The 112,509-nt window shown below is 60.0% G+C and carries 101 protein-coding genes, 4 tRNA genes and 2 pseudogenes (1 of these 107 only partly in view); 67 read left to right on the forward strand and 40 right to left on the reverse strand.

What is annotated here, in order from left to right:
- From NW833_RS00005 to NW833_RS00015, 3 genes are all read left to right on the forward strand, one after another.
- The coding region (locus tag NW833_RS00005) for a cob(I)yrinic acid a,c-diamide adenosyltransferase (protein ID WP_414411130.1) at positions 1–538 on the forward strand (538 nt) is incomplete at its 5' end.
- An 11-nt stretch (positions 539–549) separates the two neighbouring features.
- A complete protein-coding gene (locus NW833_RS00010; RefSeq protein WP_414411131.1) occupies positions 550–1,308 on the forward strand; it encodes a lysophospholipid acyltransferase family protein in 759 nt (252 codons plus the stop codon).
- A complete protein-coding gene (locus NW833_RS00015) occupies positions 1,296–2,084 on the forward strand; it encodes an alpha/beta fold hydrolase (RefSeq protein ID WP_414411132.1) in 789 nt (262 codons plus the stop codon). Before NW833_RS00010 ends, NW833_RS00015 begins: the two co-directional genes overlap by 13 nt.
- Here NW833_RS00015 and NW833_RS00020 read toward each other — a convergent pair.
- Positions 2,062–2,790 carry an HAD-IA family hydrolase gene (locus tag NW833_RS00020; RefSeq protein WP_414411133.1) on the reverse strand — a complete coding sequence of 243 codons (729 nt, stop codon included), beginning with the start codon at positions 2,788–2,790 and terminating at the stop codon, positions 2,062–2,064. The genes NW833_RS00015 and NW833_RS00020 overlap by 23 nt on opposite strands.
- Entirely contained in the window at positions 2,787–3,773 is a 987-nt protein-coding gene (locus tag NW833_RS00025; RefSeq protein WP_414393436.1) for a PhoH family protein, read from the reverse strand. The genes NW833_RS00020 and NW833_RS00025 overlap by 4 nt, the downstream gene beginning before the upstream one ends.
- Before the next feature lie 552 nt (positions 3,774–4,325).
- On the opposite strand from NW833_RS00025, the gene NW833_RS00030 reads away from it, so the two are divergent.
- The 3 genes from NW833_RS00030 to NW833_RS00040 all read left to right on the forward strand — a co-directional run bounded on the left by NW833_RS00030 (position 4,326) and on the right by NW833_RS00040 (position 5,881).
- A complete protein-coding gene (locus tag NW833_RS00030; RefSeq protein ID WP_414411134.1) occupies positions 4,326–4,877 on the forward strand; it encodes a hypothetical protein in 552 nt (183 codons plus the stop codon).
- A gap of 106 nt (positions 4,878–4,983) precedes the next feature.
- Positions 4,984–5,075: transfer RNA gene (locus NW833_RS00035), tRNA-Ser, on the forward strand.
- 47 nt (positions 5,076–5,122) lie between these two features.
- A complete protein-coding gene (locus NW833_RS00040; RefSeq protein ID WP_414411135.1) occupies positions 5,123–5,881 on the forward strand; it encodes a TIGR00297 family protein in 759 nt (252 codons plus the stop codon).
- Positions 5,882–5,956: 75 nt separating this feature from the next.
- Here NW833_RS00040 and NW833_RS00045 read toward each other — a convergent pair whose 3' ends face one another.
- From NW833_RS00045 to clpP, 4 genes are all read right to left on the reverse strand, one after another.
- The gene (locus tag NW833_RS00045) at positions 5,957–6,289 is read right to left on the reverse strand and encodes a ribulose bisphosphate carboxylase small subunit (RefSeq protein ID WP_414393441.1); all 333 of its coding nucleotides are present in this window, start codon (positions 6,287–6,289) and stop codon (positions 5,957–5,959) included.
- 3 nt (positions 6,290–6,292) lie between these two features.
- Positions 6,293–6,700 carry a RuBisCO chaperone RbcX gene (rcbX, locus tag NW833_RS00050; protein ID WP_414393442.1) on the reverse strand — a complete coding sequence of 136 codons (408 nt, stop codon included), beginning with the start codon at positions 6,698–6,700 and terminating at the stop codon, positions 6,293–6,295.
- Between the two features lie 64 nt (positions 6,701–6,764).
- Entirely contained in the window at positions 6,765–8,189 is a 1,425-nt protein-coding gene (locus NW833_RS00055; protein ID WP_414405444.1) for a form I ribulose bisphosphate carboxylase large subunit, read from the reverse strand.
- A gap of 513 nt (positions 8,190–8,702) precedes the next feature.
- Positions 8,703–9,305, reverse strand: a complete 603-nt coding sequence (clpP, locus tag NW833_RS00060; protein ID WP_414405445.1) for an ATP-dependent Clp endopeptidase proteolytic subunit ClpP — start codon at positions 9,303–9,305, stop codon at positions 8,703–8,705.
- Between the two features lie 322 nt (positions 9,306–9,627).
- On the opposite strand from clpP, the gene NW833_RS00065 reads away from it, so the two are divergent.
- Positions 9,628–9,700, forward strand: a tRNA-Glu gene (locus tag NW833_RS00065).
- A gap of 322 nt (positions 9,701–10,022) precedes the next feature.
- Here NW833_RS00065 and NW833_RS00070 read toward each other — a convergent pair.
- The gene (locus NW833_RS00070; protein WP_414411136.1) at positions 10,023–10,370 is read right to left on the reverse strand and encodes a DUF1815 family protein; all 348 of its coding nucleotides are present in this window, start codon (positions 10,368–10,370) and stop codon (positions 10,023–10,025) included.
- 798 nt (positions 10,371–11,168) lie between these two features.
- Between NW833_RS00070 and pflB the strand changes: the two genes are divergently transcribed.
- From pflB to cysW, 10 genes and pseudogenes are all read left to right on the forward strand, one after another.
- Positions 11,169–13,448: a formate C-acetyltransferase gene (pflB, locus tag NW833_RS00075; RefSeq protein WP_414405450.1), complete on the forward strand. Its 2,280-nt coding sequence runs from the start codon at positions 11,169–11,171 to the stop codon at positions 13,446–13,448.
- Between the two features lie 68 nt (positions 13,449–13,516).
- Entirely contained in the window at positions 13,517–13,894 is a 378-nt protein-coding gene (locus NW833_RS00080; RefSeq protein WP_414388725.1) for a pentapeptide repeat-containing protein, read from the forward strand.
- A 154-nt stretch (positions 13,895–14,048) separates the two neighbouring features.
- Positions 14,049–14,801, forward strand: a complete 753-nt coding sequence (gene pflA, locus NW833_RS00085) for a pyruvate formate-lyase-activating protein (protein ID WP_414411137.1) — start codon at positions 14,049–14,051, stop codon at positions 14,799–14,801.
- A gap of 189 nt (positions 14,802–14,990) precedes the next feature.
- Complete coding sequence (locus NW833_RS00090) at positions 14,991–15,203, forward strand: hypothetical protein (protein WP_414411138.1); 213 nt, start codon at positions 14,991–14,993, stop codon at positions 15,201–15,203.
- A 91-nt stretch (positions 15,204–15,294) separates the two neighbouring features.
- Complete coding sequence (adhE, locus tag NW833_RS00095) at positions 15,295–17,925, forward strand: bifunctional acetaldehyde-CoA/alcohol dehydrogenase (RefSeq protein WP_414411139.1); 2,631 nt, start codon at positions 15,295–15,297, stop codon at positions 17,923–17,925.
- 193 nt (positions 17,926–18,118) lie between these two features.
- A pseudogene (locus tag NW833_RS00100) lies at positions 18,119–20,785 on the forward strand (GNAT family N-acetyltransferase).
- A 75-nt stretch (positions 20,786–20,860) separates the two neighbouring features.
- The gene (locus tag NW833_RS00105) at positions 20,861–21,895 is read left to right on the forward strand and encodes a sulfate ABC transporter substrate-binding protein (protein WP_414411140.1); all 1,035 of its coding nucleotides are present in this window, start codon (positions 20,861–20,863) and stop codon (positions 21,893–21,895) included.
- 175 nt (positions 21,896–22,070) lie between these two features.
- A complete protein-coding gene (locus NW833_RS00110; RefSeq protein ID WP_414393459.1) occupies positions 22,071–23,114 on the forward strand; it encodes a sulfate/molybdate ABC transporter ATP-binding protein in 1,044 nt (347 codons plus the stop codon).
- A gap of 6 nt (positions 23,115–23,120) precedes the next feature.
- Entirely contained in the window at positions 23,121–23,933 is an 813-nt protein-coding gene (gene cysT / locus NW833_RS00115; protein ID WP_414411141.1) for a sulfate ABC transporter permease subunit CysT, read from the forward strand.
- Entirely contained in the window at positions 23,923–24,762 is an 840-nt protein-coding gene (cysW, locus tag NW833_RS00120; protein ID WP_414405520.1) for a sulfate ABC transporter permease subunit CysW, read from the forward strand. Before cysT ends, cysW begins: the two co-directional genes overlap by 11 nt.
- A gap of 13 nt (positions 24,763–24,775) precedes the next feature.
- Here cysW and msrA read toward each other — a convergent pair whose 3' ends face one another.
- The 3 genes from msrA to sfsA all read right to left on the reverse strand — a co-directional run bounded on the left by msrA (position 24,776) and on the right by sfsA (position 27,051).
- Entirely contained in the window at positions 24,776–25,450 is a 675-nt protein-coding gene (msrA, locus tag NW833_RS00125; RefSeq protein WP_414393463.1) for a peptide-methionine (S)-S-oxide reductase MsrA, read from the reverse strand.
- Positions 25,451–25,531: 81 nt separating this feature from the next.
- Positions 25,532–26,317: an exodeoxyribonuclease III gene (xth, locus tag NW833_RS00130; RefSeq protein ID WP_414411142.1), complete on the reverse strand. Its 786-nt coding sequence runs from the start codon at positions 26,315–26,317 to the stop codon at positions 25,532–25,534.
- A 14-nt stretch (positions 26,318–26,331) separates the two neighbouring features.
- Positions 26,332–27,051, reverse strand: a complete 720-nt coding sequence (gene sfsA, locus NW833_RS00135) for a DNA/RNA nuclease SfsA (RefSeq protein WP_414411143.1) — start codon at positions 27,049–27,051, stop codon at positions 26,332–26,334.
- Positions 27,052–27,234: 183 nt separating this feature from the next.
- Here sfsA and NW833_RS00140 point away from each other — a divergent pair, with 183 nt between their 5' ends.
- Together NW833_RS00140 and NW833_RS00145 are read left to right on the forward strand one after the other, a co-directional pair.
- On the forward strand, positions 27,235–27,831 hold the full coding sequence (locus NW833_RS00140) for an NYN domain-containing protein (RefSeq protein WP_414393469.1): 597 nt from the start codon (positions 27,235–27,237) through the stop codon (positions 27,829–27,831).
- Positions 27,832–28,018: 187 nt separating this feature from the next.
- The gene (locus tag NW833_RS00145) at positions 28,019–30,364 is read left to right on the forward strand and encodes an AAA family ATPase (protein WP_414411144.1); all 2,346 of its coding nucleotides are present in this window, start codon (positions 28,019–28,021) and stop codon (positions 30,362–30,364) included.
- 35 nt (positions 30,365–30,399) lie between these two features.
- Here the strand turns inward: NW833_RS00145 and cbiE are convergent, their stop codons facing one another.
- Both cbiE and NW833_RS00155 read right to left on the reverse strand, forming a co-directional pair.
- Positions 30,400–31,647, reverse strand: a complete 1,248-nt coding sequence (gene cbiE / locus NW833_RS00150; RefSeq protein WP_414411145.1) for a precorrin-6y C5,15-methyltransferase (decarboxylating) subunit CbiE — start codon at positions 31,645–31,647, stop codon at positions 30,400–30,402.
- Positions 31,648–31,742: 95 nt separating this feature from the next.
- Positions 31,743–32,369, reverse strand: a complete 627-nt coding sequence (locus tag NW833_RS00155; RefSeq protein WP_414411146.1) for a cobalt-precorrin-8X methylmutase — start codon at positions 32,367–32,369, stop codon at positions 31,743–31,745.
- Between the two features lie 155 nt (positions 32,370–32,524).
- On the opposite strand from NW833_RS00155, the gene NW833_RS00160 reads away from it, so the two are divergent.
- Together NW833_RS00160 and ribH are read left to right on the forward strand one after the other, a co-directional pair.
- Positions 32,525–33,559 carry an alpha/beta fold hydrolase gene (locus NW833_RS00160; RefSeq protein WP_414411147.1) on the forward strand — a complete coding sequence of 345 codons (1,035 nt, stop codon included), beginning with the start codon at positions 32,525–32,527 and terminating at the stop codon, positions 33,557–33,559.
- A 143-nt stretch (positions 33,560–33,702) separates the two neighbouring features.
- Positions 33,703–34,281 carry a 6,7-dimethyl-8-ribityllumazine synthase gene (gene ribH, locus NW833_RS00165; protein ID WP_414393477.1) on the forward strand — a complete coding sequence of 193 codons (579 nt, stop codon included), beginning with the start codon at positions 33,703–33,705 and terminating at the stop codon, positions 34,279–34,281.
- Here the strand turns inward: ribH and htpG are convergent.
- Both htpG and NW833_RS00175 read right to left on the reverse strand, forming a co-directional pair.
- Positions 34,275–36,134 carry a molecular chaperone HtpG gene (gene htpG, locus NW833_RS00170; protein ID WP_414411148.1) on the reverse strand — a complete coding sequence of 620 codons (1,860 nt, stop codon included), beginning with the start codon at positions 36,132–36,134 and terminating at the stop codon, positions 34,275–34,277. The two genes, ribH and htpG, sit on opposite strands and share 7 nt — an antisense overlap.
- A gap of 164 nt (positions 36,135–36,298) precedes the next feature.
- Positions 36,299–37,642 carry an LCP family protein gene (locus NW833_RS00175; RefSeq protein WP_414411149.1) on the reverse strand — a complete coding sequence of 448 codons (1,344 nt, stop codon included), beginning with the start codon at positions 37,640–37,642 and terminating at the stop codon, positions 36,299–36,301.
- A 139-nt stretch (positions 37,643–37,781) separates the two neighbouring features.
- Here NW833_RS00175 and NW833_RS00180 point away from each other — a divergent pair, with 139 nt between their 5' ends.
- The 4 genes from NW833_RS00180 (at position 37,782) to NW833_RS00195 (ending at position 40,841) form a co-directional block, all read left to right on the forward strand.
- Positions 37,782–38,459: a 4'-phosphopantetheinyl transferase family protein gene (locus tag NW833_RS00180; RefSeq protein ID WP_414411150.1), complete on the forward strand. Its 678-nt coding sequence runs from the start codon at positions 37,782–37,784 to the stop codon at positions 38,457–38,459.
- Between the two features lie 72 nt (positions 38,460–38,531).
- Entirely contained in the window at positions 38,532–38,981 is a 450-nt protein-coding gene (locus NW833_RS00185) for a sulfocyanin-like copper-binding protein (protein WP_414411151.1), read from the forward strand.
- 268 nt (positions 38,982–39,249) lie between these two features.
- Positions 39,250–39,528 carry a hypothetical protein gene (locus NW833_RS00190; RefSeq protein ID WP_414393485.1) on the forward strand — a complete coding sequence of 93 codons (279 nt, stop codon included), beginning with the start codon at positions 39,250–39,252 and terminating at the stop codon, positions 39,526–39,528.
- An 89-nt stretch (positions 39,529–39,617) separates the two neighbouring features.
- A complete protein-coding gene (locus tag NW833_RS00195; protein ID WP_414411152.1) occupies positions 39,618–40,841 on the forward strand; it encodes a glycosyltransferase in 1,224 nt (407 codons plus the stop codon).
- A 13-nt stretch (positions 40,842–40,854) separates the two neighbouring features.
- On the opposite strand, the gene NW833_RS00200 is transcribed toward NW833_RS00195, so the two are convergent.
- Positions 40,855–42,717 (reverse strand): peptidoglycan D,D-transpeptidase FtsI family protein, encoded by a 1,863-nt coding sequence (locus NW833_RS00200; RefSeq protein ID WP_414411153.1) that lies wholly within the window; start codon positions 42,715–42,717, stop codon positions 40,855–40,857.
- 464 nt (positions 42,718–43,181) lie between these two features.
- On the opposite strand from NW833_RS00200, the gene NW833_RS00205 reads away from it, so the two are divergent.
- The 4 genes from NW833_RS00205 to NW833_RS00220 all read left to right on the forward strand — a co-directional run bounded on the left by NW833_RS00205 (position 43,182) and on the right by NW833_RS00220 (position 46,734).
- Positions 43,182–44,231: a tetratricopeptide repeat protein gene (locus NW833_RS00205; protein ID WP_414411154.1), complete on the forward strand. Its 1,050-nt coding sequence runs from the start codon at positions 43,182–43,184 to the stop codon at positions 44,229–44,231.
- Positions 44,232–44,345: 114 nt separating this feature from the next.
- Complete coding sequence (gene ilvN, locus NW833_RS00210; protein ID WP_414393495.1) at positions 44,346–44,870, forward strand: acetolactate synthase small subunit; 525 nt, start codon at positions 44,346–44,348, stop codon at positions 44,868–44,870.
- 30 nt (positions 44,871–44,900) lie between these two features.
- Positions 44,901–45,497, forward strand: coding sequence for a hypothetical protein (locus NW833_RS00215; protein ID WP_414411155.1), 597 nt, complete (start codon positions 44,901–44,903; stop codon positions 45,495–45,497).
- Between the two features lie 202 nt (positions 45,498–45,699).
- Entirely contained in the window at positions 45,700–46,734 is a 1,035-nt protein-coding gene (locus NW833_RS00220) for a glucokinase (protein WP_414411156.1), read from the forward strand.
- A gap of 23 nt (positions 46,735–46,757) precedes the next feature.
- Here NW833_RS00220 and NW833_RS00225 read toward each other — a convergent pair whose 3' ends face one another.
- Positions 46,758–47,327 (reverse strand): NUDIX hydrolase, encoded by a 570-nt coding sequence (locus NW833_RS00225; protein ID WP_414405538.1) that lies wholly within the window; start codon positions 47,325–47,327, stop codon positions 46,758–46,760.
- 113 nt (positions 47,328–47,440) lie between these two features.
- On the opposite strand from NW833_RS00225, the gene trpE reads away from it, so the two are divergent.
- Positions 47,441–48,958 carry an anthranilate synthase component I gene (gene trpE, locus NW833_RS00230; RefSeq protein ID WP_414411157.1) on the forward strand — a complete coding sequence of 506 codons (1,518 nt, stop codon included), beginning with the start codon at positions 47,441–47,443 and terminating at the stop codon, positions 48,956–48,958.
- Positions 48,959–48,966: 8 nt separating this feature from the next.
- On the opposite strand, the gene tilS is transcribed toward trpE, so the two are convergent.
- From tilS to NW833_RS00250, 4 genes are all read right to left on the reverse strand, one after another.
- A complete protein-coding gene (gene tilS / locus NW833_RS00235) occupies positions 48,967–49,962 on the reverse strand; it encodes a tRNA lysidine(34) synthetase TilS (protein WP_414411158.1) in 996 nt (331 codons plus the stop codon).
- Positions 49,963–50,000: 38 nt separating this feature from the next.
- A complete protein-coding gene (gene hrcA / locus NW833_RS00240; RefSeq protein WP_414411159.1) occupies positions 50,001–51,164 on the reverse strand; it encodes a heat-inducible transcriptional repressor HrcA in 1,164 nt (387 codons plus the stop codon).
- 454 nt (positions 51,165–51,618) lie between these two features.
- The gene (locus NW833_RS00245) at positions 51,619–53,946 is read right to left on the reverse strand and encodes an endonuclease MutS2 (RefSeq protein ID WP_414411160.1); all 2,328 of its coding nucleotides are present in this window, start codon (positions 53,944–53,946) and stop codon (positions 51,619–51,621) included.
- A gap of 63 nt (positions 53,947–54,009) precedes the next feature.
- Positions 54,010–54,174 carry a hypothetical protein gene (locus NW833_RS00250; protein ID WP_414393508.1) on the reverse strand — a complete coding sequence of 55 codons (165 nt, stop codon included), beginning with the start codon at positions 54,172–54,174 and terminating at the stop codon, positions 54,010–54,012.
- Between the two features lie 153 nt (positions 54,175–54,327).
- Here NW833_RS00250 and NW833_RS00255 point away from each other — a divergent pair, with 153 nt between their 5' ends.
- From NW833_RS00255 to NW833_RS00270, 4 genes are all read left to right on the forward strand, one after another.
- Positions 54,328–54,732, forward strand: a complete 405-nt coding sequence (locus tag NW833_RS00255; protein WP_414393509.1) for an NIL domain-containing protein — start codon at positions 54,328–54,330, stop codon at positions 54,730–54,732.
- A 70-nt stretch (positions 54,733–54,802) separates the two neighbouring features.
- Positions 54,803–55,024, forward strand: a complete 222-nt coding sequence (gene ndhL, locus NW833_RS00260) for an NAD(P)H-quinone oxidoreductase subunit L (protein WP_414393511.1) — start codon at positions 54,803–54,805, stop codon at positions 55,022–55,024.
- Positions 55,025–55,036: 12 nt separating this feature from the next.
- Positions 55,037–55,372: a DUF3007 family protein gene (locus NW833_RS00265; protein WP_414393513.1), complete on the forward strand. Its 336-nt coding sequence runs from the start codon at positions 55,037–55,039 to the stop codon at positions 55,370–55,372.
- 160 nt (positions 55,373–55,532) lie between these two features.
- Complete coding sequence (locus NW833_RS00270; RefSeq protein WP_414411161.1) at positions 55,533–56,087, forward strand: response regulator; 555 nt, start codon at positions 55,533–55,535, stop codon at positions 56,085–56,087.
- A 59-nt stretch (positions 56,088–56,146) separates the two neighbouring features.
- On the opposite strand, the gene NW833_RS00275 is transcribed toward NW833_RS00270, so the two are convergent.
- The 4 genes from NW833_RS00275 to NW833_RS00290 form a co-directional block, all read right to left on the reverse strand.
- Entirely contained in the window at positions 56,147–57,256 is a 1,110-nt protein-coding gene (locus NW833_RS00275; protein ID WP_414411162.1) for a sensor histidine kinase, read from the reverse strand.
- 241 nt (positions 57,257–57,497) lie between these two features.
- Entirely contained in the window at positions 57,498–58,268 is a 771-nt protein-coding gene (locus tag NW833_RS00280; protein ID WP_414393518.1) for a DUF2993 domain-containing protein, read from the reverse strand.
- 69 nt (positions 58,269–58,337) lie between these two features.
- Positions 58,338–60,353, reverse strand: coding sequence for a magnesium chelatase ATPase subunit D (gene bchD, locus NW833_RS00285; protein WP_414411163.1), 2,016 nt, complete (start codon positions 60,351–60,353; stop codon positions 58,338–58,340).
- Between the two features lie 105 nt (positions 60,354–60,458).
- Positions 60,459–61,901 (reverse strand): gamma-aminobutyraldehyde dehydrogenase, encoded by a 1,443-nt coding sequence (locus NW833_RS00290; protein ID WP_414411164.1) that lies wholly within the window; start codon positions 61,899–61,901, stop codon positions 60,459–60,461.
- A 175-nt stretch (positions 61,902–62,076) separates the two neighbouring features.
- Here NW833_RS00290 and NW833_RS00295 point away from each other — a divergent pair, with 175 nt between their 5' ends.
- From NW833_RS00295 to gatB, 4 genes are read left to right on the forward strand one after another with little or no spacing between them, the layout of a single operon-like run.
- Positions 62,077–63,393: an RNA-guided endonuclease InsQ/TnpB family protein gene (locus NW833_RS00295; protein WP_414411165.1), complete on the forward strand. Its 1,317-nt coding sequence runs from the start codon at positions 62,077–62,079 to the stop codon at positions 63,391–63,393.
- 39 nt (positions 63,394–63,432) lie between these two features.
- Positions 63,433–63,627 (forward strand): hypothetical protein, encoded by a 195-nt coding sequence (locus NW833_RS00300; RefSeq protein WP_414393524.1) that lies wholly within the window; start codon positions 63,433–63,435, stop codon positions 63,625–63,627.
- The gene (locus NW833_RS00305; RefSeq protein WP_414411166.1) at positions 63,624–63,908 is read left to right on the forward strand and encodes an acylphosphatase; all 285 of its coding nucleotides are present in this window, start codon (positions 63,624–63,626) and stop codon (positions 63,906–63,908) included. Before NW833_RS00300 ends, NW833_RS00305 begins: the two co-directional genes overlap by 4 nt.
- A 57-nt stretch (positions 63,909–63,965) precedes the next feature.
- Positions 63,966–65,438, forward strand: a complete 1,473-nt coding sequence (gene gatB / locus NW833_RS00310; RefSeq protein ID WP_414411167.1) for an Asp-tRNA(Asn)/Glu-tRNA(Gln) amidotransferase subunit GatB — start codon at positions 63,966–63,968, stop codon at positions 65,436–65,438.
- Here gatB and NW833_RS00315 read toward each other — a convergent pair.
- The gene (locus NW833_RS00315) at positions 65,435–66,028 is read right to left on the reverse strand and encodes a Maf family protein (protein WP_414411168.1); all 594 of its coding nucleotides are present in this window, start codon (positions 66,026–66,028) and stop codon (positions 65,435–65,437) included. The two genes, gatB and NW833_RS00315, sit on opposite strands and share 4 nt — an antisense overlap.
- A gap of 141 nt (positions 66,029–66,169) precedes the next feature.
- Here NW833_RS00315 and NW833_RS00320 point away from each other — a divergent pair, with 141 nt between their 5' ends.
- The 4 genes from NW833_RS00320 (at position 66,170) to NW833_RS00335 (ending at position 68,611) form a co-directional block, all read left to right on the forward strand.
- Complete coding sequence (locus NW833_RS00320; protein WP_414411169.1) at positions 66,170–66,445, forward strand: hypothetical protein; 276 nt, start codon at positions 66,170–66,172, stop codon at positions 66,443–66,445.
- Positions 66,439–66,924: a hypothetical protein gene (locus tag NW833_RS00325; RefSeq protein ID WP_414411170.1), complete on the forward strand. Its 486-nt coding sequence runs from the start codon at positions 66,439–66,441 to the stop codon at positions 66,922–66,924. The genes NW833_RS00320 and NW833_RS00325 overlap by 7 nt, the downstream gene beginning before the upstream one ends.
- An 80-nt stretch (positions 66,925–67,004) precedes the next feature.
- Positions 67,005–67,415: a PH domain-containing protein gene (locus NW833_RS00330; protein ID WP_414393531.1), complete on the forward strand. Its 411-nt coding sequence runs from the start codon at positions 67,005–67,007 to the stop codon at positions 67,413–67,415.
- Positions 67,416–67,417: 2 nt separating this feature from the next.
- Entirely contained in the window at positions 67,418–68,611 is a 1,194-nt protein-coding gene (locus NW833_RS00335) for a glycosyltransferase (RefSeq protein ID WP_414411171.1), read from the forward strand.
- Here the strand turns inward: NW833_RS00335 and NW833_RS00340 are convergent.
- Positions 68,605–70,089: a hypothetical protein gene (locus NW833_RS00340; RefSeq protein ID WP_414411172.1), complete on the reverse strand. Its 1,485-nt coding sequence runs from the start codon at positions 70,087–70,089 to the stop codon at positions 68,605–68,607. The two genes, NW833_RS00335 and NW833_RS00340, sit on opposite strands and share 7 nt — an antisense overlap.
- Positions 70,090–70,257: 168 nt before the next feature.
- Here NW833_RS00340 and NW833_RS00345 point away from each other — a divergent pair, with 168 nt between their 5' ends.
- Entirely contained in the window at positions 70,258–70,668 is a 411-nt protein-coding gene (locus tag NW833_RS00345) for a hypothetical protein (RefSeq protein ID WP_414393537.1), read from the forward strand.
- A gap of 18 nt (positions 70,669–70,686) precedes the next feature.
- Here the strand turns inward: NW833_RS00345 and ssuE are convergent, their stop codons facing one another.
- Positions 70,687–71,232 (reverse strand): NADPH-dependent FMN reductase, encoded by a 546-nt coding sequence (gene ssuE / locus NW833_RS00350; protein WP_414411173.1) that lies wholly within the window; start codon positions 71,230–71,232, stop codon positions 70,687–70,689.
- A gap of 71 nt (positions 71,233–71,303) precedes the next feature.
- Here ssuE and NW833_RS00355 point away from each other — a divergent pair.
- The 4 genes from NW833_RS00355 to NW833_RS00370 all read left to right on the forward strand — a co-directional run bounded on the left by NW833_RS00355 (position 71,304) and on the right by NW833_RS00370 (position 74,347).
- A tRNA-Gly gene (locus NW833_RS00355) sits at positions 71,304–71,375 on the forward strand.
- 227 nt (positions 71,376–71,602) lie between these two features.
- Positions 71,603–71,944, forward strand: a complete 342-nt coding sequence (locus NW833_RS00360) for a hypothetical protein (protein WP_414411174.1) — start codon at positions 71,603–71,605, stop codon at positions 71,942–71,944.
- Positions 71,945–72,130: 186 nt separating this feature from the next.
- Positions 72,131–73,960, forward strand: coding sequence for a BamA/TamA family outer membrane protein (locus NW833_RS00365; RefSeq protein WP_414411175.1), 1,830 nt, complete (start codon positions 72,131–72,133; stop codon positions 73,958–73,960).
- A gap of 45 nt (positions 73,961–74,005) precedes the next feature.
- Positions 74,006–74,347 (forward strand): hypothetical protein, encoded by a 342-nt coding sequence (locus NW833_RS00370; RefSeq protein WP_414411176.1) that lies wholly within the window; start codon positions 74,006–74,008, stop codon positions 74,345–74,347.
- Here NW833_RS00370 and NW833_RS00375 read toward each other — a convergent pair.
- Entirely contained in the window at positions 74,344–75,426 is a 1,083-nt protein-coding gene (locus NW833_RS00375; RefSeq protein ID WP_414393547.1) for an Mrp/NBP35 family ATP-binding protein, read from the reverse strand. The genes NW833_RS00370 and NW833_RS00375 overlap by 4 nt on opposite strands.
- Before the next feature lie 147 nt (positions 75,427–75,573).
- Here NW833_RS00375 and NW833_RS00380 point away from each other — a divergent pair, with 147 nt between their 5' ends.
- The 3 genes from NW833_RS00380 to NW833_RS00390 all read left to right on the forward strand — a co-directional run bounded on the left by NW833_RS00380 (position 75,574) and on the right by NW833_RS00390 (position 79,539).
- Entirely contained in the window at positions 75,574–76,071 is a 498-nt protein-coding gene (locus tag NW833_RS00380; RefSeq protein ID WP_414411177.1) for an N-acetyltransferase family protein, read from the forward strand.
- Between the two features lie 64 nt (positions 76,072–76,135).
- Entirely contained in the window at positions 76,136–77,476 is a 1,341-nt protein-coding gene (locus tag NW833_RS00385) for a competence/damage-inducible protein A (RefSeq protein WP_414411178.1), read from the forward strand.
- Positions 77,473–79,539, forward strand: a complete 2,067-nt coding sequence (locus tag NW833_RS00390) for a M48 family metalloprotease (RefSeq protein WP_414411179.1) — start codon at positions 77,473–77,475, stop codon at positions 79,537–79,539. The genes NW833_RS00385 and NW833_RS00390 overlap by 4 nt, the downstream gene beginning before the upstream one ends.
- Here the strand turns inward: NW833_RS00390 and typA are convergent.
- From typA to glpX, 4 genes are all read right to left on the reverse strand, one after another.
- The gene (gene typA / locus NW833_RS00395) at positions 79,536–81,353 is read right to left on the reverse strand and encodes a translational GTPase TypA (RefSeq protein ID WP_414411180.1); all 1,818 of its coding nucleotides are present in this window, start codon (positions 81,351–81,353) and stop codon (positions 79,536–79,538) included. The two genes, NW833_RS00390 and typA, sit on opposite strands and share 4 nt — an antisense overlap.
- A 124-nt stretch (positions 81,354–81,477) precedes the next feature.
- On the reverse strand, positions 81,478–81,585 hold the full coding sequence (psb30, locus tag NW833_RS00400) for a photosystem II reaction center protein Ycf12/Psb30 (protein ID WP_099812430.1): 108 nt from the start codon (positions 81,583–81,585) through the stop codon (positions 81,478–81,480).
- A gap of 83 nt (positions 81,586–81,668) precedes the next feature.
- Positions 81,669–82,964, reverse strand: a complete 1,296-nt coding sequence (locus NW833_RS00405; RefSeq protein WP_414411181.1) for a glutamyl-tRNA reductase — start codon at positions 82,962–82,964, stop codon at positions 81,669–81,671.
- Positions 82,965–83,275: 311 nt separating this feature from the next.
- On the reverse strand, positions 83,276–84,319 hold the full coding sequence (glpX, locus tag NW833_RS00410; protein WP_414411182.1) for a class II fructose-bisphosphatase: 1,044 nt from the start codon (positions 84,317–84,319) through the stop codon (positions 83,276–83,278).
- A gap of 252 nt (positions 84,320–84,571) precedes the next feature.
- On the opposite strand from glpX, the gene NW833_RS00415 reads away from it, so the two are divergent.
- The gene (locus tag NW833_RS00415) at positions 84,572–84,847 is read left to right on the forward strand and encodes a DUF1830 domain-containing protein (RefSeq protein WP_414411183.1); all 276 of its coding nucleotides are present in this window, start codon (positions 84,572–84,574) and stop codon (positions 84,845–84,847) included.
- A gap of 117 nt (positions 84,848–84,964) precedes the next feature.
- Positions 84,965–85,573 carry a peroxiredoxin gene (locus NW833_RS00420; RefSeq protein WP_414393562.1) on the forward strand — a complete coding sequence of 203 codons (609 nt, stop codon included), beginning with the start codon at positions 84,965–84,967 and terminating at the stop codon, positions 85,571–85,573.
- Between the two features lie 128 nt (positions 85,574–85,701).
- On the opposite strand, the gene NW833_RS00425 is transcribed toward NW833_RS00420, so the two are convergent.
- Both NW833_RS00425 and NW833_RS00430 read right to left on the reverse strand, forming a co-directional pair.
- Positions 85,702–86,136 (reverse strand): photosystem I reaction center subunit II PsaD, encoded by a 435-nt coding sequence (locus NW833_RS00425; protein WP_414393564.1) that lies wholly within the window; start codon positions 86,134–86,136, stop codon positions 85,702–85,704.
- A 157-nt stretch (positions 86,137–86,293) separates the two neighbouring features.
- Positions 86,294–87,268 carry an acetyl-CoA carboxylase carboxyltransferase subunit alpha gene (locus tag NW833_RS00430; protein WP_414393565.1) on the reverse strand — a complete coding sequence of 325 codons (975 nt, stop codon included), beginning with the start codon at positions 87,266–87,268 and terminating at the stop codon, positions 86,294–86,296.
- 216 nt (positions 87,269–87,484) lie between these two features.
- Here NW833_RS00430 and NW833_RS00435 point away from each other — a divergent pair, with 216 nt between their 5' ends.
- Genes NW833_RS00435 through NW833_RS00445 form a run of 3 tightly spaced genes read left to right on the forward strand, consistent with a single transcriptional unit; the run spans position 87,485 to position 91,439 of the window.
- Positions 87,485–89,932: a DUF3656 domain-containing U32 family peptidase gene (locus NW833_RS00435; RefSeq protein ID WP_414411249.1), complete on the forward strand. Its 2,448-nt coding sequence runs from the start codon at positions 87,485–87,487 to the stop codon at positions 89,930–89,932.
- 9 nt (positions 89,933–89,941) lie between these two features.
- Entirely contained in the window at positions 89,942–90,652 is a 711-nt protein-coding gene (locus NW833_RS00440; RefSeq protein ID WP_414411184.1) for a polysaccharide deacetylase family protein, read from the forward strand.
- A gap of 34 nt (positions 90,653–90,686) precedes the next feature.
- On the forward strand, positions 90,687–91,439 hold the full coding sequence (locus NW833_RS00445) for a PspA/IM30 family protein (RefSeq protein ID WP_414348131.1): 753 nt from the start codon (positions 90,687–90,689) through the stop codon (positions 91,437–91,439).
- Positions 91,440–91,464: 25 nt separating this feature from the next.
- Here NW833_RS00445 and secA read toward each other — a convergent pair whose 3' ends face one another.
- Positions 91,465–94,320, reverse strand: coding sequence for a preprotein translocase subunit SecA (gene secA / locus NW833_RS00450; RefSeq protein WP_414411185.1), 2,856 nt, complete (start codon positions 94,318–94,320; stop codon positions 91,465–91,467).
- A 193-nt stretch (positions 94,321–94,513) separates the two neighbouring features.
- On the opposite strand from secA, the gene NW833_RS00455 reads away from it, so the two are divergent.
- The 5 genes and pseudogenes from NW833_RS00455 (at position 94,514) to NW833_RS00475 (ending at position 100,997) form a co-directional block, all read left to right on the forward strand.
- A complete protein-coding gene (locus NW833_RS00455; RefSeq protein ID WP_414411186.1) occupies positions 94,514–94,852 on the forward strand; it encodes a TatA/E family twin arginine-targeting protein translocase in 339 nt (112 codons plus the stop codon).
- Positions 94,853–95,149: 297 nt separating this feature from the next.
- Positions 95,150–95,988, forward strand: a pseudogene (gene purU / locus NW833_RS00460) (formyltetrahydrofolate deformylase).
- Positions 95,989–96,083: 95 nt separating this feature from the next.
- Positions 96,084–97,544: a signal recognition particle-docking protein FtsY gene (ftsY, locus tag NW833_RS00465; protein ID WP_414409552.1), complete on the forward strand. Its 1,461-nt coding sequence runs from the start codon at positions 96,084–96,086 to the stop codon at positions 97,542–97,544.
- Between the two features lie 20 nt (positions 97,545–97,564).
- Positions 97,565–99,199, forward strand: coding sequence for a DUF2254 family protein (locus NW833_RS00470; RefSeq protein ID WP_414411187.1), 1,635 nt, complete (start codon positions 97,565–97,567; stop codon positions 99,197–99,199).
- 79 nt (positions 99,200–99,278) lie between these two features.
- Positions 99,279–100,997, forward strand: a complete 1,719-nt coding sequence (locus tag NW833_RS00475) for an ArnT family glycosyltransferase (protein ID WP_414411188.1) — start codon at positions 99,279–99,281, stop codon at positions 100,995–100,997.
- Positions 100,998–101,054: 57 nt separating this feature from the next.
- On the opposite strand, the gene NW833_RS00480 is transcribed toward NW833_RS00475, so the two are convergent.
- Positions 101,055–101,134: transfer RNA gene (locus tag NW833_RS00480), tRNA-Leu, on the reverse strand.
- A gap of 214 nt (positions 101,135–101,348) precedes the next feature.
- On the opposite strand from NW833_RS00480, the gene NW833_RS00485 reads away from it, so the two are divergent.
- Entirely contained in the window at positions 101,349–101,600 is a 252-nt protein-coding gene (locus NW833_RS00485; RefSeq protein WP_414411189.1) for a hypothetical protein, read from the forward strand.
- A gap of 106 nt (positions 101,601–101,706) precedes the next feature.
- A complete protein-coding gene (locus NW833_RS00490) occupies positions 101,707–102,264 on the forward strand; it encodes a carboxymuconolactone decarboxylase family protein (protein WP_414393582.1) in 558 nt (185 codons plus the stop codon).
- Positions 102,265–102,284: 20 nt separating this feature from the next.
- Here the strand turns inward: NW833_RS00490 and NW833_RS00495 are convergent, their stop codons facing one another.
- Positions 102,285–102,596 carry a DUF3288 family protein gene (locus tag NW833_RS00495; protein WP_414411190.1) on the reverse strand — a complete coding sequence of 104 codons (312 nt, stop codon included), beginning with the start codon at positions 102,594–102,596 and terminating at the stop codon, positions 102,285–102,287.
- A gap of 142 nt (positions 102,597–102,738) precedes the next feature.
- Here NW833_RS00495 and NW833_RS00500 point away from each other — a divergent pair, with 142 nt between their 5' ends.
- Genes NW833_RS00500 through ndhI form a run of 4 tightly spaced genes read left to right on the forward strand, consistent with a single transcriptional unit; the run spans position 102,739 to position 105,992 of the window.
- On the forward strand, positions 102,739–103,923 hold the full coding sequence (locus NW833_RS00500; RefSeq protein ID WP_414393799.1) for an NAD(P)H-quinone oxidoreductase subunit H: 1,185 nt from the start codon (positions 102,739–102,741) through the stop codon (positions 103,921–103,923).
- A gap of 29 nt (positions 103,924–103,952) precedes the next feature.
- On the forward strand, positions 103,953–104,156 hold the full coding sequence (locus NW833_RS00505; RefSeq protein ID WP_414393585.1) for a hypothetical protein: 204 nt from the start codon (positions 103,953–103,955) through the stop codon (positions 104,154–104,156).
- A gap of 46 nt (positions 104,157–104,202) precedes the next feature.
- Complete coding sequence (nuoH, locus tag NW833_RS00510; RefSeq protein WP_414393587.1) at positions 104,203–105,324, forward strand: NADH-quinone oxidoreductase subunit NuoH; 1,122 nt, start codon at positions 104,203–104,205, stop codon at positions 105,322–105,324.
- Between the two features lie 35 nt (positions 105,325–105,359).
- Positions 105,360–105,992 carry an NAD(P)H-quinone oxidoreductase subunit I gene (ndhI, locus tag NW833_RS00515; protein WP_414411191.1) on the forward strand — a complete coding sequence of 211 codons (633 nt, stop codon included), beginning with the start codon at positions 105,360–105,362 and terminating at the stop codon, positions 105,990–105,992.
- A 273-nt stretch (positions 105,993–106,265) separates the two neighbouring features.
- Here the strand turns inward: ndhI and NW833_RS00520 are convergent, their stop codons facing one another.
- From NW833_RS00520 to ppsA, 3 genes are all read right to left on the reverse strand, one after another.
- Complete coding sequence (locus NW833_RS00520; RefSeq protein WP_414411192.1) at positions 106,266–107,648, reverse strand: right-handed parallel beta-helix repeat-containing protein; 1,383 nt, start codon at positions 107,646–107,648, stop codon at positions 106,266–106,268.
- A gap of 692 nt (positions 107,649–108,340) precedes the next feature.
- Positions 108,341–109,609 (reverse strand): dihydrolipoamide acetyltransferase family protein, encoded by a 1,269-nt coding sequence (locus tag NW833_RS00525; protein WP_414411193.1) that lies wholly within the window; start codon positions 109,607–109,609, stop codon positions 108,341–108,343.
- A gap of 69 nt (positions 109,610–109,678) precedes the next feature.
- Positions 109,679–112,144, reverse strand: coding sequence for a phosphoenolpyruvate synthase (ppsA, locus tag NW833_RS00530; RefSeq protein ID WP_414411194.1), 2,466 nt, complete (start codon positions 112,142–112,144; stop codon positions 109,679–109,681).
- Positions 112,145–112,456: 312 nt separating this feature from the next.
- On the opposite strand from ppsA, the gene NW833_RS00535 reads away from it, so the two are divergent.
- Positions 112,457–112,509, forward strand: partial view of an RluA family pseudouridine synthase gene (locus NW833_RS00535; RefSeq protein WP_414411195.1) — the 5' end (the start) only. The gene runs 901 nt beyond the window's last position; the window shows 53 of its 954 coding nt (coding positions 1–53); it begins with the start codon at positions 112,457–112,459; its stop codon lies beyond the right edge, outside the window.

Below are 112,509 nucleotides of genomic sequence, written 5' to 3' on the forward strand. Positions count from 1 at the left end.
GATCTACACCGGCAACGGCAAGGGCAAGTCCACCAGCGCTCTGGGCCGGGCTCTGCAGGCCATTGGGCGCGGCATCAGCAAGGATCTCTCCCACCGCGTCCTGATCATGCAGTGGCTCAAGGGGGGAACAGGCTACACAGAGGATGCGGCCATTCGCGCTTTGCGGGAGAGCTATCCCGATCTGGTGGATCACCAGCGCTGCGGTCGCGACGCCATTGTCTGGCGGGGCAAGCAGCAGGAAATCGACTATGTGGAGGCAGAGCGGGGCTGGGAGCTGGCTAGGGCAGCCATCGCCTCGGGGCTTTACAAGACCATCATCCTGGACGAACTCAACCCGACGGTAGATCTGGAGCTATTGGACGTGGAGCCCATTGTCGAGGCTTTGCTGCGCAAGCCGCGGGACACGGAGATCATCATCACAGGGCGCTGCCATGCGCCTCTGCCCTACTTTGAGCTTGCCTCTGTCCATTCGGAAATGGTGAGCCACAAGCACTACGCCGAGCAGGGAGCCGATCTGCGGCGCGGAGTGGATTACTGAGCAGGGTGGCGATGGGATCCTGGGTGGTGCTGGATCAGCTCCTGCAGCGAAGCGGGTTCCCCGACGCGAGGGCGCTGGCGCAGCTCTTGCTTGGCCTTTTCCAGACAGAGGTGTGGGTGGAGGGCAAGGAGCGGGTTCCCCAGGGCCCCCTGCTGGTGGTAAGCAACCATCGCAGCTTTTTGGATGCGCCGGTGCTGATTGCGGGGCTGGATCGGCCAATTCGCTTTGCTTGCCACTACTACCTCTCTCAAGTGCCCCTCTTGCGGGAGGTTGCCTTGGCTCTGGGTTGTATCCCCCTCCAGCAGGGATCGGGTTCACAGCTTGCCTTTTTTCGCCAGGCGCAGGCCACCCTGGCAGCGGGCGGGGAGGTGGGAATTTTCCCCGAAGGGGCGGAGCAGATGACCCGCAAGACCTTACCGCAGGAGGTGGGGCGGTTCCAGCCGGGCTTTGCCCATCTGGCCTTGGCTGCTGGCGTGGATCCCCTGCCAATCCTACCGGTGGCAGTGTGGGCCCAAGAGGAGTGGCGGGCAATCGACATCCCCATGGCTTTCTTCCGCTGGTTTGACCCCACAGAGCCCAGCTTTCAGCAGCCGGGGGGGCATCCGGTGGTGATCTACCGTCAGGTGGTGGTTCGAGTGGGATCCCCTCTTTGGGTGAGGGGAGCAAGGCGCTATACCTGCCGCCAGGAGCGGCTGCAGCTCATTCGGGAGTTAACGGCAGCCGCCCGCGAACAGGTGCGCTTGGGGTTGACAAGGAGATGGAAAGATTGAAAAGCAAGCCCGCCGCCTCTAGTCCAAGCCGCCAGAAGCGGCCCCTGCTGCTCTATTTGCCGGGTATGGATGGCACGGGCAAACTGTTTTACCGGCAGGCGCAGGTTCTGCAAGCCGAGTTCCGCGTCCGCCCTCTGAGCTTAAACCATCCCGAAGCGGGGCATAGCTGGGAGAGCTTGGCCGATTGGGTGGGATCCCAACTGGAGGAGGGAGCCTACCTGTGTGGCGAGTCCTTCGGAGCTTGCCTAGCCCTGGCTGTAGCTGCCCAGCAGCCGGAGCGCTGTCGTGGCCTGATTCTGGTCAATCCGGCCTCCTCGCTGCGGCGCCGGCCCTGGTGGTGGGCAGGTCAGGTTCTCCTGCCCTTTTTGCCGCCAGGACTTTACCACCAACTGGCGGAGCGGGGGTTAGGGTTTTTGGCGGAGCTGGGCCAAATGGAGCCGCCGGATCGGGAGCGGCTGCGCCAGGCCGTGCACAGCGTTTCTCCGGAAGTGGTTGCCCATCGTCTAGCCTTGCTGGGATCCTTTGCTGTGGAAGATTTGCCCCTCGAGTCGATGAGGCTGCCAACCTTGCTGGTGGCGGGGGGGCGGGATCGTCTCCTGCCCTCGGTGCAGGAGGTGCGGCGTCTGGCGGAGCGACTGCCCCAGGCCCAGGTGGAGATCTCGCCTTTAAGCGGCCATGCTTGCCTTCTGGAGCGGCAGATGAACCTGCGGCGCTACTTGCTCAAGCCCGATGGGGTCTTTGCCCCGCTACTGCTCAATTCCGCTCTGGCCCCCTGAGCAGCAAGAGGGAGCCCCACAGGTTTTCGATTCGCTCTTGGCAGAAGCTGTCTTTCCCCTCTCGATCCAGCCAGAGGGCTCTCAGGCCTGCTGCCTTGGCCCCCTCATAGTCTTCGCGGCGGCTGTCGCCAATGTGCCAGGCAGCGGCAGGCGGGATCCCCTGGGCCGCTAGGGCAGCCTGGAAGATGCGGGGATCGGGCTTGGCATAGCCCACCTGGGTAGAGAGAGTAAGGCTAGAAAAATAGCCGTCCAGTTGCAGCGCCTGCAGCACTCGCACTAGACGGCTGTCGAAATTGGAGATTACCCCTAGCTGGATCCCTTCCTGTTGCAGGGCTTGCAAAACTGGCAGCGTCTCGGGATAGAGCTCCCAAGGGTCCCCTGCGGCAAAATGCTCGAACAGGTGGGCAAAAAACGCTGCAAAGCGCTCCTCCCCAAAGGCAGTAAGGGATCCCTCCACCTGGGCAAAGGTCTGGCGCACCACTTGATGCCACCAGGCCCGCTCCCACTCCTCTAAAAGGGATCCCGTCAAGCCCACGCAGGCGGGTGGCGGAGCACTGGCAAAAGCTTGGGCAAAGGCGCGATCCAACGCCCGTGGCTCCACGGCTACCCCGTATTCTGCCGCTAGCTGACTGTAGACTTGGCCCACGCTGCCCCGCACCCGGAACAGGGTGCCAACGGCATCGAAAAAGATCGCCTTCGGCCTCATTGCTGGTTTTCGTAGCGCGCGTAGGCCTCGACAATCCGCTGGACTAGAGGGTGGCGCACCACATCTCGCTGGTCAAAGTAGCAAAAGGCCACCCCCTCCACCCCCGCTAGGATGCGCTCTGCAGCCGCCAGGCCCGACAGGCGATGCTTGCCCAGATCCGTTTGAGTGAGATCCCCGGTAACTACCATGCGGGAGCGGAAGCCCAGCCGAGTGAGGGCCATCTTCATCTGCTCAGGGGTGGTGTTTTGGGCCTCGTCCAAGATAATGAAAGCGTTGCTGAGGGTACGCCCCCGCATGTAGGCCAGCGGCACCACCTCGATGACTCCCTGGGCCATTAGCTGAGGCAGCTTGGCCGGGTCGATAAACTCAAACAGGGCATCGTAGAGAGGCCGCAGATAGGGATCCACCTTTTCCACCAGATCCCCTGGCAAAAAGCCCAACTTCTCCCCCGCCTCTACTGCTGGTCGCGTCAGGATCAAACGCTCGTACTCGCGGTTTTGCAGGGCTGTGATGGCGACAACGGCTGCTAGATAGGTTTTCCCCGTGCCTGCTGGCCCAATGCCAAAGCAGAGATCGTGGGTGCGAATGGCTTGTACGTACTCCTGCTGGCGAGGCGTTTTGGGCCGAATGAGCTCTCCCTTACGGGTGCGAGCCAAAACCCCTGCCTGCACTTGGCGATAGGCCTCAGCTTCTTGGTTGGAGAGAGCACGGAAGGCTTGTTCAGCATCGACTGCTGTTACAGGGTGCCCGGCTTGCCAAAGGGGTTTGAGCAATTCTAGCCACTGCCGCACCTGCTGCCGCTGTTGAGGTGTTCCCCTCAGATAGAGATCCTGCCCTCGCAGGGTAACCGAGGCGCCGCTGCAGCGGCTAATCCACTTCAAGTTAGACTCCTGCACGCCCGCCAGGGACATGGCCTGCTGGGGACTTGACAAAGAGATGATCTCGAGATCGGTGACAGCGGAGGAAGTCAAGTGGTTGTGCATGCCGTGGGCGCCGTGCACCCTAAGACTGTTGAGACCTGTGATGGCGATCCTATCAGAAGCTCCGGCTAAAGCGCTCCAGGTTCTGGCCAGCCTCGGCAAAAGGCTTCTCGGACAGCAGAGTCCGAGTGTTCTAGGACACCCATCGGGAAAACTTGCCCTCCTCGAGTTCAAGGTTCAGCTTTTGCTAGCAACGGAGTTAGAAATATTGAAAGAAATCTTTTTCTTCTGAAATAGTCGTTACTCATCAAGCAGAGCTAGTTTAGCCTTGAGGGTGTATAGCCTCCCAGTACATTCCGCCATTCACGTTGTCGATTTACATTAATGAAAAGGCATCTGAACCTGGTCTTTCAGCACTTTTGGTAAAAATTTGAAAAAGTCGAACCCGCTCTTTGGGCAATTTGGGTGACCTGGATTTGCTAGAGCTAGCAAGAGAGAGAACTTCCAATAGAGAGCCTTACGAGAATCTGGAGCTGTTTTTTATCAGCTTGCCTTAAAACTTCTTAAGGCTTCACAATCACAATCTTGCCTTGCAAGGAAACTAAGGAGATAGCAATGTCTACCCAATTGGTTACACCCGCTACGCTAGAGCTTCTGCAAGTGGATTTGACGCAAGTCCCCCCAGAGATTGCCTGTGATGGCAGCGACTTGGACTGGAGCCAAGCCGTGGTGATCGAGGGCAGTCAGCCCCAAGAGGAAAATTTGCAGGGCTGGATTGCCTTCTGTGGCCTGCGGGTTAACCACGAGGCCGGCAATGTCCTGTACTGGCAAGGGCAGCCGCTGCGGGCCAGCCGCATTCGCTTTTTCGTAAGAAATGTAGCCTGGCGCTATGGCTTCTCTTTCTCCACCAGCATTCGCTCCCCTCTCGGCAAAGGGATCCCCACGCCTCCCGACTGGCGCTACCCTGGCCTTTGCCGCTACGGCCTGGTGCTGTTCCAGCCCAACGTCCAGTTGGTGGCCCGACAGGTCTGGGAATCCTCGCCCGAGCAGCCGCAAGAGGTGGATCTGGATCCCAACCTGGATATTGCCTTTAATGTCAACGACGCCAAGGGCAGTTACAGCGACAACAGCGGCAGCTTCGATATCTACGTGCAGGTGGTGAGCTAAGGGCAGCCAGGGATCCCCGCCGAGAACAGTTGCCGGCTGGGATCCCATCTTCTACAATAGGTGAGCTAGAAGTTGGCGCCCAGCTTGCCGCTGGCTCTGCCAGCCTGGAGAGGTGGCTGAGTGGTCGAAAGCGGCTTCCTGCTAAGAAGTTACGGGGCTCAAAAGGCTCCGTCGAGGGTTCGAATCCCTCCCTCTCCGTTGCGACAGCCAAAACTAGCCGCTCTTGCTGCTGACGGAGGGCACCGATGGCCCAGGGATGGCTTCTAAGTCAGTGGGGAGTGGCGCTCTGGCTCAATTTACTTCTCGTGGGGCTAGCCTTGCAGAGTCCCCAAAAGGCGCTGACCCGGGCTGGGGTGCTCCACGCAGGGCTGGTGGGTTTGTTGGTGTGGGGGGGCCTGGGGTGGCGGGGCTACCTGGTAGTAGCCGCCTATTTTTTAGTCGGCACAGCCGTCACCCGCTTGGGGATCCACCGGAAGCAGGCGCAGGGAATTGCCGAGAAGCGAGGAGGGGCGCGGGGCCCAGAAAATGTCTGGGGCTCTGCTTTGACCGGGGCGGTATGCGCAGTGGGATACGCTTTCTTTCCGCACTCCCTGTGGTGGTTGGGGTATAGTGCCAGCTTTGCAGCGAAATTGGCCGATACCGTCAGCAGCGAAGTAGGCAAAGCCTATGGACGGCAGACCTTTTTGATCACCACTTTTCAGCCGGTGCCTGCCGGCACCGAGGGAGCTGTCAGCCTAGAGGGATCCCTGGCGGGGGTGGCAGCAGCAGGGGGAATGTCCGCCTTGGCCTGGGGGATTGGCGGAGAATGGGTGGGAGGGGATCCCTGGTGGCTGAGCGCCTGTTGGCTGGCCGGCATCCTGGCCACTCTAGCAGAAAGCTGGATAGGGGTAGTGCTGCAGCCCCGCCTAGCCTGGATGACCAATGAGGTGGTGAACGGCATTCAGACAACCCTTGCCGCTCTTTTGGCGGTGGGGCTGGGAGCCCTCCTGGGGATTGGAGCGTAAAGAGAGCCCAAGGAAAAAGGGAGGAGCCTTCCGGAAGCTCTCTCCCCTAGGGGTGTCAAGACGGCAGAACAGCTTCTAGCGCAAGCCGCTTGGCTTGTAGACCAAGAAGCTCAGCACCTGACACTGCTTAATGTTGTCGAAGCCCACCACGCGGATGAAGCAATGGGGGTAAGCGCTGCGGCAGGCCTGAACCTCAGTCAGCACCTCCTGTGGAGAAGTAGCGCTAAACAGCGGCAGCTTCCACAAAGTCCAGTAGTGGTCGGTTGGCTCGGAAGATTCGTTGAATTCGATGGCAGGGATGTAGCCCTGATCCAGGATGTACTGCACCTGCTTGAGGATCTGCAGATCCGTTAGGGGTGGCAGATAGGAAAAGGTTTCGTAGCGGCGCTCTTTCGGTAGGGTTTGCATAACTTACTCCGTTTCAGGTGTAGGGTTTTGGAGAGGGGATCCTGCCTCTGGGTGGGTGACCGGCAGGGATCCGCTTGCTGAAGTCAGCCGTTCCAGGTGGCTGCGGCGGTGTTCCATGTTGGCCTGTTGAATACCGGTTTTGGCCATTTCCGGCAAGTAGTCGACCACCTCCGCTGCCAGGTACTCCCGAACGGTCATGATGCGGTAGGCCAAGTCGGCCCGCTCTGCCAGCAAAGCCCGAAGATAGGCTTCCCCATCCTGGAAGCTTTGCCGAGCAGAAAACTGCTGCAGCCAGAGGGCCCTGGGAGGATCCGTCTCGCTCAGTTGGGCCAGCACCGTGCGCATCGCCTGATAGGTCAGGTAGCTGATTAAAGTTTTGGCCGTGTCCTTGGCGATCTGCTTTAGATCCATGACCGATCCAGGGGTTGGGCCAAGGGGGCAAGAGAGTCCAGAGATCCCTTGCCCCCAGAGAGTTTTAGAGCGTATCGACCGGCTTGAACTCGAACTTAACCTCTTTCCACAGCTCGCAAGCAGCCGCCAGTTCTGGTGACCACTTGGCTGCTTCGCGAATGATGTCGCTGCCCTCGCGGATCAGATCTCGGCCTTCGTTGCGGGCTTGGATGCAGGCCTCCAGGGCCACGCGGTTAGCTGTTGCACCGGGAGCATTCCCCCACGGGTGGCCGAGCGTGCCGCCGCCAAACTGCAGCACCGCGTCGTCCCCGAAGATCTCCACCAGCGCCGGCATGTGCCAAACGTGGATCCCACCGGAAGCCACTGGCATCACCCCTGGCATAGAAGCCCAATCTTGGGTGAAGAAAATGCCGCGGGAGCGATCCGCCTCGACGTAGTTTTCCCGCATGAGATCCACAAAGCCCATGGTGATGGCGCGGTCGCCTTCCAACTTGCCCACCACCGTACCGGCGTGCAGGTGGTCGCCGCCAGACATGCGCAGGCACTTGGCCAGCACCCGGAAGTGGATGCCGTGGTTTTTCTGCCGGTCGATCACCGCGTGCATGGCGCGGTGGATGTGCAGCAGGATGCCATTATCGCGGCACCACTTGGCCAGGCTGGTGTTGGCCGTAAAGCCGGCGGTGAGGTAGTCGTGCATGATGATGGGAGCGCCAATCTCCTTGGCAAACTCCGCCCGCTTGAACATTTCCTCACAGGTGGGCGCGGTCACGTTCAGGTAGTGGCCCTTGATCTCGCCGGTTTCGGCTTGAGCTTTGTGGACCGCTTCCATGACAAACAAGTAGCGATCCCGCCAGCGCATGAAAGGCTGGGAGTTGACGTTCTCGTCGTCTTTGGTAAAGTCCAGCCCACCCCGCAGTGCCTCGTACACAGCCCGCCCGTAGTTTTTGGCGGAAAGGCCCAGCTTGGGCTTGATGGTGCAGCCCAGCAGCGGACGACCATACTTGTTCAATTTATCCCGCTCTACCTGGATGCCATGGGGAGGGCCCTGGAAGGTCTTCAGGTAAGCTACGGGAATGCGCAAGTCTTCCAGCCGCAGCGCTTTTAGGGCCTTAAAGCCGAAGACGTTGCCCACAATTGAGGTGAGCATGTTGGTTACTGAGCCTTCCTCGAAGAGATCCAGCGGGTAGGCGACGAAGCAGAAGTACTGGTTCTCTTCGCCAGGAACCGGCTCGATGTCGTAGCAGCGGCCCTTGTAGCGGTCCAAGTCAGTGAGCAGATCGGTCCAAACGGTTGTCCAGGTGCCCGTCGAGGACTCAGCTGCTACTGCCGCCCCTGCTTCTTCTGGAGGAACGCCTGGCTGAGGCGTAACCCGAAAACAGGCTAGGATGTCGGTATCTTTGGGCGTGTAATCAGGGGTGTAATAGGTCAGTCTGTAGTCTTTCACCCCCGCTTGATAGCCGCTCTTAGTTTTCGTTGCTGAATAGGCCACGTCAATCCTCCTCTACACGAATGGCAAACTCTGCAAAGTTGAGAACTAGCATCTCCAGCTTCAGGCAACAGGCGAGGAAGCAGAGGTAAGGAGCCTCAACTGCCTGCCCTTTCTGGCCTTGGAGTTGCCTCACAATCGGTAGGCTCGACCTTGCAGCCTACCTCTTTCCCCTCAGCCTGTAAGCCCTCTTCCCTGACTCCTTTCATCGCTAGCTTTAACGCACCAAGTCCAGAAAGCCTCTATGGACTATTTCCAGCTCTTGTTGCCCCTGCGATCTCAATAATGCAGCTCCACTTTCTTGGGTTTAATCCTAAGCTACCATCCGCGATGAAAGCCAGATCATTACTTTCTTTATGAGTTTGATTAGCTTACTTAAAGCAAGCCAGGCCTTCCGCTGGCAACGGGATAGATTTCTTTGACTTTCTTCACATCTTCCTGGGAGAATCTCCCACCTAACGACACCAGCCCCCTTGGCAGGGAGCTGGGAAAGAGACTCCCTGGCAGCCAGGAGGACTAGGAAACGGTCGTCAGGGAAGGCTGGGGCTTCTTGGTGATTACCTGGTCGATGATGCCGTATTCTTTGGCCTGTTCTGGGGTCATAAAGTTGTCGCGGTCTGTATCGCGCTCGATACGCTCCAGCGGCTGGCCCGTGTGGTAGGCAAGCAGGCTGTTGAGGCTGTTTTTGATAAAGAGGAGCTCCCTGGCCTGGATCTCAATGTCGGTCGCTGGACCCTGGGCTCCCCCCAGAGGTTGGTGAATCATAATGCGGGCGTGGGGAAGGGCAATGCGTTTGCCCTTGGCACCCCCTGCCAGCAAAAAGGCTCCCATGCTGGCGGCCAAGCCAATGCAGATGGTGGAGACGTCTGGCTGGATGTGCTGCATGGTGTCGTAGATGGCCATACCGGCATAGACAGAGCCGCCAGGAGAGTTGATGTAGAGGTAGATATCTTTCTCAGGGTCTTCGGATTCCAGGTAGAGCATCTGGGCCACAATCAGGTTGGCTACGTCGTCATCTATCGGCGTGCCCAAGAAGATAATCCGATCCCGTAGCAAACGCGAGTAAATATCAAAGGCGCGCTCGCCGCGTGCAGATTGCTCGATAACAGTGGGAATCATGCCAGTCCAAGCGATGGGTTGCTACGATAGTGTAGTTTAAGCCACGGGATAACTGCCCCCTGCAGAGGAGTTGCCTGGCTCTGCCTAGGTAGCCTGCCGCTGGGATCCTCATTATCAATCTATCAATCTGCGGAGATGAGGTGTAAATGGATGTGATCCCGGATGAACCCCTTGTGATCGCCGGATTGCTGGGTCTGGCTCTCCTGGGACTCTTGATCTTGGCCGGGGTAGGATGGGGGGCGGGCGACGGCGACTAGCAAGAGATTCAAGTTGACAGAGTTAAACCTGCCTCCTTACAATCAAGATCGCTTCGTTTGGAGATGCCCCCATCGTCTAGAGGCCTAGGACACATCCCTTTCACGGATGCGACAGGGGTTCGAATCCCCTTGGGGGTATAGAGGAGAGGTAGCGACGATGCGCAGCTTTGCCGGCGCATCTTCTGTTTGACGTGGATTAGTTAAGCCAGTAGACGAGCAGCTGCATTTCTTCGGCTAGGCACTTTGCCTAGGCTAAAGTCAGCTCCGTCTTTAGCCGGTGTGCTCGATCAGGAGCAACTCCCGTCAGCTTGATGGGAAGTGACGCCTGCGGAGATCCCTCTGGTGGGGTAGTGGAGGTGAACTCTGCTGCTAGCTATAGGTCGTGGAAGCAGGAAGAAAGGCTCAACCTGGAGCAAAAGTCTGCTTTTGTCCGAGGTTGTATAGGTCTTTCAGACGCGGATCAACGGCTATGGGCCAGAGCTTCTGCTGGCGCAGCGCTAGCAGCTAGATCCTCTTTGATTAGCTCTACCAGATCCTGAAGCTGACGAATGGCTTCCGCTCCTTCCAGTTTCATCAGCTCCCGCTCATCCCGCATCTCCGTCCAACTGATGGAGCACTCGGAGACTAAAAAGCGAATCAGATGCCCTTCCCGCAAGCTGACCATGAAGGAAGCGCTCTCAAAGGAGGTGCCGCAGGTGTAGCAGGAGGCCGGGTAGCCCCGCTTCTCCAAAGCAATGGCCAGCGCCTGCAAACTCATCACCAGATCCTGAACGTAGCTGCGGTATTGTTCCGCCAACCGTCTGAACATCACACTCCTCCTCACTCCTCGGCTCAGCCAGGCCCTCTTCTGGCCACAGACAAGCCGCTTAGTAATAAATACCTATGCTCGGCAGTTAAGTTCATATGTAGCACAGCAATCGGCAATCCTCAATGAAGGAGCTCAGTCCAGGAACCAAAACTGCCCAGCGCCAAGCAGGATGATAGGCAAGGCCCAGGTGGTTCAGATGTCGTATTTAACACTCCTCTCAAAACAAACACCAAAGTTTACTCTAGTTCAAAACTCTTGCCTCTAGGGGGGGAGCGGATCCTCAGCTCAGGACGGGAAGGGGAATAGTTGCTTTTCGTGGTTGTTTTCCAATTCTCAGAAAGGCTTCTCTTATTTCTGAGGCCTCCTTATCTGCTCTTTCGAGCTGCCGAGAGTAACCCCATTTGTTGTCCGTGCCTTAGCACCACTCGTGAAGATTTCCTCAAGCAACTGCTGTGGCGCCTGATTGATCGGGGGTGCTGCCTCCAACCTACCTTGGCCTAAGCTAGCCGTTTGGCAAGCCCCCTTAGCAACCCCTTAAGAAAATATTAAAAACGGGATTAAAAATACAGAGACAGCGGCCTCCTAAGAGGAGAAGGAACTAGAATTGAAGTAGGCAAGGTGTATTGCAAACGCCTGAAAAAAGAAACATCAGAGTTGCTAAAAGTTCTCCCTTGCACCGGTGGCTAGATCGTCCCTTTGGCAAAGATGCCAGCAGCCCTTAGCAGTAGCTGAGGAGAGGTCTTGCTCTAGGTCTAGCCTGTTGCATAGCTGTCAGGCCGAATGGCCAGGGGGATTGCTATGGTAGTGAGCGCCCAGTCTTCTGTAGCTTTGCCTACAGAATTCACAAGTAAACAACATAGCTTGAGGGATTTCGTGCCTGGGCGGTGGCAGCGCTGCATCGACGTCCGAGATTTTATTCAGCGCAACTACACCCCCTACACCGGGGATGAAAGCTTTTTGGCGCCGGCCACCGAGCGCACGCAGCGGCTGTGGGCCAAAGTTCAAGATCTGATGGCCTTGGAGCGGAAGCGTGGGATCTTGGATGCCGACACCGACCTTCCTTCCAGCATCACCAGCCACCCGCCAGGCTACATCGACCGAGAGCTGGAGCAAATCGTAGGGCTACAAACGGATAAGCCCCTAAAGCGCGCCATCCTGCCCTTTGGCGGCATCCGTATGGTAGAAACGGCCCTCAAGGCCTATGGCTACGAGCTGGATCCCCGCGTTAAGGAAATCTTTACCAAGTATCGCAAGACCCACAACGACGGGGTTTTCGACGCCTACACGGAGGAGATGCGCCGCTGCCGCCGCTCTGGGATCATCACCGGCTTGCCGGACGCCTATGGACGGGGCCGCATCATCGGTGACTACCGGCGGGTACCTCTCTATGGCGTGGATCGGCTGATTGAGGACAAGGAGGCGCAGAAGGCCAGCCTAGAGGTGGACACGATGGATGAAGAAACCATCCGCCTGCGGGAGGAGCTCTCAGAGCAGATCAAAGCCCTGTACGAGCTCAAGGAGATGGGGGCCAGCTACGGCTTTGATCTAGGCCGCCCCGCAACCAACGCCCGCGAGGCCATCCAGTGGCTGTACCTAGCCTACCTGGCAGCGGTCAAAGAGCAAAACGGCGCCGCCATGTCCCTGGGGCGGGTTTCCACGTTCCTAGACATCTACATCGAGCGGGATCTGCAGGCCGGGATCCTCACCGAGGAAGAGGCCCAGGAGCTCATCGACCACTTTGTCATGAAGCTGCGCATGGTCAGGTTTTTGCGCACGCCGGAGTACAACGAGCTCTTCAGCGGGGATCCCACCTGGGTTACCGAGTGCATCGGCGGCATGGGCCTGGATGGGCGGCCTTTGGTTACCAAAACCAGCTTCCGCATGCTGCATACCCTCTACAACCTTGGCCCAGCGCCCGAGCCCAACTTGACCGTGCTCTGGTCGGAGCGGCTGCCGGAAGCCTTCAAGCGCTACTGCGCCAAGGTCTCCATCGAAACCAGCTCCATCCAGTACGAAAACGACGACTTGATGCGCCCCTACTGGGGGGATGACTACGGCATCGCCTGCTGTGTGTCGGCCATGCGCATCGGCAAGCAGATGCAGTTTTTTGGAGCGCGGGTGAACTTGGCCAAGTGCCTGCTCTATGCCATCAACGGCGGTCGGGATGAGATCTCCGGCGAGCAGGTGGCTCCTGCTTTCGCCCCCATCACCGCCGATGTCCTGGACTACGACGAGGTGTGGCCGCGCATGGCGCAGATGATGGCCTGGCTGGCCAAAACTTACGTCAACACCATGAACATCATCCACTACATGCACGACAAGTACTGCTACGAGCGCCTGGAGATGGCCCTGCACGACCGGGACGTGCTGCGCACCATGGCCTTTGGGTTGGCCGGCCTGTCGGTAACAGCCGACTCCCTATCCGCCATCAAATACGCGCGGGTACGGGCCATCCGGGATGAGCGGGGCCTAGTGGTGGATTACGCGGTGGAGGGCGACTTCCCCAAATACGGCAACAACGACGACCGAGTTGACTCCATTGCGGTGCAACTGGTGCAGACCTTCATGGCGGAGCTGCGCAAGCACAAGACCTACCGCAATGCCATCCCCACCCAGTCCATCCTCACCATCACCTCCAACGTGGTCTACGGCAAGAAAACTGGCAACACCCCTGACGGGCGGCGCGCAGGTGAACCCTTTGCCCCTGGGGCCAACCCCATGCATGGCCGCGACACCAAGGGGGCGGTGGCCTCGCTGGCTTCCGTGGCTAAGCTGCCCTACGACGACGCTCTGGATGGCATCTCCAACACCTTCTCCATCGTGCCGGCGGCCCTAGGTCGCACAGCCGAGGAGCGGGTTGCTAACCTGGTGGGGCTGCTGGACGGCTACATGCGGGATGGCGGCTTTCACCTCAACGTGAACGTTCTCAACCGCGAGACCTTGCTGCACGCCATGGAGCACCCAGAGCTCTATCCACAGCTCACCATCCGGGTTTCCGGCTACGCGGTGAACTTCATCAAGCTCACCCGCGAGCAACAACTGGATGTGATTAACCGCACCTTCCATCAACACTTCTAAACGACGGCCAGGGGATCCCTGAAGGCTGCCCATACCCAGGGAAAGGGATCCCCCAGCAAGGAGGTTCGATGAGCTATAGCGCTTTGGACTTGGTTAGAGACTACGCGGCAGGACAGCGAGATTTCCAAGGGATCGAGCTGCTCCAGGCCGACCTACAAGGGATCCACCTAGCCGGTGCCGACCTGCGCTCTGCCGACTTCAGCGGGGCCAACCTGGCAGGCGCCAACCTGCGGGGGTGTGATCTCAGCTTTGCCAATTTCAGCGACGCCAACCTATCTGGAGCCGATCTGCGAGGATGCCTGCTTTTCGGCACCGATTTCCGAGGTGCTCTCTTGGAAGGAGCTTTGCTGGATCACGCCGATTTCGATGCCTATACCCATTTCCCAGCGGGCTTTGATCCGAAGGCGCATCGCCTACACAACATCTCGTCAGGTGTCTCCCAGTAGGCCCTTTGGGGTCTTTCCATCGGTTTTCAACTTAAGAAAACCCAGCCCAGGTAAACCCAAAGTCAAAGCCAGGGGGTGGGCAACGTAGCCAGCAATTTGGAAGAAAACCTCAAGATTAATTGATATTTTGCAAAAGCCATTGAGAATAGAAGTTATGGGTACCTCCCTCAACCCCTCGAGGCCGGTGACCGGCCGCATTCACTCGGTTGAAACCTGTGGCACGGTAGATGGGCCAGGGATCCGCTTTGTCATCTTCCTGCAGGGCTGTCCTCTGCGCTGTCTGTACTGCCACAATCCGGACTGTCGGGATCCCAATGCTGGCCAGGTGGTGACAGTGGACTCCCTCATGGCGGAGATCCAGCGCTGCCGCAATTACTACCTCAAAGGCGGGGGAGTAACGGCCAGCGGGGGAGAACCGTTAATGCAGCCCACCTTTGTGGCTGAGATTTTCCGCCGCTGCCACGAGCTGGACTTGCACACAGCGCTGGACACTTCCGGCTACGCGCCCTTGGGAGTGGCCAAGCCAGTTTTGGCCCATACGGATTTGGTGCTCCTTGATATCAAGTCCTATCTGCCGGAGCTCTATCGCAAAGTTACTGGCGTTTCGCTGCAGCCCACTCTCGATCTGGCTCGCTATTTGGATCAGATTCACAAGCCCACCTGGATTCGTTTTGTCCTCGTTCCCGGACTAACGGATCCCGAGGAAAACATTAAGGGATTGGCTGAGTTTGTAGCCACCCTATCCAACGTGGAGCGGGTGGAAGTTTTGCCCTTTCACAAGATAGGGGAATACAAATGGCAGCAGTTGGGTTTGCCCTATACCCTCAGCGATGTTCAGCCGCCTACTCCTGAACAGATCAACCACGCTTTGCAGATCTTTCGTGAGCGGGGATTGGTGGCAGTTTAGTTTATCGCCGTGGCGACAGCAACAAAACCGGAGCCAATCGCGACTTGCATTAGCCTGATCCCAAAGTTATCTCTAAAATTCTTAGGCTGCCTCCAAAGTAGCGCTAGGTTTAATTTAGTTGAACTTAGCAGGCTAAGAGCTTGCCAACTCTGGCAGTCGCAAAATAGAGGGAGAGCGATCCCCAGGGGGGTGCGCGTAATCTACCAAAATGGCATTCAATTTCAAGCCGAAAGCTGCGACCATCACACCCTCAGCGATCAGCCTTTGGTCAACCAAGGCCAAGACATAAGGCATCAAAGGGTTCTGGAAAAAGCTGTTGATGCTTGCATTATCCACAACACCCTTACCCATCCCCCAAAAATGACCGCCGAGATCCAGATCCTTACGTCTGTTGGCGCTTAGCCGGCCAGTGAGCCCGCTTGAGTCTTCCAGCAATTTCTAACTATTGCCTTAACTCTCAACAGTATGGATGTGATTTTGGAGGGATCCATCTATGCCTGTCACCAATCTCGAGGAACTGGAAGCTTTGATCCAACAGGTAAAAGCTGCCCAGGCTGAGTATGCCACCTTCACCCAGGAACAGGTGGATCGAATCTTTCACAAAGCTGCCCTGGCTGCCAACAACGAACGGATCCCGCTTGCCAAGCTGGCCGTAGAAGAGACCGGCATGGGCATTGTGGAAGACAAGGTAATCAAAAATCACTTTGCCTCTGAGTACATTTACAACAAATACAAACACGAGAAAACCTGCGGCGTCATCGAGCGGGACGAGAGCTTTGGCTACGAGCGCATTGCTGAGCCGGTGGGGCTTTTGGCAGGTATTGTGCCAGTAACCAACCCCACGTCGACAACAATTTTCAAAGCCCTCATCACTCTAAAAACCCGCAACGCCATCATCTTTGCGCCTCACCCCCGTGCCAAACGATGCACGGCTGCTGCAGCCAAAGTGGTCAAAGAGGCGGCTGAGGCGGCAGGCGCGCCGGTGGGGTTGATTGGCTGGATTGACGAGCCCACGATTGAGCTCTCCCAGGCTTTGATGCAGCATCCTGAGGTGAAGCTGATCCTGGCCACCGGGGGCCCTGGCATGGTCAAGGCGGCCTATTCTTCCGGCCACCCATCTTTGGGGGTGGGGGCAGGCAACACCCCGGCAGTGATCGATGCCAGCGCCGACATCCCCACAGCCGTCAGCTCGATTATCTTGAGCAAGACCTTCGACAACGGCATGATCTGCGCCTCAGAACAGGCGGTGATCGTGGTGGATGCTGTTTACGAGCAGGTCAAGGCCGAATTCCGCCAGCGGGGGGCCTACTTTTTGGATCCGGAACAAACGCAAGCGGTGCGCTGCCTCCTCCTCAAAGACGGCCGCCTCAATCCGGCTATTGTCGGCCAATCGGTGCAGACCATTGCCGCTCTGGCCGGGATCCAAGTACCCGAAGGCACGAAGCTCCTGATTGGAGAAGTGGACAAGGTGGGGCCTGAGGAGCCGTTCTCCTACGAAAAATTGGCCCCTGTTTTGGCCCTCTACCGCGCCAAGGATTTCCACAGCGCTGTCGATATTGCCGTCCAAGTGGTCAATTTCGGTGGGCGGGGTCACACCTCTGTTTTGTATACCGATCCAGCCAATCGGGACGATATTGCCTACTTTGAGAATGCCCTACAAACAGGGCGGGTGCTGATCAACACCCCCTCTTCGCAGGGGGCGATTGGGGATCTCTACAACTTCAGGCTGGATCCCTCGTTAACGTTGGGCTGTGGCACGTGGGGGGGCAACTCCGTCTCGGACAATGTGGGGCCGCGCCACCTGCTCAACATTAAAACGGTGGCCTACCGGCGGGAAAATATGCTCTGGTTCCGGGTGCCGCCCAAGATCTACTTTAAGCGGGGATGTCTGCCGGTGGCCTTGAGGGAGTTGGCCGGCAAAAAGCGGGCTTTTTTGGTTACCGACAAGCCCCTTTTCGAGCTGGGTGTGCTGCAGCCGGTTACCCGGGTTCTCGAGGAGCTCCAGATAAAGTGGGATGTCTACCACGACGTGGAGCCGGATCCCACCCTCAGCGCCGTCAACCGCGGCCTGGAGCAGCTGCGCCAGTTTCAGCCGGATGTCATCATCGCCGTGGGCGGCGGATCCCCCATGGACGCGGCCAAGGTGATGTGGCTGATGTACGAGCAGCCGCAGGTGGAGTTTGAAGGCCTGGCCACGCGCTTTATGGACATCCGCAAGCGGGTCTACGAGCTGCCGCCGCTGGGGCAAAAAGCCCAACTGGTCTGCATCCCCACCACTTCCGGGACGGGATCCGAGGTGACGCCCTTTGCGGTGGTGACCGACGACCGGGTGGGGATCAAGTACCCCCTGGCGGACTACGCCCTCACCCCCAGCATGGCCATCGTGGATCCGGATCTCACCCTGAAGATGCCCAAGAAGCTAACCGCCTACAGCGGCATCGACGCCCTCACCCATGCTTTGGAAGCCTATGTCTCGGTGATGGCCAGCGAGTTTACCGACGGGCTGGCGCTGCAGGCGATTAAGCTGCTGATGACCTACCTGCCGCGGGCCTACGAGAGGGGGGCCGAAGATCCAGAAGCGCGGGAAAAGGTCCACTACGCTGCCACCATTGCCGGCATGGCCTTTGCCAACGCCTTTTTGGGGGTGTGCCACTCCCTGGCCCACAAGCTGGGATCCACCTTCCACCTGCCCCACGGCCTGGCCAACGCTTTGATGATTACCCACGTCATCCGCTACAACGCCACCGACGCTCCCTTCAAGCAGGCCATCTTTCCCCAATACCGCTACCCCAACGCCAAGCACCGCTATGCCGAGATTGCCGATTACCTGCAGTTGGGCGGGACCAATGACGATGAAAAGGTCATGCGCCTCATTGAGGCCATCGAGGAGCTCAAGCGGAAGCTGGGGATCCCGGCCAGCATTCGCGAGGCCCTCAGCGAGAGCGAGCAGGCGTTCTACGACCGTCTGGAAGCGATGGCGGAGCAGGCTTTTGACGACCAATGCACCGGCGCCAACCCCCGCTACCCCCTCATCCAGGACATGAAGGAGCTGTACATCTTGGCCTATCGGGGCTGCCGGGTAGAGGCTGCCCTCTACCACCAGCCGGAGCCGGCTCTGGCCTAAGAGCCGCCTTTCTGCTCCCAGCCAAAACGTGACCCCCCACCCTGGCAACGGCTATGGCTGCGCTGCACCGCCCCGATCCCAGCCTCGACATCTGGAAGGCCAGATCCCACCCCTTAGCTCCCATTTTTCTGCCCCGCTCGGTGGCCGTGGTGGGGGCAACGGAGCGCGAGGGCAGTGTGGGGCGCACGGTGCTGTGGAACCTCATTAGCCATCCCTTTGGCGGCACGGTCTACCCGGTCAACCCCAAGCGGCACCAGGTGTTGGGCATCCGGGCCTACGAGCGGCTTTCCGCCTTGCCCGAGCCGGTGGATCTGGCCATCATCGCCATCCCGGCAGCCGGGGTGCCGGCGGTTATCCAAGAATGCGTCGAGGCCGGAGTCAAGGGGGCCATTGTCCTCTCGGCAGGCTTTAAGGAAATTGGCCAGGAGGGGTTGGCCCTGGAAAAGACCATCCAACAGGCCGCCCGCGGCAAGTTGCGCCTAATTGGCCCCAACTGCCTGGGGATCCAAAACCCCCACACTGGCTTGAATGCCACCTTTGCCGCCCAGATGGCCCGACCCGGCAACGTGGGGTTTATCAGCCAAAGCGGGGCCCTGTGCACCTCGATCCTGGACTGGAGCCTGCGGGAAAATGTGGGCTTTAGCGCCTTCATCTCCCTGGGATCCATGCTGGATGTGGGCTGGGGGGATCTGATCGACTACCTGGGCGAGGATCCCCATACCCACAGCATTGTCCTCTACATGGAATCCATTGGGGATGCCCGCTCCTTCTTATCGGCAGCCCGCGAGGTGGCGCTGAGCAAGCCCATCATCGTCATCAAGGCGGGACGCACCCAGGCAGCAGCCCAGGCAGCAGCCTCCCACACGGGATCCCTCACCGGCAGCGACGCGGTTTTGGATGCGGCCTTTCGCCGTTGTGGTGTGCTGCGGGTGGATCGCATTGAAGATCTCTTCGACATGGCGGAGGCGCTGGCCAAACAGCCTCGTCCCCAAGGGCCCCACCTCACCATCCTCACCAATGCCGGCGGGCCGGGGGTGCTGGTCACCGACGCCCTCATCCGCGCCGGCGGATCCCTGGCCCAGCTTTCTCCCCAAACCCTGGAGCAGCTCAACCAGATCCTGCCGCCCCACTGGAGCCACGGCAACCCCATCGATATCCTGGGCGATGCCGGCCCGGAGCGCTTTGCCCAGGCGCTGGAGATCGTGTTGCGGGATCCCGCTAGCCAGGGCTGTTTGGTAATCCTCACCCCCCAAGCCATGACGGATCCCACGGCCACGGCTGAGAAAGTGGTGGAGACCTGGCGGCGCAGCGGATCCCGCCAACCCATCCTGGCCAGTTGGATGGGGGGAGCCCTGGTGGATGCCGGCGAGCAGATCCTCAACCAGGCCGGGATCCCCACCTACCGCTACCCCGACCAGGCGGCGCGGGTGTTTAGCTACTTGTGGCGCTTTAGCGACAACCTCAAGGCCCTCTACGAAACTCCCACTTTGCCCCCTGCAAGAGCGGTCGAGCGGGATAGGGTGCACCAAATCCTCAGCCAAGCCCGGCAGCAAGGTCGCACGCTCTTAACCGAGGTCGAGTCCAAGGAGATCCTAGCCGCCTACGGGATCCCGGTGGTGCCCACGCGGGTGGCAGCAAGTTCGGAAGCGGCGGTGGAAGCTGCTGAGGCCATAGGCTACCCGGTGGTGCTGAAGCTTTACTCCCACACCCTCACCCACAAAAGCGACGTAGGCGGCGTGCAGCTCAACCTGCCCGATGCCGAAGCCGTGCGGCGGGCCTACCAGCAGATCCAGACTAATGTTGCCGAAAAAGCCGGATCCCAGCACTTTCAAGGGGTGACGGTGCAGCCCATGGTTCCCACCAACGGCTACGAGCTGATCCTGGGCAGCAGTGAGGATCCCCAGTTTGGGCCGGTGTTGCTGTTTGGCAGTGGCGGACAACTGGTGGAGGTGTTTCAGGATCGCTCCATTGGCCTTCCCCCCTCAACACCACCTTGGCCCGGCGTCTGATGGAAAACACCCTCATCTACAAAGCCCTCAAGGGGGTGCGGGGACGCCCAGCCGTCGATCTGGAGGCCCTGGAACAGCTCTTGGTGCGCTTTAGCCAACTGGTGGCCGAGCAGCGGGAGATTAAAGAGATCGATATCAATCCGCTGCTGGCTTCCAGCGAGGGCCTGCTGGCTTTGGATGCCCGCGTCATTTTGCGAACCGAGCAGGATCCCCAGGTGCCCTTGGCCATCCGCCCCTATCCCACCCAGTACATCTGGAGCTTCCGGGACGGCATCACCATTCGCCCCATTCGCCCTGAAGACGAGCCTTTGGTGATCGATTTTCACCGCCACGTCTCCGATTACAGCGTCTATCTGCGCTACTTCCACCCGATCAAATACAGCGCCCGCATCGCCCACGAGCGCCTTACCCGCATTTGCTTTAACGATTACGACCGCGAGATTGCCTTAGTAGCAGAAAAACAGGAGCCAGAGGCCAATCGCGTCAGCGGGACGAAGTCCTTAATCCTCGGCATCAGCCGCCTCTCCAGAAAACATGGCTTTCCCCAAGAAGCAGAGTTTGCCATGCTGGTGGCGGATCCCTACCAAAGACAGGGGATCGGCACGGAGCTCTTGACCCGCCTCATTCAGGTGGCCCGCTGCGAAGGGATCCAGCGCCTGGCCGGCGAGGTGCTCAGCGAAAACGAGGGCATGCGCCGCCTGTGTAGGCGCTTGGGGTTCCAGTTGCTCCCCTCCCCAGAGGATCCCGGCCTCCTCAGGGCCACGTTGGATCTTGCTGCCGATGCAGCGCTCCCCACGCCCTGCCTAGCTAGCCCTGGCTCTAAAAACGGTTTACCGACCGGCTTACCGTAGAATAGATCCCTGACGCCCAACCTTCCCTCGTCTTCGGGGAGAGGGGTTGGGGGTGAGAAGCTTTTGGGGATGGCTGTGAACAGATTACCCATCGCGGTGGGCTGGTCGGCGAGAGTGGGGCGGTGGCTGGGGCTGGGATCCCTGCTCCTGGGACTTCTGCTGGGGCTGGGTGGCTGCGGCGGCGGGGCGGGATCCCAGGGGGAAGTGAGGATTCTGCTAGCTTCTTTTGCAGTGACCCGCGATGCCTACCGGCAGATCATCCCTGCCTTTGAGGCCCACTGGCTGGCCCAGACTGGACAACGGGTGCGTGTAGAAAGCAGCTACGCTGGCTCGGCAACGCAAGCGCGGGCGGTCATCGAGGGGCTGGATGCCGACGTAGTGGCCCTGGCCCTGGGCCTGGATGTGGAGCGCATCGTGGCTGCCGGCCTGATTCGGCCGGGTTGGGAAAGTCGCACACCCAACCAAGGGATCGTCACCCGTTCGGTGGTGGTGATAGTAACGCGGGAGGGCAACCCCCACGATATCCGCTCCTGGACGGATCTGGCTCGGCCCGGCTTGCAGGTGGTTACTGCCAACCCCAAAACCTCCGGGGGTGCCCGCTGGAACTTTTTGGCCCTCTGGAGCGCTGTCCCTGAGCCGCAGGCCCTAGCCTTCACTACTCAGGTCTACAAAAACGTCCGCGTCCTGCCGCGGGACTCGCGGGAGGCTACGGATGTCTTTTTCCAAAAAGGGCAGGGGGATGCCCTACTCACATACGAACATGAGGTGATCCTGGCGGGCTTGCGCGGCCAGCCCTTGCCCTACGTGGTGCCGGATCCCAACATTTCCATCGACAACCCGGTAGCGGTGGTGGATGCCAACGTAGACCGCAAGGGCACCCGCGCCGTGGCCGAAGCCTTTGTGGACTATCTCTTTACGCCCGAGGCGCAGCGGGCCTTTGCCAAGGTGGGTTTTCGGCCAGTGGAGCCCACGGTGGCGCAAGAGTTTGCCTGGCGTTACCCTCCTGTTGAGAAACTGGTAACCGTTGCCGACCTAGGCGGCTGGGAGACAATCCAAAACCGCTTCTTTGCCGATGGAGCTTTGTTTGACCGCATTCAAGCCGAGTTGTAGGGAGGCTCCCTTGTTTTGGATTCCCATTCAAGTTATTCTGGGAGCTGTATCAACGGTTTGTTGACAGGTTTACCGTAGATTAGGTGGGCGTTTAACTTCCCTCAACCTTTTGAGAAGACTCAGCCGGCAACCAATCCAGCAACTTCTCAGGCAAACCACTAGCTAGGCAGAGCCTATGGGCATCACCATTGCAGGGGTATCGAAGCGTTTCGGCGAGTTTCAGGCGCTCTACCCTACCGATCTCACCATCCCCACGGGATCCCTAGTGGCTTTGTTGGGGCCGTCGGGTTCTGGCAAATCTACCCTGCTGCGCCTGATTGCCGGCCTGGAGAAGCCAGACACGGGGCGGATTTTCCTCACCGGGCGGGATGCCACCCACGCCAGCGTCCAGGAGCGCAACGTCGGCTTTGTCTTCCAGCACTACGCCCTGTTTAAGCACATGACGGTGCGGCAGAACATTGCCTTTGGCCTGGAGATCCGCAGGCTGCCAAGAGCTGAAATTCGGGCACGGGTGGACGAGCTGCTGGAGCTGGTGCAACTGTCGGGGTTTGGGGATCACTACCCCTCCCAGCTTTCGGGGGGGCAGCGGCAGCGGGTGGCCCTGGCCCGTGCTCTGGCGGTAGAGCCGCAGGTGTTGCTTTTGGATGAGCCCTTCGGAGCCCTAGATGCCAGGGTGCGCAAGGAGCTGCGCCAGTGGCTGCGGCGCCTACACGACGAGGTGCATGTCACCACCGTCCTGGTTACCCACGACCAAGAAGAGGCTATGGAGGTGGCCGACCAAATTGTGGTCATGAACCAGGGGCGGATCGAACAGGTGGGATCCCCTGCCGAGATCTACGACCATCCGGCCACTCCCTTTGTCATGAGCTTTATTGGCCCGGTCAACGAGCTCTCGCCCCGCTCCGTATTATCCTGCCAGCTCCCTGAAGCGCAGGCCGGTTCGCATCGGCTTTTCTTGCGCCCCCATGATGTCCAAATTGAGCTCAACCCCACTGGCAGCGGTGTCTCGGCTTGGGTCAAAGAGATTATCCACCTAGGGCGGGAGATCCAGGCGGAGCTGGTCTTGAGCGATGGCGGATCCCTCTGGGCCCACCTCAGCCGCGAGCAATACACCAACCAGCCCCTGCACATTGGGCAGCAGGTTTACGTGCGCCCCAGGGTAATCAAAGCCTTCCCCATCAAGAAAACGGAAATGACAGCCATGGCGGTGGGAGCTTAGGGAACCTTGCTGCAGGCGGTGTTTCCAGTGTCTTGGCCCTGGTGGCTGACCCTAGGCTATCTCTTCCTGATGCTGGTCTTGCCACTAGCTGCCTTGGTTGCCAAGGCCAGCACCTTGGGCTGGGCAGAGTTTTGGCGGATTGCCACCGATCCCCTGGCCCTCTCTGCCTATGAGGTTACTTTTGTAACCGCCTTGCTGGCGGCCATAGTGAACGGTGTGATGGGCACTCTAACCGCCTGGGTGTTGGTGCGCTACGCCTTCCCTGGGAAAAAGCTCCTCGAGGGGTTGATTGATCTGCCCTTTGCCCTGCCCACGGCTGTGGCCGGCCTCACCCTGGCGACCGTCTACAGCAGCAACGGCTGGATAGGATCCCTGCTGGCTCCCTTGGGGATCCGCATTGCCTTCACTCGCTTGGGGGTGGGGGTGGCGATGCTGTTTATCTCTTTTCCCTTTGTGGTGCGGACGGTGCAGCCAGTGCTGCAGGAGCTGGAACAAGAGGTGGAAGAAGCGGCCTGGAGTTTGGGCGCCTCCCGCTGGCAGACCTTCTGGCGGGTGGTGCTGCCCCAGATTTTGCCCGCTGTTTTAACCGGGGTGGCCCTGGGGTTTTCCCGCGCTGTCGGTGAGTATGGCTCCATCGTCATTATTGCCGCCAGCATTCCCTTCCAGGATTTGATTGCGGCGGTGCTGGTCATCCAAAGACTGGAACAGTACGACTACGCCGGCGCCACGGTGATTGGGACGGTGATGCTGGTGATCTCCTTCCTTTTGCTGGCGGTGATTAACCTTCTGCAAGGCTGGGCAAGTCGCCATGAGACCTAAGGGAGTTGCCGAGGTTCAAGGGAAGCCACCCGCCAACCCTTGGCTGGCTGGCCTGCTGATTGGGATCGTCTTGCTCTATGTGGGGCTGCTCATCGGGATCCCCCTGGTGAATGTCTTCTACCAGGCGTTGCGGGAAGGGATCCCCAGTTTTTTTCAGCACCTGGGGGAGCGAGAGTTTCTCAGCGCAGCCCGCTTGACTTTGCTAACTGCCCTGGTTGTCGTGCCTCTCAATACTCTTTTTGGCCTCTGCGCTGCCATAGCGCTAGCACGCCGCCGCTTTCCAGGGCGGGCCCTGCTGCTTAGCCTCATTGACCTGCCCTTTTCCATTTCGCCGGTAGTAGCCGGCCTGATGCTGGTGCTGATCTTTGGCCGTCAAGGTTGGCTGGGATCCTGGAACCTGCGGGTCATTTTTGCGTTTCCAGGCATTGTGCTGGCCACGGCTTTCATCACCTTGCCCTTTGTGGTGCGGGAAGTATTGCCGGTGTTGGAAGAGGCCGGCACCGAGGAAGAAGAAGCCGCCAAAACTCTGGGGGCCAATTCCTGGCAGATCTTCTGGCGGATTACCCTGCCCAACATCCGCTGGGGCCTCTTGTATGGAGTCATCCTCACCAATGCTCGCGCCATGGGGGAGTTTGGCGCTGTGGCGGTGGTCTCGGGCAACATCGTTGGGCGCACCCAAACCCTGCCTCTGTTTGTGGAAGATGCCTATCGCAGCTATGCCACAGGATCAGCCTATGCAGCCGCGGTGGTGCTTTCTTTGCTGGCGGTGGTGACCCTAGTGGCCAGGGAGCTGCTGGAGCGGGGATCCCCTTCCCGTCGCATCTTTTAGGTTCCCTCTCTCTCTAAGGAGAAAGGTCGGGGGTGAGGAGCTCCGGCAGCGGTACCCCAGTTCCCCCCAGGCCGCAGTAGCCGCGCGGGTTTTTGGCGAGGTACTGCTGGTGGTAGTCTTCGGCGTAGTAGAACTCTGGAGCCTCCAGGATCTCAGTGGTGATGGGGCCGTAGCCGTGGGCGCTCAGGACTTGCTGGTAGAGGTCGCGGGTTTTTTCCGCCAGCTCCCGCTGGGTCTGGGAATAGACGTAGATGCCGGAGCGATACTGAGTGCCCACATCATTGCCCTGGCGCATCCCCTGGGTGGGATCGTGGTTTTCCCAAAACACTTTCAAGAGCTGGAGGTAGCTAATCTGGCTGGGATCGTAAACCACCCGCACCACCTCGTTGTGGCCAGTCAAGCCGGTGCAGACCTCTTCATAGGTGGGGTTGGGAGTATACCCGCCCGCATAGCCCACTGCAGTGGTATACACCCCAGGCAACTGCCAAAACCTGCGCTCCGCTCCCCAGAAGCAGCCCATGCCAAACATGGCTAGCTCCATCCCCTCGGGAAAAGGGGGCTTCAGGGGCGTGCCCTTGACGTAGTGCCGGTTAACGATTGCCATTGGCTCGGAGCGGCCCGGCAAAGCCTCCTCCGGGGTGGGCAGGGTCAGTTTCTTGCTCAGTTTGCCGAAACCAAAGAGCGCCATGGCGGCAGCCCGATACATTCGTTAACGTCTACCAGCCTAGCGTAGATAGCCGCTGTTGTCTCAAGGGAGCAGCTTAGAGTTTTAGACTGCCAGCTCCACAACCACAGGGGCATGGTCGCTGGGCTTTTCTGCCCGCCGCGGCTCAACGTCGATCCAGCAAGCCGTAGCTTTGTCCTGAAGCAAGGGGGAAAGGTAGAGGTGGTCAATGCGCCAGCCCCGATTCTTCTGGAACCCCCCGGCCCGGTAGTCCCACCAGCTAAAATGCCCAGGGTCCGGGTTAAACTTGCGAAAGGCATCCTCAAAGCCCAAAGCCAGGATCTCCCGTAGGGCCTGCCGCTCTGGATCAGAAGCCATGATTTCTCCGGCTTTGCTGGGATCATAGATATCCCGATCTTCCGGGGCGATGTTGAAGTCGCCACAGAGCAGAATAGGCTGCCCTTGGTCGAGGGCCACCTGGAGGTAGTCTTTCAGGCAGGCCAGCCAGCGCAACTTGTAGGCGTACTTGTCAGATCCCACCGCCTCGCCATTGGGCACGTAGAGGTTGAGGATGCGGATGCCGCGGTAGAGGCCGCCGATAAGCCGCTTTTGCGCATCCAGCTCTGCGGCTGCTGGCAGCAGGGCAGCAAAGCCCCGCTCCACCTTTTCCGGCACCTCCCGGCTGACGAGGGCAACGCCGTTGTAGGCTTTCTGCCCGTACACCTCCACATGGAAGCCCCGCTCCTCAAAGGGGGCACGGGGAAACTCCGCATCCACCACCTTGGTCTCCTGCAGGCAGAGCACATCCAGGGATCCCTGCTTGTCCAGCCAGGCCAAAACCTGGGGCAGGCGGCTGCGGATGGAGTTGACATTCCAGGTGGCTACTTGCATCCCAGAAGGTTCTCTCAAGCCACAAGCTTAGCTAGGCCCAGGGGGCGGATTCCTTGCGGCGAAACCTCGACCCGGTAGGGCAGCACCTCAACTCCCGCCTGCAGGGCCTGGTGAAACAGACGGGCATAGCGGGGATCCCGTTCTGCTCCGGGGGCAAACTCGGTGCAATCGGCGCGGTTAATCCAATACAGCAGCAGAGCCCGCTGACCCTGTCGGCGGATCTCCATCAAGTCTTCCAGGTGTTTTTGACCGCGAGTCGTCACGGTATCGGGAAAAAGGGCACAGGATCCAACAGCCCAGGTTGTATTTTTAACCTCCAGGTAGGCACAGCCGCCCGGCCCCTCCAAAAGAAAGTCCATCCTGCTTTTGCCCCAGACCGCTTCCCGCCGCCAGCGGGAAAACTGAGCCAGTTGAGGAAACCAGCCCTGCTGCAGCCCCCATTCCACTAGGCGATTGGGTAGGCCAGTGTTGATCCCTACCCACACCTCCCCCACTTGGATCATCTCCCAGGTGTAGGCCAGCTTGCGCCTGGGATCGGGGTGATAGGAGAGGCAAACGGGTGCCCCCACCTGGCAAACTCCCGTCATCGGGCCGGTGTTGGGGCAGTGGGCAGTTACCTGTTGCCCATTTTCCAGCTCCACCTCGGCAAAGAAGCGCTTGCAGCGGCCGCGCAACACGCCTTTGAGTAGGGGAATGGGGAAACGATAGGGTGGCGGGCCCTCCTGCCCAGGCATCTGCAAGTGCCCTCCAGCTAAGTATTTTTTCTTTAGGATTTTGGAAGTCTTCCAGGGGGGAGCGATCTTCTACGCTAGGGTAATGGCGTAAGCTAGGGCTCTCATGGGCCGATGCCTTGCTCCCCTGATTTTAATATCCTACCTTTTCTATCCCTTGGCCAAAACTTGGAGAAGAAAACTCGAATGTTGCGTCTTGACCCTGACCCTGGCTTTCAGCTTCCGGAGCCTTTTCAGGACAACCGCGGGCGCGTAGCCATCTTCATTGACGGGGCCAACCTCTTCTACGCTGCCCTGCAGATGGGCATTGAGATTGACTACACCCGCCTCCTGAAGACGCTCACCGGCCGTTCTCCCCTTCTGCGCTCCTTTTTCTACACCGGCGTCGACCGCAACAACGAAAAGCAGCAGGGGTTTTTGCTCTGGATGCGCCGCAATGGCTTCCGTGTGGTTACCAAAGAGCTGACCCAACTCCCCGATGGATCCAAGCGGGCCAACCTAGATGTGGAGATTGCCGTGGACATGTTGTCGCTGGTGCGCTGGTATGAGACAGCGGTGCTGGTAAGCGGCGACGGGGACTTGGCCTATGCTGTCAATGCTGTCAGCTACCAGGGAGCACGGGTAGAGGTGGTTAGCCTGCGCTCTATGACCAGCGATCAGCTCATCAACTTGGCGGATCGCTACATCGACCTGGAATCCATCAAGGACTACATCAAGAAAACCAACCGTTCTTCCTATCTCTACCGAGGGGGAGTTAGCAACGACGAAGAGGACGAGGGCTAGAGCCCTAGGAGGCCCACCACTCCCCAGCCCTCCTGCCATTCTAGGCAAATGCCCACCTGGCTTCCTAGCCCCTCTGCTGGGAAGCTAGGTGTTTTCCGTATGGGTTACTCACCTCCTAGCCCCCCCTGCCCATTCAGAAATTACAATGGGGCATCTAGCTCATTAGTGTTCCAGGATCTCTCTTTCCATGAGCTACTTGGTTATTGACACCGAGGGCAACCCTAACCTTGAAGAGATTGCCATTGTCGACAGCAGCGGTAAGCTTGTTTACCACGCCCATACCCAGGAATACTCGCCTGGCCACCCCCAGCCCAAGCCTTTAGCCCAGATTGTTGCGGACCTACGGCGTTTGGCCCAAGGTAAAACCCTCGTTTTCCACCACGCAGAGCACGACCTAAAAATCCTTAAACAAGCCTTTGAGCAAGCTAACCAAGAGTGGCTTTCTAACCCCGTTTTTTGCACTTGGCTAGCTGCCAAGGAATGTTTCCCCAACCTCCCCAGCTACAGTCTAGAGTATCTTAGCAAACATCTTAGTATCCAACTGGAGAGCGGCTATTTCAACTCCAAACTGGCCCACGACGCCAGCTACGATGCTCTTTTTACCTATCACCTCTATCGCCACCTCACCCACGCTCAGCTCAAAGCTCAGAATATTCCCAACCCCTTTGCCAGCAGTAGAGTTGACAATCCCTTTCAGAGTTATCCCGACGAGGCTACCATCTATCAGTCTCAGTACCAGCAACTCACAGCCGTTCTCCAGGACATTCAACGGGATCCCAACCACCAGAGCCGGGGCGTTGTCCTACTGGGGGAACCTGGATCCGGCAAGACTCACCTAATCATGCGGGTGGCCCAAAACCTGCTGCGCCACAACCGTCTCCTGTTTATTCCTCAGCCCACCCATCCCGACAACATCTATCACCACATCTACAGCCACACCCTGGAATCCCTGCGAGAACAAGTTGATGCTCGTCACCATACTCAGCTTGATTATCTCGTTGCCAAAAGCTTTGTGGAAATCTTGAAAACTTCCCCCCAAACTTCAAAAAATGAGAAGCTTCTCTCTATTCTCACTGCGGATCCCCTTAATCTCTTTCATTGCCTAGGAGCAGAAGGCAGCGAGCGTCGTCAGCAATGGCAAGCCATTGAAAAACTGGTTCTGCGCTGGTGGGCAGAGCAAAACTTCCTTACCGGTTCCACCGAAAACATTCTCAAGGGCATCATCAAATACTGCAGCTACAGGGATCCCAACCGCCGTCACCAGATCATCCGCTGGCTCAGCGGTACCGACCTGGATCCTGAAGAAACCAACTTGATTGGGTTGCCCCCTTGGAGTGCAGATCTGGATCGCAACACCTTTGCCCTAGAAGGGATGAAAGTCATCGGCAGGCTTTCGCTGCTCGACCAGCCCCTGATCATTGTCTTCGACCAATTGGAGGCTCTGGGCCGAGAGGAAAATCGAGATATCCTTCTCAACTTTGGCGATGCTCTAAAAGAGCTTTTTACCCGTATTCCCAACAGTCTGTTTGTCCTTAATTTGTTTCCTGATCGTTGGCAACATTTCCAAACCCAATTTGACCGGGCTACCGTCGATCGCCTCTCCCAAACCGTCCTCTCCCTAGATCTCCCCTCTCTTCCCCAGCTTCAAGCCCTTCTCCAGAGCCGCCTGCCTTCAGGGATCCACCTCCAAGCTCTCTTTACCGCCGATGACCTGAGCGATATTCTTGGCCAACCCTCCATTCGGGCCATTCTCAATCGGGCCTCAGCCTACTATCGCCACTACATCAACGGGATCCCTCTCCCTCCCCAGGTGCAAGTTGTACCCACTGCCAGCAATCTAGCCGCCCGTGTCCAGCGGCTCGAAACTGAGCTGCAAACCCTCAAACAACTGCTCATCCCCCTTCTGCCTGCCCAGAGTCTTGTTGCTGTAGCTCCGCCTCTCCAGCCACCCAGCCTCTCTGAGGATCTTGCCGAAGTCTTGGAACCCTACCTCCGTGATACCGAGGCCCAGCTTCGTGCCAGCTATCCCCAAGAGGCGATTATGGACAGCACAGCTGATATCGGCAAATTGCGCACCATCGTCAATGCCCTGCAAGGGATCCATCCTGTCCCCATGAGCACCCTGAAGCTGGGCAAACGCAAACTTCCAGATCACCTCTATTTCTCCGCCCAGAAGCGGGTGATCGCCTTTATCCAAGTGGGTCCCAGCAGCATGTATGGACAGCTCAATAACTTCAACCAATTGGTGATTGCTCACCCTGAGCTTCAGTTTCTTTTGCTGCGGGATGCCCGCCTCAAGCCTCCTTCCAAAACGGCTACCGCCACCCAAGCGGCCTTGGCTGCCCTCAACAACAGCCCTAATGGCAAGTATGAGCTGCTCACCAAAGAGGATCGCATTCACCTGGAGCTGATGTACAGAATGATCACCGACATCCAAAACCGCGACTTGGAGCTAGACCTGACCTCAGCCGTTCGGTACTATCTTGAGCATAGGGATCCCCCCCTTATCGCCTGGATCCTAGGCTGTGCCTAAGCCTTCCCTGAACTCTCTCCCATTCAGTCGAGGGCTTAGTGGAACTTCGAGGTGGAAGGGATTGCTTGCAGCAGGTAAACGGGGTTAAGGGGGGAAAAGCGAGTGCCCTCAGCCAAGGCCGTGGAGCGGGAGATCTGGACATGTTCCACTCGCACCTGCCAGCCCTGTGAGCGCAGCCACTGCAGGGTTTCGCTGCAGGTTTCTAGGGTGGCGAAGTTGGCCACCAGGATCCCTCCAGGCCGTAGGCGGGGCGCCACTGTGGGCAGGAGCTGGGGGATCCCCTTTCCACCTCCTCCCAGCAACACCCGATCCGGATCCGGCAGGTCAGCCAGCACCTGAGGCGCTGCCCCTGGGATTGCCTGCAGGTTTTCCAGACCAAAGCGTTGGCGGTTGCGCTGGATGAGACAAATGCCCATGGCGTTGCGCTCGATGGCATAGACCTGGAGCTGGGAAGAGAGGCGGGCGATCTCCACAGCCACTGAGCCTGTGCCAGCCCCGATATCCCACACCACCCCCTGTCGCGGCAATTGCAAGGCTCCCAGGGTGAGGAGGCGGATGGGCTGCTTGGTGATTAGGCCGGGCTGGTCGGGAAAGGTGTGGAACTGGTCGTCCGGGATCCCAACCAAAGGCCAGCGGCTGGGATCCGGTTCCGGCTCAACGCGCCGCAGCACCACCAGGTTAGGGCTGGGGAAGGCAGAGTTCTCCCCTTCCTGTAGGGGCACGATCTGCTCCTGGAGGGATCCCAGTTGGCTGCATACCCAGGCCTGGTAGCGCACTGGCAGCCGCAGGTCGGCAATGAACTGGGCCAAGCTGGCTGGTGTGTGCTCTGGATCGGTGAGCACTACAACTACAGGGGATCCCTGTTTGAGAACGGGTTCCAACTGCTCCATTCCCCGCCCATGCAGGCTGAGGATAGTGGCCTCCTGCCAGGGGATCTGTAGGCGGTTGAGGGCCAACTGTACCGAGCTCACCTGGGGATAAAAAGCCAACTGCTCCCTCGGGAAATACTGGGTCAGCAGGCGCCCAATCCCAAAAAACAGCGGATCCCCGCTGGCCAACAAGACCAGAGATCCCTGCGCTAGCTCCTGCTGCAGAAGCGGGATCCAACTTTCCACTGACCCGGTCAGCGGGATCTTGCGGGCTGGATGGTCAGCAAAGTGCTGGAGTAGGCTAGGAGGCCCGGCCAGGACTTTGGCCTGCGAAAGGGGTGGGATCCCCCAGGAAGCCACCGAGCCATCTCCGGCTACCCCTACAACTGCAAGCTGAGGCAACTGGCTCGCCATCTAGCGTTCGACAGGCGGGTGTACTGGCGTATGGGGTTTCCTGCATTTCTATCGCGGCGAGATTCCTGGATGGCCTTCCCAGCTCGTCCCCAATTCTAGCCCCGGCGGGCAGCCAGCAGCAGGGCATTGACAATGGCGGCAGCCACTGGGGATCCCCCTTTACGGCCCTCCACCCGAATCTGGGGAACCTCTGTCTGGGCCAAGGCTTGTTTTGCCTCTTCTACTGCCACAAAGCCCACCGGCACCCCAATCACCAGGCTGGGCCGGACCCGCTGTGCCCGAATCTCTTCCACCAGCGCCAGCAGGGCTGTGGGCGCGTTGCCGACGACAAAGATTGCCTCTGGGTAGCAGCGGGCCACCTTGATCATCCCTTGAGCGGTGCGGGTTTGCCCCACCTCGAGGGGCTCTTCCACCCAGTCCAAGGCGCAGTGGAGCGGAATCCCCTGGGCCTGCAGACCAGCTTGGATCCCGGCGGCTACCATCCTCACATCCACCACCACTGGTCGTTTTTGCCGCAGGGCCGCTAGCCCCGCCTCAACCGCCGTGGGGCTGAACACAAAGCGATCCCGGAGCTCGAAGTCAGCAGTGGCGTGGATAGCGCGGCGCACGATCTCATAGGGGATCCCCTGCCAGGGGTGGGGGCCGATCTCTTGGTCAATCTGGCGAAAGCTGGCTGCTGTAATCAGGTCTATCCAGGCCGTCTCGTCGGTTTTCTCGCTCATCGAATCTGCAAGTAGAGCTCAAGCGAAGACTACTGGCGGGCGGAAGCTGGGCGGAGCCTCTAGTCCCCAAAACGCCCCGTTAGTCCACTCTAGACGCTCCGAAGAAGCGGCCATGATTGGTCTATTCTGATGGAGGTGGCTTGTTCGCTCCTTCCTTGCACACACCCAACTCCCTTTCTATTCCCTCCGCGCCGGGATCCCTACCTTCCCCGTCCCAGGCAGTCGACAGCAGAGATCCCCTCTCGGGCCTGCCTCGCTACGGCCACTCTCAAACCTGGCTTTGGCGCGGCTGGCCGGTTCACTTCACCTACACTCCTAGTCGCGCCCAAACTCCTGCAGGCCAGGTAAACTTGGTGGCGGCGCCGGCTCTTTTAATCCACGGCTTTGGCGCCTCCGTCGGCCACTGGCGCCACAACATCGTCCCTCTAGGATCCCAGCGCCCTGTCTACGCCCTTGACTTGCTGGGATTTGGCAAGAGCGCCAAGCCGGAGATCGCCTACAGCGTCGATCTCTGGGTGGAGCAGGTGTGCGAGTTTTGGCGCGTCCACATCCGCCAGCCTATGATCCTGGTTGGCCACTCCCTTGGCGGGTTGGTGGGGGTGATTGCGGCTGCCCGCTATCCCCAGATGGTGAGGGGCCTATGCTTGATTAGCTGCGCCGACGGGCCCCATCCAGAAGAACTGCCCCCTCCCTGGGATGCCCTAGTGCGAGCTTTCTGCGAGGGGATCCTGGCGCTGCTGGGCCCTCACCTCTTCAATTGGCTGCGACAGACTAAGGTGCTGCGGGCTTGGATCAAGAACGTCTACAAGCGCGATGAGCAAGTGGACGATGAGCTGGTGCGGATCTTCCAAACGCCAGCTTTTGACCCAGGAGCAGCCCACGTGTTCTTGGACAGCCTCAGGGCCATCCTCTGCCGCCCCTTCGATAGCCCCAAGCGGCTGCTGCCCACCCTCAAAATGCCCATTCTCCTCCTCTGGGGTCAAGAGGATCCGGCGGTACCCAGCTTTTTGGCGGATCAGTTCAAGCGCTGGCAGCCAGCTCTTACGTTGGTGAAGCTACCGGGGGTGGGTCACTGCGCCCACGACGAGCTGCCTCACTGGGTCAACACCCTCATCGGCGAGTGGGCCGCCAGCCTGGAGACATGTACCAGACTGCCGCGCCGTCCGGCCAGGGATCCCTTCCTGGCCTAGCTAGATCACTGGGGGAGGATGTCAATCTTGCTGCTCGATGGGCAGCTGCAGAACTATCCTCCTAAAGTGGGATGGCAAGAAGTATGTCAGGATGGAAGAGTGCAGCTTTGTAGCCTAGAGGAGGCCGCTTTTGGAGCAGCAAGATGGCAGTTTACGAGGGGAATTTTACGCAGACAGGCGATCTGCGTCTAGCTATCGTCATCAGTCGGTTTAACGATTTGATTGTGGGCAAGTTGCTGGAGGGGTGCCAGGATGCTCTGAGGCGGCATGGCCTGGATGTCAGCCCCGAGAGTCGCCAGGTGGACTACTACTGGGTGCCTGGCAGCTTTGAGGTGCCGCTGGTGGCCCACCAACTGGCCCAGTCCCGCCGCTACGATGCCATCATCTGCCTGGGGGCGGTGATCCGAGGGCAGACCCCCCACTTTGACTATGTGTCGGCAGAGGTGGCCAAGGGGATCGCGGCAGCAGGCTTTCGCACTGGCGTGCCGGTCATTTTCGGGATCCTCACGGCGGACACCCTGCAGCAGGCGCTGGAGCGAGCCGGGATCAAAAACAACAAAGGCTGGGAGTACGCCATGAGCGCCCTGGAGATGGCTACGCTCATGCGGCAAGTGGCTCCCCTTCTCCAAGAAAGTAGAAACGGCGCTGGCCCTCGTCCCCCCTTGCCTGGGGCAGCAGAAGCCCTGCAAGCAGGGGCAAGCTGGGAGAGTGCTGCCTACTGACGGCGGGTAAGCCGCGTCAGCACCTCGTTAGAGCGCTGCACGAAAGCCCGCGCCGCTGCCGGGTCGAAGCTTTTCTGGGTAATCAGCGCCAGGTCATAGATGTGGTTGCAGATAAGATTGACCAGCTCCGGATCCCGGCCCTCCTCGGCTAAAGCTTGCAGGTTCTGAATGAGGGGATGGGCAGTGTTGACCACTAAGGTGTGTTCTTCCAAAAACTCCATCGGCTTCTGTTGCAGGATGGCATTGAGCTCCTGCAAGCGCCGCAGGGTTTCCGGCAGCAGGATCATGGCCGGCACAGACTCGGACTTAAGGGCCTCAGCCTTGATCTGCAGCTTTTCTTTCCCCAGCGCCTGACGGAAAAGATCTACTAGCTTTTCACTACGGGTTTTCTGAGTTAGGGGGTCGACAAGCTCAGCAGCTTTGTCTTTGTTGATCAGGGCTTCATCCAACTCCGAGTCCACCCGCTTAAATTGGATCCCCTCTTCGCGATACTCTCGCTCCAGGAAGCTGCTGAAATGGCTGTCGATCCAGCTATCTAGCATGATGACCTCTAGGCCCTGGGAGCGGTGCAGGTCAATGTAGGCGCTCTGGGCTGCCTCGTCCGTGGCGTAGTAAACCCGCTTGTTCTGTTTCTCTCGCGTGCGCTCTAGGTATTCCTTGAGGGTCACGTACTCGGGTTTGTCGGCAGGAGATCCGGCCACTCGGAAGATGAGAATGTCCTTAATCTGGGCAAAGAATTTGTCGCTATTCATTGCCCCAAATTTCATAAATAGACTGATATCGGGCCAGACCCTGACGTACTTTTCGTAGTCTTCTCGGTAGAGCTCGTTGAGGCGATCCGCCACCTTTTTGGCTATGTGATCCCCAATGCGCCTGACAGTGCGGTTGTTCTGCAAAAAACTGCGGGAGACGTTGAGAGGAATATCGGGACTGTCGATGGCGCCGCGAAGGGGCAGGAGGAACTTAGGGATAACTTCCTCGCAGTTATCCTGCACAAAAACTTGGTTGCAAAACAGTTTAACTTGGCCCTTGGTGGGATCGATGTCCGGGCGCAGCTTGGGGAAGTAAAGGATCCCTTGCACAATGAAGGGGTAGTCCGTGTTGATGTGAACCCAGAAGTGGGGATCTTCCTGGAAGGGATACAGGTAGCGGTAAAACTCCAGGTAGTCCTCGTCTTTGAGCTCTGAGGGAGAAATCTTCCAGAGGGGCTTTTGCCGGTTGATAACCTCTCCATTGAGCTTGATGGGAACGGGAATAAAATCGCAGTACTTGCGCACCAATTCGCGGATGCGACTTGGATCCAGGTACTCCTCGCTATCGGGGGTTAGGTACAGCGTGACGGTGGTGCCGATAGCAGAGCGCTGGGAATCCGAGAGGGTAAAATTGGGGCTGCCGTCACAGGACCATTTCACAGGGGTGCTGCCGGGCTGGTAGGAAAGGGTGTCGATCTCCACCCGCTGCGCCACCATAAAGGAAGAATAAAAACCTAGGCCAAAGTGGCCGATGATCACCTGGTCAGCACCCTTGTCTTTGTACTTTTGAATAAACTCTTCAGCGCTGGAAAAGGCCACTTGGTTGATATATTTTTTCACCTCTTCGGCAGTCATGCCGATGCCAGTGTCGCTTACGGAGAGAGTCTTTGCCTCTTTGTTAAGCGCAATAACAATCTCTGGTTCTGGAGGCTCCGTCACTTCGCCGGCCAGCTTGGCCATTTTCAGCTTGGCAATAGCATCAGCAGCGTTGGAGATCAGCTCCCGCAAAAAGATCTCGCGATCCGAGTAGAGAAACTGCTTGATGATGGGAAAAATATTTTCCGTGTGGACAGTGATGGCTCCTTGTTCCAAGACGGCCATAGGCAGCTTGTCACTCGAACCAGCTTAGTTCCAATTTACCAAGAAGACTGAGCCTCAAGCCTTGCCCACTACTATGCATGACCTTCGTAGGCCCCAGTAGAGCGGCCTTGTGCTCTGCCGTTTAGGGCAGCAGGGCAATAAATCTGCACTCAAACCAGCTGGCCCTAGAGGCTCTGAGCTTGGTTCCTACCGAGGGTAAGCTGCTCCACCCAATCTTGACCTAGGCGAATGGTGACGTCGGAGTTGAGAACTCCCGTGGACTCCACCCGCAGCTCCCCTAGCCCAATGGCAGCGCGAACCTGCTTAGCCCCCTCCCGATCCCCACTTTGGGCAAGGATCTCGGTGCGCGGCAACACCTGGGGGCTATCCTCGACGGCAAAAGCTTGGGCATAGCCCTGTCTAACCAGTTCTTGCACCATGCGGCGGGCCATCCCCGGCTTGCCGGTAGCGTTTTGCACGGCTATGCGCAGGTGTTGCGGCGGGATGGGGGTCACTTCCGCCTCTAGGCCAAAATGGGCGGCGGCCACACGGCGGATCCCGGCCAGATCCGGCAGCCAGTAGCTGGTGGCAAATTCTCCCGCCTGGCTGAAGCGGCCCGGCAACAGCACCAGATCCATGCGATCCCTGCCGTAGGTGAGAAGGAATTTGGCCAAGCTCAAGACTTCTTCCCAGGTGAGGTTGGTATCCAAGTGGGTGCGGACAACCTGCAAAACCTTTGGGATGCGCAGCCAGACGGCGGGGGAGAGCAGTTCCCGGCTGAGGGCCCGCAGCAGCTCCTGTTGCCGTTGCACCCGGCCAATATCTCCTAACCCCAGCTGGTCGTGGCGAAAGCGGGCAAAGTGGTGGGCCTGTTTGCCGTTGAGGCGGTGCCAGCCGGGTTGTAGGGTAATGAACAACTGCTGCGTACGATCCACGTAGTGCATGGGCTCCGGCACGTAGACCTCTACGCCACCCACCGCGTCAATCAGCGCTTCCAGGGCTTCGGTATTGAGGCGGACGTAGCGGTCAATCGGGATCCCGCCCAGCAACTGGCTTACCACCTGAGCTGTTAGGGCGGGGCCTCCCACCACGTTGGCGGCGTTGATCTTGGCCACGCCGAAGCCGGGCAGGCGCACACGGGTGTCGCGGGGGATCGACAACACGGTAATCCGCCGCGCCTGGGGGTCAAAGCGGGCCAGAAGAATGGTATCAGAGCGGGTGTTGAAGCGGTCCTGATCCCCTGTTCCCGAGAGGGCGGGATCTGGCCTGTCGAGGCCCAGAATGAGGATGTGCAAGGAGCGATCTAGAGCAGCAGCGCGCAGGGCATTCGGTCGAAAGGCTGCCTGTTCCTCAGCACTTAGGGAAGGGGGAAGGATCGGGCGGGGCAGTATGGCCGCCAGGAAGGCCCCAGCAGAGCCGGACAAAATAGCCGTAAAGCCCAGCAACAGCCAGGGGATCCCTTGGCAAATAGCCTGTTGTCGAGCGGCGCGAACAGGGCCGGGGCGGGGTGGGTAGTGAAAGGAAGACATTAGCTCGAGCCGGGCCTTGGGAACACGTCTAAAGGAAGTACTGTCTAGGTGGTGTTGCCAACCATGCCAGCTCAAGGCCATGTTACCCCATTCGCAACCTCTCGAGCTGTCTAGGTCTCAAGAGGGTGGAAGGGTAAGATTGCGGCAGCCGCTGCTGGAGCTGGAAAAGCCGGAGATCCACCTGTGGCTACAGGCAGTGCCCCCTCTGGAGGTGTTGCTTCCTCGGCTTGAGCTGCTCTCCCTCGAGGAACGGCAGCGGGCGGGGCAATTGCAACTGGTGGAGGATCGGCGCCGTTTTCTGGCTGGCCGCTTGTTGCTGCGAACTTTGCTTAGCCACTATAGCGGCATTCCGCCTCAAGCCATCTCCCTCGACCGCACGGTTACCGGCAAGCCCTACTGGCGGGATCCACCTCTGCCGCTGCAGTTTAACCTCAGCCACTCCCACCAGTGGATCCTGGTTGGCTTGGCGCTGCACCGTCGAATTGGCGTGGACTTGGAGCGGATCCGACCTGTGCCCCGCTGGCAGCGCATTGCCCGCCGCTACTTTTCTGCTGCCGAGCAAGCTTACCTCCTAGCCTGCCCACCGCCAGAGCGAGATGCGGTTTTTTTGCAGATGTGGACCCAAAGAGAGGCTCTCCTAAAAGCCGTGGGTGTGGGCCTAGCCGGTGCCAGAAGGTTGGCCAGGGATCCCGGCTGGCTAACCTTGCCTCTGGGGGTTGCCGATGGCTACGTTGCAGCGGTAGCGGTGGAATGGGAGAGGGGAACAGCCGAAGAGGCGCCCCCAACTGTGCGGCTTGGCCAAGTACCCCCTGGCTAAAGTTGGGGGTTGCCTGCCCCGTTTTTCGTGAATTGCTATCTTAGGTTTCCAGGCGGAGTTTCCCTGTTGGGTATGCTGCGTGGGCTGCGCTATCTCCTGCTAGTGAGCTTTTGTCTGTGGATGTTGAGCAGCGGGATCTCCTGGCCGGCGTGGGGACGGGATCTGTCGCGGCAAACGCCCCAGGACAAGGCAGTCGAGCTGGGCACGGTTGACAACCAGTTGGTATTTGCGCCTAAGGAGCTCTTTTTTCGCAATGGCAACCTCTACCGATTGCGCTTGAGCAACCCCAGCCAATTGAAGCACTACTTCAGCGCCAAGGACTTTGCCGATGCTGTTTGGACACGCAAACTGGAAGTGGCTGGCGTGGAAATTAAAGGCCAGGTCCGAGAAATTGAGCTCAAGCCGGGCGCGTCGGTGGAGTGGCAGTTTATCCCCCTCAAATCTGGGGTCTACTCTCTGGCTTGCACCATCCCTGGTCACGCAGAAGCCGGCATGATTGGCCAGATCACCATTGGCGACTAGGCGGCTCCCTGGGCTGGCCGGTTAAAGGAGAGAAAGACGTTGCCGAGCAAATGATGAACCATCCTCTCCTGCCTAGGGTGCGACGCTGGATGCAACAACCGCAGGCGGCGTCTGCTCGCAAAGCCCAGCCCTCTCTTTCTGAGCAGCTCCCCTTCACAGCTGTCCACGGGATCCGCTGCTACAACGAGCCACAGTTGACGGTTGGCAGCCGCTCGCCGCAGACGTTTATCGCCCCTGCAGTGGAGGCGGTTGGCAAGAGGCCGGCCCCTTGCCCTACGTTTCGGTTCAGTTGCTCTCTCTGCCCACCCAGCTCTACCTGCGCCAACTACCGCCCACAGATAGCAACGGGCCAGAGGGCCCTCTGCAACCCCTTGGCGGCTTAGCCATGGCGCAGCTCCTCCTCGACTGGCAGGCCAAACAAACGCTCATCGAGGCTTGCGAGAGCCCAACTCTGCCGCGGCCTAGATCCCGCTCCCTTCGACGGGATCTTCCTAGGCAAGCTGGGCAGGTGGAGAACTGTCTAGCTCTGGGGGTTATCCCCCGATAGGATAGGGGATTAGCACTTTGGTGGCGCGGGGCGGTGTTTCCGCGCTCCTGCTTAGGATTCTCCTCGATGTTTTTTGGATGGCCTGCTGAATGCCTCAGGGAACTCTTACTTCGTCCGACCATCCCCAAGCTTCGACAGTCCCTATTCAAATCCCGCCGCTCTCTCAGCCCACCTCTGTCCAGCTTTCGCTGGTTGTTCCCACCTACAACGAGGCCTCCAGCATCTGCAGCCTGATCCGGCAGTTGTGTGCCCATCTGGACAAAATCCTACCTGGGGCCTACGAGCTGATCGTGGTGGATGACAATAGCCCCGATTACACCGCCAAAGTGGCCCAGGAACTGCAAGAGGAATTTCCCCAACTGCAGGTTATCTGCCGAGACCACGAACGGGGGCTGGCCACGGCGGTGTTGCGGGGATGGCAAGCGGCCCGCGGCGAGGTCCTGGGGGTGATGGATGGGGACTTGCAGCACCCGCCGGAGATTGTTCTCAAGCTGTGGCCTGCCATCCAAGAGGGAGTAGACCTGGTGGTGGGCAGCCGCTACGCGGAGTCGGGGGGAGTGAGCCACTGGAACCTGGGCCGGCGCCTCGTCTCCCGGGGGGCCCAGTGGATTGGGCTGATGCTACTTCCTGGGGTTTTTAGGCGGGTGTCGGATCCTCTCAGCGGGTTGTTTCTAGTTAGACGCCAGGCTATTGCCGGGATCCCGCTCAGTCCCAAAGGCTACAAGCTGCTAGTTGAGGTGCTGGCGCGGGGCCGGGTGAAGACCATTGCTGAAGTTGGCTACATCTTTCAGGAGCGCCAAAACGGCGAGAGCAAAATCCAACTGCAAACCTGCCTCCAGTATCTCCACCACCTCATTGCGCTGCGCTTTTCGCTAGGTCAAGTGGGATCCTTTTTGCGCTTCAGCATGGTTGGACTGTCCGGCACGTTTGTGGATATGACATTGCTGTATCTGTTCCACGATCCCCGCAACTTAGGGTGGGATCTGGCTATCAGCAAACTTATCGCCTCTGAGGTGGCCATCCTCAATAACTTCCTCTGGAACGACCTGTGGACCTTTCGCCATGTCACTCGGCTACAGCCAGGCCTCTGGAATCGTCTGCAGCGACTGGTCAAGTTTAATGTCATTTGCTTGATTGGCCTGCTGCTCAACTCTTTGTTGTTGATCTTGCTAAGCGAGCGCCTGGGCATTCACTATTTGCTCGCTAACTTGATCGCAATTGGTATTGTTGTATTTTGGAACTTTTATCTCAACGCTAAACTGAGCTGGCGGGTGGCAGCACCAAGGTCAGATGCCCATGGCAGCCAGTCCTGATCCCAGCCTTTTCCTATGGGGAATTGGGGCGGATCCCTTCTAGGGCAATGATCTCCTGGATCACCGAGCGAACCACGGGAGCTGCTGTCGTCGATCCAAAGGCATCTTCCCCCTTTGGCTCGTCGATCACAGCCAAAATCACATACTGAGGACGAAGGGCTGGGAAATAGGCCACAAAACTGGTGATGCGCTTGCCGGGCAAGTAGCCCCCCTGCGGCCCGACTTTCTGCGCTGTGCCCGTTTTACCGCCGATCTCATACCCCTCGACCTTGGCCGACTGCCCAGTGCCAAAGTCCACCACATCCCGCATCTGGATGCGCACTGCCAGCGTGGCCTCTTCCGAGAGCACCCGCACTGGCGCTGGCCGGGGGGGGCCCCAAACCAGGGTGTCGGTATCCCTCTCCACTAGGCCGCGCACCACATGGGGCCGCACCTTTAACCCGCCGTTGGCGATGATGCAGTGCAAGGCGGCTAACTGCAGAGGAGTGAGAGCCAATCCCTGGCCAAAGGCGACGGTAGCCCGCTCCACTGGCACGGTTACAAATTGCCGCAGGGGCTTCAGGCGGCTGGGCGGCTCGAAGGGCAGATCGACACCGCTGCGGTCGTTCAATCCCAGCCGTAGGAGGGCATGGTGGTACTGGCGGGGATCCAGCTTTTGCATCAGGTGCACCATACCCACGTTGCTGGACAGGCGCAGAATCTCGGTAACGCTTAGCCAGCCATGGGCACCCCGCTGGCGGTAGTCGTGGTTTTGGATGGGCCAGCGGCCAATCCAGATCCGCCCTGCGTCGTAAACCCGCTCGCTGGCGGTGAAGGCCCCGGCATCGAGCCCAATGGCGATGTTGATAGGCTTGAAGGTGGATCCCGGCTCGTACAAGTCTGTAACGGCCCAGTTGCGAAAAAGGGCAGGGTCGTACTCGAAGTAGCGGTTGGGATCGTAGGTGGGCTCGCTCACCAAGGCGAGGATCTCGCCAGTGTGGGGCTGCAAAACAATCACCGTGCCCCGCAGCGCCTGAAACCGTTCCATCTGGGCTTTCAAAGCAGCGCGGGCAGCCCGCTGCAGGCGCATGTCTAAGGTCAGTTGCAGCACCGTCTCGCCGGATTGCAGCAGCCTTTCCGGCACCTCGGCAGCCAACAACTGGCCGTAGCCATCTCGGGGAATGGTAACTGGCTGAACTGTCCGCTCCAGCAGTGCCTGTTGAGAATATTCCACTCCTGCCTGGCCGCGGTGGTCTAAATCCACATAGCCCACCACCTCGGCAGCCATCTCCTTTTGGGGATAAACCCGCTGCCGCTCGCTCACCAGCTCCAGGCCGTCCAGGTACAGAGCCTGAATTTGCTCCGCCACTTCTGGCGCCAGCCAGCGCTCCAGCCGCACCGCATGGTTAGCCGACAACTGCTGGGTCAATTGCTCAACTGGCCGCCGCAGCAGAGGGGCTAGAGCCGTGGCAATCTCCTGCGGAGTGCGCCTGCCAAAAAGGCGGGGATGGGCCCAAAGGGTATAGGCAGGGCGATCTACGGCCAACAGCTCCGCCTGCTGCCGAGCTACGGAGTGGCGATCCACGATCGAACGGCGAGGGAGGAAGGGTCGGAGGTGGGCCCGCTGCTGAGCCTCGGCCCGCTGCTGTAGGGTTGGCCCTTGGTAGTGTTGCAAGTAAACCAAACGCGCCCCCGCTCCCAAGAAAGCGACGGCCAAAGCCAAGCCCACCGCCGCAAGGCGAAAGTTCAGTTGTCGGGCCGTCGGGATCCGATCCTCCCAAAGCCACGCCAGCTGCCGTTCCTTAGCTCGGTGGCGGCGCCAGCGGGCAAGTTGCCGGCTGCTCTGGCTATTCTGTAAAGGCTGCCGGCCCAAGCCAGTCCTCGACTTGTCTTCCACTGCTGCCTTTGGGTAGATACCACCGTCAGTTTGACGCCCATCTCCTCCTCTGGCCAGCGTTTTACCGGGCGGGTGTCAGGATACCAGAGCAGGGGGCTCTCGTTCGCAACAGGGGTGCGGAGCACCTTTGCTACTTTGTGGCACACTGGGCAGCGTTGCCAACAAATCTAGCGTTGCCAACAAATCTTCTGACTTAACGTGGAGTAGCTGAGCTAGTGGGCCGGCAGCTACCTCTCTTCGGTAGGTATTTTGCCTAAGCTAAGGTTGGCATCAAGAGTAAGGGGCAACTCCCGTCAGCTCGACAGGAAGTGACGTCTGTGGAGACCCCCCTAGCCGGCTGGTAGGTGTAGAGTCTACTACCAGCTACAGGTCGTGGAAGCAGGAAGAAGGCAGAAACGCGGCAAGCAATGCCCTGCCATAAATTTTGTTATCGTTTCGCAGGTCTTTCAGGGCGGCGGAATACCATGCTCAAAGCCTACACCTCTGCTGGCCTGCGCCTTGGGGTTGCCGCTGAGTTGCTGCGGGGGAGCCTGGCCAGTTGGCACCAGGATCGCCTCTTGGCGGTGATGGGCCTGGCCAGCGCAGCGGCGATTTCTGCCTTTACTCGCCCGGCCATCTTGGCCTACAACCGCGCTCGCGAACGGTGGCTCAACCGGGATCTGCTAGGGGCCCTGCAGCAGCTTACCCTGGCGCTGCAACGGGATCCCCGTCTAGCCAACGCCTACCTCCTGCGGGGACAGATCCGCCTCGAACTGGGTCAGCTTGCCCAGGCCCTGGAAGACTTCGACCAGGCTGCCCAGTTGATCCCCCGTCGCTCGGAACCCTGTTTCTACCGCAGCCTCATTTACCAAGCGCGAGGGGATCTGCAGGGGGCAACCGCCGAGTTGACCAAGCTAGTACGGCTGCATCCCAGCCCTACTTACCATCTCCGTCTGGCTGAGCTGTACCTGCAGCAGGGATCCCTACCTTCAGCGCTGGCTCACTTGGATGAGGCAGTTGCGCGGGATCCCACCTGGGCGCTCGCCTATGCCTGCCGTGCTCAGGTGTACGGCTACCTGGGGGAGTGGGAGGCGGCTGTAGCCGACTGGTCCCAGGCCATCCGCTGGGATCCCTGCCCAGCCCATTACTACCGGCGGGGGATCGCCTACGCCTGGGCCGATCGCTACCTCGAAGCGATTGCCGACCTCAGCCGTAGCCTAGAGGCAGAGCCCGGCCAGCCCTGCGCTCTCTACCTCAGGGGCAATCTGCTCTACGAGCTGGGGGAGCTTGGGGCAGCCCTCGACGACTACGACCAGGCCTTTCGCCTGGAGGCCAGCGGCATTCCCCTTGACCTTGCCGACGAGTACGGCCTCTACGCGAGGGGACTGGCCTACCGGAATATGGGAGACCTCAAGACTGCCATTGCCAGCTGGCAAGCCGCCTTGCACCCTGGCCACCAGCGCCACAACCGGGTTCTGCAAGAGCAGGTGCAGCGCGCTTTGCGCCAACTCCAGGATGAGGATGGAGATCCTTAGCACGGCTGAGCTCAATTCGGCAAGGCTCGAGGATCCCTCCTGGCAGCTGTGGAATTGGGGTAGGATTTGTACAAGGCCATCGCCTACTTCCCGCCACTCTCCTCTGCGGTTGCCGTGAGACATACCCTTAGCGCTCTTGTGCAGGATCAGCCCGGCGTCTTAACCCGCATTGCCGGCATGTTTGCCCGGCGGGGCTTCAATATCGACAGCCTCACCGTTGGCCCTACTGAACGGCCTGGGATCTCCCGCATCACCATGGTGGTGCAGGGAGACGAGCACGATGTGGAGCAGCTAACCAAGCAGCTCTACAAGCTCATCGAGGTTCTGAAAGTAACGGATATTACCCACGTCCCCTGTGTAGAACGGGAGCTGATGCTGGTCAAGGTCAATGCCAGCATCGAAACCCGCTCTGCCATCATGGACGTGGCGCAGATGTTCCGGGCCCGCATCGTCGATGTGGCGGAAGAGTCTTTAACTTTGGAAGTCACCGGGGATCCGGGCAAAATGGCCGCCATCATCAAAATGTTGACTAGCTTTGGCATTCGGGAGATCGCCCGCACGGGTCTAGTGGCGCTCACCCGCGAGTCGGGAGTCAATACCGAGTACCTGAAGCAGCACCCCAGCGCTGCTATGGTCTAACGGACTTGGCCAAGCTGCCGGGAAGAGGAGATGCCTAGGGAGAGGGCCACGGCAAAAGCCGCAAGCAACCGTGGCAGGCGTTGTCTACTCAGCCTCCTGGCCCTTGCCCTGGTGGGGCTCCTAGCAGGCTGCGCTCCCCAGCCACCCCAGTCTGTTGTCCAACAGGCCCTGACCTACCAGATTGCTCACCTGTCGGAGCCAGTAGCCTCGCTGGTGGGCAGTGACCGCTTGGCAGCCCATCTGGAAGTGCAGGATGTTCGCATTCGCCGGGATCGCCGGGAGACGGGGCTGCGGGTAGCAACCGGGGAAAAACTAGAGATCCACCACCTCAGCGGCACCTATACCCTGAGGGTGAAGCCACCGGGATCCCGCCGCCCCTACCGCCGCAAAGGCGATCCCTTTCAGCTCACCTTGGCCCGCCAACAAGTCCAATCGGCGGGGTCTCAAGGCCTAACTGAGCGATGGCTGTTGGCCTCTAGCTCCCCCGAGGGCAAGGGGTGGGAAGTCGTCGATTTCTTGCCCCCTGGGCAAGCAGAGGCACCCTCCCCTGCGTCAGCTGCGTCTCCAGCCGGTCAAACGGCGTCGCCTGCTGCCACTCCTGCCGTGCCTCAGAGGGAGCCAAACTAGGTGCCAAGGCGGGCAAAGCGTTGCCGCCACTTCAGCATGGGCCAGAGCGGCTCCCAACGCAGCCAGCCCCGGTTCCGCCAGCCAGCTCGGGGTAACCCTGGCATGGGCAAGAGACCTTCCCACCTCTGGATTCCGACGTCCATTGCCAGAGCCCTGCCGAAAATGGCAGGGTGGAATGGGCGCGCTGCTCGGAGAAGGCCCCATGGAGTTGCTGCTGGCCGGAGATGTTGGGGGCACCAAGACCAGCCTCAGTCTGGTCAAGGCCGAGGATCCCGAGCACAGCCTCTACAGCCGCCGCTACGCCAGCCAAAATTACTCCAGCCTTACCCCCCTGGTGCAGGAGTTTCTGGCCCAAGCTCGGCAGGAGCTGGGGTGGGATCCGCAGCCGGCTGCTGCTTGTTTTGCCGTGGCCGGCCCAGTGGTGGAGGAGAAAAGCGGCGGACAAAGGGCCAAAATCACCAACCTGTCCTGGAGCTTGCACTCAAGCCAGTTGACGGCAGAACTGGGGATCCCGCGCCTGGCCTTGATCAACGACTTCAGCGCCGTAGGCTATGGCGTGCTAGCCCTGCACGATGCGGATCTGGAGACTCTGCAAGCGGGGGAGCGGCAGCCGCGGGCACCCATTGGCGTCATAGGGGCGGGCACGGGGCTGGGGCAGGCCTACCTCACCTGGGGAGAGGGCGGCTACCAGGTCTATCCCAGCGAGGGAGGCCATGTGGATTTTCCCCCGCGCACTCCTCTGGAATGGGAGCTGCTGCAGTATTTGCAACAGCGATACGGGCGTGTCTCCACCGAGCGGGTGGTCTCCGGCCAGGGGATCGTAGCCATCTACCAGTTTTTGCGGGATAGTCGCCGGGCCCAGGGAGAGGAGCAAGGGTTAGCCCAGGTTGCCGCCTGGGAAAGAGGAGCCAGTGGGATTGATCCAGCCGCCCACATTGCCACTGCCGCCCTCGAGGGAGGGGATCCTCTAGCTATGGAGTGTTTGCGGCTGTTTATTAGCCTCTACGGAGCGGCTGTTGGCAATTTTGCCCTGCACCTATTGCCCCGGGGTGGGCTGTTCCTTGCCGGTGGGATTGCCCCCAAGCTCTTGCCCCTGTTGCGCCAGGGGGAGTTTCTAGCGGCATTTTTGGACAAAGGGCGAATGCGGCCGCTGTTGGAACAGCTGTCGGTGCAGGTGGTGCTTAACGAGCAGGTGGGTTTGAGGGGGGCCGCCCGCCATGCTGCCACCTTGCTGTAGTCCTCCTCTTTCGCTGCGGGGGATTAGCTCCCAGCGGCACTGACCCCCTTTTCCGAGGCCAAAAACAGCTGAGCCCGCCAAAAGCAGGCAATGGATTTGCTGTCCAAATCGAGGCCAAAACGAGCTTTCTCTGTAAGTTCAGCCGGGGAAAACTCGACAACAGTAATGTCTTCGTCTTCATCCCTTGCCGGAGGAGAGTCCAGCACTTCCAGATCCCGCGCCAGATAGGCGTACATAATCTCGCTGGAATAGCCGGGGCAGAGATAAAACTGGCCAAGTGAATCCCAGCGGTGGGCCCGCAGGCCGGTTTCCTCCTCCAGCTCGCGGCGAATGGTTTCGTCTGGATGTTCTCCCGGCTCGACCGTACCCGCTGGAAATTCGTAAAGGTAGGAGGCGACGGCAAAGCGATACTGGCGAATGCAGACAAACTTGCCCTCGGCAGTCACTGGCACAGCCACCACGCCCCCGGGGTGGATGAGGTACTCCCGCTCCCCCTCTGTGCCGTTGGGAAAGCGCAGACGCTGGCTGACGAAGGTGTACTTGTGGCCCTGAAAGCGCAGGCGCTCGCGGAGGACTTGCGATGGGATTTGCATGGCCAAGATTTCCCAAGAGTAGAGCCGCTCCTAGCTTAGTGGTTTCCGGCCCTGTTGCCAGGGATCCACTGTGGGATACAGTCGGGGAAAGCAGGGATCCCAACGGGCAAGCCATGATTTACCCTCCCCTGAAAGAGTTTCTTGCCCTCACGGGTCAGGGCAACTTCATCCCGGTGTACCAGGAATGGGTGGCGGATTTGGAAACGCCTGTCTCTGCCTGGTACCGCGTCTGCGCCGGGCAGCCCTACAACTTTCTGCTGGAATCAGTGGAGGGAGGGGAACAGGTGGCCCGCTACAGCTTCCTCGGCTGCGATCCCCAGTGGGTGCTGGAGGTGCGCGGGGATCAGGCTTGGCAAATCCACCGCGATGGGCATCGGGAGCAGCATCGGGGGGATCCCTTTGCCATCTTGGCCCGCTGCCTAGAGCCCTATGAGCCGGTGCACCTGCCGGAGTTGCCCAGCAGCATTGGCGGGCTCTTTGGCTACTGGGGCTATGAGCTCATCCGCTGGATTGAGCCCAAGGTGCCCATCTATCCCCTGCAACCAGAGGACCCTCCCGACGCCATCCTGATGCAGGTGGACAGCATCCTCATCTTCGACCAGGTCAAGCGCAAGATCTGGGTGGTGGCCTTTGCCGACACGCGCCGGCAGCCAGCGGAGCAGGCCTACGCCCAAGCCTGCCAGCGGGTGGAAAAGTTGGTGCAGCAGCTCAGCGCCCCCCTGGCGCTATCCCACCTCAGCCTCAACTGGAAGCCCCACTTGCCGGATCAGATCCCCCCCAGCACGCTCAGCCGCGACGCCTACTGCCAGGCCGTGGAGCGGGCCAAAGAATACATCCGCGCCGGCGAGATCTTTCAGGTTGTGCTCTCGCAGCGCTTCACCACTCCCTTTGCCGGCGATCCCTTCCGGCTTTATCGCTCCCTGCGGCTCATTAACCCCTCTCCCTACATGGCATTTCTGCAGTTTGGCGATCTTTGCCTTGTCGGCTCCAGCCCAGAGGTGATGGTCAAGCTCAGCCGCGTTGGGGAAGAGCGCCTTGCCACCGTTCGTCCCATTGCCGGCACCCGCCCTCGCGGCGCTACCCCTGCCGAAGACCGCCAGTTGGAGCAGGAGCTGTTGGCGGATCCCAAGGAGCGGGCGGAACACGTGATGCTGGTGGACTTGGCCCGCAACGACCTGGGCCGGGTCTGCCGCCTGGGATCCGTGCAGGTGGACGACCTAATGCGGATTGAGCGCTACAGCCATGTGATGCACATTGTCAGCAACGTGGTAGGGCAGTTGGATCCCCGCTACAGCGCCTGGGATCTGCTGCGGGCCACCTTTCCTGCGGGCACGGTTACCGGCGCTCCTAAGATCCGCGCCATGCAGATTATCCACGAACTGGAAGGGTGCCGCCGCGGCCCCTACGCTGGCGCCTACGGCTACTACGACTTTGCCGGCCAACTGAACACCGCCATCACCATCCGCACCCTCCTGGTTCACCGCGGCCAGGTGAGTGTGCAGGCGGGGGCGGGCATTGTGGCCGACTCGGAGCCGGAGCGGGAGTACCAAGAATGTTTGAACAAAGCGCGGGGCATGCTCATGGCTGTAGCCAGTTTGCAGGAAAGCCAGGGTGGCGCAGGGCCGCTTTAGCGCTGCTGTTAAGCGCAAGGGCGAGAAACCCAAGCCAAGTACTCTTCCTTCACCTCCAGCCAGCCACCGCCGGGGTAGTCGGGGCTGCGGCTGCGGCGACCTGCTTTGAGGAGCCGGACCCCGGCTTCCACCTGCTCAAAGGTGGGGTGATGGGGGAGCAGCAAGGACAAGAACTGAAACATGACTTGCCGCTGCAGCGCAAGGGGAGCAGCTCGCAAGGGATCCCGCCGCAACCCCGGCAGGGCCGGCTCATACACCTGCGGCCATAGCTGAGCGGCTTGGGCCACCACCAGTTCATGTTCTGCTTGTAACAAGACGGCGGCCCGGTTCAGAGCTTTTTCCACCTGGGGATTGAGGTGCCGCTTGAGATAGGGTATCACCTCCAGGCGGAGCCGGTTGCGTCCGTGCGCCAAGTCTTGATTGCTGCGATCCGGCCAGACCGGTAGCTGGTACTGCCGGCAAAACTCCTCTGTTTCCCACCGGAAAAGGCCTAGGAGGGGCCGCACCAGCCAGGCCGAGAAGGGATCCCGCTCGTCCAAACGCCGCCGCCAATCCAGACTAGCTAGCCCAGCTGCCCCCGTGCCCCGCAGCAGGTTCCACAAGAACGTCTCCGCGCGGTCACTGGCGGTGTGCCCCGTAACCACTGCCTCGCAATTCCAGGTGCGCGCCCATTTGTCCAGCTGTTGGTAGCGCCAAACCCGAGCCCCCGCCTCATCCCAGCGGATGGGATCGGCAGTTTCAATGGCATGAGGCAGGCCCTGCTGCTGCAGCCACTCTTGCAAGAAGCAAGCACACGCCGTTTCATCCTCCGACCAGCGGTGGTTACAGTGCAGGACAAAGATCTGCCAGTTCCAGCGCCGCTGCAGATCGCGCAGGATCTGGAGCAGACAGAAAGAATCTTGCCCGCCGGAAAGGGCCACCAACAGCCGCTGGCCGGGGCGCAGCAGTTGCCGCTCGCGGATGGCACACTGAACGCGTAGGTGAAGAGGGGAGAGTCTGGCCACGGTGGGCGATTGCTCTTGGGAACTTGCACCTAGACTTCCTAGGCCAGAGCCCGCGTGAGATGGGAGGCCACCGTCTGCACCGCCGCAATGCTCCGCTCGTAGGCCATCCGCGTTGGCCCCAGCACGGTAACCGTCCCCAGCGGCGCCGAGCGACGGCGGTATACTGAGGTGATAACCGTGCAGTGGCGCAGAGACTCCAGCGGATTCTCGCTGCCAATGTAGATGACCACGGGGATGGTGTGGAAGGGATCGCCAGAGGAGGGCGGGGCAGAAGGAGTAGCCTCGCTAGAGATCTGGCAATCTGGGGGGCTGGCAGTATAGAGCCCAATCATCCCCTGCAGTTGCTCGGATCCCGCCTCAATCAACTGGGCCACCGCTTGCACCCGTTGGGTCTGGGAGAACTCTGGCTGTCGCATCAGCTCTGTCATGCCTGCGCTAAACACAGGCCCCAAAGAGGGCCGCAGGTAGCGCTGGACCACTGAGCGCAGCAGTTGCTGCAGCCACTGGCTGTAGGCGCGAAACTCTTCGTCTAGCTTTAGCCAGCTCAGGTCCTGCAGCTCGGCAAAGGTCTTGCCCCGCAGCTTGAGGGTGAGAAAGTTGCTCAGTAGCTGCAGCTCGTCTTCCAAATCCTCATCCTCATAGCGGCTGTCGGGCCATGCCGGTGGGCTGACCAAGGCTGAATGGGCTTGGTAGGAATCGGTAACCACCACTACCATCACCCGCCCCGGCCCTACCGACAGCAACTGCACGTGGTGAATGGCTACAAGGGGCCCCTGAGGGGGGGTGATGAGGGCAATGCAGCCGCTCACGTGGGCCAAAAGCTGCGCCACCCTCTGGAGAAAACTGTCGAGGTCGTCTCCCAGCTCGCGACTAACCTGATCCAACAACCGCTGCAGCGCAGGGTGGGGCTCCGGCTGGGGAGCGTCGTCGGGGATCCCCTCCATGCAGACGGAGGTCAACAAATCGTTGACATAAACCCGATAGCCAAAGTCAGAAGGGATCCGACCGGCAGAGGTGTGGGGCTGGAACAGCAACCCCGCCTGCTCAAGGGTGGCTAAGTCGTTGCGAATGGTGGCCGTGCTTACCCCAAAGTTATACGACTGAGCCAAAGTCTTGGAGCCGACAGGTTCAGCCGTTGCAATGTAGCTGCGCACTGTCGCCCAGAGGATCTTCCGCTGGCGGGGAGTCAGTTCAAGTTTCATGGCCGCTCAAAAGAATCTGGTTAACCCGTATCTCAAAGCAGACTGCCAAGCAACCGGTAGATTCCCGTTGAGGACTGAGATACCAATCTAAATGAACCTTTAGTCTACCTAACGCTTCGTATTGATGAATTGATAATTTTTGACTTTTTGACAATTCGCTGGGGTGGACTGCCTGGCAAGGAAAGCTGCAAAATACCGACAGAGGCGTTGGGTTCGCCCTAAGCTTTCCCCAGAGCTGCTACTTCTGGGGCAACAGGGCTTACCTTTATCCCCTTTGTAACCTTTTGTTCTGAGGTTGCTCCAGGAGCTGAGAGTTCGCCTAGCTGCTCTGAGGGTAGCCGTTTTGGGAGGCAGGGGAAGATCTCGTTGACGAGCAAAGGCCTGACGGAGCTGAGTCTAGAGGACTAAGGGGATCGAGCTCCGCTAGCGGCTTGAGAGATCCGCCCGCTCCTTGCTAGCGCAACTGGGCCACGGTTACGCCGCTTCCTCCCTCGTGGGGAGGTGCCGCAGCAAAACTCTGAACGCGCGGGTGATTTTGGAGATAGGCCCGGATACCCGCCCTGAGGCGACCTGTGCCGTGGCCGTGGATGATCCAAAGGGGACCAGGAGGTGCCTGGGCCAAGTGCGCTTCGAGAATAGCCTCGGCCTCAGCCACGGTTTTCCCCCTTAGATCAAGGGTGTTGTGGCTGGTGCGCAGGTTAAGGGGGGCGGTGGCTGGCGGCGGGGGAGGTGGAGCCTTGGGGCGTTGGCGCTGCTTAGCCTGGTGTTCATCGAGGGGATCCAACTGGGCCCTTGGCACGGTGAACTTGAGGAGGCCGCTGCGCACCACATACGCCTCTCCTTCGACGGCAATGACCTCTCCCGTTTGTCCCAGCCCCCGCAGCCGCACCCGGTCCCCCACCTCCGGCACAAACTCCGTGTCCACAGGTTGAGGTGCCGGCAAGTAGCGCTTGCGGATTTGCTCGAGATGGGCGGTTACTTGGTGAGGAGCGTCCCCCTGTTGCAGCTTGCGAATGGCGGCAGCCACTTCTTGGCGGGCAGCAGCTAGCAGAGTTTCCAGCCCCTGGCGCTGCTGGTATTCCAGTTGGGCCTCTCGCTCGGCCAGCCGCCGGCTGCGCTCTTGCATTTGGCGGTAGAGGGTCTCTAGCTCTTGGTGCAGGGATCCCACCTGGGCCGCCCGCTCTTCCAATTGAGCCCGCTGCGCTTCCAACCCAGCGATGACCTTATCCACTTGGCTTTCTCCCTGCAGACGCCGCTGGGCCCGCCGCAGGATCTCCGGATCCAACTGCAGCCGCTGGGCAATGGTCAAGGCGTTGGAGCGGCCCGGGATCCCCCACAACAGGCGATAGGTAGGGGCCAGGGTGGCCTCGTCAAACTCCACCGAGGCATTTTCAAAGCCGGGGTGCTGGTACTTGAGGGCCTTCAGCTCGCCGTAGTGGGTGGTGGCCAGAGTCAGCAGGGCCTTTTCCGAGAGATACTCCAACAGCCCAGCCGCTAGGGCAGCGCCTTCGGTGGGATCCGTGCCCGCGCCTACCTCGTCCAGCAGAACAAGGGCCGGCGCTGGACTGGATTGCAGAGCTTGCACAATGCGGCTAATCCGATGGATGTGGCCGGAAAAAGTGGAGAGGTTTTGCTCCAACGATTGCTCGTCACCGATGTCGGCATAGACCCCGTCAAACCAAGGCAGTTGGGGCGGATCTTGAGCTGGCAAGAAGATCCCTGCTTTGGCCATCAGCACCAACAGGCCCAGCGTCTTCAAGGCAACGGTTTTGCCACCGGTGTTAGGGCCAGTGATGACCACAGCACGAATAGACTCGGGGAGGGTGAAATCGATGGGCACCACTTCTAGGCCCTTGCCCTCTTGACGGGCCTGCCACCACAGCAAAGGGTGTCTAACCCGGCGCAGGCGCAATCCACCGGCAACAAACTGCGGACGGTTGCCCTCCAACCAAAGGCTATAGCGGGCGCGAGCCAGGGCTACCTCCAGCCTCACCATCACCGCTTGCAGGTGCTCCAAGTCGGCAGCCACGGCTCCCACCTGGGCCGAGAGCGCCGCCAAGATTCGCTCCTCCTCCGCCCGGAGGCGAGCCTCGGTTTCTCGCAAGCGGTTGCCCAGCTCCACCACCGCATAAGGCTCTACATAGAGGGTAGCCCCACTGGCAGAGCTGTCGTGGACAAGGCCGCGGATGAGATCCCGGTGGGTGGCCTTCACCATCAGCACAAAACGTCCCTGCCGCTGGCCAATCAGGGTATCCTGCAGCGCCTGTGGGCATTGGCTCATCACCTCTTGCAGGCGTTCCTGGATCTGGCTGCGAAAAAGGCGGTGCTGACGGCGCAGGTCGGCAAGGGCTGGGCTGGCGCTATCTCTCACCTCGCCGTGCTCGTCCAGACAGCGGAAGATCTCCTGCTCCAGCTCAGGGTAGGTGCGCAGGCTGCTCACCCACTCCTGCAGGCGGGGTAGGTGCTCCTGCTCATCGATGAGGCGACGAAGGCGGCGAGCAGTTCCCAGGGTTGTGGCAATCTGGATCAGCTCTTCCCCGCTCAGGACACCCCCTCGTTCGACCCGTTCCAGGGCCGGCAGCAAGTTGTGGATCCCCTCCAGGGAAACCCCCCCTGGCTGGCTGCGATCCAGCCGTATAGCTTCCTCAGTTTGGTCAAGGTAGGCCTCGCTCTCCTCGCGGCTACGCCAGGGATCCAGCTCCAGACAGGCGCGACGGCCCAGAGGTGTAGCCGCAAAAGTGGCTAGCTGCTGACAGAGGCGCGGCCACTCCAACAGTTCCAAGGTTTCCTGGCGGAGGGAAGAGTCGGGGCAAGAAGAGACCGAAGGGATAGCCGTAGGCATTACCTAGCGATTTGAAGAATACCGAAGACGCAGTCGCTCCATCTCGCGTAAAAATTGCCGCTGGTAGTTGAGAAAAGCGGTGTGCCACTCGCGGAAGCGCCGCTCGCCATCGCGCACCAACATCTGTCGGTAGTGCTCGGAGTTGAGGCAGGGCCGGGCTGAGTCCATAGGGTTCAAAGAACGCTCTGCTCCTATTGTGGCAGGCTCCGGGGTACCTCTTGGAGCTTCCAACCGGAGAGGTTCTACCCCTGCAGGAAGAGGCCTTGCCATACTGAAAAGCGAGGCTTCCTGGCCAATGCTCAACCCACAGTCTGAGATTCCGTGCGCAAACGAGTAACGTTGATCTTCCCGCGGCACTTGGTGAATGTGCCTGTTACCTACCGCCTGGCCAAAGACTTCGACGTGGCGGCCAACATCCTGCGCGCTAGGGTCAGTCCCAATGAAGTGGGCACCCTCGTGGTGGAGCTCTCCGGAGATATCGACCAAGTGGAAGCAGGGCTGGAGTGGGTGCAGTCGCTGGGGATCGAGGTGGCTGACCAGACCAAGGAAATTCAGATTGACCCGGATTTGTGTGTAGACTGCGGCTTGTGCACGGGAGTCTGCCCTACCGAAGCCCTGAAGATTTCAGCTCCTGACTGGAAGCTAGAGTTCCGGCGCAACCGCTGCGTCATGTGCGAACAGTGCATTCCCACCTGCCCGGTTGGGGCCATTAGCGCCAGCCTGTAGGCAGCCTTGAGCTCTGGCGACCTCTCCCAAGAGTAGAATGGGCAGTACTAGGTTCTGGGGCAAGCTCACCATGGCTTCTACCACCTGGCTAGTTTGGGCAACTTATGGTGCTCTAGCAGCTCTTTACCTGCTGGTGCTGCCGTTTTTGTCTTTGGTGTACGTGGACAAGCGCTGGAACTGCAGCGGCGCCTGGGAAAAGGTGTTGATGTTTTTCCTGGTCTTGTTTTTCTTCCCCGGCATGGTGTTGGTAGCCCCCTTCATGACGTTTCGGCCTAAGCCGCGTTCCCTCTAGAGCCCTCGAGCTATGCGCAGACGAGATATCCTCAGCATTGGCCTGGCCCTGCTGCTGGGGGGAGGCGTTCTTTACGGTCTGTTGCTTTGGGCCGGCCTAGACACGGGAACGGCACAGCAGGTGTCGAGTGCGGCGTTTATGCTGGGGTGCCTGGGCTGGACGGTGAGTTACCTGAGGCGGGTTCTAAGCGGCGAGATGACTCTGAAGGCCCAGTGGGCCAGTTTCGAAAGGCAGCAAATTGAAGAGAAACTCCGCTCTTTCTCGCCGGAGGAGTGGCAGGCCCTGCAGGCCGAACTGGAATCCGAAACCGAAGGGGAAGTTAGCTGGCCTGGGCCGGACAGGCGCTAGAGCTGCTTTCGCAAGGTAGAAGAGGGGCACGGCGCCTGTATACCCAGCTACTACTTTCTCCCTTTGGCAAGGCTATTCTGCACTGCAAGCAGGGCTAGGAAAGGAAGCTATTAAGTAGTACAGGTCTTCTTCTCCTTTCGCCCACGTATTCCCCCTTGCCGTGACCAAGACCGTCCTGGTAGCTCAGGGTCAACCCCTACAAGCGCAGCTCTGGAAGTTGGCGCTGGAGTCTCAGCAGCATAGGGTGGTGCTCATTTCGCCGCGGCCAGATCTGGCGGAAGTGGCAGCAACGCAATGCCAGCCCCTAGACTTGATGGTAGTGGATATAACAACGGGACTCTTTAACCCCTACGCCTTCTGCCGAGAGTGCCGGAGCAGGCTCCCGGCTGTCCCTGTGATCCTCACCCACCATCCTCGGCGCCCCATCGAACCTGCTGAGCGACGTTGGGCCATCTCCCAGGGAGCAGCAGAGATGATCCCAGGCTTGGCAGAGGCGGACGACATCCTCCCTTCCCTTGAGCAAGTGTACAAAGCCGCCGGCTGGCCTCTTCCCATCGACGCGCAAGCCCTCTATACCGCTCTCGAGCAGGCAGGTCTGGGGAGTGGCAAGCCCGTTTCTTCTCTGCCTGAGGCAGCAGAAGAACGGCAAGAGCAAAAGGCTGAGACCCAGCCAGCAAAGTACCGGTTGATGTATCGGGGCCGCCCCGTCGAGTAGTTGCAAGCGCTCCGCCCTGCTAATGCGAAGCGGGGGACTACCTCGGGCAAGGTTGGAGATCAGGGCAGCACCAGGGCCAGAGTCGTGCCTTGGGATCCCGTCTCCACCAGCCGCAGGTCTCCTCCGTGAGCCTCCAGGATGCGCTTGGCAATGTAGAGTCCCAGACCTCCCAAGCCAGTTGGATAGTGCTGACCGGCAATGGAAATGGTCTGGGCAATGTAGGGCTGGGCCAGATCTTCTAGGGGAGCTGGCAGGCCGGGTCCGTCATCCCGCACCTGGATCTGGCGGGGGCCAACGGTCAGCACCACCGCGTGGCGGGCATAGCGCAGGGCATTGTCCACCAGATTCACCAGCGCCCGCTCCAGCTCGGCCTCATCGGCGTTGCCCCAGCCTTCTCCCTCCACGCCCAGGTCAATCCCCCGCTCTCGCGCCAGGGATCCCATGCGGTTGGCTACCCGCCGAGCCAGGGATCCGAGATCGCAGGGCCGGGGATGCAGGGCAATCTCCCCCCGCTCCAGGCGGTAGACCTCCACCATTTTTTGCACCAGCGCCAGGTTGCGTTGGTTTTCCTCCAGCATGCGATCCAGCAGGGCTAGCCGCTCCTGACGACTCAAGGGCAGCTCCTGCTTGAGGGCGCCTAGCAGATGCCCAAAGGCGATGAGAGGAGTCTTTAGATCGTGCACCAGAGTGGCAGTGAAGGCCTCCCGCTGTCTTTGATTGCTTTGAATCTGGCGCAGCAGGTGGGCAAGGGCTTGCCGCAGGATCAAAACCTCTTGAGGATCCCCTGGGCGGAGCAGCAAAGTCCAGCGGTCTGGCTGGTTAATCAAGGTTTCTAGGTGAGCTAGCTCGCGGGCCAGCAAGGTCAGGGGCCGCAAGAGCATGGAAGACAAGGCATAGCCCGCCAGCGCCGATAGCACCGCCAGCAAAGGGATCCACAGCAGCAGCAGGGCGGATCCCTCACTGCTGAGCTGCCTATCGGCCAGGATCCACGGCACCGACAGGATGAAAACCAGGTTGGGGACAAAGGAAAGGCTGGCAATGACCAGCGCCACCTGAGTGCGCAGGTTGTGGGGAAAGCGACGTCGCCAGAAGTATCTCAAGGGAGAAGGGGAGAGAGGTTTGCCTTGAATTAGGCCAGAGACGAGCAAACCGGTCAAGAGGGCTGGCAAAAGACATCCCCAAACTCCGGGAAAGCTTTCCAGGTCTCCTCAAGTTGCGCCAAGAGCTGTCTGGCTAGGCAGGCTTTTTGACCAAGCAGGGCAAGAGGACCAAAAACACCCCCGGGGTTCAAAGGCTAGAGCTTTCAGAGGTCATGAAAAAACCTCTGGGTGTCTGTCCGTGTTTCGACCCCAGAGGCTTCTTCTCTTCACTCCTCACCGCCTTTGAGCGTACCCGCCCTCTGAAGGATTGTCAAGCATTTTCCCGCTGGGGTTGGCGAGTGGGAAAACGCACCAGGATGGCGCTGCCGGAGAGGATCATCTGCTGAGGCTGGAGGCACACCCGATCTACCTGCAGCTTGCTCCCTTGCAAGGCCAGTCGGTCCAAATCCAGGAGCGCATTCAGGTGGTCGACCAAAGCGCGGCTTAGGAGGCGCCCCTCTTCTGTATCGCCCTCAAAGAACGGATCGGCCAAGCAGATGCGGCGGCGCTCTATCACCTCAACGCGGGCGGAGAAGCCCACCCGAAAAACCCTGCTTTCTCCTTGCTGCACCTTGGCCCGCACTTGCAACCGCTGCTCAGGGGTGATGCGCACTTCTACCTGATGAAACGACAGGGGCTGGCCTTCCTGCCCCGCCTGGGCCAGCTTGTTCAGCACAAACGGGGTGTTGAAGGATTGCGCCAGATCCGCCTCGCTCAGCACCACCCGCATCCTAGCCTGCACCGGCTGGCGCAGTCTAATCCGCCCTTGCCAGATTTGGCTGAAATCGATGGCCACGGCATTGCAAAATAGCTCCAGAAGCGAAAGCCGCAGGCCGTTGTACATCTGCAAGTTCTGGCCCACCAGCTCGAAGCTGTCGATGCGCCCTTGCAGCAATTTGGCCATCGGCTCTGCTCGCACCCGTGCCTCCAGCCGCCCGGCTTGCTTAAAAAGGGCACGAATGGCAGCGCTCACCCCTCGGCTGACCCAGTCAGTGAGCATGGAATGGGGCAGAGAGAGCTCTGGCAGGAGTCCTGTGGCCATAGGGCAAGGTGAGGAGCGCCTACAGGGATCATAGCCAAGCCATTAAGAAAAGTTACAAGCGCGGCTCCCCTAGGGAGAGCTACGTTCCTCTCGAAGGGCCGAGCGGGCTACGGCTGCAATCCTCTGGTCACTGGCCCGGGGGAGGTGGAAGTAGCGTCCGCCCGCCAGTTCCGCCAGCTCAGCGCCAAAGCCAGTTGCAGCGAAGCGGCTTTGCGAGTCGATTAAGAGCAACTTTAGCCCCAAGGCGCGGATGCGCAGGGCAATCTCCCGCAACTCTTGTTTGATGTCAACAGGCTCGCCCTCCCTCCGTCCCAGCGAGCGGCTGAGGGGAATGTTGGCCCGGCCATCGGTAAGGGCCACCAGCAGCACCTCTCCCACGTCGCCGCTGGCGCGGGCGTTCACCCCCAAGCGCACCGCTTGGGTGAGGGCATGGGCCAGGGGGGATCCCCCGCCACAGGGCAGGGATTCCAGGCGGCGGCGGGCCAGCTCAATGGAGCGGGTGGGGGGCAGCAACACCTCGGCGGTTTCCCCACGAAAGGCGATGAGGGCGACCTTGTCGCGGTTTTGGTAGGCCTCGGTCAGCAGGCGCAGGGCAGCGCCTTTGGCCGCTTGCATGCGGTTGAGGGCCATGGAGCCAGAGGCGTCCACCACGAAGATTACAAGGGCCCCGGCCTTGCGCACCAGTTTCTTGGCGCGGATGTCGCCAGGTTCCACAATAACGGTTCGCCCTGGCTGCCGCAGGCGGCGGCTTTTTTGGTGGGGAGCAGCAGCTCGCAGGGTGGCGTCGACGGCAATGCGGGGGTTGGCTCCCCGGGGCAGGATGGGCTTGACGTAGCGGCCCCGGTCGGTGCTGAACACCAGGCTGCGGGAGCCCGTTTTCCCCTGTTGGGTGAGGGACTGGGCAAAGGCCAAGAGGCGTGGGTCGAGGGCCACCTGCTCGGGATCGAAGAAAAACTCCTGCGGCAGGCTGGGGCTTTGCGGCTGGGGATCCGTCTCCTCTGGGTCGCTGTTGTCGGAGGAGCTGGGCGGGGGATCCAGCTGTTGGGATTTGGGTGGAGGGGGAGGTGGCGGATCGGGGTTATAGCGGGCCCGGGGCAGCAGCACCAGTTGCACGGCCTGTTGCAAATCCTCAGCCACCAGGCGATCCCGCCCCTCCAGAGCCGCCAGGGCGCAGGCAGCCCGCAGGGCAAACTGCTCCCCTCGATGCCCTTGGACGTTGCCGCGGAGGGCCTCTTGCACCAGGTAGTGGATCTGTTCCCGCTGCGGCTTAACCTGGGGCAGCCACTCCCGCGCCAGGAGGATGCGGGTGCGGATCTCTTCCAGTTCTGGCTGGTGCTTGGCTAAGAAGGGCTCGGGAGCATCGACAAATTGCGTTGCCCGCTGGACAATTTCCCCGCGTTCTTCCAGGCTCAGCTCCTGCCCCACCGGCACCACCAGCGCCAGGCGATCCAGCAGGTGGGGGCGCAGGGATCCCTCCTCGGGGTTGTAGGTGGCCACTAGAAGAGGCCGGCAGGGGTGCTGCAGGCTCAGCCCTTCCCGCTCCAGGCGGTTTACCCCGTCCCCCACCACCGCCAGCAGCAGGTTGACAATGGCCTCATCTAAGAGGTGGATGTCGTCTACGTAGAGCACGCCCCGGTGGGCGGCAGCCAAGAGCCCCGGCTGAAAAACCGTTTCCCCCTGCCTTACCGAGGCCTCCACATCTACCGATCCCAGCAGCCGATCCTCCGTCACCCCCAAAGGCACCTGGACAAAGGGAGGAGCTATCACCTGGGTAGGGGGCGTCGTTCCCTGGGGGTAGCGGGTCTTGGCCCAGTCCGACCACGTCTCGGGCCGTGCCGGATCGTCGTTGCAGTAGGAGCCGGCAATGACCTCAATGGGGGGTAGGAGGGCGTGAATGCCCCGGGCCAAGACGGACTTAGCTGTGCCGCGTGGCCCCACCAGCACCACTCCTCCCAAGCTGGGATCCACCGCCGCTAACAACAGAGCCAGCTTGGCGGTTTGCTGGCCGACTACGGCAGTGAGAGGGAAAGTGCGGGGAGGGGCTAGGGTTGCGGATCCTGGGGTTGAGCAGTAGGACGTGGCCATCGACAACGGAAAACAGGGGGTGCAATACACCCAAGTCTATCGCTTGGAGGAGTTCCCCAAGGCATGGCCAACCGGCTGCCGCTAGCCTCTTCTTCGAACGAGATTTCAGCCAGTAGCAATCATCACATGCTTGGTCACTTGATACTCTCGCACGGCCTCTGCCGAGAGATCCTTGCCAAAGCCCGACTGCTTGAAGCCGCCGTGGGGAGCCTCTGAGGCCATGGGCAGGTGGTCGTTAATCCAGACGGTGCCCACCTCCAGCTCAGCGGCTAGTTTCAGGGCTCGTCCGATGTCCTGAGTCCACACAGAAGCCGCCAGCCCGTATAGGACGTCATTGCCCAGGCGTAGCGCTTCCTCGTCCTCGCGGAACGAGCTGAGGGTGAGGACTGGCCCAAAAACCTCGCTTTGCACAATCTCCGCTTTTTGATCGACATGGGTAATCACCGTGGGTTCGTAGAAGTATCCCTGATCCAGGAGGGAAGGGATCCGCCCGCCGGTCAGCACCTTAGCTCCCTCGGCTTTGGCCCGCTCCACGAATCCCATCACCCGCTCCCGCTGGGCTGCCGAGATCAAGGGCCCCATCTCCACTCCTGGCTCAAAGGGGGATCCCAGCTTGACGTTGCGCATGGCCTCGACAATGGCCTCTTGAAGCTGCGCCAGCTTGCTCTCGTGCACATAGACGCGGGTGGCTGCTGTGCAGTCCTGGCCGCTGTTGAAGGTGGCGGCAAAAGCAGCCTTGGCGGCCACTGTTTCCACGTCGGCATCTTCGAAAACCAAAAACGGGGCCTTGCCCCCCAGTTCCAGATGCACCCGCTTGAGGGTGTGGGCAGCCGTGCGCATTACCTGCTTGCCGGTGGCGGTGGAGCCAGTAAAGCTGACCATGCGCACCTGGGGATGCTCCACCAAGGCCTGACCCGTGGCATTGCCCCCGGTAACGATGTTAACCACGCCCGGCGGGATCCCGGCCTCGGCAATCAGTTCCGCCAGCTTCAGGGTGGTCAAGGGAGTAGCAGGGGCGGGCTTGAGCACCACCGTACAGCCAGCTGCCAGCGCAGGGCCGAGTTTCCAGATGGCCATCAGCAGCGGGTAGTTCCAGGGGGTAATTTGCGCGCACACGCCCACCGGCTCTTTGCGAAAGAGCGAGGTGTAGCCCTTGGCATAGTCCCCGGCGCTGAGGCCATGGGTGTCGCGGGCGGCAGCGGCAAAGAAACGCAAGTTATCTACCGCAAAGGGCAGATCCGCCCCCAAACTGACAGCCTCGTAGGGCTTGCCGGTGTTTTCCGACTCCAGACGCGCCAGTTCGGCGGCGTGAGCTTCGATGAGATCGGCCAGTTTCCAGAGGGCCAGGGATCGCTCGCTAGGGGTGAGTTTGGACCAACGGCCATCGGAGAAAGCGGTGTGGGCAGCCTGCACGGCCCGATCCACATCAGCAGGGCTGGCGTCCACCACTTCTGCCAATTTCTCGCCAGTGGCCGGGTTTTCGATGACCATTAGGTCTCCCCCTTGGCTGTCGACCCATTGGCCATTGATCCAGAGTTTATGGGCCATGGCCGCTTCTCAACTGCTTGCTAGAAACACTTTTTCCCATTGTGCCCAATCTTGCCCAGCTTGGGAGGCGTTGCCTTCCCTTCTACTTCCGTCTGATAAGGCCAGAAGGGGGTAGACAACAGCAGACCGAAAGACTCACAATAGCTCAAACAAACTACCCAACACTCCTAGTCCCATGCTGCTGGGCTTTAAAACCCAGTTGCCTCTCAACAACAAGCAGCGAACCCTGGCAGCCCGGCATGCTGGGGTGGCTCGCCACGCCTACAACTGGGGCTTGGCTATCTGCAAGCAAGCTGTTGAGGCCAAGCAAAAACTGCCTACAGCTAAAGTGCTCCGCACCGCTGCCGCGAACGACCTACATAAGCGCTTAGTGGCAGAGGTCAAGAAAGCCAACCCTTGGTACTACGAGGTTTCTAAGTGTGCCCCACAGCAGGCTCTCCGCAACTTGGAGCAAGCTCTCAAACGCTGGCGGAGCGGGCAGGGTAGGTTTCCCCGCTTCAAGCGCAAGGGGGTACGGGAAAGCTTTTATCTCGAAAGCAATATCCGTATTTCCGGTAACTGCCTCAAGGTGCCCATTTTTGGCTGGTTGCGCTGTGCGGAGCTGCTTCCCACTGTCACCCCCAAGAACGTTGTAATCAGCCTGCGGGCTGGGCGGTGGTACATTTCCTTCAAGTACGAAGCCCCACCTCCGCAGGTGGAGAAGACTGGAGACGTGGTGGGGGTGGACTTGGGTGTGAACCGCCTGGCCACCTGCTCTAATGGCGAGATGTTTGCGCTCCGCGCCGCTAGCGCGAATGACAACCCCAAGCCCTACCGCAAAGCCCAGAAGCGCTTGGTGAGGCTGCAACGGCGGGTGAGCCGTAAACAGAAGGGCTCTGCCAACCGCAAGAAGGCAGTAGCACAGCTTGCTAGGGCCCACAAGCGGGTGGCCGACCTCCGCCTGGACAACTTGCACAAGGTGACCAGCTATCTCGCCAAGAAGTACCGGGTGGTGGTGATTGAGGACTTGCAGGTGCAAAACCTCCTCAAGAACTACCGCCTGGCCGGATCTTTGGCCGTTCGCGTAAGCGGGACGGAGTCCTTTTGTGGGTTTTATGAGTTCAGGCGACAGCTAGAGTACAAGGCCCAACTCTACGGCTGTCAGTTGGTGGTGGTGGATAGGTTTTATCCATCCAGCCAACTGTGTTCTCGCTGTGGGCACCGACAGAAGATGCTCCTTCACCAGCGGGTGTTTCGGTGTGAAAGGTGTGGTCTGGAGCTAGACCGCGACCTGAACGCTGCCCTCAACCTGGTCCAGTGGTATCTGGCTACCTGCAGCAAGGCCTACGGCCCGCTATCGCGATCGCGGGGAAGTGACGCCTGTGGAGATCCCTCTGGCGGGGTGGTAGGGGTGAACTCTGCCACTAGTCATGGGTCGCAGAAGCAGGAAGAAAGCAGAGACGCGACAAACACTGCCCTATCGCAAATAGGAGTGTTTGTGAGCGTTTCGTAGGTCTTTCAGAGCGGCTTTCTGCACAGGCAAGGTTGGCCCATGTCTCCTGTGCTGTGGCAAGCCATTGGGTACGCCTGCGGGATCTCGGTGGGGATCCTGGGACTGGTTGCCCTTGTCAACTTTCTCTGGCAGCGCCTAGAGCAGCAGGCCAAAGAAGCCACAGCCCAGCCAGCCGAGCCGCCAGCAGCTCCAGAACCCCGCAGCACCTCGGAGGAGGGATCCCTGTCGACATGAGTAACACCGTTCGCGTTCACGTCTGGATCAGTGGGCAAGTGCAGAGAGTGGGGTTTCGGGCTTACACGGAGGCCATGGCTCGCAAGGCCGGTGTTGGCGGCTGGGTGCGCAATTTGCGGGATGGCCGGGTGGAGGCGGTTTTCGAGGGATCCCCGGCGGCGGTGGAGGCAATGCTGCGCTGGTGCCAGCAGGGCAGCCCTGGCTCAGTTGTAGAGGCCATCGAGCAACGGCCCGAGCTGCCGGAAGGCCTATCTACCTTCGAGATCCGCCCCACTGTCTAATCCCAGCAGCTGGCGAGATCCCACTAGAATGGGGAAACCCACTTTTCTCGTTTGGCCATGACGGTTGCCGCTCCTGCCAAAGTGCAATACGAGGCGGTGATCGGGCTGGAGGTGCACTGCCAGCTCAGCACCCGCTCCAAGATCTTCTCCAGCAGCGCAACGGCCTTCGGCGCTCCCCCGAACACCCAAATCGACCCTGTCTGCATGGGCCTGCCCGGCACCCTGCCAGTGCTCAACGAAAAGGTACTCGAGTACGCCGTCAAAGCCGCTTTGGCTTTGAATTGCACCATTGCCCCCTACAGCAAGTTTGACCGCAAGCAGTACTTCTACCCCGACTTGCCCAAGAACTACCAAATCTCTCAGTACGACCTACCCCTTGCTACCCACGGCTGGGTCGAGATCCAGCTCAGCGACGGCCGCACCAAGCGCATTGGCATCACCCGCTTGCACATCGAAGAAGATGCGGGCAAATTGGTGCATGCCGGCAGCGATCGCCTGGCGGGATCCAGCTATTCCCTAGTGGATTTCAACCGGGCGGGGGTTCCCCTCATCGAGATCGTCAGCGAGCCAGACATCCGCAGTGGCGAGGAAGCAGCGGAATACGTACAGGAGCTGCGCCGCATCCTGCGCTATGCCGGCCTGTGCGATGGCAACCTGCAGGAGGGATCCCTGCGCTGCGACGTCAACATCTCGGTGCGCCCCCTGGGAAGTCAAACCTTTGGCACGAAGGTGGAAATTAAAAACCTGAACTCCTTCAACGCCATCCAGCGGGCCATTGAGTACGAGTTCAACCGCCAAGTTAAGGCTTTGGAAGCGGGCGAGCCTATCGTCCAGGAGACCCGCCTCTGGGAGGAAAACAGCCAGCGCACCATCAGCATGCGCAGGAAGGAGGGATCCAGCGACTACCGCTACTTCCCCGAGCCGGATCTGCCGCCCATTCGCATTACTGAAGCGCAAAAAGCCCGCTGGCAGGCGGAGTTGCCGGAACTCCCCGCCCTGAAGCGGCGCCGCTACCAAGAAGTCTACGGCCTCTCGGTATACGACTCCCGCTACCTCACCGATGAGCGCACCACTGCCGAGTACTTTGAGGCCGTGGTTGCGGCTGGCGCTAGCCCGAAGGCGGCCGCCAACTGGATGATGAGCGATATCGCCAGCTACCTCAACACCCACAAGCTGGACTACCCCGACATTGCCCTCAAGCCGGAAACCCTGGCTGAGCTCATTGGCCTCATTGAGCAGGGGGTCATTTCCAGCAAAATTGCTAAGGAAATCCTGCCAGAGCTACTGGAAAAAGGCGGCTCAGCCCGGGCCCTAGTGGAGGCTAAGGGCCTAACCCAAATCTCCGACAGCCGCCTGCTGGAGCAGCTCGTTGCCGAGGTGCTGGCGGAAAACCCCGAGCAACTGCAGCAGTATCGGGGGGGCAAAACCAAGCTCTTTGGCTACTTTGTTGGGCAGTTGATGAAAAAAACCCAAGGACGGGCCGATCCTAAGCTGGCCAACGAGCTGCTCAAGCGGCATCTAGATGGCTAGTTCCAGGCTTCAGTAAGGGAATAGCCCAACTCCTGCAGCATGCGCCGCAAGAGAGGAAGGCTTAGCCCAATTACGTTGCCTGGGCATCCTTCGATCCGCTCTACGAACAGGCTGCCACGGCCATCGATGGCAAAACAGCCGGCACAGTTCAGGGGCTCGCCGGTGGCTACGTAGGTGCGGATCTCCTCGTCGCTGGGCTTGGCAAAAAACACCCGCGTTACGGCGTAGTGGACGAGGCGGCGGTTTTGCTTCATGTCAATCAAGGCATGGCCGGTGTAAAGTTCTCCCACCTCGCCCCGCATTTGGCGCAGGCGCCGCTCTGCCTCCAGGGCATTGGCCGGCTTACCCAGGATCTCCCCATTGAGGTAGAGGACAGAGTCCGCTCCGATAACCAAGACAGGCTCCCGCTGCTGGGCTGCCACCACTTCTGCTTTTGCCAAGGCCAGCTTCCGGACGAGCTCCACCGGATCTGAGCTTTTGATTTGGCTTTCGTCAAAGTAGCTGGGTTGAACGCGAAAAGGAATCCGGGCAGCTTCCAGCAGTTGGCGACGGGCAGGAGATTGCGAAGCCAGGACGATGGGCGGCAACATCGATTCAAAACTCAAGCCTAGAGTTTGCAGGATCGAAGTTTGCTCTACTACTAGTTTCCCTTAGCCTAGGCAAGGTAGGCCCGCTAGGCGTTGACAGGAAGCAACTGGATCCAGCTCTCCCAGCCCCTCCTCAAGCCGAGCTTGTCCCTGCTTCCTCCGCAGGTGCGCCTTGGCCTAAAGCTGCTGATGGTGCTGAGGATCTCGACAGGCGTGGCCCTCCTCCCTTTGCAGGTGGGAGAGCTAAAACCGGCACTGCAGGAGGCCTGCCCAGGCTGTGGCCTCTCCCAGCACGATGGGGATGCCCAGTTTTGTAAGCGCTGGGGCACGGCGCTCTCCTCTCAGGCCGCTGGCCAATCTCCCCGTTGGGGGCAAAGCCAGGATAGGCTAGGACGGGATCCAGAGAACCTGCAATGTTAGCCATCCCTGGCAAGCTCAATGTAAAGGCAGGAGTGGTGATGCTGCTGGCAGCCATCGTCCTGGGCCTCATCCTCAGCCAAGTGCAGCCGTTGCCGCTGGCTCCGCCGGAGGCGTCAGGGATCCCTGCCCGGACCCTCTCCTGGCAGGAGGTGCCCAAACAAAAGTACGCCTGGCACATCTGCTACGCCTTTTTGGGCAATATGGGGCTAATTGGCGGCGGACTGGCCCTGGTGGCGCTGGGATCCCGCTTTACGGCTGGGCGACTGCTTTCCCAAATTCTCCTCTTGGGGGGAATGCTGCACCCTGCTTCTTGGGCCTTGGTGGCTCTGACGGGATTGGAGGGATGGAATTGGCTGGGCAATATTGGGGCAGCCGCCGTGGCGCTGGTCGTGGTAACCCTGTTTGTTCACCTGCTCTGGGCCACCTACTGCTCAGGGCAAGCCCTTCAACGGCAAACCCGATCCCGCCTCTCCCGCTAACTTTCCGGGCAGTTGGGAAAAGCTGAGAAGCTGTTTAAGATTGTTAGAGTCGTCCCTGTTAACACTCAACTAGGCTAGGCATGGCTATCAAAGAGGAGGTTTTCTTCGAAGGCGGGCCTCATATAGGCGATCTAGTGCTGAACTCCTTTATCGGCCTTACCGTTGTTGGCTTGCCTCTATTTGTGGGGGCGCTGGTGCGCAGGCTGTGGGTTCACTACCGGATTACCAATCGCCGCATTACCGTCATTGGCGGCTGGGGGGGCAAGGAGCGCTCTGATGTCATTTACAAAGAAATTGCCAAGGTGGTAACGGTGCCACGGGGCCTGGGCACATGGGGCGATATGGTGCTCACCCTTAAAGATGGCAGCCGCCTAGAGATGCGGGCAGTGCCGCGCTTCCGGGAGATCTACGCCTACATTAGCGAGCGGCTGGACGAAAAAGCCAGACAGGTCAGCGGGCCCATTGGCAAAAGGCCTCCCGCCGCCTCCTAACCATGCCTGCTGGGGATCCCGCTTGGCCACAGCGCCTAGCGTTGGTGCATGAGTACCTCATCTGGCCAGGGGGCTCGGAAAAGGTTTTGCAGGAGCTATTGGCCTTTGCCCCGCAAGCCCCTCTCTACGTCAGCCTCTTCTCGGCGCACACGCTGCCGCCGAGCTGGCAGGATCGGCCGATCCACACCTCGTTTTTGCAAAGCTGGGCCAAGGGGCTAGGGGTGTTGCGCCGCAACTACCATGGGCGCCTTAAGTACCTGCTGCCCTGGATGCCCCTGGCCTATGAGAGCTTCGATTTCTCCGCCTATGACTGCGTCATCTCCAGCAGCCATGCTTTCGCCAAAGGGATCCTGACAGGGCCTTCCACCCTGCACCTAAGCTACATCCACAGCCCGCCCCGCTACCTCTGGGAGAACCAGGAGCTCTATCTTGAGCGAGAGGGGTTGACAGGGATCCGCCCCCTTGCCGCCCTCAGCCGGTGGCTGATGCACCACCTGCGCCAGTGGGACTTTGTGGCAGCCCAGCGACCAGATCTCTTGATTGCCAACTCGCAGCACATCCGCAGGCGCATTGCCAAGCTCTACCGCCGCGAGGCCGTGGTTATCTATCCGCCGGTGCCGCTCCAGGGGTTTGAGCCGGTGGCCGCTCCCACAGCCGATTACGACCTGGTGGTGGGCCGGCTGGTGCCCTACAAGCGGGTGGATTTGGCCATTGCTGCCTGCAAGCAGCTGGGCCGCCGTCTGGTGGTGGTGGGCGAAGGGCCAGAGCTGCCGCGGCTAAAGCAACTGGCGGGGCCACAGGTGGAGTTTTTGCCCCACCAGCCTCTAGAGCGTCTCCAGGAACTGCTGGCCAATTGCCGGCTGCTGCTAGTTCCCTGGGAGGAAGATTTTGGCCTGGTGGCAGTAGAGGCCCAAGCGTGTGGTCGACCTGTCGTTGCCCTCAACCGAGGGGGCACTCGCGAGACCGTCCGCCACGGCCAGACTGGGATCCTCATCCCTGAAGCCAGTGTGGAAGCCCTGGTGGAAGGGCTGCGCCAAGCGGATCGCCGGGAATGGGATCCGCAGCAGATTCGCGCCCATGCTCTGCAGTTTGCGCCGGAGCGGTTTCATGCCCAACTGGGATCCCTGCTGCGCTGGGCCTGGCCTCGTTTTCAAGCTGGGGAGCCGCTGGATCCAAGAGGCTGGAGCGCTCAGTAGAGCCGTCGCTGCAAAAAAGCTGGCAACTCGATGCGGCTGCGCTCACCACCTTCTCCGCTGCTGCGGCCAGTGGCCAAGAGAGAGCGCTTCAGCAGCCTCTCTGTCCGATCCTCCCCTTCCTTGAGGGTAAGGGGTGGGATCCCGCCGACGGGCGTTCTCTCCCTGGGGGACTCACCGCTGGTGGAGACGGCGGCCACCTCCGGGGAGGGAGCAGGCTGGGCAGGGAGGGCTTGCAGCCGTTCCTGATGGCGCCAGCAGTGCGCAGCCCCAGTTGGATGGCTCGACCTGAGCTCGACCCCTGCCCGGCTTGGAGCTGACTGGCGCAGGGCAGCCAGTTGCTCCTCCAGCTCCCGGTTGCGCTGCTGCAACAGAGCCACCTCCTTTTCTTGCGCCTGCGCGTAGGCTTGAATTTGCGCACACTTAGCTTGTAGGGCCGCCACCTGCTGCTGCAGCTTCTCAATCTCTTTTTGGCCGAGTAGATAGCGGGCCTCCGCCACCTCCCGCGCCCGCTGGGCTTCTTCCAGCTTTTCCTGCGCCGGTCGCTGGGCCAGCTCTTGGAGGAGGTGATCCCGCTCAGCCCGCAGGGTGTCCACCTCACGGGAGAGAGCCTGCACCTGCTCCTCCAGGGCAAGATCTCTACCGCTGCCGGGTTCAGCTGGCGGCTGTTCAGAGCGCAGAGCCTGTAGCTGGGCCTCCAGTTGGGCAATTTGCTGAGCCTGCTCTGCCTGTTGCTGCCGGCTCTGCTGCAGTTCTTCCAGCAAGCTAGCCCGCTCCGCCTTGGCAAAGGAGGCCTGCTGGCGCAGATGCTCCAACTGGCGAAGCTGTTGCCAGGCCTTGTTCAGCTCAGCCTCGAGGTGGGCTTTTTCGCTCTCTAGCTGCGTCTTCAGGCTTTGCCATTCTGCCTCGGCCTGGCGGTGGGCAGCTTCCAGCTCCGCCCGCTGGGTTTCCAACTCCCGCACCTGCGCCTGCAACTGCTCCTTTTCTTTCTCCAACTCCTGGATGCGGAGCTGGAATTGGGCTTGCAAAAGCTGCACCTGGGGCAACTTGGCGGCGTACTCCCCCAGCTGGTTGGCTTGCTGTTTTAGCTCCCAGAGCTCCTGCTGCAGTTGATAGAACCGAGCTGGCTCGATGCGCCGCTGCAATTCTGCCTTGAGGGTTTCGATTTCCGCTTGGCTGGTTTGCAACTGCTGCTGCAGGAGCTGGTAGTGCTCTAGGGTGGGGCGACGCTCCATCTCCCAGAGGAGATTTTGGAGCTCCTCAATGTGCTGCTGCTGTTGCTGAAAAGCTTCCAGGGTAGGACGTTGTTCCAGCCGAGCCTTCTCTTCTTGACACGCTTGCAACGCTCGCTCTTGATCCTGCAGTTGCCGTTCTAGGCGCTGGATACACTCAATCTGCTGCAGCGACAGCGCCTCTGACTCGGCCACGGCCCGCTCCAAGTCACGCACGCGCGCCCGCAAAGTTTCTAGTTCCCCTTCCATAGCCGGGCTGCTCGAGAGGTTATGGGCCCTACTGTAGCAGATGCCATGGGGGAAGATCCAGTGCAACCACCACATATAGCGTAAAAACTTTTGGGTTCTCGAGAACTGGCGCTAGAGATGTCCAGCTTGCCGCCTATACTGGGAGAGGGATTTTCAGGGGAAAGTCCAGTGGGATCCAAACTTTGGCAACTGACGTTGGCCCTGCTGGGAGTAGCCGTAGGGGGTTGCAGCAGCGCAGCTCTGGCTCCTAGCACCCCCTTGCCACCGCTAATCCTTAGCAGCGACATTCCTTCCGTAATTAGTCGAAGCGGATTTTTGGAGGTGGGGGTTGCGGTGTCAGTGCCAGGGCGGCTCCCGGCAGAGCTGGCGTTTCAGCTCTCGTGGTCCGGGATCGAGGTGCAAACCCTCTCGGCAGCCCAGGTAAACTGTGTTGCTGGCGAGGTATCCTGCACCACTCGCTTCCGGCTCCGCCCGCCTTCGAATCTAGCGCCCGGCTCGTACCTGCTCAGTTTGCGGGTCTTCGACCGGCTGGGACAAAGTACTGCTGTGAGCAAACCGGTGCTGCTGCGCGATTCCTAGGAGGGTCGGGACTGGCCTTTACTGCACTGCCTGGACAAGGGCCTGGATCCCCGCCTGCAGGCGTTCGGCAATCTCATCTTCCAGCCGCAGGGTGCCGTCTGCCTCGAACTGAATCTGCGAGCTGAGGATGTAGATCCCTTTCAAAATGTGGGTTGCGCCCATCACAGCCAGCACTGGCTTCATGGCAAAGTCGATGGCCAGTAGGTGGGCCAGCGTTCCGCCAGTGGCGATGGGGAGAATCACTTTGCCGACAAAGGCATCCTGATCCAGTAAGTCCAGCAGCGCCTTGAACACGCCGGGATAGGAAGCCTTGTACACAGGAGCCGAGAGGACGATCCCAGCGGCTTGGGCCACCTTCTCTTGGATCTGCTTTAGGTGAGGGCTCTCAAAGTTAACCCGCACCAGGTCCTCCGCCGGAAAATCCCGCACCGAAGCAAACTCGCTGCTTAGCCCCAACTGGGATAGGATCCCGGCAACGTAGTGCAAAATTGCTTCCGACCGCGGCGGTGGGCCAGCAGACTCTCGAGGACCAGGGCTACCGGAGAGCAGAAGGATAGAGGGCATCGGCCAAAGGCAGAACGCTGCTTCTGTTGTACCAGGGATCCCGTCCAGAAAGTGCTAGTATAGTGTTAACTGCGGGCGTAGTTCAGCGGTAGAACGCCAGCTTCCCAAGCTGGATGTCGTGAGTTCGAGTCTCATCGCCCGCTTCTTGAGAGCTACAAAGCTTTCCCCCTTTGCTCCTCCCCTGGGTCCGAGGCGGTGTTTGCTCAGGTAAAGACTCTGTCCTGCTGGCGCAAGCAGGATGAAAAGTCCGCCTTTTAGGGCGAATAAGTTTGCCCTGAGGCGCAGCCTTTTTTGCGGCAAGGGAGGAGAGCCTTTTCGGCGGGACAAGCTAAGGTGCTAGCATCCCACTGCTATGGGGAGAACGGTGAGGATGCTGGCCAAGCTCTTCCCTGCGGTAGCAGCTCTGTTCTGCCTAGGTCTAGCTCCAACCGCCCTGGCCCAGACCTTCTCTGCCCAGCAGACGGTGCTCCTCGACAGCAAACAGAACAGCGCCACCCCTTTCCAAAGCAATGTCCTGCAAAACCTTGTCTTCGTCGTGCCCAATCCCCCAGCGCAGCACTTCGCTGGCAGGTGGGGTTGGCACAGCAGCCCCTTACCGCCCCCTGCTCCCATCACAATTCTAATTCTCAACTCCCAAGCCAACCTGTCCGCCGAGCAGGTCGAGTCCCAGAGCTGTGGCCAGCGCTGCCAGGGATCCCTGCGCCTGCCCTAAGGAAAAAGCTGACCAAGGTCTGCAGTCCGGCCCGCGGCAAGGCTCGGATCCGCTAGGGAGGGAGTTGATATAATTCAGGCCAATTGTTCACGGCTGGGCGGAATCTTTTTCTCTTTAGGGGTGTGAGGGATGAGGAACCGTTCCAGGCAACTCGGGCTCCAGCTTACTGCCGCGCTCACTTGGGGGATGAGCCTGCTGGCGGGAACTGCAGCTTGGGCGCAACCCCAGCCGGGCACCCTGGATCTGCACACCGGTGGCACCACGCCCACCCCACCCTCCCCCACCCCTACCCCCGCTGCCAGCGAGCCAGAAGTTTTGGTGGCAGAGGTGGTGGTTGAAGGAACCGATGACCCAGAGCTGATCGATCAGGTTTACAAAGTCATTCGCACCCGCGCCGGCGAGGTCTCCACTCGATCCCAGTTGCGGGAAGACATCAACGCCGTGTTTGCCACCGGTTTCTTTGCCGATGTGCGGGCTGTGCCCTCCGATACCCCCCTGGGAGTGCGGGTTACCTTTGAGGTCAAGCCCAACCCCGTCCTCAAAGCCGTGCGCACAGAAGGGACAAAAGTGTTGGATCTGGAGGTGCTCCGGAAGGCTTTTGCTGAGCAAGAAGGACGGGTGCTCAACTTTGGCAAACTGCAGGCGGCAGTGGAGGAGATCGAGCAATGGTACGCCGACAAAGGCTACGTGCTAGCCAAAGTTATTGATGTACGCACTTCCGAAGACGGCACCCTCACCCTGGAAATTGCTGAAGGAGAGATCGAGGACATTCGCGTGCAGGGCAACACCAAAACCCGCGACTTCATCATCACCCGTGAGCTCAAGACCAAGCCGGGGGATGTGTTTAACCGCAACCAGATCCAGGAAGATCTGCAGGCGGTTTTCAACCTTAACCTCTTTCAGGACGTGAATGTGGGCCTCAACCCTGGGCGGGATCCCAACAAAGTCGTGGTGGTGGTGAATGTGGAAGAGCGGCGCACCGGCACTTTGAGCGGGACCCTTGGCGTCAGCTCGGCCACAGGGGTCTTTGCCGGTCTTAGTGTCTCGGAAGAAAACTTGGGCGGCAACAACCAAAAGGCCAGCTTCAATGTGCAGGTGGGCACCAACGAAACTCTGTTTGACCTCAACTTCACCGACCCGCGCATTGCCACGCTGGAGATCCCCACCTCCTACAGTGTCAACATCTCCAACCAGCAGAGCTCCAGCTTTGTTTTCAACGAGGGATTGACTCTGCCCAACGGGGATCCCGTGCGCATCAACCGGCTGGGCGGCAGCATCACCTTCTCGCGCCCCCTTGGAGGGAATTGGCGGGCCAGCTTGGGTGCCCGCGTCCAATTTGTGGAAGCCCGAAACAGCAAAGGCGAGCAGGAGCGCTTTGATGTGCTGGGCAACCCGATTACCTTCAGCGCAAGCGGCCAAGACAGCTATACCAGCCTGCGGTTGGGCCTCATCCACGACACTCGCGACAACCTCAACACCCCCAGCCAGGGATCCGTCTTTCGCCTCTTCACCGAGCAGTCGGTACGTCTGTTCCAGAACGGCCTGAACGCCAACCGCCTCGAGGCCAGCTACAGTCAGTTCATTCCCGTCAAGCTCTTTGAAACGCGCAGCGAGCGGCCCCAAGTGCTGGCTTTTGACGTGCGGGCGGGTACTACCCTTGGCGACTTGGCTCCCTACGACGCTTTCCCTATTGGCGGAGGCAACTCGGTGCGGGGATTTTTTGAGGGCGGCATCGGCTCCGGCCGCAGCTTTGCCACCGCAACAGCGGAGTTGCGCTTTCCCCTTTTCGACCCAGTAGGGGTAGTGGTTTTTGCCGACTACGGCACCGATCTGGGCAGCGGCGCGGCGGTCATCGGCAATCCGGCGGCGGTGCGCAACAAGCCCGGCAGTGGCCTAGGGCTGGGGGCTGGTATCCGCATCCAATCTCCCCTGGGGCCGCTGCGGATCGACTACGCCGTTGGGCAAGGAGAGGCCGGCCGGGCTCAACTGCACTTTGGCATTGGGGAGAAGTTCTAGCTAGGGGCTTGCTATGGTGGGAGCAGCACTTCTGGGGAAAAATCCATGCGCGGCTCCTTAGTTCTCTTGCTCTGCCTCAGCCTAGCTCTAGGTGGGTGTAGCCAGTTGGCACGGCTAGGCCTTGGCATAACCCCCATTGCCCAGATTGAGCAGGATCCCTCCCGCTACGCCAATGTCTACGTCCGTGGCCGTGTGGTCAACCAAATAGGGGCGTTCGGGCAGGGTGTGTACGAGATCCAAGACCACAGCGGCTCGCTCTGGGTCCTCACGGACAAGGGGCTGCCAGCTATGAACAGCACCATAACCGTGCGCGGCAAGGTCCAGGAAGGGATCCTGTTGGCAGGGCGCCGCTTTGGCGTGTCGCTGGTAGAAGTCGAGCGCTTCTAGCCGGCCCCAAGAGCTACCATGGAGACTCGGCCCGCCAAGGCTTTGGCAATCTGCTGGAGCGCCTGGGCCGAGGCAGACTTGGGCTTGTCAACAACAATAGGCTTGCCCGCATCTCCACCCTGGCGCAGAGCAATCTCCAACGGGATTCGTCCTAGCAGCGGAACCCCCAGCTCGCGGGCGGTGGTCTCTCCCCCTGCCGAGCCAAAGATATCGTACTGGCGATCCGGTAGGTCGGGGGGAATGAAGTAGCTCATGTTCTCCACAATGCCGAGGATGGGCACCCCCAGTTGCCGGAACATGTTCAAGCCCTTGCGGCTGTCGAGGAGGGCCACCGACTGGGGGGTGGTGACGATGACAGCGCCCGCTAGCGGCACCGCTTGGGCCAAGGTCAACTGGGCATCGCCAGTGCCGGGGGGCATGTCCACGAGGAGATAGTCCAACTCGCCCCACTGCACCTGGTAGAGAAACTGCCGGATGACGCCGTTGAGCATTGGCCCCCGCCAGATTACTGGCTGATCCCGTCCCACCAGGAGGCCCATCGACACCATCTTGACGCCGTAATTTTCTAGGGGAAGGATCTCTTCGCTGCCGTCTTCCCGTTTGCGCACCACCAGAGACCGATCCTGCAGCCCCAGCATCAGCGGCACATTGGGGCCGTAGATATCCGCATCCAGCAGCCCCACCTGCGCTCCGCTCTGGGCAAGGGCGACAGCTACATTGACCGCTACCGAGGTTTTGCCCACCCCTCCCTTGCCGCTGGAGATGGCGATGATGTTGCGCACGCCTGGGATGGGCTGCCGATTGGGCAGAGAGGGCGAGCGGGGGGTTTCTGCCGTAACGGTGACCTCGATGGTTTCAACGGGAGCCAGGCGGCGGATAGCAGCCTTGCACTCCTCGACGAGGAACTCCCGCAAGGGGCAGGCTGGCGTTGTCAGCACCAGAGTAAAGGCCACCCGCTCCGGCTCGACGCGGATATCCCGGATCATGTTCAGTTCCACCAGGCTGCGGCGTAGCTCCGGATCTTGAACCGGGCGCAAGGCTTCAAGGATAGCAGCAGCATCAAGGGTGGAGGTCGTCATGGGAGCTGAGGAGGTTGCTTCATATTCTTCACTCTAATCGGTTTTTCCAGCTCTTCTCGGCCAGCCCTCGGCCAACTGGCTGACCCAGGTCAGTTCTAGCTGTAGTCTGTTCTCGTGCCGGTATCTCAAGTTGTGAGGCTAGAAGGTATGGAAATCCGCCCTGCCAGGCCTGAAGATGCGCCCGCTTTGTTTAACCTCATCTGCGCCCTAGCCGAGTACGAGAAGCTGAGCCACTTGGTAACGGGATCCGCTGATCTATTGCGGCACCATTTGTTTGGCCCCGAAGCCTTTGCCTCGGCGTTGTTGGCAGAAGTGGAGGGGCAAGCGGTGGGGTTTGCTCTTTACTTTCGTCATTTTTCCACCTTCCTCACCCGGCCCGGACTCTACCTGGAAGATCTGTTTGTGCTGCCCGAATTCCGCGGCAGGGGCATCGGCAAGGCGCTCTTGGCACGGGTGGCTCAGGAGGCGGTGGCCAAAGGATACGGGCGGCTGGAGTGGATGGTTTTGGACTGGAACCAGCCGGCAATGGAGTTCTATCGGCGCTTGGGCGCCAAACAGCACCCTGAGTGGATTCTCCACCGTCTCAGCGGCTCTGACCTGGAAGCGCTGGCTCGGAGCCTCGACGCTCAGCCCACCTCTGAATAGGATCCCTGCGCGAAAGGGGGGCCAGACCTCTATACTTAGCGGCTGAGCCGAGGTTGAGCCGAGCATGAGCCCAACGCAAATCGTCACTCCCCAAGGGGCCGAAATCCTCTGTGTTGGCACCGAGTTGCTTTTGGGAGAGATCGCCAACACCAACGCCCAATATCTGGCAGCCGAGCTGGCCAAGCTCGGGATCCCGCACTACTACCAAACGGTGGTGGGGGATAACGAAACCCGCATCCACCAGGCCCTGGAGGTGGCCTGCCAGCGCTCCAGCCTGCTGTTAATCACAGGAGGCCTGGGGCCAACCCCGGATGATCTGACCCATGCGGCGCTGGCTTCCTTTTTTGGAGTGGAGATGGTGGAGCACCCCCAGCTCTGGGAGGAGATTCTGCGAAAATACGGCCAGCGCGGCCTTGTGCCCTCGCCTAGCAACCGCAAGCAGGCCTTTCTGCCCCGGGGAGCCGCCATCCTGCCCAACCCCCTCGGCAGCGCCTGTGGCCTCATTTGGCAGCCCCGCCCCAACTTGCATGTTCTCACCTTTCCCGGCGTGCCGCAGGAGATGCAGCGCATGTGGCAGGAGACGGCTGTACCCTATTTGCGCTCCCTCGGCTGGGGCAAGGAGGTCTTCTACAGCCGCGTGCTGCGCTACTGGGGCATCCCCGAATCGACCTTGGCCGAGCGGGTGGCCCCCTGGCTGGCCGGGGAAAATCCCACGGTCGCTCCCTACGCCAGCCAAGGGGAGGTGCGCCTGCGAGTTACTGGACGCGCTCCCACGCGCGAGGCGGCAGAGGCCCTGATTGCTCCAGTGGTGGAGCAGATTTTGCAGATTTCTGGAGAAGACTACTTTGGCAGCGATGAGGCCACCTTGGCCAGCGTGGTGGGGGAGCTGCTCCTGCAGCGGCGGCAGACCCTGGCGGTAGCCGAATCCTGCACCGGCGGGCTACTGGGGCAGTTGGTAACCGGGATCCCGGGCAGCTCGCGCTATTTCCTGGGCGGCATCGTTGCCTACGACAACCGCTTCAAGGAGCAGCTTTTGCGGGTAGATCCCAAGACGCTGCAGCAGCATGGAGCAGTTAGTGAGCCGGTAGCTGCCCAGATGGCGCTGGGAGCCAAGCAGGTTTTTGGTTCCGACTGGGCCCTGAGCATTACTGGCATTGCCGGCCCAGAGGGGGGCACTGCTGCCAAGCCGGTTGGCCTGGTCTATCTGGGCTTAGCTTACCCGGAGGGGAAAGTGGAAGTGTTGGAGTACCGCTTGGGTAGCCTGCGCGGCCGAGAGGGCGTGCGCTGGTGGAGCGCCCAAGCGGCGCTGGACTGTCTGCGGCGGCGCTTGCTCCGCTACCCCCTTTCGGGGGGATCCCCAGAGCCTAAGCTAGAGGAGCAGGCAGATCTCGGAGCAGGCCGATGAACCCCGCGGAGGCGGGCAAGGAGGCCCTACGGCAGGGCCGCTTTCAAGAAGCTATCCAACTTCTTGAGGACTATTTGGCCCAGGTTCATCACGGGGGCCAGGGAGGGGGGATCCCAGCAAGTAGGCAAGTCCTGGAAGCCCAGATGAATTTGGTGCGGGCCTACCATCAGCTAGGCCAAGCAGAGAAGGCGCGGGCGCTTTGTCTAAAACTGCTGCAGCATCCGGATCCTCAGGCGCGAGACTGGGCCCAAAAAATCCTGTCCCGTCTGCCCCAAACGGCGGAAAAACCCGCTGCTTCCCCCTCCTCCAGCCGCCAACGGGCCAGTCAGGTAGGCTTAAGGATCCCCTTGCCGGCGGAGGCCGGTTCTCTAGGATGGGCCAAGTGGGGATCCCTGGCTGTGGGCCTCCTCTTCCTCTGGTGGCTGAGTTTTGGGCTGGTGGGCAGCCACCTGGATTTTGGGCGGCTAAGTTTTCCACGGCAGCTTTGGTTTTTGCAGGGGTTGCTGCCCTGGCTGCGCAACGGCTTACGCTGGCTGGTGGCTGGCAGCCTGGCGGTTAACTTTGGCGTAGGCCTGCTCTTTTTTGCCCCCTGGCTCCTGGATCACCTGCACCAGCGGCTGCACAAGTTGCGCTGGGCCAGCCTAGGAGAACTCGAGCGCCATAGCCCCGAGGCAGCTCGCCTGCTGCAGCGCCTCTGCGCCCAGAAGCACCTCAAACTGCCGCGCCTGGGGGTGATTCCAGAAGGGGGACCGCTGGCCTTTGTCTACGGCACTTTTCCCGATGGCGGCCGCATCGTGGTCACCCAGGCCCTCTTGCAGCGGCTTGCTCCCGATGAGATTGCCGCCGTCTACGCCCAGGCCCTGGGGCGGATCGTTAACGGCGACATCCTGCTCATGACCCTGCTAGGATCCCCCCTGCAGTTGGTTTACCTAACCCTGGAGCAAGTGAGCCACCTGGGGAGCCAACGGCGGGATCTCATTGGACACGTGGCTCCCCTGCTCTACCTGATCTACACGGTGCTTTCCTACCCCCTGTTTTTCCTCTCCCGCCTGGGCACCTACCACGCCGATCACTTCGCGGTCGAGGCCACGGGCAACCCCAACGGGCTAATGGCCGCTCTGCTCAAGTCGGCTGCTGGCCTGCAGGAGGTTCACAAAAACGACCGCCGCCCCTCCTCGCTGTTGCACTGCACCCGCCTCTTTAGCCTCCTGGACTTCAAAACTACCGCTGCCGCCAGTGCCGCTGTCCGCTTGCAGGATCCCGCCCAAGCCGGCCAGGTCTTCCGCTGGGAGCAGCTCAACCCCTGGGCCCGCTGGATGCAGCTGAATTCCAGCCATCCCCTGCTGGGACAGCGCTTTCAGGTTTTGGGGAAATACGCGCAGCGGCTGCGCCTTTTGCCTGAGCTAAGCCTAGTCAAGCCGAATGAGGGAGGGGCTCCTCAAAAGGCTCGCTTCTGGGTGGACCTGGCCATCTACGCTGCCGAAGTGGTCGGCATGGTTATAGGCTGGCTGGTGGGGCTAATCCTCTACTTAGGGCTGCGAGATCGCCTCGATCCCAAGATCATTGCCGCGGCTGCGGTGGTGGGCTATGGGATGGGCCTGTGGGCCAAGGCAGGGCTCATGTACCGAGGACCTCTGTTGCCCCAGCCCACTGCGGTGCTCAGCTTGCTGGCCGATCCGGACGCGGATCCCTGCCGCAGTCAGCCGGTGGAGCTGGAAGGCGAGCTGCTGGGATTGGGACCAACTGGCTATCAACTGGGAGCAGAGCTCAAGCTCCAGGATGCCACCGGCCTGATCCCCCTGCGCTTCACCTCTCCCCTGGGACCGCTGGGCAATGTCTTTTCCGGCCTAAAGTCCCTCCGCGCCCTCATGGGCCGGCAGGTCAAGGTGGTGGGCTGGTTCCGCCGCGGCAACACTGCCTGGGTGGATTTGGCCTATGTCCAAACAGAAGCAGCTCGTCTCCACAGCCGTCCCCGCCTGTGGCTGCTGCTCCTTGGCCTGGGGTTTGTCCTCCTCGGCCTTTGGGGCGCTTTCTATTTCCCCAACTTACGCTTTTACCTCTAGCGGCGAGAGGGCGCCAACTGGGCCTTGCGCAGTCGCACCGACTGGGGGGTGACCTCCACCAGCTCGTCCTCGCCAATGTATTCCAGGGCTCGCTCCAGAGTCATCTCCACCGGCGCCTGCAGCTGCACCAGCTCTTCTCCCGTTGAGGCGCGATGGTTGGTTAGGTGTTTGGTCTTGCAGACGTTTAGCTCCAGATCCTGGGGTCGGTTGTGCTCACCCACAATCATGCCCTTGTAAACGCGGGTGCCCGGCTTAATGAAGAACACGCCGCGGTCCTCCGCATTCTTCAGGGCATAGGTGGTGGCCACTCCCTCTTCAAAGGCAATGAGCACGCCGTTGCGGCGAGTCTCCAGCCCTGAGGTGAGAGGACGGTACTCCAAAAAGCTATGGCTCATAATCCCTTCGCCGCGGGTGATGCGGACAAACTCGCTGCGAAAGCCAATGAGCCCCCGCGCCGGGATGACGAACTCCAACTGGGCCCGACCGTCCGCGCCCACTCTCATGTTCTGCATCTCTCCCCGCCGCTCTCCCAGCCGTTCGATGCAGGCGCCCACTGCCGCTTCCGGCACATCCAACACCAAAAGCTCATAGGGCTCGTAGGGCTGGCCGTTGACTTCGCGGAAGATCACCTTCGGCTGGCCAACCTGGAACTCGTAGCCCTCCCGCCGCATGGTTTCCAGCAAAATGCCCAGGTGCAGTTCGCCTCGCCCCGACACCAAAAAGCAATCTGGGGACTCGGTCTCCTCCACCCGTAGCGCCACGTTGGTTTCCAGCTCCCGCATCAGGCGCTCCCGCAATTGCCGCGAAGTAACAAAGGTGCCCTCCTGGCCGGCAAAGGGAGAGTCGTTGACGCAGATCCTCACCTGCAGCGTCGGCTCGTCCACCTTGATCAGCGGCAGGGCCTGGGGGTTTTCGGGAGAGGTGAGGGTGTGGCCAATGTGGGCCTCGGCAAACCCTGCCACCGCCACAATATTGCCGGCAGTGGCTTCTGTTAGCTCAATGCGCTCCAGGCCTTGGAAGCCAAACAGCTTGGTTACCTTGCCCCTGGCAATCGACCCGTCTTCTTTGACCACCGCCAACTGATCCCCAAGCCGAATGGTGCCGTTGTGGATCTTGCCAATCACAATCCGGCCCAGGTATTCCGAGTGCTCCAGCGTCGTGACTTGCAGTTGCAGCGGCTTGGCGGGATCCCCCACTGGCGGCGGCACGTATTTGAGGATGGCCTCAAAGAGAGGCCTCATGTCGAGAGGGCCGCTGTAGTTGCCTGCAAGGAAAGCTTTGAGGTCAGCTTCTTCCAGGGCAAAACCCCGTAGTCCCGAGGCAAATAGGTAGGGGAAGTCGCACTGGTCTTCGTCAGCGCCTAGCTCCAGAAACAGATCCAACACTTTGTCGATGACCTTGTAGGGCTCGGCCTGAGGCCGATCAATTTTGTTGACCACCACGATTGGGCGCAAGCCCTTCTCCAAGGCCTTACGCAACACAAAGCGGGTCTGAGGCATCGGGCCCTCGTTGGCATCCACAATCAGCAGACAGCCTTCCACCATGCCCAGCACCCGCTCCACCTCCCCGCCAAAGTCGGCGTGGCCGGGAGTATCGACGATGTTGATCAGGGTTTCGCCATAGCGAACGGCGGTGTTCTTTGCCAGGATGGTGATGCCCCGCTCCCGCTCTAGGGCGTTGCAATCCAGCACGCAGGCGGGAATGTCTCCTTCCGCCCGCAGGGCTCCTGCCTGGCGCAACAGGGCATCCACGAGGGTGGTTTTGCCGTGGTCAACGTGGGCAATGATGGCAATGTTGCGGATAGGGATCGGCATAGCCCTCAATCCGTAGAAAAACTCACCCCCAGCCTTTCCTGGGGGTGCCTCTACAACTCTAGCGCAAAGAAGTGTTACATCGCAGAGAGAGTTGCCCTGCCAGCGCTACCGGGCAACCCTTGCCTCACATATCAGCCCCGCGCAGGTAAAGCACCAAAATGACCGCCGGCCCTGCCAAGACAATCAAGGCAAGCAGCGCCAACTGCACGAACACTTCGTATTGCCCGAACATAGCCCCAAATCCCGTAGCCTACTTGTGTATCCTAAGGTCCGCTGTTGCCTGAAGATGAGGGGACTGTTGCAATTCTTTAAAACCTAGCGCTCCTGCTGGGCCTGAAAGGGCATGGGATCGAGGTTAAAGAGTTCCTGCAGAATTTGCATCGCCTTCCGTCGGGCCTCGATGTCCCGTTTGGCCCGCAGTTGCACCATAGGGTCATGCAGGATCTTGTTGACGATGCCACGGGTGAGGGCGTCGATGACCTCCAGGTGCTTCTCGGCAAAGTCCTTGCCCAGCCGGGAGAGAGCTTTCTCCATCTCCTGCTCGCGGATAGACTCCACCTTGTGGCGCAGGCTGGAAATGGTGGGCACTGTTTCCAGAGAACGCCACCACTCCATGAACTGCTCCACCTCTTCTTCGATCAAGGCCTCGGCCGCCAGGGCCAGCTTTTGCCGTTGGGCGCGGTTTTCTTCCACGACGCGGGAGAGGTGATCTACGTTGAACAGCCGCACCCCTCTGAGCTTTTCTACCTCGGGATCGATGTTGCGGGGCACGGAGATATCCACCAACAGCAGCGGCTGATCCGGCTGCAGCACTTCCACTAGTTGGGCGTAGGTAAGGATGGGCTGGGTGGCGCTGGTGCTGGTGAAGACCAGATTGGACTCCGCCACGCTGTTGAGCAACGACTCCCAAGGCAGGACTTGGATTGGTTGCTCAAATTGCTGGGCTAGCGCTTCTGCCCGCTCTAAGGAGCGGTTGACTAGGGTAATATCCACCGCTCCCTTGGCCAGAAGGTGCTGCAGCAAGAGGCGGGCCATTCTCCCTGCTCCCACGACGGTAACCTTGCCCTGGGAAAGCGATCCCTGCTCTTGCAGGGCCAGCTCCACGGCTGCCGAGCTAATGGACATGGCGCCGGTGCCGATCCCCGTCTCCGCGCGGACGCGCTTGCCGGCAGTGATGGCTGCCTTGAAGAGGCGGTTGAGGATGCGATCCGTGCCGTTGCATGCCTGGCCCAGTTGTTGAGCCTTTTTCACTTGCGCCAAGATCTGCCCTTCTCCCAGCACCAAGCTCTCCAGCCCGGCCGCCACCCGCATCAAGTGGGTCACCGCATCTTGGTAGAGCAGGGTAAACAGGTGGGGACGCAGTTGGGGCAGGGGGATCCCCTTTGCCTCGGCCAAAAACTGCATCGTCTGCCGCACCCCGCTTTCGGTTTCTGGCGTAACGATGTAGACCTCCAGCCGGTTACAGGTGCTGAGGATTGCTGCTTCCTCAATGTGGGGGTGGGCACGGAGCTGCCGGATCCTCTCTCCCACCTCGGCCTCCCCAATGCTGAGGCGCTCCCGGATCTCCACAGGAGCTGTGCGATGGCTAAGACCGACAACCGCGATAAACATGCCTCTCCGTCGTCTATAGACCACTGATTGTTAAATCTCTAAACAAAGGCAAACCTTGCCCGAAACAAGAATAGCCTAGAGCCTAAGCAAAGCGTCTTACCTGTCTTGGCTGCAGCAAGCTTAGGTAACTTTTCTCAGACTACCTAAACCCTAAGACCAGTATCGGATCGGTTTTGCCAGATTTTGCTGAAGAGTTATTACGTTTTTTCGGGGTCGGCCTTGATAGATTTTTTAACGTTCTCCCAAGCAGAAGGGCGACCTTCCCCAGGGAAAGCCGCCCTCGTCACTGGGAAGAGCTAGGAGGGGATCCGTCAGCGCAGTTGCAGGGCGGGGGGCTGCTGGCCCTCCTTCAGGTGGATGGTGTCCACAAAGCGCACGGTGCGGGATTGGCTAGAAATCACCAGCGTTTCCGTACGCGCTCCACCCCCGAAGAAGCGCACTCCCCGTACCAGATCCCCATCGGTGATACCGGTGGCCGCAAAGAGCAGCTCTTTGCCGCTGGCTAGCTCCTCACACTCCCATACCTTATCGGGATCCTCAATGCCCTTTTCTTTCAGTTCTCGCCGGGTCTCTTCTACCGGTGGCAGGTAGGTGCCCGCCTGCACCACTTCGGGATCGTAGATGAGCCGCCCTTGGAAGTGAGCGCCCAGACAGCGCAGCGCCGCTGCCGAGATCACTCCCTCGGGAGCCGCTCCAATCCCCATCAGGGCATGGATACCTGTGCCGCTGAACGCCACTGCCAGAGCTGCCGAGAGGTCGCCGTCGGTAATTAGCTTCACCCGCGCCCCTGCCTCACGGATTTGGCGGATGAGATCGGCGTGGCGCTTGCGATCCATGACCACTACCGTTAGGTCCGCCACCTCCCGACCCAGGCTTTCGGCGATGATCTTGAGGTTCTTTTCTGGCGGATAGTCCAGGTGAACCTTGCCCTTGGCCTGGGGCGGGGCCGCTAGTTTTTGCATGTAGATGTCCGGGGCGTTGAGAAGGCCGCCTTTCTCGGAGATGGCCAGCACCGCCATGGATCCGTTCTGGCCTTTGGCTACCAGGTTGGTGCCCTCGCAGGGATCCACAGCAATATCGATCTCCACCAGCTCTTCCACGCGACAGAACTGCTCGGCGTCGGGACGGGTGCAGATCCCCACTTCCTCCCCGATGTAGAGCATGGGGGCCTCGTCGCGGGTTCCCTCCCCAATGACGATTCGACCGCGCATGGGGATCTGGTTGAGTTTCTCCCGCATGGCTTCTACGGCTGCTTGGTCAGCGGCCTTGTTGTCCCCCTTGCCCATCCAGCGGGCGGCAGCAATGGCAGCCTGTTCCACCACTTCGATGATCTCGAGCCCCAACTTGTTGTCCACGGTATGCCCCCCTCGGAACGATGAAGGCCAACTTCAGTAAGGATCTCTTCAAACTCTCTCCCAGTTTACCAGGGCAGGCTTCTTCTCGAGATCTTTATCCCCACCTTGAATAACCTGAGAGAACAAATTGCCAAAAGTCAAGCGCAAAGGGCGATCCCCGTCCCAGCCGCTGGCTATTGTCGGCTGGGGATCAAGGATGATAGCCTGTCCTAAAGGGCAATAAGTTTTTCTTAAGGGAATTAAAAAACAGCAATGAAAAGATACGTTTATGTCAACCGCTCTGGCCGGGTTCAGGTAATCCGGACGATCCCTGGCCACTGGGAGCGCACCCTCTTCCCGGGCCAGTATGCCACTTTCGAGGCAGAACCCGACGACTACCTAGAAGTCTATAGCTGCTGCTGCGCCACTACCATCTTGGAAGAGCGCCGCCCCTGCCGCTGGTTGCTGGATTCTTCCCTTCCTGAAGTAGAAGCCCATCCTTGGCTGCCCCCCCATTTGGATACCTTGGCAGATGCTGTAAATGGGTGAGGGACAAGAGGTTGTCGGGTCGGTTTAGCTTGCCTAACCCGCAAGACAAACTCATTATGAGTATGGTATGTTGATTTTAGTTTACATTTGCACCTTAGCGGAAGGAGGGTCGACCTCATGTCTCAGCAAGGATGTCTGCGGGTGGGGCAGCTAGCTCCCGATTTTTCGGCCACGGCCGTTTACGACATGGAATTCAAGACGGTGAGGCTCTCTGACTACAGGGGCAAGAAGTATGTGGTGCTGCTCTTTTACCCCTTGGACTTTACCTTTGTCTGCCCGACCGAGATCACGGCCTTCAGCGATCGCTACGACGAGTTTGCCAAGTTGGACACGGAGATCCTCGGCATCTCGGTGGATAGCGAGTACTCTCACCTGGCCTGGATGCAAACCGACCGCAAAGCTGGCGGGGTGGGCGAGCTGAGGTATCCGCTGGTCTCCGACCTGAAGAAAGAGATCAGCGCCGCCTACAATGTCCTGGATCCGGCAACAGGGGTGGCGCTGCGCGGCCTGTTTATCATCGACAAGGAAGGGATCCTTCAGCACGCCACCATCAACAACCTGGCCTTTGGCCGCAGCGTGGATGAGACCCTGCGCACCCTGCAGGCTATCCAGTATGTCCAATCCCACCCCGATGAAGTTTGCCCAGCCAACTGGCAGCCCGGCCAGAGAACCCTAAAGCCCGACCCGGTCAAATCCAAGGAGTTCTTCGCGGCAGTTGCCAAGTAGACCAGGAATGCCAGACCTTGCGGCTCCGGCTCCAAGTGAGCTGGAGCTTTTTTAAAGAGGTGCAGACAGACAAAAGGGATCCCCTGAGCCTGGCAGGGGATCGGACAAGACCAAGGCTGCCAACCAAATTAGTCCCAGGGCTTGCCGTCGGTGAACTTGTAGGTAACGGGCTCGCGGTTTTTGCCGATGCTGTGATCTACCTTGCCGACGGGCTGGCGACCCTCGTTAACTTTTTCAGGGAAGACGCCATCTTTGGGATGCACCAGCTCCGGCTGTCCCCCTGCCGGAATGCGGAAGATCTGGTAGTCGTTGATCTTGTATTCAGATCTCAGCTGGGCCCCAAGAGCCAGGCACTGCTCCTTGCGGGCGAAGGTGAGGTAGTTCTTACCCTCCACCATCTCAGCAGCCCCGCCCGTGGGCATCTCAAACACCTGCCCTGGCTTGCCAGTCCAGGTGATGACGTATTTCTCTTCGGTCTCGGCTGCGCTCAACAGCCCTCCGGTAGATCCCCCGAAGAGGGGGAGCTTAGCGCCCTGCCGGGGATCGCCTTCCATCACAGCCATAGCCTCCCTTCTCGTTGCGGTTGGTGTTGCTTAGGCCGCGCTTGGGATAGCGCGCAGCACTTTGAATCTACCACTGACTTGATCTTTGACCTCAGAGCCGGCCAGGAACTGTAATTTTTCGTAGCAGAGCTAGCTTCGCTGAAGATAATTAGCTCTCCTAGGCCAGCTCCAGAAAAGCTCCCATGCGGCGAAACTTTTGGTAACGCTCTTCCCGCAACTCCCGCCCGCTCAGCCTGGAAAGCTCCTTGAGGTGTCTTAGGAGAGCCTCTTTGAGAGTTTGGGCAGCTTCCAAAGGAGCGCGGTGGGCACCTCCCACTGGCTCTGGCAGGATCTCGTCAATGACCTCCAGTTGCAGCAGATCTTGGGCAGTAATGCGCAGGGCTGCTGCCGCCTGGGGTGCTTTTTTGGCATCTTTCCAAAGGATGGCTGCACAGCCCTCTGGTGAGATTACCGAATAGACGGCGTGTTCAAACATCAAGATGCGGTTGCCCACCCCAATGGCCAAGGCCCCCCCGGATCCCCCTTCGCCAATCACCGTACAGATAATGGGGATCTCCAGCTGAAACAGCGTCCGCAAGTTGGTGGCAATGGCCTCCCCCTGGCCCTCAGCCTCGGCCTTAACTCCTGGGTAGGCCCCTGGCGTGTCGATAAAGGTCAAAAGGGGCAGACCAAAGCGGTGGGCATGCTCCATGAGCCGCAGGGCTTTGCGGTAGCCGGCAGGGTTGGGCATGCCGAAGTTGCGGTGGATGTTGTCTTTGGTGTCGCGGCCCTTTTGGTGGCCGAGGATCATCACCGGCTGATCCTCCAGCTTGGCTAGGCCGCCGACAATGGCCGGATCGTCCTGGCCGTGGCGATCCCCGTGCAGCTCAAACCAATCGTCGCAGATGGTCTGCACATAGTCCAAGGTGGTAGGGCGACGGGGATGGCGGGCCACCTGCAGCCGCTCGACAGGTGTGAGCTGCCTGAAAATCTCGCGGCGCAGCTCTTCGGCTTTGGCCTCCAGTTGGCGAATCTGCTCAGAAGCATCAATGTCGTTTTCTTCAGCCAAGGCCCGAATCTCCTGGATGCGCTGCTCGAGAGCGGCAACAGGCTGCTCGAACTCCAGCAGCAAGCGGTCGCTAGACTTGCTCATACCGTGTTGGCTAAACCTCGGGAGTCTGCTCAGAGATGGGGAGGTCAGGCTTTGATCTTCTCACATGCAGATCGGGTAGGCTAGAGGGAGTTACCCTGGGGGATCCTTTTGAATGGGAAAGGATCCCTTGGGTTGGCGGGTTCTCTTCCCATGAAGGCTGTTGTCAGAGATGGGGGATCAACAGGCTGCCTTGGAGAGCAGTCTTTGCCAACTCGGATGCCTCTCCTGCTAGCGCCGGCGGGGGACTGGGAGTGTGCCAAGGCAGCGGTGGAAAACGGAGCCGACGCCATCTACTTCGGACTGGAACGGTTCAATGCTCGCCTGCGCGCCCGCAACTTTACGGAGGCGGACTTGCCAGAGCTAATGGCCTGGCTGCACCAGCGCGGGGTGCGGGGCTACGTCACTTTAAATACCTTGGTCTTTCCTGAAGAGCTGGAGGAGGCGGAACAGTACATCCGCGCGATGACGGCAGCAGGGGTAGACGCGGTCATCGTGCAGGATGTCGGCATTGCGCGCCTGGTTCGACATCTTTCTCCCGACCTGCCCATCCACGCCTCAACACAGATGACTATTACCAGCGGCGTGGGAGCGGAGTTTGCTGCCGAGCTGGGCTGTGAGGTGGTGGTGCTGGCGCGGGAGTGTTCCCTCCAGGAAATAGCCAAGATCCGCGCCCATCTGGAAGAGAGGGGATCCCCCATTGCTCTGGAGGTGTTTGTCCATGGGGCCCTGTGCGTGGCCTACTCCGGGCAATGCCTAACCAGCGAGGCGCTGGGGAGACGCTCGGCCAACCGCGGGGAGTGCGCCCAGGCCTGTCGCCTGCCCTACGAGCTGGTGGTGGACGGGGTTCGCCGCGATCTGGGAGAGAAGCGGTATCTACTTAGCCCCCAAGATTTAGCTGGCTTGGAGGTGTTGCCGGAGCTAGTCAAGCTAGGGATCCACTGCTTGAAAATTGAGGGCCGCCTAAAATCCCCAGAATATGTAGCCAGCGTAACGCGCATCTATCGGCGGGCCTTGGACGCCTTGGGGGCAGGGGAAGTGTGGCAGCCCTCAGACCAGGAATGGTATGAGCTGGAGATGAGCTTTTCCCGCGGCCTGTACACCGGCTGGCTGCGAGGCATCAACAACCAAAAGCTGGTGCATGCCCGTTTTGGCAAAAAGCGCGGCGTTTACCTAGGACAGGTGGTGAGGATCGAGGGGGATCAGGTGGGAGTGCGCCTGGAAGCTCCCCTCAAGGCGGGGGATGGCGTGGTGTTTGACCAGGGGGAGCCAGAGCTGCCGGAGCAGGGGGGACGAGTTTACCGCGTGCACCAGAAGCAGGGATTGGCCTGGCTGAGCTTTGCCCAGGGGGCAATTGACCTCAAACGCCTGCGGGTAGGGGATCGCCTCTGGAAGACCAGCGACCCAGAGCTGGAAAAGCGCCTGCGCCGGAGCTATGCCGGGAATCAGCCCCGCTTCCGCCGCCCCGTCCACCTGGAAGTCCATGGCCAGGCCGGACTGCCCCTGACCCTCATCCTGCGCGATGAAGAGGGCCACGTGGTGCAGGTGGATTCCCCCATGCCTTTGCAGCCTGCTCGCCAGCAGCCCCTCACCGACGAGAAGCTGCGACAGCAACTGGGCCGCCTGGGAGGTACGCCCTTCCGGCTGGGATCCCTGCACAATGCCCTGGAGGGGGAGGTGATGCTGCCGGTCAGCGTCCTCAACCAAATGCGGCGCCAGGCAGTGGAGCAGTTGCAAGCGCTGCGAGCCCGGCCCCGCCGCTGGCAGCTCAATCCTGACGCCCACTGGCAAGACCTGCTGCCTCCCCTAGAGCCAGCCGAGCCGGGATTGCCCCAGCTGGTGGTGTTGGTGCGGGAGCCGGCCCAGTTGTCGGCGGCAATTGCCTGTGGCATCCGCCAGATCTACCTGGAGTTTGAGGATCCCCGCCGCTACCGGGAAGTTATCCGCGCTACCAAAGCTTCTCACCCCGAGGTGGAGCTGTGGGCGGCCCCGCCCCGCATCACCAAGCCGGGGGAAACTTGGATTCTAAAACAGGTGCTGGCGGCAGGAGCCGATGGCTATCTGGTGCGAAACTACGACCACCTACGCTTTTTCACCAACCAGCGCTGCATCGGCGATTTTTCCCTGAACGTGGCCAATCCCCTCACCGCCCACTATTTCAAAAGCCGCTACCGCCTGGAGCGCCTGACGGCCTCCTATGACCTCAACCATGAGCAACTGGGATCCCTGCTGCAGGCTGGCCCTGCCCATTGGTACGAGGTTACTATCCACCAGCACATGCCCATGTTCCACATGGAGCACTGCGTCTTCTGCGCCTTTTTGTCCAGTGGCACGGATTACACCAACTGTGGCCGCCCCTGCGAAAAGCACGAAGTAAGGCTGAGGGACAGGGCCAATGTGGAGCACATTTTGAAAGCCGATGCTGGCTGCCGCAACACCCTCTACAATGGCAAGGCCCAAACTGGGGCAGAATATGTGTCGCAGCTCCTGGCGCTGGGGTTGCGATATCTGCGCATTGAGTTCTTGCGGGAGTCTGCCGAGCAGGTTCAGCAAACCCTACGCTGCTATCAACAGCTCCTCCAGGGCCAGATGAGTGGCTCTCAACTGTGGCGGGAGCTAAAGCTGTACAGCCAGTTGGGGGTAACAAGGGGCTCTCTGGAAAGTTGAGGTCAATCTATGCCCTTTTGGCCGCCGCAGATCCTCCCCTCTGCCCTCTACCCCCTTCTGCAGCAGGGCCTCAAGACCCTTTTTCCTGAGGCTCTCTGGGACTTACCGCCAGATCCTCAGAAGCGACAGGTGGCCCTTACCTTTGACGATGGCCCTCACCCTGAATACACGCCGACCCTGTTGCAAGTTTTACAGGAGTTTCAGGTACCAGCCACCTTCTTTGTGTTGGGGGAACGGGTGCAGCGCTGGCCCCACCTGGCCCGGAAAATCCGCCAACAGAGCCACGGCATTGGCCTGCACGGCTGGCAGCACCGCTCGGTTACCCAGCTTAGCCGCGGTGAACTGCTACAGAGCTTGCGACGCAGCCAGGATACCCTCGTGGCTGCCTGTGGCGGCACCCCAGAAGAGTATCGGGCCGTGCGCCCCCCCAACGGTCTCTTCTGGCCCCGGACGCTAACCGACTTGCGCTCCTGGGGGTATCTACCGGTGATGTGGAGTGTGGTGCCGGAGGATTGGCTCTGCCCGCCGGTGGCCGTGGTGGTGGAGCGGGTGCTCAACCAAGTGCGGCCCGGCTCCCTGATTGTGCTCCACGACGGCGTCCAGGGGGGATCTCAGGTAGCCGAGGTAGTCCGCCGTTTGATCCCGGCTTTGCGGGAGCAGGGGTTTGACTTTGTCCGCCTGCCCCTTTCTGGCAAGCTTCCCAGTTGCAGAGGAAATTGAATACAGTGAAAGGCAGCGATAGGGAGGGCAAGCCATGGGCGTGCGTAAGATCATCTATGGCATTTTCGGGCAGCGAGCCGGCAGCCTCATCGTGGGCACGTGGAATTGGCTTTGGGGGCTGCCGGTGGAAAAAGGCGGGGCAGAGGCAGTGGCGGTGGCCGAAGAATCGGTGCGAACCATGCAGGAGACTGTGCAGCGTCTCACCGAAGCCGTCGCCACCCAGGTAGCTGCCTACCAGCGGGCCGAGCAAAAGTACGTGCAAAAGGTGCGGGAGTACCAGGCGCTGGAGAACAAGGCTCGCCTGGCTATGCAACGGGGGGATCAAGAAGCCGCTCGCCTAGCTATGGCCGAAGCCCTGCGCATTGAGGCCGCTCTTGGCCCGCTCAAGGAACAAGTGGAAACTGCTGAGCGCTATGTCAAGGCTGCCAAGGAAAAGCTGGCCCGGGAAAAAGAGCGTCTGGCCCTCTACAAGCGCGAGCTGAGCAACCTCAAAGACATCTACGAGGTGAACAAAGCCCTTGAACAGATGACCCGCGTTAACAACGCCTATAGCATTGACTCGGCCAAGTCCCAATTTGAGGCGGCCAAGAACGCCATCCAGGCTCGCCAGCTCAAGGTCCACGCCCTCAGCGAGCTCTCCGAGGATCGCAGCGAGCAACTTGCCGCCCAGCTTGACGAAATGGCTCTTGAGGACGAGATCTCCCGCCGCCTAGCTATGCTCAGTGGCCAGGGAGGCAGCACCGCCAAGCTGCCCTTGCCGGATCTGGACTTCGAGAAGCGCTCTTGATCACGTGTCCTAGCGAGGCTTTGCTTTATTCGTGGGTAAAGTCGGCTTCTGGCACCTGGCTTGTCTCGGAACCAGCAGCCACCGCTTGCAGGGGCACTGCCTGCGGCACTTGTACGATCTGGGGTGTAAAGACAAAGAGGTTGTACACGGTGTTGCGGCGGATGTTGTCCAGCATCTCTAGGAACAGCTCGTAGCCCTCGTTCTTGTATTCGATGAGGGGATCCCGCTGGCCATAGCCGCGCAGGCCCACCGCTTCCCGCAGCGCCTCCATCTGTTGCAAGTGCTCCCGCCAGAGGGTATCCACCTGCTGCAATAGGAAAAAGCGCTCAGCCTTCCGCATCAGGCCAGGCTCAAAGGTATCCAAGAAGGCCTCTTTGGCCTCGTAGGCCATCTCCGCCTGTTTGATCAGGTAGTCGAGGATTTCCTGATAGGAGAGATCCCGTAAGTCCTCAACCTTGAGGTTGTCTTTGAGCAGGGGAACGAACTCCTGCATCTTGGCCGTCAGCTTGTCGATTTCCCACTCCTCCGGCGGCAGCTCCGGGTTGACGTGGGCTTGCACGATCTCCTCAACGGTCTTGCGCACGTAGTCCAGGATCTTGGGTTTGAGGTTCTCCCCTTCCAGAATGCGCCGCCGCTCCGAGTAGATAGCCCGCCGCTGGTTGTTGAGAACCTCGTCGTATTCAAACACCTGCTTACGCAGGTCAAAGTAGTACACCTCCACCTTGCGCTGGGCATTTTCTAGGCTTTTCGACAGGAGCGGGTGCTCGATGGGCATGTCTTCGTCTACCCGGAACATGTCCATCAGCTTGGCCACCCGTTCGCCACCGAAGATCTTGAGCAGGTTGTCTTCCAGGCTGAGGAAAAACCGCGAGGAGCCAGGGTCTCCTTGCCGGCCGGCGCGGCCGCGCAGCTGGTTGTCGATGCGGCGGGACTCGTGGCGCTCCGTGCCAATGACATGCAAGCCCCCCAGCCGCACCACCTCCTCGTGCTCGGCCTCTGTGACCTTTTCGTACTCGGCCTTGATGCTGTTGTAGACCTCTCGCAGTTGCAAGATCAGTGGATCCTGCACCGGCGCCTTCTCCGAGGCCACTGCGATGAGATCTTCCACCACCAGCTCCGGCAGGCGGTTTAACCCATACTTGGCCACTGCGGCGGCCACCACCTCGTCCAAAGCCTGGCTGGTGCGAGCTGAGAGCTCACAGGGGTAAAAGTTGGGGGAGACCACCGTCCAGGACTTTTTCGGCTTGGGCGAGGCTGGGCCAAACCCTTGACCGCCGCCGCGGCTTGTCGTGGAGGCCGATCCCAGGGGGTTGTCGGGATCCAGCTGCACCAGCTTGGGCATCAGCCGTTCCCGCAGTTTGAGGCGGGCCATGTATTCCGCGTTGCCACCCAAGATGATGTCCGTGCCCCGCCCAGCCATGTTGGTAGCAATGGTTACGGCACCTTTGCGACCCGCCTGAGCAATGATTTCCGCCTCCCGCTCCACGTTCTCCGGCTTGGCGTTGAGGAGGTTGTGGGGGATCCCTCTTTCCTTGAGCATGGCCGAGAGGCGTTCGGATTTTTCCACGCTGGTGGTTCCCACCAAAACGGGCCGCCCCTTGGCGTGCATGTAGGCAATCTCCTCGACCACCGCCTTCCACTTGGCGTTTTCAGTCTTGTACACCAGGTCAGGGGCATCTATGCGGCGAATGGGCCGGTTGGTGGGGATAACAGTCACTTCGAGGTTGTAGATTTTAACAAACTCTGCTTCCTCGGTGCGAGCCGTGCCCGTCATGCCGGCAAGCTTGGGATAGAGGCGGAAGAGGTTTTGGTAAGTAATGGTGGCTAGGGTTTGGCTCTCGCTTTGAATGGGCACTCCCTCTTTGGCTTCAATGGCCTGGTGCAGGCCATCCGACCAGCGGCGACCAGGGAGCACCCGCCCGGTGAACTCGTCCACGATCACCACCTCTTGGTTGCGGACGATGTAGTGGACATCCCGGATGAAGAGCTCCTTGGCCTTTACAGCGTTAAAGACAAAGTGCGCCCAGGGATCTTTGGGATCAAATAGATCTGAGACCCCCAGCAACCGCTCGGCAGCCTCAAAACCTTCGTCGGTGAGGATGATGTTGCGGGCTTTTTCATCCACCTCGTAGTGCTCGTCGCGGATCAGCTCCCGGGCCACCTGGGCTGCTTTGAGGTACTTCTCGGAGGGACGGGACACCTGGCCAGAGATGATCAAGGGGGTGCGGGCCTCGTCGATGAGGATGGAGTCCACCTCGTCAATAATGCAGTAGTTGAAGGGCCGCTGCATCACTTCTCTGATATCGGTGGCCAGGTTGTCCCGCAGGTAGTCAAAGCCCAGTTCGCTGTTGGTGCAGTAAGTAATGTCGCAGTGGTAGCTGCGCCGCTTCTCGTCGGTGGACATGCCCTCTTGCACCAAGCCAACCGTCAGGCCCAGGAAGCGGTGCACCTGGCCCATCCACTCCGAGTCTCGCCGGGCCAAATAGCCGTTGACAGTAACGATGTGAACCCCCTTCCCAGTCAGGCCGTTTAAGTAGGCCGGTAGGGTGGCCACCAGGGTCTTCCCCTCCCCCGTTTTCATCTCGGCAATCTGGCCCTCGTGCAGCACCATGCCACCAATGAGCTGCACGTCGTAGTGGCGCATGTTGAGAACCCGCTTGGCCGCCTCTCGCACCACTGCAAAAGCCTCGGGCAGGAGTTCGTCGAGGGACTCTCCTCTGTCTAGGCGTTGGCGAAACTCGGTGGTCTTGGCCCTGAGCTCCGCATCGGAAAGGGAGGCAATCTCGATCTCCAGCGAGTTGATCAGCTTGACAACAGGCAGGTACTTGCGGATCTTGCGCTCGTTGGGATCCCCGAGAAGCTTCTGTAGGGCTTGGAGCATGGGAAGCCTAGGCCAATAGAACGGGTATACCCAATTTTATCATTCCCCTCCCCTGGGCTTGGGCGGCCGGAAAGGGCCTGACCTGGTAGCCCAGCCAAGACGGCAGCGGCAGTTTGCTGCAGCAGAGGCAAAAGCGCTTGCGGACAAAGGCAAGAAGATGTCAGGCTAGGGAAGCAAAGCGATCCCCGGGCTTATGAATTTCTTGGGCGTCGGACTGCCGGAAATGCTGGTTATCTTTGCAGTGGCTCTCTTGGTGTTTGGGCCACGCAAGCTGCCAGAGATTGGCCGTGCCCTAGCCAAAACCTTGCGCAGCTTACAGGATGCTGCCAGGGAGTTTGAGGCTCAGTTAAACCAGGAAGCCCAGGAGCTAGAAAGAGCCGCCCGCGCCTCTAGTCCCCAGACAGCCCCTGCAGCTCCGCTCAAAACCGACCCAGTTGCCACAGCCGATATGCCCACAAAGCCGGCTGTGGAGGCAGAGCCCAGGGCCGCCGCATCCCTGTCCGAGGGATCTTCAAGCGTGGATGCTGCCTAGCCAATGCCCCGCTTCGACCCGCTCTGTCTCGGCATAAGGACAATCCTAACTATGCCCTGGCGAATGCAAAAGCCTGGCTGCAGCAGCACGGCCAAAACCCCTCGAGTTATTCTCAGGAGCTGTCCCTCGCCGACTCCTCAGCGGTGATGTAATTCCCATCAACTTCAGGCGTTGGGACAGCCAGCCGGGGGGTTCTGGGTTGTTGCAAGAGCTCAAGACTGAAACCCCCTGGCCAGGGGCGCTTGCCCTCAGACCAATCCAAGTCCTAGGGTAAAGGGGCGAGCTCTTTGCACTTCTATGCCCACGGCTACCCTATTGGTGTCCTGTCCCGATCAAAAAGGCCTGGTAGCCAAGCTCTCCAACTTCATCTACAGCTACGACGGCAACATTCTTCACGCTGACCACCACACGGATCTCGAGGCAGGGTTGTTCCTAAGCCGCATCGAGTGGGATTTAGAGGGCTTTCGCCTGGAACGGTGGGAGATCGTCCCTGCCTTCTCCGGCATTGCCCGCGGGATCCAGGCCAACTGGGAGCTGCATTTTTCCGATACGCGCCGGCGCATTGCGGTGTGGGTTAGCAAGCAACCCCACTGTCTGTTGGATCTCATCTGGCGGCAGAGGGCTGGGGAGCTGCCGGCGGAGATCCCTCTGATCATCAGCAACCACCCCGACTTGGAGCCGCTGGCCCGCTCTTTTGGCATCGACTACTACCACATCCCCGTTTCTCCAGAAAACAGAGCCGAGGCAGAGGCCCGACAACTGGCCTTGCTGCAGGAATATCGGATTGACTTGGTGGTGCTGGCCAAATACATGCAGGTCTTGAGTGGGTGGCTGCTCCGCCAGGCGCCCCCGGTGATCAACATTCACCACTCTACGCTGCCTGCTTTTGCCGGTGCTAACCCCTACCAGCGTGCACACCAGCGGGGCGTCAAGATCATCGGCGCCACCGCCCACTACGCCACTGAGGAGCTGGATGAAGGGAGCAGGACGTAGTACGGGTGAGTCACCGCGACACGGTAGCTGACCTCATCCGCAAAGGCCGCGACGTGGAGCGCCTAGTCCTGGCCCGGGCCGTGCGCTATCACCTAGAAAATCGCGTCCTGGTGTACTGCAACAAAACGGTGGTGTTTGCCTAGGGAAACTGTCCCTTCCTCTTTGGGTGCAAAGGCCGAGCTCTGGAAAAGAAGCTGCTTTGCCAAACTGGAAAAAAAGTCAGGCTAGAGGTGGGATTATGGCCTTTGATTGGTTTCGCCGTCGCTACACCGACTCCAAGGGTGAAGCAGAGTCCTCTCCCCAAAAGGCCGAGTCGGCAACTCCCCCAGCGGCAGAGCCGGCTGCCATGTCGCCAGAAGACTATTTGGCCTTTGCTAAAGCCGCCTATGCCAACCTAAAAGCGCGGGCTGCCGCCAAAGCTACTCAAGCAGAGGTTGTCTCCCCAGCCGCCCCAGAACCCCCTGCAAGCGAGGGATCCCAGCCCTCTGCTCCAGCAGCTACAGCACCTGAAGCCGCCTCCCCCTCATCGTCTCCTGAGCAGCCGGCTGCTGTCCCCTCCTTTTTTGATCTGGCTCCTCGCGCTGCCGAGCGCCTGCAGGCCCTAAAGGCAAGCGCCGTGGAGGAAGCAGAGCCGATCCCTGCCAGCGTTGTTGCTCCTGCTGCCCCACCTCCAGAGTCGGCAGAGTCGGCGGCGGAAGAGCTGGTTTTCGACGAGGGCTTCCGCTGGTCAGCCGAGATCCTGGCGGCCCAAGGACGCAAGCCCGAAGAGATCTCCGTAGAAGAAATTTCCTGGCTGCAGAAGCTGCGGCGAAGTCTGGGCAAAACCCGCCTCAACCTGATCAACCAATTAAAGGCTCTAATGGGCCGGGGGCCTCTTGATCGGGAGGCGGTCGAAACCATTGAGACGATGCTGCTGCAGGCGGATGTGGGCGTTGAGGCCACCGAGCAGATCCTCCAGGCCCTGCAAAAACGCATGCGGGAGGAGGTGGTGCCCCCAGAGGAGGCGGTGAAGTACCTCAAGCAGCAGATGCGGCAGATGCTGACGGTAGGGGATCCCACCTTTGCGCCCCAGCGGGGCACGCTCAACATCTGGCTGATCGTGGGCGTGAATGGGGTGGGCAAGACCACCACCATCGGCAAAATTGCCCATGTGGCCCGCCAGTCCGGCTACCAGTGTCTAATTGCTGCTGCCGACACCTTCCGCGCTGCCGCCATAGAGCAGCTCAAGATCTGGGCAGAGCGGGCGGGGGTGGAGGTCATCGCCAACCCTTCCCCTAACGCTGACCCGGCCGCCGTGGTGTTTGATGCCATCACCGCCGCCAAGGCCAGAGGCACCGAGTTGCTCTTGGTAGATACAGCAGGCCGGCTGCAGAACAAGAAGAACCTGATGGAGGAGCTGGCCAAGATCCGCCGCATCATCGACAAGAAAGCCCCCGAAGCCAAGGTGGAAAGCCTCTTGGTTTTGGATGCTACCCAAGGGCAAAACGGCCTGCGCCAGGCCCAGGTGTTTGCCGAAGTGGCCAAGCTAACCGGCGTCATCCTCACCAAGCTGGACAGCACCGCCAAAGGAGGGATCGCCCTAGCTATTACCCAGCAGATGAACCTGCCTATCCGCTTTATTGGAGCTGGCGAGGGGTTGGAGGATCTAAGGCCTTTTTCCAGCTACGAGTTTGTGGAGGCTCTTCTTAGCGAATATTGAAGGTGCTGGGGGGAAAGAAGATGGGCTTAGCCGCAAACGCTGCCAAGCCTCGCTCTCAAGTTTGGCTTTGGAGTGCGGTGGGGGTGGTGGCAGGTCTAGCCTGGGCAGGGGGGGCGCACCGCTGGATCCAAGCCGGCTTGGCGTTGGCTCTTGCCCAACCCGTTCAGCAGCCAGGAGCGCTGCAGGAGTTTGTGGTCACCTTGGCCGAGGTGCTGTCGGGGATGCTGGGCTTTACCCCCTCGGTGGTGGCCATTGTGGTGCAGTTGAGTGCTGATCGCTTCACCCCCAAAGTTACCGAGTTGTTTCTGCGGGAGAAGACCAATTTCTACCTCTTCTCGTTTTTGATTTTGGCGAATGTGGTCAGTTTGTGGAGCTCGGTGGCCCTGGGTTTCTACGAGGATCCCCAGCTCCTGATTGGGCTAAACCTACTGCTGGGTACGGCCTCGTTTTTGGTGCTCATCCCCTACTTCAGCTTTGTGTTTCACTTCCTGCAGCCGACTTCGATTATTCGCCGCATTGAGCAGCAGGTGCAGCAGGCGATCTTGGGATCCCTTGCCTCCAAATCCTCACGATCCAGATTAGAACAGCGGCAGCCCTCTGCACTACAACCTTGCGCTGCCGCCCATCAGCGCTGCCTCTCGGCCTTGGATGAAATCAAAAGTATTGCCATCAGCGCCCTGCGCCAACGGGAGGAGGTCATCCTCCTGGAAGCCTTGGATAGCCTAAAGGCCCTGTGGATGTTCTATGCCCAGCACAAGGCACACCTACCCCGCTCCTGGTTTCTCTGGACGCCAGCGCTGTGGCGAGATCCGGACTTTGCCTCAGTGGATGAGGGGCTGTTGCGCCAAATCGAAGCGGAGGGATCCTGGCTGGAGCTGAAGATCCTGCGGCAGTATCAGGCCCTGTTTACTGAGGGCCTCAATGGCCTGCGGCAAGCAAGTACTCTGGTGGCCATTCACACGCGGGAGCTGGGGATCCGCGCCCTGCAAAGCCGGGAGCTCCGGCTGGTCGGCTGGGTGATTAAGTTCTTCAACACCTACTTGCGGGCGGTGATCAATGCGCGGGATATCCGCAGCGGCTACAACCTGCTCAAGCAGTACCGTTTGCTGGCCGAGGCCGCCCTGCGCCATCAGCAGCCGGCGTTGGTCTTGGAGATGGTCGGCCATTTTCGCTACTACAGCCTAGTGGCCTACAAGGCCGGCTTACTTTTCCTTTCTGAAACCTTTGGCTTTGACTTGGGAGTGTTGGCCCAACTCAGCTGCGCGCTGCAGTCAGAGACAACGGAGGCCATCCTACAAGTCCTGCTCCACCTGGACCAAGACCCGGAAAGCGAGCAGCAGGAAATGACCCTGCGCGGGATCCGGAAAACCCAGGCGCGGCTAGCAGCCTATTTCCTCAGCCGTGGGCGGGAGGATTTGGCCAGGCTGATCTATGAGGATATGCAACAGGAGCCTTTGGCCCGACTGCAGATCATCCGCCAGGAACTTCACTCCACTGCTTCTGAGTTTTGGGAGTTTACGGATCGGGCGGAGAACTTCTACTACCTGGAGCCTACCCTTCGACCCTATGCCGAGCAGTTTTTCAGCTGGTTTCAGGGACTAACCTCTCTGCCAGCCAGCCTGGAGGGCGTTCCTGGATCCCTGGAGCTTCCGTAAAAAGAAAAGGCCAGATCTCCTTCTGCAGAGTCTAGTCTGGTTAGAGCCGCCACTTGGTGCCGTTCCAGAGGGCTTGTTCATGCGTCCCTTCGGCAACCCCAACCGTTTGGGCAGTGCTCCTCGCCGGGGATCCCTGCCCCCAGCCAGTTCTTTTGTGCAGTTTCGCCGCGACCCGCATCTGTTTTCCTTTTGGGCTTTGAGCCTATTGATCGTGGGCCTGGCAGTGCCGCTGTTTGTGCTCTCGGGAGCGGATCCCAGTTTGGCTGGTTGTGACGAGAGCTTTTACGCCCAGATGGCTCGCGAGCTGCTGCGGGGAGGCAACTGGCTGGGGCCAACTTTTCTGGGAGAGCCTTTTTTTGAGAAGCCTCCCCTACTTACCTGGAGCGTGGCCCTCAGCTTTGCCCTTTATGGCGTAAACGAGTGGGCGGCGCGGCTGCCCGGGATCCTGGCGGCTTTGCTTTCCATCCCCCTCATCGGCTGGATTGGGCGGGCCTTTTTGCCAAGCCGGGCGGCTCTTCTAGGAATGGCGGTTTTGCCCCTGTGCTACCTCTGGGTGCAGCAAGGGCGACTGGTGGGGCAGGATGTGCCTCTAACCTGCCTGGAGCTGCTGGGGATCCTGGCCCTGGTGAACGGCATCCGCGGCCACCGGCGCTGGTTCTGGTTGGCGGGAGTGGCCTTTGGACTGGGCCTTTTGATGAAGAGCGCCATGATCCTGCTGCCGGCGGTGGCTTTGATCCCCTACCTGTGGCAGCAGCGGCGGCACTGGCTGGGATCTGCCCAATTTTGGCTGGCAATTGGCCTGGGCTTGGGGATCTTTGGCCTGTGGCTAGTGCCGGCTGTAGGGGTGCACGGCCCAAAGGTGTTAGCTGCTTTGGTGGGGAAGGTGTGGGATCTGGGGCAAGAACCCTTCCATGCCGATGCCACCGGCTGGTATTACTTTTGGCACATCCCGATCCATGGCTTCCCCTGGACGGTTTTGGCCTTGGTGGGAGGCTGGCTGCTGCTACGGCAAAAGCCCGGATCCACCCTGCTGGTTTGGTCTTTCCCCCTGCTGTTGTTTTTGCTCTTGCAGCTCTATCCCACCAAAACGCCCTACTACACGGTACAGCTCTATCCCTGGCTAGCTCTCCTAGCGGGGGTGGTTCTGGATCAAGCTCTGCCATTTCCGCTCCGCTCCGCCTTGCCGGCAACAGTAGGACGAGGCTCTCGCCGCGACAGACCCCATGTGGCCCAGGTGCTCTCTTGGGGGCTGGCGGCGGTGGGAACCCTGCTTTTGGGTTTGGGGCTGGCCCTCAAGCGGGACGTCGAGGGACTGGGTCTGCTCCAACCCCACGCTTGGCCATTGATGGCGATCGGCCTGCTGTATCTGCTCTTGCCAGCGATCTGGAGCTGGCGGCGGGTGCTGAACTATGCCGGCGAACTCTGGGTGGGCACGCTCCTGGCTGCCAGCATCCTCACCATGGTCAGCATTGTCCTGCGGCCTGACTTCGGCAATTTCAATCCCGCCTTTGCCCAGATGGACTGGAAACAGATGCTGGGCTCTGCAGACCCTGATTTTCCCACAGTGGACATTGGCCGCAGCGGCCTAGCGGACGTCTGTCAGGCCCAGGCCCTTGCCTTCTACACCCCCAACCCAGGACGGTGGGTGGATAACCAGGCCCTGCAAGCAGGGAAACATGGGGATTACCTGTGGGTCTCTCCTGTCCAAGCTCAGCAGATATCGATCCAGAATCTGGGGCTGCAGCCTTTGGCCGAGGTGGAGGGCTGGCAACTGGTGCGCCGCTTGAAAGCGGGGTAGTGGAGGTGAACTCTGCTGCTAGCTGCAGGTCGTGGAAGCAGGCAGGTCACTTTGCCATGGGCAAGGTCGGATTCGAACCGACACGGTTTCCCGCCGCATTTTGAGTGCGGTGCGTCTACCAGTTCCGCCACTCGCCCAGCTAGATCCATTATCGTACTGAAGGGACAGAGGCCCGTCAACTTTGCTGCCCCAACCCGGCTGACAACTGGGAGCCAACGGGATCCATGCCCCTAGAGACCTGTTGAGGTTGCTCTTACTTTCTTCGTGGGGAGAGGGCTCCTAGCCTTCTGATACTCGTCGCTCTTTTGGGGCATTCTAGGTCTAGAACTAGCGGTTTGCAAGGGATCCCCTATGATTCGACTTTTGGTGGCTGCTGCCGTGGTGCTGGTGGGCTTTCTGGTGGTCAATCGCCTCTACCGCAGCCCCTTGAGCTCGGAGCCGAGGCCGGAACAGGCCAGTCCCGAGGCCGCCCAGCAAGGGATCCCGCAGGGAGGGCCGCTGCAGATCTACCAGTCGCGGGATCAACTGCAACAAACCCTCAACCAAGGAGCCACCGCTACCCAGCAGCAAGTGGAAGCCATTGAGCAGTCCTTGGGCAATTGAACTGGGGCTTGCGAAGAGAAAGCAGCCAGGACAGGAGGGTGGAAGGCTTGGGCAGATCTCCCAAACGCGCTAAAGTCGAGAATGCGGCAATTGCTATAGACAGTCCATGCGGATCCCTCCTGTTACTCCAGAGAAAGCCGATAAGCAACTGCAGAAGGTTTACGAAAGCCTGGAAAAAACCTACGGCACTGCCCTGAACCCCTTGCAGGTAATGGCCCACAAGCCTCAACTGATGCGGGCGGTGATGAACCTCTATGGGGCGCTGCACACGCAAAATCCCAACCTGCCTGAGGAGCTAAAAGAACTGATCAGCATCCGCATTGCCCAGATCAACGGCTGCCGCCACTACTGCCTGCCCTACCACACCCTGCAGGCGCAAAAACTGGGGGTTCCCCCAGCCAAAATTGCAGCGGTGGCGCAGGCCCGCACCAGCTCCCTCTACACTGAAGCCGAGAAGCTAGCCATCGAGTACGCCGAGCGCATGACCGTGCCCAGCATGGTGGTGACCGACAGCTTCTTTGCCCGCCTCAAAGCTATTTGGTCAGACGAAGATCTGGTGGAGCTCTCGGCCTGGATTGGCTTCATGAACTTCTGGACCAAGGTCATCGCCGCTTTGGATGTGCCTCTGGACCCCGTTTTTGCCGAGCAACTCCAGGCCTCCTAGCTGGCCGCTAGAAGTCTCCCCTAAGCCCAATCGTCTCGGGTGGTAAAGCTGCGGTCGTACACCTGGCCGAGGGCGTGGATTTGGCGAGTGCGGGCGAATAGCTCTTCTTCGCTGAGGCCCCACCTCTCCAGGATCTGATCCAAATCTCGCTGTAGATCCCAGGCACCGGGGAAGCCATAGTAACGGATGCGCAGACGGGCCACTTCCGCCAGCGCCCAATCGGAGGGGGGGCCCTCCTGGGCCATCAGCTCGTTGAGGAGAGCTCGATCGATGTGGTATTGCGGGTGTTGCTGCTCGCGTCGAGAGGAGCCATTGGCAGAAGAACCGGTCATCGCCCTCCCTCCTTTTTTAGCCAAGGCCAATGGCGAGGATTGGGATCCTTGATGTCTAAAGCCATCGAGGAAAAGTGGGAAAGCCGCTATACTGCAATTGTTGCAGAGTATGAACCTCATTGCGGAGGTGGCGGCTATGCCCATGCCCATGATCGAGACCCGTACCGATCGGATGCTGCTCAACTTTGGGCCGCACCACCCTTCCATGCATGGGGTCTTGCGCCTGCTGGTCACCCTCGATGGCGAAAACATTGTCGACTGTGAGCCCGTGATTGGCTATCTGCACCGCGGCATGGAAAAAATTGCCGAAAACCGCACCGTGGTGCAATACTTGCCCTACGTCTCCCGCTGGGACTATGGGGCTGGCATGTTCAACGAGGCCATTACTGTCAACGCCGTCGAGAAGCTGGCCGGGATCAGCGTGCCCAAGCGGGCTAGCTACCTGCGGGTGATCATGCTGGAGCTAACCCGCATCACCAATCACCTACTTTGGTTTGGCCCTTTCTTGGCGGACTTGGGCGCCCAAACCCCCTTCCTCTACGCCATGCGGGAGCGGGAGTGGATTCTAGACCTGTTTGAAGCCGTCACCGGCATGCGCCTCATCAACAACAACTACTTCCGTGTCGGGGGCGTGGCGGTGGACTTGCCCTACGGCTGGACGGAAAAGTGCTTGGACTTTTGCGAGTACTTCCTGCCCAAAGTGGATGAGTACGAACGGTTGGTTACCGACAACCCCATCTTCCGGCGGCGGCTGGAAGGGGTGGGGGTCATTTCCAAGGAGGATGCCATCAACTGGGGCCTCTCTGGACCCATGCTGCGGGCCTGCGGCGTCAACTGGGATCTGCGCAAAGTAGACCACTACGAGTGCTACGACGACTTCGACTGGGAGGTGGCCGTTTACCCCGAAGGGGACTGCCTGGCCCGCTATCGGGTGCGCATGAAGGAGATGCGCGAGTCCTGCAAAATTGTCCAGCAGGCAGTGAAAGCCCTGCCCGGCGGCCCCTTTGAAAATCTGGAAGCCAAACGCATGCTGGAGGGGCCAAAGTCGGAGTGGAATCAACTGGACTACCAGTTCATTAGCAAGAAGCCCTCGGCCAACTTCAAGATCCCCAAAGGGGAGGCCTACGTGCGGGTGGAGAGCGCCAAAGGGGAGCTGGGGATTTACATTGTTGGCGACGACAATGTCTGTCCTTGGCGCTGGAAGATTCGTCCGCCTGGCTTTGTCAACCTCCAGGTGTTGCCTCAGCTGGTTCGCGGCATGAAGGTGGCCGATATGATTGCCATTCTGGGCAGCATCGACATCATCATGGGGGAGGTGGATCGCTAAGATACTCTAGGAAAGCGAGGACAAAGGCGATGGCCTGGGCGATCCTAGTTCTGCCGCTTTTAATTGTTGTAACCATTGCCGCAATTATTGGCCCCAAGCAATGGGCCAAGTACCAAGAAGAAAGGCGTCGCCGTGCCGAAGAGTTATCCGATGCCCGCCTCCAGGCCATCATTCAACAGGAGCTACGCCGCCGCCACCGCCCTCCCCAGTCGGATCCCAACGGCAAGACCTAATTAGCAGTATTTGCAATCCACTGTCTTTAGGGAGCTACTTGACTCCATGACCACTGCTGGCATCGACTTGCAGCACAGCTTTGAGACGGCCCTGCAAAACTTGGGTCTAAGCCCAGGCGCTGCCCACGCTCTATGGGTACCTCTGCCCATGGTGCTCATGGTTATCGCCGCCACCTTGGGAGTGATGGTCATGACCTGGCTGGAGCGCAAGATCTCGGCGGCGGCCCAACAGCGGATTGGCCCCAACATGGCTGGGCCCCACGGGGTACTGATCCCGATTGCCGATGGCATCAAGCTCTTAACGAAGGAAGATGTACTGCCTAGCCTAGCTGACCCAGTTTTGTTCACGCTGGGTCCCATCCTGGTTTTTCTGCCCGTCTTTCTGTGCTATCTGGTGGTTCCCTTCGGCCAAAACCTACTGATCTCCAACATCGCCATCGGCGTCCTTTTTCTGATCGCCACCTCCAGCGTGCAGCCCATTGGCTTGTTGATGTCCGGCTACGGCTCCAACAACAAGTATTCCCTGCTGGGGGGTCTGCGAGCGGCGGCCCAATCGATTAGCTACGAGCTGCCCTTGGCCTTGTCGGTGCTGGCGGTGGTGCTGATGAGCAACGGCCTAGACACCGTGGGGATCGTGGAGCAGCAAAGTGGCCTGGGGATCCTTAGTTGGAACGTCTGGCGGCAGCCGATTGGCTTTGTCATTTTCTTGATCTCGGCGCTGGCAGAGACGGAGCGGATTCCCTTTGACCTACCGGAGGCCGAGGAAGAGCTGGTGGCTGGCTACCACACCGAGTACTCCGGCATCAAGTTTGCCCTGTTTTATCTAGGCTCCTACGCCAACCTGCTGCTGGCTTCTCTGATTGCGGCAGTGCTGTACCTGGGGGGCTGGTCCTTCGTGGTGCCGGTAGAAGCTATTGCAGCGTGGATGGGGATCCCGCTAGACAATCCCTTTTTGCAGATTGCAGCCGCAGCCTTGGGCATTGTTATGACGATGGTCAAGGCCTTTATCTTTGTGTTTTTGGCTATCCTCTTGCGCTGGACCGTGCCGCGGGTGCGCATTGACCAGCTCTTGGACTTGGGGTGGAAATTTCTGCTGCCCGTCTCGTTTGTCAATTTGCTGTTGACGGCAGCTTTGAAGCTGGCCTTCCCAACCTTTTTCGGGGGTTAATGAAAGTAGAAGCAGCAAGGGAGAGGAAATAGGTCATGACTTTTCTAAAGCGCGTTGGCGAATACGTAAGCGATGCCTTCAAGGCTGCCAAGTACATTGGCCAGGGGATGGGGGTCGTCTTCGACCACATGAACCGCCGGCCCGTGACTGTTCAGTACCCCTTTGAGAAGCTGATCCCCTCTGAGCGCTTTCGGGGACGTATCCATTTTGAGTTTGATAAATGCATCGCCTGTGAAATCTGTGTTCGGGTTTGCCCCATCGACCTGCCCGTGGTGGACTGGGTCTATAACACCGAGCTGAAGAAAAAAGAGCTCTACAGCTACAGCATCGATTTTGGAGTGTGCATTTTCTGCGCCAACTGCGTAGAGTTTTGCCCCACCAATTGCCTCTCGGTTACCGAAGATTATGAGCTAGCCACCTACGACCGCCACGAGCTGAACTACCATCAGGTGGCGCTAGGCCGCTTGCCCTCTAAAGTAACAGAGGATCCAATGGTGACACCTCTGCGGGAGTTTGCCTACCTGCCCAAGGGGGTGATCGATCCCCACGACCTGCCTACCGGATCCCAGCGAGCTGGGAAGCGACCCGAAGAGATTTTGGCAGAGATGAGAGCGGCTAAAGCAGCAGAAGCAAAAGAGGACAAAACTGCTGTAGAGCAGTCTAACTAATAGGCATAGGCAGCTCTCTTGAGTAGTTGACAAGACGCCTTCTTCACTCCAAGAGGCTTGGGCCCAGGCTAATTCCCTCTCTTTGTTGCCGTTCTTGTTTGTGCTGCGGGCGCAGATTGCAAACGGCAACACTTCATCCTTGACGGCGACCGAGGTCTTCACCCCCTCTCTAGGAGACAGAAATCGTCAGCAAAGGCCGGTAAGAAAGGCGACCGGCTGCCACCTAGCGCCTTCTAAGTGGAAATCGAGTGCCCTTCTGGAGCCAACCCCAAGCTAGTTCACCGAAATGGCAGGGCCGAGGTTGAAGTAGGTGGTGCTGCCAGGGTTAGTGGTGTTGTCGAAGATTGTAAGGGTAGTACCGCCGACCCTGATCGGCCCAGGTGAAGGAATGGCGGGAGTCACCCGGATCTGGCCGCCAAAGGGGATGGTGAATGGGCCTGGGAAGATAACCACGTCCCCAGACACCGAGGTGGAAGCGGCAATAACGGGGGAACCTCCTGCTCCTGTCACCGTTACTGTAGCACCAGCAGGCAGGCCTGGGATAGTGATCGTCACACCGGCAGGAGTAGGCGTTAGTGTCGGCGTGGGCGTTGGCGTTGGCCTGGGTATTGGCTCTGGGATGGGCGTTGGAGTCAGCCTAGGTGTCGGTTCCGGGGTAGGTGTGGGTGTCAGTTCTGGAGTGGGCGTGGGCACAGGGCCAACGCTGATCCTTTCAGGAAAGTTCCCCTGGAAGCGGTTGTTGGCCAAGTAGGCAGCAACTACTGTCTCCGGAGTGCCAGCTACCACTTGAATCCCTACCCCCATGCCTTCACCGCGGGTTATGAACGTATTGTCGGAAATAGTACGAGCTTGGCTTCCTTGCAAAATGCGGATACCAACACTGCCAGCTATTCTGCCAACACCGATCCTATTAAATTGGATGGCCGGTGCCGACCCCGCTCCATCCAGCTGGATCCCAGTTGTGCCGTCGGTAGCTGCTTGCCGAGCCTGCACTGGCGCAGCAGTTGCAGCAGTGTCTGGATCCCCTTCAATCTGGTTGTTACGGAAAACCCCGCCAGAGTTGTCGCTATAGCGAACAGCCAAAGCCCGCACAGCCTGCAGGAGGATTGTGCTGTTTTCAATGGTAGGGTTACTACCTGGCACAATGCCTATACCCACACCACCAGCTTTGCTGACGGTGGATGAGATGCTCGCGACCCGGCCATTGCCAGAGATCTGCACACAAGGATCCGAAAATTGCCGGCAAAAGATCTGAGCCAGCTGGCCCAGAACCCCCTCCAGAACCGCAGCATTGCCATTGACCAAGATGTTGGAGCGGGGATCGTTGAGAGTTACCTTGCTCGGCTGAAAGTTGCCGTTGTTCACCTGAACGCGCCCACCTTCTAGCACCACATCCACCCCCTGTAGGCTGGTTTGGCTAGCTACAATCAGGTCGAAGGGTCCGGTCAGGATCTCGTAGGCTGCGGAGCTGGTGATGCGAATCCGTCCGCCGTTGGTGCCGTCGCCCCCATCTAGGGCCAGGTTGCCCTGCAGCCTCTCTCTACCTGCCCCCAGAATCTGGATCAGCACCTCTAGTCCTGCTGTGGCATTTTGCAGCCGCTGCGCTTCTGCAACGGCATCAGCCACCTTGGTAAAGGGGCCCCTGGCCGGATCCACTTGCAGGACGACAGATCCACTACCTGGCGACGGCAGAGGGGGAGAGTTGCCTGTGCCTCCTCCACAGCCAAAAGCGATCCCTGCCAACAGAGTCAGCAAAAGGGAACGAACTGGCCAGATAGATTGGGATACTGGGCCGTTTGTAGGACGAAGTCCTTCCATCGGTGGAAGATCCTTGGCAAGTTCCCATTAGTCAAGCCTATCAGAACTGAAGACACCCAGAGCCCCGATAGACCCCTGGGATCAATCTTCTCGAGCAGAGCCTCCTAAAGGGGATCTTGGCAGAGGGTCTGCAATCAGTAGGGAAATTTGAAGTTCTAGCGTTGTCGGCCAACCACGACCACTTGCAAGCAGCCCAGAGCAGATGCTGAGCCGGTATATCCTAGGAACGGATCCAGATAAGTTACAGGTCAGCCATGTTCTCTTTCATTCGCCCGGTCGCGCGCAACAGCTGGCTGCCCGCTTAAGAGATCCTGGGGCTGCCCCGCTGCAACTCATCGATGTGCGAGAACCGGTAGAGCCAGAGCTAGCCAACCTCAGTGCCCTTGGCTTTAGTACCGAGAGTAGCGCGAGTGGATTCTGGCGGAGCTTGACCGAGATTGCTCAGCTCTCGTCCTCTGCACCCACAACATTAGCGTCGGCATCCACGCCTGGGCTCTTGAGGTCGATCCCAGCCTGCCCCTTATTGAGTTCTACAGCGTCAGGGATTCCACCTTTTGCTCCAACAACTGGGCTAGATCTTGCAAGAAGGCCGCAGCGTGGGCGCCGTAAATGACGCGGTGGTCGCAGGTGAGGTTAACCTGCATTTGGGAGCGAATGGCAATGGCTTTTTCCGGCGTAGCCACCACGGTGGGGCGAGCAGCGCCAATGGCCAAGATAGCCCCTTGGTTGGGGGGCAGGATGGCGTCGAAGCGATCCACCCCAAACATGCCCAGGTTGGAGAGGGTGAAGGTGCCACTGTTGTACTCTTCTGGCTGCAGTTGCTTGCGCCGCGCTCGCTCCACCAGCTCCTTCCAACGCCGTGAGAGTTCGTACAGGTCAACTCGGTTGGCTTGCTTGAGCACAGGGGTAATTAGGCCCCCATCCTCCATGGCCACCGCCACGGCAATGTTGATGTCCGCTTTGTAGTGGATCCCGTTTTCTGTGTAGCTGGCATTGAGGAGGGGGTGCTTTTCTAGAGTGAGGGCCACAGCTTTGACCAAAAGGGCCGTCAGCGTTACCCCCTTGGGCTTCACCTGTTGGTAAAGCTGATCCAAGCTGTCGGTTGTGATGGTGTAGCCGACGTGGAACACTGGCACACCCAGGCTGGCGTTCATGTTGTGCACCACCGCCGCCTGCAGGGTGCTCAAGGGAACCACTTCTCCCAAGGGCGCAGAGACAGGGGGAGGAGCAGCCGAGGAAAAAGCTGCCGCCGGGGCAGAGGCAGCCTGAGCTGCGGCCCGCTCCACATCTTCCGCTACGATGCGGCCCCCTGGGCCAGAGCCGCGCACAGTGCTCAGGTCAACCCCCAAGCTCTCTGCCAGTTTCTTTGCCCGTGGGGAAGCCAGGATCCGCTGGGATCCGGCCCCGTCGGAGCCAGTTGGGGGTGCGGAGGTGGAGATCGCTGCAGGGGCAGAGGCTGGCCGTTGCACTGGGGGGACAGAGGCTGCACTAGGCGTAGCTAGTGGCGCAGCACCCTTAGAGAGGGCCTTAGCTCTCTCTTGAGCCTCGGCCACCTCTGCTTCGGTTTCGGCAATGAGGGCAATGGGCGTGCCCACCGGCGCCGATTCCCCTGCCGGTACCAGGATGCTGGCCAGAATGCCGCTGTGGAAGGACTCCACATCCATGTCCGCCTTGTCCGACTCCACCACCAGGATGTTTTCCCCTTTCTCCACCCGGTCGCCGGGGTTTTTCAGCCAGGCAACGATCTTGCCCGTTTCCATGGTGGAGCTGAGGGCCGGCATGGAGAGTTCGTGGATCATGGCGGGGATGGCAACACAGCAGAGAAGATTGTAACCCAGCCAACGCGATCCCAGCGCAGCCCCCTGAGCCTATTGGGTACCATCGCCTTCCGCCTCAGCCACCACCAACAGAGTTTTCAGCAGGGAATCCGGGTTGAGGCTAATGGAGTCGATCCCTTGCTGCACTAGGAAGCGGGCAAAGTCAGGGTAGTCGCTGGGGGCCTGGCCACAGATGCCAATCTTGCGCCCGTGGCTTTTCACGGTCTGGATTACCTGGGCGATCATCCGCTTGACCGCCTCGTGGCGCTCGTCAAAAAGATGGGCCACCAGGGCGGAGTCGCGGTCCAACCCCAGGGTGAGCTGGGTGAGGTCGTTGGAGCCGATGGAAAAGCCGTCGAAGATCTGGCAGAACTCGTCGGCCAGGATGACGTTGCTGGGCAGCTCGCACATGACGTACACCTGCAGGCCGTTTTCCCCTCGCACCAGGCCGTGGCGGGCCATCTCCTCCAGCACCTTGTGCCCTTCTTCGGGGGTGCGGCAGAAGGGAATCATCAAGATGACGTTGGTCAGGCCCATCTCGTCCCGCACCCGTTTCATGGCCCGGCACTCAAGGGCAAAGCCGTCGCGATAGCGGGGATCGGTGTAGCGGGAGGCCCCCCGCCAGCCAATCATGGGGTTTTCCTCGTGAGGCTCGTAGCGGGATCCGCCCAGCAGGTGGGCGTATTCGTTGCTCTTGAAGTCCGATAGCCGCACGATCACCGGCTTGGGGTAGAAGGCAGCGGCGATGGTGGCCACTCCCTGGGCCAGCTTGTCCACAAAGTACTCCGGCTTGTCAGAATACTGGGCGGTGAGCTCTGCCAGGCGCGGCTCCTCCTTGACCGCCTCCTCGTAGTGAACCAACGCTAGAGGGTGCACCTGGATGTGGTTGGCGATGATGAACTCCAGCCGCGCCAGACCCACGCCATCGCAAGGGATCTCGCTGAGGCCAAAGGCTTTTTCCGGGTTGCCCACGTTCATCATCAGTTGGGTGCGGGGGCGGGGCAGCTCCTCGAGGGGGATCTCTGTAACTTCATAGGACAGCAAGCCAGGATAGACGCGCCCTTCCTCCCCTTCGGCACAGGAGACGGTGATAGGATCGCCGGAGCGGAGTACTTGCGTGGCGCTGCCGCAGCCAACAATGGCCGGGATCCCCAGCTCGCGGGCGATGATGGCCGCATGGCAGGTGCGCCCCCCTTGGTTGGTGACAATGGCGCTGGCCTTTTTCATGATCGGCTCCCAGTCGGGATCTGTTTTCTCCGTCACCAGCACCTCGCCCGCTTGGAACTGATCCAAGCGGCGCACATCCAAAATGACCCGAGCTGTGCCCTGGCCAATGGCCTCCCCCACTGCTCGTCCCCGAACCAGGGGTTCTGGGCGCGCCTGTGGCTGCGTCAAGCGATAGGTCTTGAGGCGGTTGGCGGCTTTTTGGGACTGCACCGTCTCGGGGCGGGCCTGGACGATGAACAGCTCGCCCGTGATCCCATCTTTGGCCCACTCGATGTCCATGGGGGTGAAGCGGCCCCGCAGCGCCGAGTAGTGCTCTTCGATAAGGCAGGCCCAGCGAGCCAACTCCAGGATCTCGTCGTCCTTGAGGGCATATTGCCGGCGTAGGCTTTCGGGGACGGGTACGTTTTTGGTGAGGCGGGATCCCTCCTCGTCGTAGACCAGCTTCAGGGCTTTGCTGCCCAGCTTGCGCGAGAGGATGGGCCGCAGCCCCTGCTTCAGGGTAGGCTTAAAGACCACGTATTCGTCGGGGTTGACGATCCCTTGCACCACGTTTTCCCCCAGGCCATAGGCCGCGGTGATCAGCACCGCATCTTTGAAGCCCGTTTCTGGGTCGATGGAGAACATCACCCCCGAACAGGCCAAGTCCGAGCGCACCATCTTCTGTACCCCCACCGAGAGGGCCACCTGAAAGTGGTCAAAGCCCTTGATCTGGCGGTAGGAGATGGCCCGGTCGGTAAACAGGCTGGCAAAGCAGCGGTGGCAGGCATTCAGCACCGCCTTTACTCCGTGCACGTTGAGGTAGGTCTCCTGCTGGCCGGCAAAGCTGGCGTCGGGCAGGTCTTCCGCCGTGGCGCTGGAGCGCACTGCCACATCGGTGTCAGGGCCGTAGCGCTCGCACAGCTTCTGGTAGGCTTCGGCAATGGCCTGCTCTAACTCCAGTGGGAAAGGTGTCTGCAGGATCAAGGTGCGCGCAACTTTGCCCCGCTCGCGCAGGTTCCGCACATCCTCGATGTCTAGATCCTTGAAGATCTCCCGCAGCTTCTCCTCGAGGCCGCCAGCGGCAATGAACTGGCGGTAGGCATGGGCAGTGGTGGCAAACCCCAGGGGCACGCGGATCCCTTTGGGGGCTAACTGCTGCAGCATTTCTCCCAAGGAGGCGTTTTTCCCGCCTACCTGAGCAATATCCCGCAGGCCCACCTCTGTGAGAGACAAAACCAAGGGCGGCTCTGAGCCAAGCTGGCGTTGAGGGGGTTGCTGAAGCTGGGACCCCAGCGCTGCTCCATCCAACATGCCTTGCTTCCTTGTACCCAGCGGACCAACTGTGCAATAAGTGCTGCAACACTTGCGTGTAGCAAGAAACTTTCCCCAGCCAGAATCTGGCCCGGCTTTAAGGAGCTATACCCCCACTGTACTGAGGGTTTTTCTCTGGTTAAAATCCCGGCACAGCCCCCTAGAGAAACCTGAGAAGGAGACGACACAGAGCCAATCCTGCCAAGATCCTGCTGAGAAAGCTGACACAAATCTTCGACCTTTTTTACCTAATGCAAAAGTAACCGCTCTGCCACAATGTTTTCAAAGCAGCAGTTTGCGGAAACAGGGCAAATGGAAGACCCCAGAGATCCAGTGGCAGAAATTCGCCGGGTGACAGTGACGGA

It is taken from the genome of Synechococcus sp. O70.1 (assembly GCF_047462215.1).
Taxonomy (GTDB): Bacteria; Cyanobacteriota; Cyanobacteriia; order Thermostichales; family Thermostichaceae; genus Thermostichus.

Coding starts and splice junctions, on each gene's coding strand:
- NW833_RS00440 (WP_414411184.1), top strand. CDS start 89,942: ATGCCCTTTTGGCCGCCGCAGATCCTCCCCTCTGCCCTCTACCCCCTT.
- clpP (WP_414405445.1), bottom strand. CDS start 9,305: ATGATTCCCACTGTTATCGAGCAATCTGCACGCGGCGAGCGCGCCTTT.
- NW833_RS00145 (WP_414411144.1), top strand. CDS start 28,019: ATGAGCTACTTGGTTATTGACACCGAGGGCAACCCTAACCTTGAAGAG.
- psb30 (WP_099812430.1), bottom strand. CDS start 81,585: ATGTTCGGGCAATACGAAGTGTTCGTGCAGTTGGCGCTGCTTGCCTTG.
- NW833_RS00215 (WP_414411155.1), top strand. CDS start 44,901: ATGCCTAGGGAGAGGGCCACGGCAAAAGCCGCAAGCAACCGTGGCAGG.
- NW833_RS00360 (WP_414411174.1), top strand. CDS start 71,603: ATGCTGGCCAAGCTCTTCCCTGCGGTAGCAGCTCTGTTCTGCCTAGGT.
- htpG (WP_414411148.1), bottom strand. CDS start 36,134: ATGGCCGTCTTGGAACAAGGAGCCATCACTGTCCACACGGAAAATATT.
- NW833_RS00335 (WP_414411171.1), top strand. CDS start 67,418: ATGCCTGCTGGGGATCCCGCTTGGCCACAGCGCCTAGCGTTGGTGCAT.
- cbiE (WP_414411145.1), bottom strand. CDS start 31,647: ATGGCGAGCCAGTTGCCTCAGCTTGCAGTTGTAGGGGTAGCCGGAGAT.
- pflB (WP_414405450.1), top strand. CDS start 11,169: ATGGTAGTGAGCGCCCAGTCTTCTGTAGCTTTGCCTACAGAATTCACA.
- NW833_RS00375 (WP_414393547.1), bottom strand. CDS start 75,426: ATGACGACCTCCACCCTTGATGCTGCTGCTATCCTTGAAGCCTTGCGC.
- msrA (WP_414393463.1), bottom strand. CDS start 25,450: ATGGCGCTCTTTGGTTTCGGCAAACTGAGCAAGAAACTGACCCTGCCC.
- NW833_RS00010 (WP_414411131.1), top strand. CDS start 550: ATGGGATCCTGGGTGGTGCTGGATCAGCTCCTGCAGCGAAGCGGGTTC.
- NW833_RS00420 (WP_414393562.1), top strand. CDS start 84,965: ATGTCTCAGCAAGGATGTCTGCGGGTGGGGCAGCTAGCTCCCGATTTT.
- bchD (WP_414411163.1), bottom strand. CDS start 60,353: ATGGCCACGTCCTACTGCTCAACCCCAGGATCCGCAACCCTAGCCCCT.
- cysW (WP_414405520.1), top strand. CDS start 23,923: ATGAGACCTAAGGGAGTTGCCGAGGTTCAAGGGAAGCCACCCGCCAAC.
- nuoH (WP_414393587.1), top strand. CDS start 104,203: ATGACCACTGCTGGCATCGACTTGCAGCACAGCTTTGAGACGGCCCTG.
- NW833_RS00495 (WP_414411190.1), bottom strand. CDS start 102,596: ATGACCGGTTCTTCTGCCAATGGCTCCTCTCGACGCGAGCAGCAACAC.
- hrcA (WP_414411159.1), bottom strand. CDS start 51,164: ATGAAACTTGAACTGACTCCCCGCCAGCGGAAGATCCTCTGGGCGACA.
- NW833_RS00325 (WP_414411170.1), top strand. CDS start 66,439: ATGTTAGCCATCCCTGGCAAGCTCAATGTAAAGGCAGGAGTGGTGATG.
- xth (WP_414411142.1), bottom strand. CDS start 26,317: ATGCAAGTAGCCACCTGGAATGTCAACTCCATCCGCAGCCGCCTGCCC.
- NW833_RS00415 (WP_414411183.1), top strand. CDS start 84,572: ATGAAAAGATACGTTTATGTCAACCGCTCTGGCCGGGTTCAGGTAATC.
- NW833_RS00185 (WP_414411151.1), top strand. CDS start 38,532: ATGCTGCGTGGGCTGCGCTATCTCCTGCTAGTGAGCTTTTGTCTGTGG.
- NW833_RS00155 (WP_414411146.1), bottom strand. CDS start 32,369: ATGAGCGAGAAAACCGACGAGACGGCCTGGATAGACCTGATTACAGCA.
- NW833_RS00025 (WP_414393436.1), bottom strand. CDS start 3,773: ATGCACAACCACTTGACTTCCTCCGCTGTCACCGATCTCGAGATCATC.
- ftsY (WP_414409552.1), top strand. CDS start 96,084: ATGGCCTTTGATTGGTTTCGCCGTCGCTACACCGACTCCAAGGGTGAA.
- NW833_RS00425 (WP_414393564.1), bottom strand. CDS start 86,136: ATGGCTGTGATGGAAGGCGATCCCCGGCAGGGCGCTAAGCTCCCCCTC.
- NW833_RS00470 (WP_414411187.1), top strand. CDS start 97,565: ATGGGCTTAGCCGCAAACGCTGCCAAGCCTCGCTCTCAAGTTTGGCTT.
- NW833_RS00380 (WP_414411177.1), top strand. CDS start 75,574: ATGGAAATCCGCCCTGCCAGGCCTGAAGATGCGCCCGCTTTGTTTAAC.
- NW833_RS00220 (WP_414411156.1), top strand. CDS start 45,700: ATGGAGTTGCTGCTGGCCGGAGATGTTGGGGGCACCAAGACCAGCCTC.
- NW833_RS00175 (WP_414411149.1), bottom strand. CDS start 37,642: ATGTCTTCCTTTCACTACCCACCCCGCCCCGGCCCTGTTCGCGCCGCT.
- NW833_RS00015 (WP_414411132.1), top strand. CDS start 1,296: ATGGAAAGATTGAAAAGCAAGCCCGCCGCCTCTAGTCCAAGCCGCCAG.
- NW833_RS00390 (WP_414411179.1), top strand. CDS start 77,473: ATGAACCCCGCGGAGGCGGGCAAGGAGGCCCTACGGCAGGGCCGCTTT.
- NW833_RS00445 (WP_414348131.1), top strand. CDS start 90,687: ATGGGCGTGCGTAAGATCATCTATGGCATTTTCGGGCAGCGAGCCGGC.
- NW833_RS00295 (WP_414411165.1), top strand. CDS start 62,077: ATGCTGCTGGGCTTTAAAACCCAGTTGCCTCTCAACAACAAGCAGCGA.
- ndhL (WP_414393511.1), top strand. CDS start 54,803: ATGGCTTCTACCACCTGGCTAGTTTGGGCAACTTATGGTGCTCTAGCA.
- NW833_RS00525 (WP_414411193.1), bottom strand. CDS start 109,609: ATGATCCACGAACTCTCCATGCCGGCCCTCAGCTCCACCATGGAAACG.
- NW833_RS00405 (WP_414411181.1), bottom strand. CDS start 82,964: ATGTTTATCGCGGTTGTCGGTCTTAGCCATCGCACAGCTCCTGTGGAG.
- ribH (WP_414393477.1), top strand. CDS start 33,703: ATGGCAGTTTACGAGGGGAATTTTACGCAGACAGGCGATCTGCGTCTA.
- NW833_RS00280 (WP_414393518.1), bottom strand. CDS start 58,268: ATGGCCACAGGACTCCTGCCAGAGCTCTCTCTGCCCCATTCCATGCTC.
- NW833_RS00505 (WP_414393585.1), top strand. CDS start 103,953: ATGGCCTGGGCGATCCTAGTTCTGCCGCTTTTAATTGTTGTAACCATT.
- NW833_RS00490 (WP_414393582.1), top strand. CDS start 101,707: ATGCGGATCCCTCCTGTTACTCCAGAGAAAGCCGATAAGCAACTGCAG.
- NW833_RS00290 (WP_414411164.1), bottom strand. CDS start 61,901: ATGGCCCATAAACTCTGGATCAATGGCCAATGGGTCGACAGCCAAGGG.
- NW833_RS00370 (WP_414411176.1), top strand. CDS start 74,006: ATGCGCGGCTCCTTAGTTCTCTTGCTCTGCCTCAGCCTAGCTCTAGGT.
- NW833_RS00330 (WP_414393531.1), top strand. CDS start 67,005: ATGGCTATCAAAGAGGAGGTTTTCTTCGAAGGCGGGCCTCATATAGGC.
- NW833_RS00250 (WP_414393508.1), bottom strand. CDS start 54,174: ATGGACTCAGCCCGGCCCTGCCTCAACTCCGAGCACTACCGACAGATG.
- NW833_RS00080 (WP_414388725.1), top strand. CDS start 13,517: ATGAGCTATAGCGCTTTGGACTTGGTTAGAGACTACGCGGCAGGACAG.
- NW833_RS00110 (WP_414393459.1), top strand. CDS start 22,071: ATGGGCATCACCATTGCAGGGGTATCGAAGCGTTTCGGCGAGTTTCAG.
- NW833_RS00040 (WP_414411135.1), top strand. CDS start 5,123: ATGGCCCAGGGATGGCTTCTAAGTCAGTGGGGAGTGGCGCTCTGGCTC.
- NW833_RS00070 (WP_414411136.1), bottom strand. CDS start 10,370: ATGTTCAGACGGTTGGCGGAACAATACCGCAGCTACGTTCAGGATCTG.
- NW833_RS00045 (WP_414393441.1), bottom strand. CDS start 6,289: ATGCAAACCCTACCGAAAGAGCGCCGCTACGAAACCTTTTCCTATCTG.
- NW833_RS00485 (WP_414411189.1), top strand. CDS start 101,349: ATGATTCGACTTTTGGTGGCTGCTGCCGTGGTGCTGGTGGGCTTTCTG.
- NW833_RS00020 (WP_414411133.1), bottom strand. CDS start 2,790: ATGAGGCCGAAGGCGATCTTTTTCGATGCCGTTGGCACCCTGTTCCGG.
- NW833_RS00500 (WP_414393799.1), top strand. CDS start 102,739: ATGCCCATGATCGAGACCCGTACCGATCGGATGCTGCTCAACTTTGGG.
- sfsA (WP_414411143.1), bottom strand. CDS start 27,051: ATGCCTGGGCAGGAGGGCCCGCCACCCTATCGTTTCCCCATTCCCCTA.
- NW833_RS00305 (WP_414411166.1), top strand. CDS start 63,624: ATGAGTAACACCGTTCGCGTTCACGTCTGGATCAGTGGGCAAGTGCAG.
- NW833_RS00225 (WP_414405538.1), bottom strand. CDS start 47,327: ATGCAAATCCCATCGCAAGTCCTCCGCGAGCGCCTGCGCTTTCAGGGC.
- ndhI (WP_414411191.1), top strand. CDS start 105,360: ATGACTTTTCTAAAGCGCGTTGGCGAATACGTAAGCGATGCCTTCAAG.
- gatB (WP_414411167.1), top strand. CDS start 63,966: ATGACGGTTGCCGCTCCTGCCAAAGTGCAATACGAGGCGGTGATCGGG.
- NW833_RS00475 (WP_414411188.1), top strand. CDS start 99,279: ATGCGTCCCTTCGGCAACCCCAACCGTTTGGGCAGTGCTCCTCGCCGG.
- NW833_RS00385 (WP_414411178.1), top strand. CDS start 76,136: ATGAGCCCAACGCAAATCGTCACTCCCCAAGGGGCCGAAATCCTCTGT.
- NW833_RS00140 (WP_414393469.1), top strand. CDS start 27,235: ATGTTGCGTCTTGACCCTGACCCTGGCTTTCAGCTTCCGGAGCCTTTT.
- NW833_RS00265 (WP_414393513.1), top strand. CDS start 55,037: ATGCGCAGACGAGATATCCTCAGCATTGGCCTGGCCCTGCTGCTGGGG.
- pflA (WP_414411137.1), top strand. CDS start 14,049: ATGGGTACCTCCCTCAACCCCTCGAGGCCGGTGACCGGCCGCATTCAC.
- NW833_RS00435 (WP_414411249.1), top strand. CDS start 87,485: ATGCCTCTCCTGCTAGCGCCGGCGGGGGACTGGGAGTGTGCCAAGGCA.
- NW833_RS00430 (WP_414393565.1), bottom strand. CDS start 87,268: ATGAGCAAGTCTAGCGACCGCTTGCTGCTGGAGTTCGAGCAGCCTGTT.
- typA (WP_414411180.1), bottom strand. CDS start 81,353: ATGCCGATCCCTATCCGCAACATTGCCATCATTGCCCACGTTGACCAC.
- NW833_RS00195 (WP_414411152.1), top strand. CDS start 39,618: ATGCCTCAGGGAACTCTTACTTCGTCCGACCATCCCCAAGCTTCGACA.
- ssuE (WP_414411173.1), bottom strand. CDS start 71,232: ATGCCCTCTATCCTTCTGCTCTCCGGTAGCCCTGGTCCTCGAGAGTCT.
- NW833_RS00340 (WP_414411172.1), bottom strand. CDS start 70,089: ATGGAAGGGGAACTAGAAACTTTGCGGGCGCGCGTGCGTGACTTGGAG.
- NW833_RS00030 (WP_414411134.1), top strand. CDS start 4,326: ATGTCTACCCAATTGGTTACACCCGCTACGCTAGAGCTTCTGCAAGTG.
- NW833_RS00365 (WP_414411175.1), top strand. CDS start 72,131: ATGAGCCTGCTGGCGGGAACTGCAGCTTGGGCGCAACCCCAGCCGGGC.
- trpE (WP_414411157.1), top strand. CDS start 47,441: ATGATTTACCCTCCCCTGAAAGAGTTTCTTGCCCTCACGGGTCAGGGC.
- ppsA (WP_414411194.1), bottom strand. CDS start 112,144: ATGTTGGATGGAGCAGCGCTGGGGTCCCAGCTTCAGCAACCCCCTCAA.
- rcbX (WP_414393442.1), bottom strand. CDS start 6,700: ATGGATCTAAAGCAGATCGCCAAGGACACGGCCAAAACTTTAATCAGC.
- NW833_RS00315 (WP_414411168.1), bottom strand. CDS start 66,028: ATGTTGCCGCCCATCGTCCTGGCTTCGCAATCTCCTGCCCGTCGCCAA.
- NW833_RS00205 (WP_414411154.1), top strand. CDS start 43,182: ATGCTCAAAGCCTACACCTCTGCTGGCCTGCGCCTTGGGGTTGCCGCT.
- secA (WP_414411185.1), bottom strand. CDS start 94,320: ATGCTCCAAGCCCTACAGAAGCTTCTCGGGGATCCCAACGAGCGCAAG.
- NW833_RS00455 (WP_414411186.1), top strand. CDS start 94,514: ATGAATTTCTTGGGCGTCGGACTGCCGGAAATGCTGGTTATCTTTGCA.
- adhE (WP_414411139.1), top strand. CDS start 15,295: ATGCCTGTCACCAATCTCGAGGAACTGGAAGCTTTGATCCAACAGGTA.
- NW833_RS00300 (WP_414393524.1), top strand. CDS start 63,433: ATGTCTCCTGTGCTGTGGCAAGCCATTGGGTACGCCTGCGGGATCTCG.